General features: G+C 70.3%; 96 protein-coding genes, 2 tRNA genes and 3 pseudogenes (1 of these 101 running past the window's edge). 49 read left to right on the top strand and 52 right to left on the bottom strand.

Annotated elements, in window-relative coordinates:
• The 5 genes from ACWCV9_RS25580 to ACWCV9_RS25560 form a co-directional block, all read right to left on the bottom strand.
• A protein-coding gene (locus ACWCV9_RS25580) for an acyl-CoA dehydrogenase (protein ID WP_450789862.1) crosses the window boundary here: on the bottom strand, window positions 1-1,118 show its 5' portion. It extends 667 nt beyond the left edge of the window; only the first 1,118 of its 1,785 coding nucleotides appear in the window; its start codon is at window positions 1,116-1,118; the stop codon falls past the left edge of the window.
• Between the two features lie 10 nt (window positions 1,119-1,128).
• Window positions 1,129-2,889 (bottom strand): fatty acyl-AMP ligase, encoded by a 1,761-nt coding sequence (locus tag ACWCV9_RS25575; RefSeq protein WP_450789860.1) that lies wholly within the window; start codon window positions 2,887-2,889, stop codon window positions 1,129-1,131.
• Window positions 2,890-2,984: 95 nt separating this feature from the next.
• The gene (locus ACWCV9_RS25570) at window positions 2,985-3,242 is read right to left on the bottom strand and encodes a DUF6059 family protein (RefSeq protein ID WP_450789858.1); all 258 of its coding nucleotides are present in this window, start codon (window positions 3,240-3,242) and stop codon (window positions 2,985-2,987) included.
• 78 nt (window positions 3,243-3,320) lie between these two features.
• Complete coding sequence (locus ACWCV9_RS25565; protein ID WP_450789856.1) at window positions 3,321-3,494, bottom strand: acyl-CoA carboxylase epsilon subunit; 174 nt, start codon at window positions 3,492-3,494, stop codon at window positions 3,321-3,323.
• Window positions 3,495-3,508: 14 nt separating this feature from the next.
• Window positions 3,509-5,059: an acyl-CoA carboxylase subunit beta gene (locus tag ACWCV9_RS25560; RefSeq protein WP_385846788.1), complete on the bottom strand. Its 1,551-nt coding sequence runs from the start codon at window positions 5,057-5,059 to the stop codon at window positions 3,509-3,511.
• A gap of 239 nt (window positions 5,060-5,298) precedes the next feature.
• On the opposite strand from ACWCV9_RS25560, the gene ACWCV9_RS25555 reads away from it, so the two are divergent.
• The 4 genes from ACWCV9_RS25555 to ACWCV9_RS25540 all read left to right on the top strand — a co-directional run bounded on the left by ACWCV9_RS25555 (window position 5,299) and on the right by ACWCV9_RS25540 (window position 10,740).
• Window positions 5,299-5,589 carry a hypothetical protein gene (locus ACWCV9_RS25555; RefSeq protein WP_450789854.1) on the top strand — a complete coding sequence of 97 codons (291 nt, stop codon included), beginning with the start codon at window positions 5,299-5,301 and terminating at the stop codon, window positions 5,587-5,589.
• Entirely contained in the window at window positions 5,586-7,874 is a 2,289-nt protein-coding gene (locus ACWCV9_RS25550; RefSeq protein WP_450789852.1) for a TOMM precursor leader peptide-binding protein, read from the top strand. The genes ACWCV9_RS25555 and ACWCV9_RS25550 overlap by 4 nt, the downstream gene beginning before the upstream one ends.
• 44 nt (window positions 7,875-7,918) lie before the next feature.
• A complete protein-coding gene (locus ACWCV9_RS25545) occupies window positions 7,919-9,394 on the top strand; it encodes a SagB/ThcOx family dehydrogenase (RefSeq protein ID WP_450789850.1) in 1,476 nt (491 codons plus the stop codon).
• Window positions 9,395-9,504: 110 nt separating this feature from the next.
• On the top strand, window positions 9,505-10,740 hold the full coding sequence (locus ACWCV9_RS25540; protein ID WP_450789848.1) for a sensor histidine kinase: 1,236 nt from the start codon (window positions 9,505-9,507) through the stop codon (window positions 10,738-10,740).
• A 76-nt stretch (window positions 10,741-10,816) separates the two neighbouring features.
• On the opposite strand, the gene ACWCV9_RS25535 is transcribed toward ACWCV9_RS25540, so the two are convergent.
• The 13 genes from ACWCV9_RS25535 to bldG form a co-directional block, all read right to left on the bottom strand.
• On the bottom strand, window positions 10,817-11,425 hold the full coding sequence (locus tag ACWCV9_RS25535; RefSeq protein WP_385846797.1) for a response regulator transcription factor: 609 nt from the start codon (window positions 11,423-11,425) through the stop codon (window positions 10,817-10,819).
• A gap of 226 nt (window positions 11,426-11,651) precedes the next feature.
• Window positions 11,652-12,650, bottom strand: a complete 999-nt coding sequence (locus ACWCV9_RS25530) for a hypothetical protein (protein WP_450789846.1) — start codon at window positions 12,648-12,650, stop codon at window positions 11,652-11,654.
• Window positions 12,651-12,973: 323 nt separating this feature from the next.
• A tRNA-Thr gene (locus ACWCV9_RS25525) sits at window positions 12,974-13,050 on the bottom strand.
• A 107-nt stretch (window positions 13,051-13,157) separates the two neighbouring features.
• Complete coding sequence (locus tag ACWCV9_RS25520) at window positions 13,158-14,741, bottom strand: alpha/beta hydrolase (protein WP_450789844.1); 1,584 nt, start codon at window positions 14,739-14,741, stop codon at window positions 13,158-13,160.
• A 109-nt stretch (window positions 14,742-14,850) separates the two neighbouring features.
• Window positions 14,851-16,056 (bottom strand): DNA polymerase III subunit delta', encoded by a 1,206-nt coding sequence (locus tag ACWCV9_RS25515; protein ID WP_450789842.1) that lies wholly within the window; start codon window positions 16,054-16,056, stop codon window positions 14,851-14,853.
• 196 nt (window positions 16,057-16,252) lie between these two features.
• Window positions 16,253-19,651 carry a dTMP kinase gene (gene tmk / locus ACWCV9_RS25510; protein WP_450789840.1) on the bottom strand — a complete coding sequence of 1,133 codons (3,399 nt, stop codon included), beginning with the start codon at window positions 19,649-19,651 and terminating at the stop codon, window positions 16,253-16,255.
• A gap of 128 nt (window positions 19,652-19,779) precedes the next feature.
• A complete protein-coding gene (gene topA, locus ACWCV9_RS25505; protein WP_450789838.1) occupies window positions 19,780-22,626 on the bottom strand; it encodes a type I DNA topoisomerase in 2,847 nt (948 codons plus the stop codon).
• 269 nt (window positions 22,627-22,895) lie between these two features.
• Window positions 22,896-23,093 carry a hypothetical protein gene (locus tag ACWCV9_RS25500; protein WP_450789836.1) on the bottom strand — a complete coding sequence of 66 codons (198 nt, stop codon included), beginning with the start codon at window positions 23,091-23,093 and terminating at the stop codon, window positions 22,896-22,898.
• Between the two features lie 232 nt (window positions 23,094-23,325).
• Window positions 23,326-24,852 (bottom strand): DUF7059 domain-containing protein, encoded by a 1,527-nt coding sequence (locus ACWCV9_RS25495; protein WP_450789834.1) that lies wholly within the window; start codon window positions 24,850-24,852, stop codon window positions 23,326-23,328.
• Window positions 24,853-24,960: 108 nt separating this feature from the next.
• Window positions 24,961-25,629 carry a small secreted protein gene (locus ACWCV9_RS25490; protein WP_450789832.1) on the bottom strand — a complete coding sequence of 223 codons (669 nt, stop codon included), beginning with the start codon at window positions 25,627-25,629 and terminating at the stop codon, window positions 24,961-24,963.
• A 214-nt stretch (window positions 25,630-25,843) separates the two neighbouring features.
• Window positions 25,844-28,264, bottom strand: coding sequence for a sodium-translocating pyrophosphatase (locus ACWCV9_RS25485; RefSeq protein WP_450789830.1), 2,421 nt, complete (start codon window positions 28,262-28,264; stop codon window positions 25,844-25,846).
• A 273-nt stretch (window positions 28,265-28,537) separates the two neighbouring features.
• The gene (locus tag ACWCV9_RS25480; RefSeq protein ID WP_450789828.1) at window positions 28,538-28,969 is read right to left on the bottom strand and encodes an ATP-binding protein; all 432 of its coding nucleotides are present in this window, start codon (window positions 28,967-28,969) and stop codon (window positions 28,538-28,540) included.
• Window positions 28,970-29,125: 156 nt separating this feature from the next.
• Window positions 29,126-29,467: an anti-sigma factor antagonist BldG gene (gene bldG, locus ACWCV9_RS25475; protein ID WP_385846814.1), complete on the bottom strand. Its 342-nt coding sequence runs from the start codon at window positions 29,465-29,467 to the stop codon at window positions 29,126-29,128.
• 81 nt (window positions 29,468-29,548) lie between these two features.
• Between bldG and ACWCV9_RS25470 the strand changes: the two genes are divergently transcribed.
• On the top strand, window positions 29,549-32,098 hold the full coding sequence (locus tag ACWCV9_RS25470) for a DEAD/DEAH box helicase (protein ID WP_450789826.1): 2,550 nt from the start codon (window positions 29,549-29,551) through the stop codon (window positions 32,096-32,098).
• Window positions 32,099-32,171: 73 nt separating this feature from the next.
• Here ACWCV9_RS25470 and ACWCV9_RS25465 read toward each other — a convergent pair.
• The 7 genes and pseudogenes from ACWCV9_RS25465 to ssd all read right to left on the bottom strand — a co-directional run.
• Window positions 32,172-32,369: pseudogene (locus ACWCV9_RS25465) on the bottom strand (Rv3654c family TadE-like protein); the annotation flags it as partial.
• 104 nt (window positions 32,370-32,473) lie between these two features.
• Window positions 32,474-32,812, bottom strand: coding sequence for a TadE family type IV pilus minor pilin (locus tag ACWCV9_RS25460; protein ID WP_450789824.1), 339 nt, complete (start codon window positions 32,810-32,812; stop codon window positions 32,474-32,476).
• Window positions 32,813-32,834: 22 nt separating this feature from the next.
• Window positions 32,835-33,047 carry a DUF4244 domain-containing protein gene (locus ACWCV9_RS25455; RefSeq protein WP_450789822.1) on the bottom strand — a complete coding sequence of 71 codons (213 nt, stop codon included), beginning with the start codon at window positions 33,045-33,047 and terminating at the stop codon, window positions 32,835-32,837.
• Window positions 33,048-33,116: 69 nt separating this feature from the next.
• Entirely contained in the window at window positions 33,117-33,896 is a 780-nt protein-coding gene (locus tag ACWCV9_RS25450) for a type II secretion system F family protein (protein ID WP_450789820.1), read from the bottom strand.
• 193 nt (window positions 33,897-34,089) lie between these two features.
• Entirely contained in the window at window positions 34,090-34,962 is an 873-nt protein-coding gene (locus tag ACWCV9_RS25445; protein WP_450790024.1) for a type II secretion system F family protein, read from the bottom strand.
• A gap of 14 nt (window positions 34,963-34,976) precedes the next feature.
• The gene (locus tag ACWCV9_RS25440) at window positions 34,977-36,173 is read right to left on the bottom strand and encodes a TadA family conjugal transfer-associated ATPase (RefSeq protein ID WP_450789818.1); all 1,197 of its coding nucleotides are present in this window, start codon (window positions 36,171-36,173) and stop codon (window positions 34,977-34,979) included.
• Window positions 36,170-37,276: a septum site-determining protein Ssd gene (gene ssd / locus ACWCV9_RS25435; protein ID WP_450789816.1), complete on the bottom strand. Its 1,107-nt coding sequence runs from the start codon at window positions 37,274-37,276 to the stop codon at window positions 36,170-36,172. The genes ACWCV9_RS25440 and ssd overlap by 4 nt, the downstream gene beginning before the upstream one ends.
• Before the next feature lie 592 nt (window positions 37,277-37,868).
• On the opposite strand from ssd, the gene ACWCV9_RS25430 reads away from it, so the two are divergent.
• Window positions 37,869-38,699 carry an HAD family hydrolase gene (locus tag ACWCV9_RS25430; protein WP_450789814.1) on the top strand — a complete coding sequence of 277 codons (831 nt, stop codon included), beginning with the start codon at window positions 37,869-37,871 and terminating at the stop codon, window positions 38,697-38,699.
• Window positions 38,700-39,063: 364 nt separating this feature from the next.
• On the opposite strand, the gene ACWCV9_RS25425 is transcribed toward ACWCV9_RS25430, so the two are convergent.
• Entirely contained in the window at window positions 39,064-39,888 is an 825-nt protein-coding gene (locus ACWCV9_RS25425; protein WP_385846827.1) for a Fic family protein, read from the bottom strand.
• Between the two features lie 101 nt (window positions 39,889-39,989).
• On the opposite strand from ACWCV9_RS25425, the gene ACWCV9_RS25420 reads away from it, so the two are divergent.
• The gene (locus ACWCV9_RS25420) at window positions 39,990-41,018 is read left to right on the top strand and encodes an ATP-binding protein (RefSeq protein WP_450789812.1); all 1,029 of its coding nucleotides are present in this window, start codon (window positions 39,990-39,992) and stop codon (window positions 41,016-41,018) included.
• A 58-nt stretch (window positions 41,019-41,076) separates the two neighbouring features.
• On the opposite strand, the gene ACWCV9_RS25415 is transcribed toward ACWCV9_RS25420, so the two are convergent.
• Window positions 41,077-42,348: a hypothetical protein gene (locus tag ACWCV9_RS25415; protein WP_450789810.1), complete on the bottom strand. Its 1,272-nt coding sequence runs from the start codon at window positions 42,346-42,348 to the stop codon at window positions 41,077-41,079.
• A gap of 314 nt (window positions 42,349-42,662) precedes the next feature.
• Here ACWCV9_RS25415 and acs point away from each other — a divergent pair, with 314 nt between their 5' ends.
• The 5 genes from acs (at window position 42,663) to ACWCV9_RS25390 (ending at window position 48,167) form a co-directional block, all read left to right on the top strand.
• A complete protein-coding gene (gene acs, locus ACWCV9_RS25410; RefSeq protein WP_450789808.1) occupies window positions 42,663-44,618 on the top strand; it encodes an acetate--CoA ligase in 1,956 nt (651 codons plus the stop codon).
• A gap of 238 nt (window positions 44,619-44,856) precedes the next feature.
• The gene (gene nhaA, locus ACWCV9_RS25405) at window positions 44,857-46,299 is read left to right on the top strand and encodes a Na+/H+ antiporter NhaA (RefSeq protein ID WP_450789806.1); all 1,443 of its coding nucleotides are present in this window, start codon (window positions 44,857-44,859) and stop codon (window positions 46,297-46,299) included.
• A gap of 118 nt (window positions 46,300-46,417) precedes the next feature.
• Entirely contained in the window at window positions 46,418-46,918 is a 501-nt protein-coding gene (locus ACWCV9_RS25400) for a phage holin family protein (protein ID WP_385846833.1), read from the top strand.
• The gene (locus ACWCV9_RS25395; RefSeq protein ID WP_385846835.1) at window positions 46,915-47,835 is read left to right on the top strand and encodes an alpha/beta fold hydrolase; all 921 of its coding nucleotides are present in this window, start codon (window positions 46,915-46,917) and stop codon (window positions 47,833-47,835) included. The genes ACWCV9_RS25400 and ACWCV9_RS25395 overlap by 4 nt, the downstream gene beginning before the upstream one ends.
• Before the next feature lie 152 nt (window positions 47,836-47,987).
• On the top strand, window positions 47,988-48,167 hold the full coding sequence (locus tag ACWCV9_RS25390; protein ID WP_385846836.1) for a hypothetical protein: 180 nt from the start codon (window positions 47,988-47,990) through the stop codon (window positions 48,165-48,167).
• Window positions 48,168-48,192: 25 nt separating this feature from the next.
• Here the strand turns inward: ACWCV9_RS25390 and ACWCV9_RS25385 are convergent, their stop codons facing one another.
• From ACWCV9_RS25385 to nth, 3 genes are read right to left on the bottom strand one after another with little or no spacing between them, the layout of a single operon-like run.
• Window positions 48,193-49,392: a MarP family serine protease gene (locus tag ACWCV9_RS25385; RefSeq protein ID WP_450789803.1), complete on the bottom strand. Its 1,200-nt coding sequence runs from the start codon at window positions 49,390-49,392 to the stop codon at window positions 48,193-48,195.
• Between the two features lie 13 nt (window positions 49,393-49,405).
• Window positions 49,406-50,101, bottom strand: a complete 696-nt coding sequence (locus ACWCV9_RS25380) for an NUDIX hydrolase (RefSeq protein ID WP_450789801.1) — start codon at window positions 50,099-50,101, stop codon at window positions 49,406-49,408.
• Between the two features lie 57 nt (window positions 50,102-50,158).
• Window positions 50,159-51,313: an endonuclease III gene (gene nth, locus ACWCV9_RS25375; protein WP_450789799.1), complete on the bottom strand. Its 1,155-nt coding sequence runs from the start codon at window positions 51,311-51,313 to the stop codon at window positions 50,159-50,161.
• A gap of 275 nt (window positions 51,314-51,588) precedes the next feature.
• Here nth and ACWCV9_RS25370 point away from each other — a divergent pair, with 275 nt between their 5' ends.
• The gene (locus ACWCV9_RS25370) at window positions 51,589-52,263 is read left to right on the top strand and encodes a Crp/Fnr family transcriptional regulator (protein WP_018547939.1); all 675 of its coding nucleotides are present in this window, start codon (window positions 51,589-51,591) and stop codon (window positions 52,261-52,263) included.
• A gap of 160 nt (window positions 52,264-52,423) precedes the next feature.
• Window positions 52,424-53,248: a nucleotidyltransferase domain-containing protein gene (locus ACWCV9_RS25365; protein ID WP_450789797.1), complete on the top strand. Its 825-nt coding sequence runs from the start codon at window positions 52,424-52,426 to the stop codon at window positions 53,246-53,248.
• Window positions 53,249-53,271: 23 nt separating this feature from the next.
• Here the strand turns inward: ACWCV9_RS25365 and ACWCV9_RS25360 are convergent, their stop codons facing one another.
• The 4 genes from ACWCV9_RS25360 to ACWCV9_RS25345 form a co-directional block, all read right to left on the bottom strand.
• Window positions 53,272-54,102, bottom strand: a complete 831-nt coding sequence (locus ACWCV9_RS25360; protein ID WP_450789795.1) for an MBL fold metallo-hydrolase — start codon at window positions 54,100-54,102, stop codon at window positions 53,272-53,274.
• On the bottom strand, window positions 54,099-55,013 hold the full coding sequence (locus ACWCV9_RS25355) for an NUDIX hydrolase (protein ID WP_450789793.1): 915 nt from the start codon (window positions 55,011-55,013) through the stop codon (window positions 54,099-54,101). Before ACWCV9_RS25355 ends, ACWCV9_RS25360 begins: the two co-directional genes overlap by 4 nt.
• Before the next feature lie 765 nt (window positions 55,014-55,778).
• A complete protein-coding gene (locus tag ACWCV9_RS25350) occupies window positions 55,779-56,243 on the bottom strand; it encodes a RidA family protein (RefSeq protein WP_450789791.1) in 465 nt (154 codons plus the stop codon).
• Window positions 56,240-56,398, bottom strand: a complete 159-nt coding sequence (locus ACWCV9_RS25345; protein ID WP_071828754.1) for a DUF4177 domain-containing protein — start codon at window positions 56,396-56,398, stop codon at window positions 56,240-56,242. The genes ACWCV9_RS25350 and ACWCV9_RS25345 overlap by 4 nt, the downstream gene beginning before the upstream one ends.
• Before the next feature lie 117 nt (window positions 56,399-56,515).
• Here ACWCV9_RS25345 and ACWCV9_RS25340 point away from each other — a divergent pair, with 117 nt between their 5' ends.
• A complete protein-coding gene (locus ACWCV9_RS25340; RefSeq protein WP_450789789.1) occupies window positions 56,516-57,493 on the top strand; it encodes an ArsA family ATPase in 978 nt (325 codons plus the stop codon).
• Window positions 57,490-58,875 (top strand): ArsA family ATPase, encoded by a 1,386-nt coding sequence (locus ACWCV9_RS25335; RefSeq protein ID WP_450789787.1) that lies wholly within the window; start codon window positions 57,490-57,492, stop codon window positions 58,873-58,875. Before ACWCV9_RS25340 ends, ACWCV9_RS25335 begins: the two co-directional genes overlap by 4 nt.
• A 199-nt stretch (window positions 58,876-59,074) precedes the next feature.
• Here ACWCV9_RS25335 and wblA read toward each other — a convergent pair whose 3' ends face one another.
• Window positions 59,075-59,413: a transcriptional regulator WblA gene (wblA, locus tag ACWCV9_RS25330; RefSeq protein WP_174266212.1), complete on the bottom strand. Its 339-nt coding sequence runs from the start codon at window positions 59,411-59,413 to the stop codon at window positions 59,075-59,077.
• A gap of 507 nt (window positions 59,414-59,920) precedes the next feature.
• Between wblA and ACWCV9_RS25325 the strand changes: the two genes are divergently transcribed.
• Window positions 59,921-62,278, top strand: a complete 2,358-nt coding sequence (locus tag ACWCV9_RS25325; protein WP_450789785.1) for a transglycosylase domain-containing protein — start codon at window positions 59,921-59,923, stop codon at window positions 62,276-62,278.
• 124 nt (window positions 62,279-62,402) lie between these two features.
• Here ACWCV9_RS25325 and ACWCV9_RS25320 read toward each other — a convergent pair whose 3' ends face one another.
• The gene (locus ACWCV9_RS25320) at window positions 62,403-62,870 is read right to left on the bottom strand and encodes a GatB/YqeY domain-containing protein (RefSeq protein WP_385846853.1); all 468 of its coding nucleotides are present in this window, start codon (window positions 62,868-62,870) and stop codon (window positions 62,403-62,405) included.
• Between the two features lie 92 nt (window positions 62,871-62,962).
• Between ACWCV9_RS25320 and ACWCV9_RS25315 the strand changes: the two genes are divergently transcribed.
• The 5 genes from ACWCV9_RS25315 (at window position 62,963) to ACWCV9_RS25295 (ending at window position 69,402) form a co-directional block, all read left to right on the top strand.
• A complete protein-coding gene (locus ACWCV9_RS25315; RefSeq protein WP_450789783.1) occupies window positions 62,963-63,889 on the top strand; it encodes a metallophosphoesterase in 927 nt (308 codons plus the stop codon).
• Window positions 63,890-64,054: 165 nt separating this feature from the next.
• Window positions 64,055-64,813 carry a Pr6Pr family membrane protein gene (locus ACWCV9_RS25310; protein ID WP_450789781.1) on the top strand — a complete coding sequence of 253 codons (759 nt, stop codon included), beginning with the start codon at window positions 64,055-64,057 and terminating at the stop codon, window positions 64,811-64,813.
• Between the two features lie 67 nt (window positions 64,814-64,880).
• A tRNA-Pro gene (locus tag ACWCV9_RS25305) sits at window positions 64,881-64,954 on the top strand.
• A gap of 756 nt (window positions 64,955-65,710) precedes the next feature.
• Window positions 65,711-66,049, top strand: a complete 339-nt coding sequence (locus tag ACWCV9_RS25300; protein ID WP_358422670.1) for a hypothetical protein — start codon at window positions 65,711-65,713, stop codon at window positions 66,047-66,049.
• A 968-nt stretch (window positions 66,050-67,017) separates the two neighbouring features.
• Complete coding sequence (locus ACWCV9_RS25295) at window positions 67,018-69,402, top strand: hypothetical protein (protein ID WP_450789779.1); 2,385 nt, start codon at window positions 67,018-67,020, stop codon at window positions 69,400-69,402.
• Between the two features lie 247 nt (window positions 69,403-69,649).
• Here the strand turns inward: ACWCV9_RS25295 and ACWCV9_RS25290 are convergent, their stop codons facing one another.
• The 3 genes from ACWCV9_RS25290 to ACWCV9_RS25280 are packed head-to-tail and all read right to left on the bottom strand — an operon-like array spanning window position 69,650 to window position 71,909.
• Window positions 69,650-71,176 (bottom strand): LacI family DNA-binding transcriptional regulator, encoded by a 1,527-nt coding sequence (locus ACWCV9_RS25290; protein WP_450789777.1) that lies wholly within the window; start codon window positions 71,174-71,176, stop codon window positions 69,650-69,652.
• Between the two features lie 50 nt (window positions 71,177-71,226).
• On the bottom strand, window positions 71,227-71,604 hold the full coding sequence (locus ACWCV9_RS25285; RefSeq protein WP_450789775.1) for a helix-turn-helix domain-containing protein: 378 nt from the start codon (window positions 71,602-71,604) through the stop codon (window positions 71,227-71,229).
• A 47-nt stretch (window positions 71,605-71,651) separates the two neighbouring features.
• Complete coding sequence (locus tag ACWCV9_RS25280; RefSeq protein WP_164439764.1) at window positions 71,652-71,909, bottom strand: helix-turn-helix domain-containing protein; 258 nt, start codon at window positions 71,907-71,909, stop codon at window positions 71,652-71,654.
• Window positions 71,910-72,420: 511 nt separating this feature from the next.
• Between ACWCV9_RS25280 and ACWCV9_RS25275 the strand changes: the two genes are divergently transcribed.
• From ACWCV9_RS25275 to ACWCV9_RS25250, 6 genes are all read left to right on the top strand, one after another.
• Complete coding sequence (locus tag ACWCV9_RS25275) at window positions 72,421-73,353, top strand: hypothetical protein (protein WP_450789773.1); 933 nt, start codon at window positions 72,421-72,423, stop codon at window positions 73,351-73,353.
• A complete protein-coding gene (locus ACWCV9_RS25270) occupies window positions 73,350-74,051 on the top strand; it encodes an ATP-binding protein (RefSeq protein WP_200422453.1) in 702 nt (233 codons plus the stop codon). The genes ACWCV9_RS25275 and ACWCV9_RS25270 overlap by 4 nt, the downstream gene beginning before the upstream one ends.
• 231 nt (window positions 74,052-74,282) lie before the next feature.
• Window positions 74,283-75,569, top strand: coding sequence for a hypothetical protein (locus ACWCV9_RS25265; protein ID WP_450789771.1), 1,287 nt, complete (start codon window positions 74,283-74,285; stop codon window positions 75,567-75,569).
• Between the two features lie 357 nt (window positions 75,570-75,926).
• A complete protein-coding gene (locus tag ACWCV9_RS25260) occupies window positions 75,927-76,280 on the top strand; it encodes a plasmid mobilization protein (protein WP_234357596.1) in 354 nt (117 codons plus the stop codon).
• Window positions 76,277-78,013 (top strand): relaxase/mobilization nuclease domain-containing protein, encoded by a 1,737-nt coding sequence (locus tag ACWCV9_RS25255; protein ID WP_450789769.1) that lies wholly within the window; start codon window positions 76,277-76,279, stop codon window positions 78,011-78,013. The genes ACWCV9_RS25260 and ACWCV9_RS25255 overlap by 4 nt, the downstream gene beginning before the upstream one ends.
• A 108-nt stretch (window positions 78,014-78,121) precedes the next feature.
• Window positions 78,122-78,502 carry a hypothetical protein gene (locus ACWCV9_RS25250; protein WP_399773359.1) on the top strand — a complete coding sequence of 127 codons (381 nt, stop codon included), beginning with the start codon at window positions 78,122-78,124 and terminating at the stop codon, window positions 78,500-78,502.
• A 169-nt stretch (window positions 78,503-78,671) separates the two neighbouring features.
• Here the strand turns inward: ACWCV9_RS25250 and ACWCV9_RS25245 are convergent, their stop codons facing one another.
• Both ACWCV9_RS25245 and ACWCV9_RS25240 read right to left on the bottom strand, forming a co-directional pair.
• The gene (locus ACWCV9_RS25245) at window positions 78,672-79,493 is read right to left on the bottom strand and encodes a DUF317 domain-containing protein (RefSeq protein WP_450789766.1); all 822 of its coding nucleotides are present in this window, start codon (window positions 79,491-79,493) and stop codon (window positions 78,672-78,674) included.
• Between the two features lie 167 nt (window positions 79,494-79,660).
• Window positions 79,661-80,014, bottom strand: coding sequence for a DUF317 domain-containing protein (locus ACWCV9_RS25240; RefSeq protein WP_381078088.1), 354 nt, complete (start codon window positions 80,012-80,014; stop codon window positions 79,661-79,663).
• A gap of 192 nt (window positions 80,015-80,206) precedes the next feature.
• Here ACWCV9_RS25240 and ACWCV9_RS25235 point away from each other — a divergent pair, with 192 nt between their 5' ends.
• A complete protein-coding gene (locus ACWCV9_RS25235; protein WP_450184405.1) occupies window positions 80,207-80,911 on the top strand; it encodes a nucleotidyltransferase domain-containing protein in 705 nt (234 codons plus the stop codon).
• Window positions 80,912-80,959: 48 nt separating this feature from the next.
• Here the strand turns inward: ACWCV9_RS25235 and ACWCV9_RS25230 are convergent, their stop codons facing one another.
• On the bottom strand, window positions 80,960-81,913 hold the full coding sequence (locus ACWCV9_RS25230; RefSeq protein WP_450789764.1) for an FAD-dependent oxidoreductase: 954 nt from the start codon (window positions 81,911-81,913) through the stop codon (window positions 80,960-80,962).
• A gap of 10 nt (window positions 81,914-81,923) precedes the next feature.
• Entirely contained in the window at window positions 81,924-83,369 is a 1,446-nt protein-coding gene (locus tag ACWCV9_RS25225) for a carph-isopro domain-containing protein (RefSeq protein ID WP_450789762.1), read from the bottom strand.
• 205 nt (window positions 83,370-83,574) lie between these two features.
• Between ACWCV9_RS25225 and ACWCV9_RS25220 the strand changes: the two genes are divergently transcribed.
• Genes ACWCV9_RS25220 through ACWCV9_RS25180 form a run of 9 tightly spaced genes read left to right on the top strand, consistent with a single transcriptional unit; the run spans window position 83,575 to window position 92,828 of the window.
• The gene (locus tag ACWCV9_RS25220; protein WP_450789760.1) at window positions 83,575-84,099 is read left to right on the top strand and encodes an ATP-binding protein; all 525 of its coding nucleotides are present in this window, start codon (window positions 83,575-83,577) and stop codon (window positions 84,097-84,099) included.
• A 44-nt stretch (window positions 84,100-84,143) separates the two neighbouring features.
• Window positions 84,144-85,454, top strand: a complete 1,311-nt coding sequence (locus ACWCV9_RS25215) for a glycosyltransferase family 4 protein (RefSeq protein WP_450790022.1) — start codon at window positions 84,144-84,146, stop codon at window positions 85,452-85,454.
• The gene (locus tag ACWCV9_RS25210) at window positions 85,451-86,449 is read left to right on the top strand and encodes a D-2-hydroxyacid dehydrogenase (protein ID WP_450789758.1); all 999 of its coding nucleotides are present in this window, start codon (window positions 85,451-85,453) and stop codon (window positions 86,447-86,449) included. The genes ACWCV9_RS25215 and ACWCV9_RS25210 overlap by 4 nt, the downstream gene beginning before the upstream one ends.
• Window positions 86,450-86,452: 3 nt before the next feature.
• The gene (locus tag ACWCV9_RS25205; RefSeq protein WP_450336217.1) at window positions 86,453-87,562 is read left to right on the top strand and encodes a radical SAM protein; all 1,110 of its coding nucleotides are present in this window, start codon (window positions 86,453-86,455) and stop codon (window positions 87,560-87,562) included.
• A complete protein-coding gene (locus ACWCV9_RS25200; RefSeq protein ID WP_450789756.1) occupies window positions 87,562-88,683 on the top strand; it encodes a hypothetical protein in 1,122 nt (373 codons plus the stop codon). The genes ACWCV9_RS25205 and ACWCV9_RS25200 overlap by 1 nt, the downstream gene beginning before the upstream one ends.
• A gap of 17 nt (window positions 88,684-88,700) precedes the next feature.
• A complete protein-coding gene (locus ACWCV9_RS25195; protein WP_450789754.1) occupies window positions 88,701-89,492 on the top strand; it encodes a radical SAM protein in 792 nt (263 codons plus the stop codon).
• Between the two features lie 17 nt (window positions 89,493-89,509).
• Window positions 89,510-91,225: a carbamoyltransferase C-terminal domain-containing protein gene (locus tag ACWCV9_RS25190; protein ID WP_450789752.1), complete on the top strand. Its 1,716-nt coding sequence runs from the start codon at window positions 89,510-89,512 to the stop codon at window positions 91,223-91,225.
• 5 nt (window positions 91,226-91,230) lie between these two features.
• Window positions 91,231-91,845, top strand: coding sequence for an HD domain-containing protein (locus tag ACWCV9_RS25185; RefSeq protein WP_450789750.1), 615 nt, complete (start codon window positions 91,231-91,233; stop codon window positions 91,843-91,845).
• Window positions 91,842-92,828: a glycosyltransferase gene (locus tag ACWCV9_RS25180; RefSeq protein ID WP_450789748.1), complete on the top strand. Its 987-nt coding sequence runs from the start codon at window positions 91,842-91,844 to the stop codon at window positions 92,826-92,828. Before ACWCV9_RS25185 ends, ACWCV9_RS25180 begins: the two co-directional genes overlap by 4 nt.
• Before the next feature lie 7 nt (window positions 92,829-92,835).
• Here the strand turns inward: ACWCV9_RS25180 and gltX are convergent, their stop codons facing one another.
• Window positions 92,836-94,209, bottom strand: a complete 1,374-nt coding sequence (gene gltX, locus ACWCV9_RS25175) for a glutamate--tRNA ligase (protein WP_450790020.1) — start codon at window positions 94,207-94,209, stop codon at window positions 92,836-92,838.
• A gap of 608 nt (window positions 94,210-94,817) precedes the next feature.
• On the opposite strand from gltX, the gene aspS reads away from it, so the two are divergent.
• Window positions 94,818-96,128, top strand: coding sequence for an aspartate--tRNA(Asn) ligase (gene aspS, locus ACWCV9_RS25170; RefSeq protein ID WP_450789746.1), 1,311 nt, complete (start codon window positions 94,818-94,820; stop codon window positions 96,126-96,128).
• Window positions 96,129-96,252: 124 nt separating this feature from the next.
• On the top strand, window positions 96,253-96,801 hold the full coding sequence (locus ACWCV9_RS25165; protein ID WP_399808444.1) for a nucleotidyltransferase domain-containing protein: 549 nt from the start codon (window positions 96,253-96,255) through the stop codon (window positions 96,799-96,801).
• 95 nt (window positions 96,802-96,896) lie between these two features.
• On the opposite strand, the gene ACWCV9_RS25160 is transcribed toward ACWCV9_RS25165, so the two are convergent.
• Complete coding sequence (locus tag ACWCV9_RS25160) at window positions 96,897-98,042, bottom strand: DNA cytosine methyltransferase (RefSeq protein ID WP_450789744.1); 1,146 nt, start codon at window positions 98,040-98,042, stop codon at window positions 96,897-96,899.
• A gap of 501 nt (window positions 98,043-98,543) precedes the next feature.
• Between ACWCV9_RS25160 and ACWCV9_RS25155 the strand changes: the two genes are divergently transcribed.
• From ACWCV9_RS25155 to ACWCV9_RS25145, 3 genes are read left to right on the top strand one after another with little or no spacing between them, the layout of a single operon-like run.
• Complete coding sequence (locus tag ACWCV9_RS25155; protein ID WP_450789742.1) at window positions 98,544-100,376, top strand: hypothetical protein; 1,833 nt, start codon at window positions 98,544-98,546, stop codon at window positions 100,374-100,376.
• Window positions 100,376-101,827: a hypothetical protein gene (locus ACWCV9_RS25150; RefSeq protein ID WP_355532406.1), complete on the top strand. Its 1,452-nt coding sequence runs from the start codon at window positions 100,376-100,378 to the stop codon at window positions 101,825-101,827. The genes ACWCV9_RS25155 and ACWCV9_RS25150 overlap by 1 nt, the downstream gene beginning before the upstream one ends.
• Window positions 101,824-106,863 carry an FtsK/SpoIIIE domain-containing protein gene (locus tag ACWCV9_RS25145; protein WP_450789739.1) on the top strand — a complete coding sequence of 1,680 codons (5,040 nt, stop codon included), beginning with the start codon at window positions 101,824-101,826 and terminating at the stop codon, window positions 106,861-106,863. Before ACWCV9_RS25150 ends, ACWCV9_RS25145 begins: the two co-directional genes overlap by 4 nt.
• A 124-nt stretch (window positions 106,864-106,987) precedes the next feature.
• Here ACWCV9_RS25145 and ACWCV9_RS25140 read toward each other — a convergent pair whose 3' ends face one another.
• Window positions 106,988-107,491: a very short patch repair endonuclease gene (locus tag ACWCV9_RS25140; protein WP_450789737.1), complete on the bottom strand. Its 504-nt coding sequence runs from the start codon at window positions 107,489-107,491 to the stop codon at window positions 106,988-106,990.
• Between the two features lie 237 nt (window positions 107,492-107,728).
• Between ACWCV9_RS25140 and ACWCV9_RS25135 the strand changes: the two genes are divergently transcribed.
• On the top strand, window positions 107,729-108,598 hold the full coding sequence (locus ACWCV9_RS25135) for an IS5 family transposase (RefSeq protein ID WP_450789735.1): 870 nt from the start codon (window positions 107,729-107,731) through the stop codon (window positions 108,596-108,598).
• Window positions 108,599-108,626: 28 nt separating this feature from the next.
• A pseudogene (locus tag ACWCV9_RS25130) lies at window positions 108,627-109,000 on the top strand (hypothetical protein).
• A 30-nt stretch (window positions 109,001-109,030) separates the two neighbouring features.
• Here the strand turns inward: ACWCV9_RS25130 and ACWCV9_RS25125 are convergent.
• The 3 genes and pseudogenes from ACWCV9_RS25125 to ACWCV9_RS25115 form a co-directional block, all read right to left on the bottom strand.
• Complete coding sequence (locus tag ACWCV9_RS25125) at window positions 109,031-109,219, bottom strand: hypothetical protein (protein ID WP_125505105.1); 189 nt, start codon at window positions 109,217-109,219, stop codon at window positions 109,031-109,033.
• Between the two features lie 456 nt (window positions 109,220-109,675).
• Window positions 109,676-109,917 (bottom strand): annotated as a pseudogene (locus ACWCV9_RS25120) (LacI family transcriptional regulator); the annotation flags it as partial.
• A gap of 64 nt (window positions 109,918-109,981) precedes the next feature.
• On the bottom strand, window positions 109,982-110,482 hold the full coding sequence (locus ACWCV9_RS25115; protein WP_450789733.1) for a YfbM family protein: 501 nt from the start codon (window positions 110,480-110,482) through the stop codon (window positions 109,982-109,984).
• 471 nt (window positions 110,483-110,953) lie between these two features.
• On the opposite strand from ACWCV9_RS25115, the gene ACWCV9_RS25110 reads away from it, so the two are divergent.
• Window positions 110,954-111,244, top strand: coding sequence for a hypothetical protein (locus ACWCV9_RS25110; RefSeq protein ID WP_450789731.1), 291 nt, complete (start codon window positions 110,954-110,956; stop codon window positions 111,242-111,244).
• Window positions 111,245-111,375: 131 nt separating this feature from the next.
• On the opposite strand, the gene ACWCV9_RS25105 is transcribed toward ACWCV9_RS25110, so the two are convergent.
• A complete protein-coding gene (locus tag ACWCV9_RS25105; RefSeq protein ID WP_450789729.1) occupies window positions 111,376-112,329 on the bottom strand; it encodes a M56 family metallopeptidase in 954 nt (317 codons plus the stop codon).
• An 11-nt stretch (window positions 112,330-112,340) separates the two neighbouring features.
• Complete coding sequence (locus ACWCV9_RS25100) at window positions 112,341-112,724, bottom strand: BlaI/MecI/CopY family transcriptional regulator (RefSeq protein ID WP_385846870.1); 384 nt, start codon at window positions 112,722-112,724, stop codon at window positions 112,341-112,343.
• Between the two features lie 124 nt (window positions 112,725-112,848).
• Between ACWCV9_RS25100 and ACWCV9_RS25095 the strand changes: the two genes are divergently transcribed.
• The gene (locus ACWCV9_RS25095; RefSeq protein WP_450789727.1) at window positions 112,849-113,685 is read left to right on the top strand and encodes an undecaprenyl-diphosphate phosphatase; all 837 of its coding nucleotides are present in this window, start codon (window positions 112,849-112,851) and stop codon (window positions 113,683-113,685) included.
• Between the two features lie 20 nt (window positions 113,686-113,705).
• Here ACWCV9_RS25095 and ACWCV9_RS25090 read toward each other — a convergent pair whose 3' ends face one another.
• On the bottom strand, window positions 113,706-114,062 hold the full coding sequence (locus ACWCV9_RS25090; protein WP_450789725.1) for a darcynin family protein: 357 nt from the start codon (window positions 114,060-114,062) through the stop codon (window positions 113,706-113,708).
• A 134-nt stretch (window positions 114,063-114,196) separates the two neighbouring features.
• Between ACWCV9_RS25090 and ACWCV9_RS25085 the strand changes: the two genes are divergently transcribed.
• On the top strand, window positions 114,197-114,961 hold the full coding sequence (locus ACWCV9_RS25085; protein ID WP_450789723.1) for a TetR/AcrR family transcriptional regulator: 765 nt from the start codon (window positions 114,197-114,199) through the stop codon (window positions 114,959-114,961).
• A gap of 10 nt (window positions 114,962-114,971) precedes the next feature.
• The gene (locus ACWCV9_RS25080) at window positions 114,972-115,235 is read left to right on the top strand and encodes a hypothetical protein (protein WP_450789721.1); all 264 of its coding nucleotides are present in this window, start codon (window positions 114,972-114,974) and stop codon (window positions 115,233-115,235) included.
• Window positions 115,236-115,343: the final 108 nt, after the last annotated feature.

Genomic DNA, 115,343 nt, shown 5'->3' with positions numbered 1-115,343 from the left:
AGGTCGCGTACGTTCTTGCGGAAGGCGGCGTACGCGCCGTCCCGGGCGTGGAAGTCGGAGCCCAGCAGCGTCGACAGCTCGTAGGAGGTGTCGGTGAGCAGCTGGGGCAGCAGGTACTTGGCGGCCGCCGCGTACAACCCGGCATCCTCCGGCACCAGATGGACGGCGCGTGTCGCCACCAATGCCAGGCAGTCGCACAGCAGCAGGTCGACAAAGGCTCCGGCCAGGGTGCTCCGGGCGTGCGAGAGGCGCTGCGGGCCGGTGGCGTCGTCGGGCCCGTCGTCCACCACGCCGTGGTCCACGGCACAGGCGACCGCCGTGCGCAGAGCGGTGTCCGCGCAGCCGAGGGCCGCGGAGGCGCCGACGCTCCGCGTCACGGGGAAGATCCGCAGGGCGAGTTCCAGTCCGCGTCCCAGCTCGCCGACCAGTGCGTCGCCCGGCACCGGACAGTCGCCGAACTCGACCCCGGCCACCCGGCAGCCGCGGATGCCCCGGGTCCGGTGCCGGGGAAGCGCGGTGACGCCGCCCGCGGGCAGCGTGTCCCGTTCCACCAGGAGCGCCGAGTGGCTGAGGCGGCCGGTGCCGGTGCGGGCGAACAGGACCAGGGCGGCGGCCCTCTCGACGTTGTTGAGCGCCTCCTTGCGTCCGCTGAGCCGGAAGCCGCCCGGGCCGTCGGCGGCCGCGGTCAGCTCGTTGGACAGGAAGCTGCTGCCGGCCGCCAACTCCGGGTAGGCGGAGACCAGCCGGCCACCGGCGAGCAACAGACGGGCCACGGTCCGCCGCTGCTCGGGGCTGCCGACCGCCCACACCACCACGGCGGCGAGGAAGCTGGTGATGCCGTAGCCGAGGCCGAGGGCGGCGTCGCGCCGGAAGACCACCCGGGTCACCCGGGCGAGAGCGTCCAGCTCGGTCAGCCGGCCGCCGAGGTCACGGGGGACCAGCTCGCCGTTCAGCCCGAACCGTTCGAGCAGCCGCTCGGCCGCCGCCAGGGGCTCCTCGCGGGCGTCGGCGTCGTGGAACGCCAGGGTGCCGACCGGGTTGTCCGCGTCGGCGGGGTCCCCGAATCCGCGCTCCAGCTCGGCGATCCGCCGCCGCACCTCCCGCTCCTGCTCGCCCACGGCTGTCCTCTCACCTTCGGGTCCGGTCCGGCGGGCCGCCCGCCGGCGCACGGACGAAGTCCACGGCGTGCAGCGGCTTGATCCGGCCGCTGAGGAACAGCTGACGCATCGCGGTGCGCCGCAGCTTGCCGCTGGTGGTGCGCCGTACGGTGCCGGGCCGCACCAGCAGGACGTGCTGCACGGTGATGCCGAACTCCTCGGCCACACAGGTGCGCACGGTGTCGGCCAGCGCGGGCACGTCCTCACCCCCGCCGCGCGCGCTGGTCCGCACCTCCTGGACCACGACGACCTGGTCCTGCTCCTCCCCCACCGCGAAGGCCGCCCCCGATCCGAACAGCACGCTGAGCTTCTGCACCTGCTGCTCGATGTCCTGGGGGTAGAGGTTGCGCCCGGCGACGACCAGCACCTCCTTGAGCCGGCCCGCGACGAACAGCTCGCCGTCGTCCAGGAAGCCCATGTCGCCGGTGCGCAGATAGCCGCCCTCCTCCGGACCGGCCCCGGCCGGAACGGCCCCGAACACCTCGGCGCTCTCCAGGGGACGGTTCCAGTACCCGCCGGCCACGCTGCTCCCGCGCAGCCAGATCTCGCCGACCTCACCCGTGGGCAGGGGACACAGCGTCTCCGGGTCGACGATCAGCGCCTCCACCTCGTCGATCACCGGGCCGACGGGCACGAAGGTGCGGGACGGCCGTCCCGGCGCGGCCGGCTCGATCCGGCCCGCGCCCAGCGCGGCGGCGTCCACCGTGCGCCGGGGCGGTCGAGGGCTGGGGCCGCCGACCGCCACCAGCAGGGTGGCCTCGGCCAGGCCGTACCCGGGACGCAGCGCCTGTGGCCGCAGACCGGCCGGGGCGAACCGCGCGGCGAAGGCGTCCAGGGTGTCGGCCCGGACCGGCTCCGCGCCGGAGACGGCCACCTCCCAGCGCGACAGGTCGAGTTCGGCGGCCTGCTGCTCCGTGACCCGCTCGACGCACAGCCGGTAGGCGAAGTCGGGCGCGCCGGAGACCGTGACGCCGTACCGGTCGATCATGCGCAGCCAACGCAAGGGTCGCAGGGCGAAGGCGCGCGGCGGCATCAGCACGGTCGAGGCGCCCAGGAACAGGGGGTGCAGCAGCTGTCCGATCAGGCCCATGTCGTGGTGGAACGGCAACCAGCCGCCGAACCGGGACTCCTCGCCGGTGCCGAGGGCGCGCTGGATGGCCGCCTGGTCGGCGAGCAGCTGGGCGTGGCTGACCACCACACCCTTGGGCTGGCTGACCGAGCCGGAGGTGTACTGGAGCAACACCGGCTGGTCGGGCCGGACGGCGGGGCGTTCCCAGGCGTCGGGGTCGCCCAGGAGTGCGCGGTCGGTCGCCAGACAGGGGATGTGCGCGTGACCGGCCGCCGCGAGCAGCTGGGAGACGGCCGGCGCGTGCTGGGTGTCGGTGAGCACGAGCGCGGCGGCGGCGTCCTTGAGGATGCCGACCAGTCGCTCGGCCGACTGCCGGGTGCCACTCGGCGCGGGTGCGGGGACGGGGATCGCACCGGCGTACAGGCAGCCCAGGAAGGCGGGCAGGAAACCGCCGTTGTCGCCGTGGCAGAGCACCACCGGCCGCCCGGCCGGCCGGTGGTCCTGGAGCCGGGAGGCGATGCCCTTCGCCGTGCGGTCCAGCAGGCCGTAGGTGACCATGACGTCGTCGTCGCCGCCGTCCCCGGTGAGGCGGTACGCCTCGCGGTCCGCCAGCTCGGCGCCCCGGCGAAGCAGCAGGTCGGTGAAATCAGCAGCTCTGGCCACCACAACTCCTCCACGTCGGGTCTGCCTGCACCAGTCGAGCGTGTGTGCCCTCGCTCAAGCCCGGCTCGAAGTCCGGGGGACCGCATCCCCCCTGGTCACCAGCCCTTCAGCCAGGACAGCACGCGTACTCGGCGCAGTTGTCGCGACAGCCCCAGTTCGGCCTCGCTGAGCGGGCGGTCGTCGACGACCTTCTCGGGGTGGGCCGCCCCGGGCGGACGGCGCAGCCTCGGCCCGCTCGGCGGGCTCACCAGCTGGGCCATCACCGGGGCGGGCGGCATGAAGCCGTACATCGCCCCCAGGGTCGCGAGCTGCCGCAGCAGGCCGGCCAGGGCACGCTCGGTGGCAGGCGACATGGTTCCTCCTCCTTGTACGTGGCTGGTGGGGACCCGGTCGGGTCCGCAACAGGCTCGCACCAGGCGCTCAAGTCGTACTCAGGCCGCGCGCTGCCAGCTCAGCGGAGACCGGTACACCGCCGGGCGCGGGCTCGGCAGGCGCACGGGTTCACACGGCCGGCGGTCCGCGGCGAGACGGGCGGCCAGTACGGCGGTGAGCGCGGCGAGTTCCTCGGCGGTGGGCGTGCCGCGTTCGATGCGCAGGTCGAACATGGTCGGGACTCCCCTCACATGGGCTGGTTGCCGTGCTTGCGGCTGGGCAGTTCCGCGTGCTTGGCACGGAGCATGGCGAGTGCGGCGGCCAGTACGGCACGGGTCTCGGCGGGGTCGATGACGTCGTCGACGAGACCGCGCTCGGCCCCGTAGTACGGGTGCATCAGCTCGCTGCGGTACTCCTTGATCCGCTGTGCCCGCATCGCCTCGGGGTCCTTCGCGGCGGCGATCTCCCGCCGGAAGATCACGTTCGCGGCGCCCTCGGCTCCCATGACGGCGATCTCGTTGGTCGGCCAGGCGTACGCCAGGTCGGCGCCGATCGAGCGCGAGTCCATCACGATGTAGGCGCCGCCGTAGGCCTTGCGCAGGATCACCGAGACGCGCGGGACGGTCGCGGCGCAGTAGGCGTACAGCAGCTTGGCGCCGTGCCGGATGATGCCGCCGTGCTCCTGGTCGACGCCCGGCAGGAAGCCCGGCACGTCCAGCAGCGTCACCAGCGGGATGTTGAACGCGTCGCAGGTCTGGACGAACCGCGCCGCCTTGTCCGAGGCGTCGATGTCCAGCACGCCCGCCAGCGACTGCGGCTGGTTGGCGACCAGGCCGGTCACCTGGCCGTCGATCCGGGCGAGGGCGCAGATGACGTTGGTCGCCCAGTGCTCGCCGACCTCCAGGTACTCCCCGTCGTCGACGATCTCCTCGATCACCTGGCGCATGTCGTACGGGCGGTTGCCGTCGGCGGGCACCAGGTCCAGCAACGCGTCGTTGCGGCGCTCGACGGGGTCGCCGGACGGCAGCACCGGGGGCGCCTCCCGGTTGTTCTGCGGCAGCAGCGACAGCAGATAGCGCACCTCTTCGATGCAGGACTGCTCGGTGTCGTGGACGAAGTGGGACACTCCCGAGACCGAGGAGTGGACGTCGGCGCCGCCGAGCCCGTTGTGGGAGATCGTCTCGCCGGTCACCGCCTGGACGACGTCCGGCCCGGTGATGAACATCTGCGAGGTCTCGCGCACCATGAACACGAAGTCGGTCAGCGCCGGCGAGTACGCCGCGCCGCCCGCGCACGGGCCGAGCATCACGGAGATCTGCGGGATCACCCCGGAGGCGCGGGTGTTGCGCTGGAAGATGCCGCCGTACCCGGCGAGGGCGGTGACCCCCTCCTGGATGCGGGCGCCCGCGCCGTCGTTCAGCGAGACCAGCGGCGCACCGGCCGCGATGGCCATGTCCATGATCTTGTGGATCTTCTGCGCGTGGGCCTCACCGAGCGCGCCGCCGAAGATCCGGAAGTCGTGCGCGTACACGAACACCGTCCGCCCGTGCACCGTGCCCCAGCCGCCGATCACACCGTCGGTGTACGGCCGCTTCGCCTCCATGCCGAAGCCCTGCGCACGGTGCCGGCGCAGCGGCTCGACCTCGTGGAAGGAACCCTCGTCCAGGAGCAGCCCGATCCGCTCGCGCGCGGTCAGCTTCCCCTTGGCGTGTTGCGCCTCGGTGGCCTTGTCATCGGGGCCCCGCAGGACCCGCTCCCGGATCTCGTGCAGCTCGGCGACCCGTTCCCGTGCGGTCATGGCATCCTCCTCCGCGCGACGGCTGCGGTCACGCTGGGAGAGGCACCTCGGAACAGGCTGGAGACCGGGTCGACACGGCGGTAGTGCGGGGCTCCTGACCCCGCTGTGACTTTTTCACGGTGCGGCCGTGAGAGCGGCACTGGTCAAGGATCGCTCGGATTTCGTTTACTCCTTGCCTGAACACAGCTCCAGCGCCCATCGCTCGCGGCCGGATCCGGCCCGATCAACGGAGGAAGAGCATGTCCCTCGACAAGGACTGGCGTTTTGCAGAGCTGATCGTCCGCGCCTGGAACGACCCGGGCCTCCGCCTCCGGTACGAACAGAACCCCTACCAGGTGCTGGCCGAGGCCGGTATCCGACCGCTGCCCGGGGAGAGCGCGCCCACGCTGCCGCTGGCCGAGGAACTCGACGTGGTCGTGGACCGCTTCGAACTGCTGCCCGCCGACGCCCCGGCAGCCGCCTTCTGCCTGAGCATCTGCGACATCCAGACCGGCACCGTCCGCAGCGGCGCGGAGGCCCTGACGATATGACCGGACGCAGGGGGAACGAGCGGGCACCGTTGATCGGTTTCAAGCGCCACCTGCGGCTGGAGGTGATCTCGGGGGACGCCGTCTACCTGATGTCGGAACACGGGGTCACCGCGGTCCGCGGCCCCCACCTCGCGGCCCTCGCACCGCTGCTGGACGGCACGCGCGACCTCGCCGGCCTGCTGGAGGCCGCGGCGCCCGACGTTCCTCCTGCGCAGGTCGCGCAGATCGTGGGGCAGCTGACCCGCTGCGGTCTGCTCGGCCACCGCCCGCCCCGGGAGAGCGGCGCCGAGGACCTCGCGGCCCGCGCCTACTGGGACCTCGCCGGCACCGAGGCTCCGGACGGCACCGGGACGGTGAGCATCGTCACCGTCGGCGACCTGGACGACGCCGGGCTGGCCGTCGCGTGCCGGCGCACCGGCATCACCGTCGCCGAGCCCGGCGCTCCCGCCACCCTCGACCTGGTCGTCTGCGCCGACTACCTCGACCCGCGGCTGGCCGGCGTGGACGCGGCCCACCGCGCCGACGGCCGCCCCTGGCTGCTCGCCAAGCCGTGCGGCACCACTGTGTGGGTGGGCCCGGTGTTCCGGCCCGGCACGGAGGCCGGCGCCTGCTGGCACTGCCTGGCCCACCGGCTTCGCGCGCACCGGTGCGCCGAGGCTCCGGTCCGGGTGGCGCGCGGCGGGGCCGCGGTGGACGTACCGCACGCCGGACTTCCGGCCACCCTCGCGCTCGGCGCCCAGATCGCCGCCCTGGAGTGCGTCAAGTGGCTGGCGGGACACCGCGGCGCGGAGCACGACCGCGTGGTCACCCTCGACACGCTGACCCTGACCAGCCGGACGCACCCGCTCACCCGGCGCCCGCAGTGCCCCGAGTGCGGGGACCCCTACCTGATGGGCCGCCAGACGACCCGGCCGGTCGTCCTGACCGGCCGCCACCCCACGGTGCGCACCTTCGGCGGCCACCGCGCCCTGTCCGCGCAGGCGATGCTGGACCGGTACGGCCACCTGGTCGACCCGGTGACCGGCGTGGTGAAGGAGATCCGCCGCGACCGGCGCGGCCCCGAGCTGCTCCACGTCTACCGGGCGGGACACAACCTCGCCCTGACGCCCCGCCATATGGCGGAGCTGAACTCCTCGTTGCGTCAGGAGAGTTCGGGCAAGGGAAGAACCGCGCTGGACGCCCAGGTCAGCGCGTTGTGCGAGGCGTTGGAGCGGGTCAGCGGCCGGTGGCAGGGCGACGAGTTCGTCGTACGGGGCTCGCTCCGCACGCTCGGACCGGACGCCGTGCACCCGGGCGACTGCCAGCTCTGGCACGCGCGCCAGTTCGCCGAACGCGCCCGGTGGAACGCCGGAGGCCACCCCTTCCACCAGGTGGCCGAGGCCTTCGACCCGGACGCGGAGCTGGACTGGTCGCCGGTCTGGTCGCTCACCCGGGAACGACACGTCCTGTTCCCCGCCGCGCTGCTCTACTACGACGTCCCCGACCCGGTCGGCCGGCGGATGGTCCGCGCCGACTCCAACGGCTGCGCGGCCGGCAGCTCGCTGGAGGACGCGGCCCTGCACGGGCTGCTGGAACTCGTCGAACGCGACGCCGTCGCCCTGTGGTGGTACAACCGCACCCGCCAGCCGGGCGTCGACCTGACCGCGTTCGACGATCGCTGGACCGCCGAGGTGCTCCGGACGCACCGCGAGCTCGACCGTGACATCTGGGCGCTGGACCTCACCTCCGACCTCGGCGTGCCGGTGTTCGCCGCGCTGTCCCGGCGCACCGACCGCGCCGCCGAGGGCGGCCCCGAGGACATCGTCTTCGGCTTCGGCGCCCACCCGGACCCGGCGATCGCCCTCTCCCGGGCGGTCACCGAACTGAACCAGATGCTCCCGCCGGTCCTCGACTCCCGCCCGGACGGCACCGGGTACGCCTGTACCGACCCGGTCGCCCTGCACTGGTGGCGCACCGCCGCCCGGGACGCGATGCCCTACCTCGCGCCCGACCCCCGGCTGCCCGCTCGCACCCCGCTCGACTACGGATGGAGCGGCGTCGGAGGCGTGCTCGAGGAGTTCGGGAAACTGCGCCGAACCCTCGAAAGCAAGGGGATGGAGGTGTGCATACTGGATCAGACCCGCCCCGACCTGGGCCTGCCCGTGGTGCGGACCCTGGTCCCCGGCCTGCGGCACTTCTGGCCCCGGTTCGCCCCCGGGAGGCTCTACGACGTCCCGGTGTCCCTCGGCAGAGTCCCCGAGCCGACGCCGTACGAGGGGCTGAACCCGACACCCCTGTTTGTCTGAACCATGCCGAGCCGCGTAACGCCAAGCCCCGAGCAGGAGCGATCGTGCCACCCGTGCACCCCCCGGGCAGTTCAGCGCCCACCTCCCCGATCGAACTGTGGTCACTGCGCGAGGAGACCCTGCTGGAGGAACTCCCGCAGGGTGCCGCCCTGGTGCTGCACTCCCGGTGGGGCGACCTGCGCATCCCGCGCCCCGGAGCGGTGCTCACCGAGACGCTGCGCCGCATGCTGCTCGGCCCCGTCCAGCTCGACAACGTGCCGGGCCTCGACGAACTCGCCACCCGGCTCCGCCTGCTCAACGCGTTGCGGCAGCTGACCGGGCTCGTCGTACGCTCCGTCGGCTCGCCGGACGGCGAGCGGCCCCTGCTGTCCGTGGTGCCGACGGCCACCGGCGCCCGGCTCGAACCGGCGCCGATGCCGGCCGGGCGCATGATGCGGCTGTCGCGGTTCGCGGCTCTGCGTTCCAGCGGGCACGACATGGTGCTGGAGTCGCCGCTGTCGCAGTTCCGCGCCGTCTTCGCACGGCCCGAGGCGGGATGGCTGATCAGCTCGCTGAGCCGGCCCGTCACCCTCGAACGCGCCGCCGAACGGCTGCCGTTGCCCGTCCCGATCGTCGAGGCGGTGGTCTCCCATCTCGTCGCCACCGGCATGGTGGAGGTCGCGGAACAGCCGACGGCGCCCCACGACGCCGTCTTCCCCGAGGACCAGGACCCCGCGCTGCTCCCGTGGTCCGCCGACGACCTGCGCTTCCACTGGAGCAGCCGCCCCGGCGGCCGCGACGGCGACTTCGGCGCCACCTACCCGCTGCGGGGCCGCCAGGAGGAACCGCCCCCGCTCAAGCAGCCACCGGCCGGAACCCGGATCAAGCTGCCCGGCCCGGGCCCCGGCGTCCCCGACTGGGACACCTCCCTGACCGAGATCCTGGAGCGGCGGCGCTCGGTGCGCGACCACGGCCCCAGCGATCTCACCCTCAGCCAGCTCGGTGAGATCCTCTTCCGCTCGCTGCGCGTCCGGGAGCCCGCCGGCCCCGGCGCCCCGCACGAGCCGCCGAGCCGCCCGTACCCGAGCGGCGGCGCGGCGTACGAGCTGGAGTGCTATCTGACCGTGGGCCGGTGCGCCGGCCTGGAACCCGGCATCTACTACTACGACCCCCTCGACCACGCGCTGGTCCGACTGCCCGCCCCCGAGCATCTGGCCGGCGCACTCCTCGACGAGGCACAGGTCAGCGCGGGCATGAGTGCCCGGCCCCCCCTGCTGCTCACCCTGACGGCCAGGTTCGCCCGGGTCTCCTGGAAGTACAGCGGGCTCGCGTACGCGCTGACACTGAAGCACGTCGGCGTGGTGCAGCAGACCCTGTATCTGCTGGCCACCGGCATGGGCCTGGCACCGTGCGCGCTGGGCACCGGCACCACCCAACTGTCGGCCGAAGCGTTCGGGCTGGACTGGCGGGAGGAGTCGGCGGTCGGTGAGTTCATCCTCGGAACTCTCCCGGAGGAACGCGAAACATCCGCAAGGGAGTGACCAATAACCGTCATACCACGCATAGTTGGGTGCAACGTCAAGTACAACAGTGCCATCGGCCGTTGCCCCGATCCGGTGTGACCAGAGGGAGAGCCATGACAGACCGGTACATGGAAAGCCCAGTCAGACAGGAGCCGGGAGTCCGGGTCCTCGGCATCGAGGCTCCTGCGCCTCGGTTCGCACTGGTCGTGGTCTGGACGGTCATCACGGCGTTCCTGACGATGCAGATCGTCGACATCCTCGAGGAGGCGCTCACCGCGGTCACCATCGTGTGCAGCGTCACCGTGCTGCCCGCGATCCTCGGGCTCCAGCTGGTCCACACCCTCCCCCGGTTCCGCCGGCTGCGCGCGCGATACGGACGGTGGACGCTGCTCGCCCAGGCGCTGCTCACCGTCGTGCCCGCCCTTTTACTCGGCTGGCCGTGGGGCGGGATGGGCGGCTTCACCGGCGCGTCCCTGCTGATCCTGCTGCCCCGACGGGTGGCGGTCCCGGCGTTCGGCGCGCTGATCGTGGCCATCGGCGTGGGCACGGCGGGCACCGGCCAGGGCACGGTCGTCAGCGTGCTGTACATGATGATGTCGACGCTGGTCACCGGCATCATCGTGTACAGCCTCACCCTGCTGTCCGACCTCACGCTGGCCGTGCGCGAGGCACAGGAGGACGTCACCCGGGTCGCCGTCATCAGGGAGCGGCTGCGGTTCGCCCGGGACCTGCACGACCTGCTGGGCTTCACCCTGTCGGCGATCACCTTGAAGAGCGAGCTGGCCCACACCCTGGTCAACCGCTCGCCCGAGCGGGCCAGGGCGGAGCTGGAAAGCATCGTCGAGCTGTCACGTCAGGCCCTGCGGGACGTCCGCGAGGTGGCCCGGAGCTACCGTTCGATGTCGCTCCTGACGGAGCTGTCCTCGGCCCGCTCCGTGCTGTCGGCGGCCGGCATAGACGCCCATCTGCGGGTGGACTGCGGCCGGTTGTCGGGGAGCGCCGACACGGTGCTGGCGACGGTGCTGCGTGAGGGTGTCACCAACGTGATCCGGCACAGCAAGGCTTCCCGCTGCACCATCGAGGCGGTCGCCCAGGGAGGCCTGATCAGTCTGCACCTGGCGAACGACGGCGTACCGCCGCGGCTGCGCGAGCTCGGCCGGGGCCGCCCGGAGCTGCTCACCCGGGGCAACGGCGGCCTGTCCAACCTCGCCCTGCGGCTCTCCGAGGTCGGGGGCACCTTCTCCGCCGAGGTGCGCGAGGACGGCTGGTTCCACGTGGAGGCCTCGGCCGCGGCGGACGCCCACGAGACACCGGAGCCGGAGCCGGACGCGGATGCCTCCGGCGACGAGAGCCTGGTGGGGTGAGCACAGGGCCCCGCTCCGGGACCGTGTCCGGTCAGGGGACACGGTCCGGTCGAGCGGCCCCGGGACAAGACGCGGCCTAGAGCCAGCCCGCCTCGCGCGCGATCCGTACCGCATCCAGCCGGTTGCGGGCGTTCAGCTTGACCGAGGTCGAGGTGAGGTAGTTCCGCACGGTGCCCACCGACAGATAGAGCCGGCCCGCGATCTCCGCGACCTCGGCGCCGTCCGCCGCCAGCCGCAGCACCTCCGTCTCGCGCTCGGTCAGCGGGCTGTCCCCGCTGTCCCACGCGGCCACCATGAGATCCGGGTCCACGACCCGTTCGCCCTGGGCCACCCTGCGGATGGCCTGGGCGAGTTGACGCGGCGGCGCGTCCTTCAGGATGAACCCGCGCGCCCCCGCGGCCAGCGCCCGCCGAAACGTTCCTGGACGGCCGAGGCTGGTGAGGATCAGCGTCCGGCACTCCGGAAGCGCGTCGCGCAGCTGGGCCGCCGCGGTGAGTCCGTCCATGCCGGCCAGATCGATGTCGAGGACCGCGACGTCGGGCCGCTGCTCCAGGGCCGTGGGGACGATCTCGTCGCCGTTCGCCAGCTCGGCGATGACGTCGATGTCCTCTTCCAACTCGAGGAGCGCCACCAGGGCGCCTCGCACCATGTGCATGTCCTCGGCAAGCAACACCCTTATGACCAACGCAAGTCCCCCCAGCCACGCTCGCCCGCGAGGGCAGATGTTACTCCGGCCTAGGGGGCCGCTAGCCCCCTAGAAAAGAGTCCGCCCCCTGGGCCGCGGTTCCGGACCTCCCCTGGTCCGTCTGGCCCGGGGCCCACTCTGAACGCGTGTTGGCGTGCACCACAACACAAGAAAGCCCCAGGTCTAAGACTTGGATCGCCGGTCGCGGGATGGTGAGGGCAGAGGCTCAGCCGTCGTAGCACTCGGTGACGAGGAACCGCGTCCCCTCGAGCACCCCTCCGACAGGCACCCCGGCCCACTTCGCGAGCAGGTCCGGCTGGACTTCGATCCGCTTCAGCAGATCGGCGATCTCATCAGCGTCCGGCGCCGTGGGGAGAACACAGCGAACCACCGCACTACCTGTTGCGCTGTCGCACTCCTCGTAGTCCTCGTCGGGGTCATCGGGTACCCAGCGGCCGATCTCGACGTGCCAGGAATCGGCGCCGTCATCACCGGGCTCCGGCGCCTGGACAGACAGGTAGTACCCGTCTGAATCGTACGGCTCAGCGAAGATCGCAAGGTCGTCCTCTTCCAGCCCCCCAAGCATGTCCGGGAACCGAGAACAGGCGGTGACCAGCACCCGCAGGTTCGCGATAGCCTCCTCACGCTCCTTGGGAGTGATCCCTTCTTCGAGACGATCCAGCTGCTCACGCGCCTCACGGCTCAGCATGTCCACCCCGCCGTCATACGTCACGAACGGCCGGCCGAAGTCCCAGGAACGCCGGTGCTCCGTCTCGGACACGGAAGTTCCCTCCGAGTACTCGGCGAGCGCCTCGGACAACTGCCGTGCTTCCGTTTCCAGTTCCGCGTTGATCGCGATGCGGATGGGCTCAGGCACCTCCGTCAGCGCTTCATCCAAATCGGCGAGCGCCTGGTGGAGCTCCAGACAGGCGTACTCGTACCACAAGCTGTGCGCACCACTCAGAAGAGCAGCACGCGAAGCCCGGTCGGTCAGCGCCGCAAGGTGCTTCGTCGGATAGTGCGCCACCCCGTGGTCACGGAGATCATGAACGCTCACCGGGACGGTGGTCAGGGCGGAGATCCGATTGAGCGCTTCGACGATCGGTGCCGCAAGGGCGGATGTGGCCAGGCTCGTCACAGTCGACGACTCGACCCCGCCCGGGCCCCGGTAGGTCGCCAGGATCTGCGTCTTCCCGCGGTTCGCGTGCTGAGAATAGACGGTCATGAGAACGCCCTTTCGACCACCGAACCGAGACAGCCGGGTGGTCACGGAAGAATCGGAGAGAGGCGGTGGCGAGGGCGCGTTTCCGACGCTCCGTACCTCGAAGAGACCGGCGGTAGCCCAGGTCCTATCCCAAGCTCCTTGCCTGCGGGCACCTTAATCGCATGTGTCACCCGCCACAACCAGATTGCCCGGCTTCGCGGCCGAGCCCCCTCCGCCCACGCACCGCTCACGCAAGCCATCCCACGGCACCCCGGCTGTGTGACCCGCCACGCCCCGAGCAACACAAAACCCCAGGTCAGCGACTATCTGACCTGGGGTCTCAATGGAGCCGCTTTCGGGATTCGAACCCGAGACCTACGCATTACGAGTGCGTTGCTCTGGCCATCTGAGCTAAAGCGGCGTGCCAGCCGCACCTATGGTGCGATCAGCGACGTCGGTAAGTCTACACAGTTTCCGGGGGTGCTTCGTACCGGCCCCGGAGCCATCCGCTCCGGGGCCGGGGCGGGGTCAGGTGCAGCGCTTGCCCGCGGGCGGCGGGGTGCCGTGCAGGAGGTAGGTGTCGATCGCCCCGTCGATGCAGGTGCTGCCGCGGCCGAAGGCGGTGTGGCCGTCGCCGACGTAGGTCAGCAGGCGGCCGGAGGCGAGCTGGCCGGCCAGGGAGCGGGCCCAGCGGTAGGGGGTCGCCGGATCGCGGGTGGTGCCGACCACGACGATCGGCGCCGCGCCCTTCGCCTCGATGCGGTGCGGCTCGCCCGTGGCCGCCACCGGCCAGTACGCGCAGTTCAGCGAGGCCCAGGCCAGGCCGTCGCCGAAGACCGGGGACGCCTTCTCGAACTGCGGCAGCGCCGTGCGCACCTGCTCGGGGCCGGTGAAGGCGGGCGGCAGGTCCAGGCAGTTCACGGCCGCGTTGGCCATCATCAGGTTGCTGTAGTGGCCGCGGGCGTCCCGTTCGTAGTAGCTGTCGGAGAGGGCGAGCAGGCCCCCGCCGTCGTTGTGCCGCATCGCCGAGGTGAGCGCGTCGCGCAGCTCCTCCCAGGTCCCCTGGTCGTACATCGCCGCGATCACCCCGGTGGTGGCCAGCGCCTCGCCGAGCTTGCGGCCGTCCGCGTCGCCCGCCGGGAGGGGGTGGGCGTCGAGCCTGCGGAAGAACGCCCTGAGGTGGTCGCCGACCTGCGCGGGCGTCGTACCCCTGCCGCCGAGCGGGCAGCCGGTGTGCCGTACGCAGTCCTTCGCGAACGCCTGGAACGCCGTCTCGAAGCCCGCCGTCTGGTCCAGGTTCATCCGGCGTGCGTCGAGCGAGGGGTCCATCGCGCCGTCCAGCACCATCCGTCCGACCCGGTCCGGGAACAGACCGGCGTAGGTCGCGCCGAGGAAGGTGCCGTACGACGCCCCCACGTAGTTCAGTTTCGGATCACCCAGCACCGCCCGCAGGATGTCCATGTCCCGCGCCGCCTCGACGGTCGAGACATGCCGGAGCAGCCGCGCGGAGTGCGCCCCGCAGCTCTCCGCGAACCTCTTGTCCGCCGCGACCAGCGCGCTGCGCTCCTTCTGGTCGTCGGGGGTCAGGTCGGTCTGCGTGTACGCGTCCATCTGGCGGCCGTCGAGGCACTGGACCGGCTCGCTGCGCGCGACACCCCTCGGGTCCACCGCGACCATGTCGTAGCGGGCACGGACCGCGGCCGGGTAGCCGATGCCCGCGTACTGCTCCAGGTAGCCGACCGCCGAGCCGCCGGGGCCGCCCGGGTTGACCAGCAGCGAACCGAGCGGCCGGGCCTTGCCGGTGGCCGGCTTGCGGGCGACGGCGAGCCGGACCTCACCGGCGCCGGGCCTGGCGTAGTCCAGCGGGGCCTTCATCGTCGCGCACTGGAAACCGGGGACGCCGCAGCCGCGCCAGTGCAGCCGCTGGGTGTAGTACGGCGTGAGTCCCGACGGCGTCGCCCGCGGCAGCGCGGCCAGCGCCACCCGCGCGGTATCGCTCGCCGAGGTGACGGAGCCTCCCGAGGAGCAGGCGGAGACGAGCAGGGCGGCGGTGGCGAGCAGGGTGGCGGCGAGACGGGGAGGGGTGCGGCGGAGGGATGGCCTGGTGTGCATCGATCGAGCGTAACGCTGTGCGACCTGGCTGATGCGCTGCGTGCGGATTGTGGCTCGTACGAGGGACATGGGGGCCTCCGGAGGGAACAGGAGGTGCGGTGCGGTCCGGTCAGCCCGCACGCAGGGCCATGGTCATCGCCTCCACGGCGAGCAGGGGGGCCACATTGCGGTCCAGGGCCTCCCGGCAGGCGCCGATGGCCTCGATGCGGCGGAGCGTGGACTCCGGGGAGCTGCCCCGGGCCAGCCGGTCCAGCGCGTCCTCCGCGTCCGTGTTGGCGATCGCGACCCGCGAGCCGAGCTGGAGGGCGAGGACGTCGCGGTAGAAGGCGGTGAGGTCGCCCAGCGCGACATCGAGGCTGTCCCGCTGGGTGCGGGTTCTGCGGCGCTTCTGCATGTCCTCGAGGTCCTTCATCACGCCCGCCGTGCCGCGCGGCAGCCGGCCGCCCTGGGCCGCGCCGAGCGCCGCCTTCAGCTCCTCGGTCTCCCTGCCGTCCATCTCCTCGGCGAGCTGCTTGGCGTCCTCGGCGGCCGCGTCGACCAGCTCCTGGGCGGCTCTGAGGCAGGCGCCGACCTCGTCGAGGCGCAGCGGCAGCTTCAGCACGGCCGCGCGGCGCTCGCGGGCCGCCGGGTCGGTGGCCAGGCGCCGGGCCCGGTCCACATGCCCCTGGGTGGCTCGGGCGGCGGCCGCCGCGACCTCCGGCTCGATGCCGTCCCGGCGTACGAGCATGTCGGCGACCGCGTCGACCGACGGCGTGCGCAGGTTCAGGTGGCGGCAGCGGGACCGGATGGTCGGCAGGACGTCCTCGATCGAGGGGGCGCAGAGCAGCCAGACCGTGCGCGGGGCGGGCTCCTCGACGGCCTTCAGGACGGCGTTCGCCGACTTCTCGTTCAGCCGCTCGGCGTCCTCGACCAGGATGATCTGCCAGCGGCCGTTCGCCGGGGCGGTGAACGACTTGCGGACCGTGTCGCGCATGTCCCGCACCAGGATCTCGGCGCCGACCGCGGCGACCGTGGTGACATCCGCGTGCGTGCCGAGCAGCGCGGTGTGGCAGCCGTCGCAGAAGCCGCAGCCGGGGGTGGAGCCGAGGGCGCGGTCGGGGCTGACGCATTGCAGGGCCGCGGCGAAGGCCCGCGCCGTCTGGTTGCGGCCCGCTCCGGGCGGGCCCGTGAACAGCCAGGCGTGGGTCATCTTCGACGCCTCGGGCAGCGGCTGGTCCGCCGCGGCGGCCGTGACCAGGGCGTCGGCGTCCCGCGCGGCGGCGTCGAGCACCGCGCTCACCTTCTCCTGCCCGACGAGGTCGTCCCATACGGTCATGGGTCACGCCGCCCTTCCGTCGCACTCCGCGTCCCGCCCTCCATTGTGCGGGTGCCCACTGACAACGCCGACGCCGTCCGACGGCACCGCGGCCGCGGGACAGGACCGGGCGCCGACGCGCCGCGGCGCCCGCCGGTTTCCCGACGGGCGCCGCCCGCTTCCGTGCATCCGGCCGTGACCTGCGGTCACGGCCCGCTCAGCCGCGCCGCCCCCGGCCCCGGCCCGTGCCGCCCCGCTCGTCCCCGGGGTCGGCGTAGTCGCGATCGTCGTAGGAGCCCAGCAGTTCGTCCGCCAGGCTCGGCAGGTCGTCCAGCGGGGTCTCCTCGGCCCAGTCGGGGCGCGGCCGGCGGCGCGGGGTGCCGTCGGCGTCGAGCTGCGGCATCTCGCGCGTACGGTCCTCGGAGCCGTCCGGGTCGGCCGCGGGCCGCTCGTCCCGGAAGAAGCCGGGCGGCACCCGGTCCGCCGGGGCGTCCCGCCGTACGGGCGGCAGGACGGCGGTCTCGTCCGCCGCGCCGGAGGGGACCGGCGGCAGTACGGCGGTCTCGTCCGCCGCACCGGACGGGACCGGCGGCAGTACGGCCGTCTCGTCCGCCGCGCCCTCGGGAGCGGGCACGGGGGGCAGCACCGCCGTCTCGTCCGCCGGTCCGGAGGACACCGGCGGCTGCGGCAGCTCGGCGGTCACCTCAGGGTCGGCGTGGGAATCCTGCGCCGGCTCCGTGCGGTCCGTCTTCGGCGCCGGGCCGCCGCGCTCCTCGCGCACCGGGCGCAGCACCGTCGTCTCGTCGGCCGCCGGGCCGGACGTATCCGCCTCGCCGGACACCGCCGGTGTCGGCACGGTCTCCTCCGTGCCGCGGGGGCCCGGGGACACCACCGGCGTGGGCACGGTCACCGCGTCCGGGGCCACGCCCGGCGCGGCCGGAAGCGGCTTGCCGGGCCGGTCGGCCACCGCGTCGGCCGCCGCGGCTGCCTCGGCCGCCTGCCGGCGCGCCTCCTCGGCCCGCAGCAGCGCCTCCTCGGCCTTGCGCTGCGCCGCCAGCCGACGCGCCTCCTCCTCGGCACGCAGCCGGGCCTGCCGGGCCTCCTCCTCGGCGCGCAGCCGGGCCTCTTCCTCGGCCTGCTTGCGCAGCCGCTCCTGCTCCGCCTTGCGGCGGGCCTCCTCCTCGGCGCGGGCCTTCTCCTCGGCGAGCAGCCGCTGCCGCTCCTCCTCGGCACGGCGGGCCGCTTCCTCGGCCCGGCGCCGGGCCTCCTCGGCCTGGCGTTCGGCTTCGCGGCGCTGCGCCTCCTCCAGCTCGCGGCGCTTGCGCTCCTCCTCCTCGGCGCGCAGCCTGGCGAGCTGCTCCTGGCGCTCGCGCTCCAGACGCTCCTCCTCGGCCTTGCGGGCGGCCTCTTCCTCGGCCTTGCGGCGGGCCTCCTCCTCGGCCTTCTTCCGCGCCTCCTCCTGGGCCTTGATCTCGGCCTCGGACAGCGGCAGCACGGTGTCCAGCCGGTGCCGGATGACGGTGGTCACGGCCTCGGGTTCCTGGCCGGCGTCCACGACCAGGTAGCGGCCGGGGTCGGCGGCGGCCAGGGTGAGGAACCCGGCACGCACGCGTGCGTGGAACTCGGCGGGCTCGGACTCCAGCCGGTCCGGCGCCTCGGTGAACCGCTCCCGGGCGGTCTCCGGGGGGACGTCCAGCAGGACGGTGAGGTGCGGGACCAGCCCGTCGGTGGCCCAGCGGTTGATCCGGGCGATCTCGGTCGGGGACAGATCGCGGCCGGCGCCCTGGTAGGCGACGGAGGAGTCGATGTACCGGTCGGAGATGACCACCGCGCCGCGCTCCAGGGCGGGCCGTACGACGGTGTCGACGTGCTCCGCGCGGTCGGCCGCGTACAGCAGCGCCTCCGCGCGGTGCGACAGGCCCGCCGAGGACACGTCCAGCAGGATCGAGCGCAGCCGCTTGCCCACGGGGGTGGCCCCCGGCTCGCGGGTGAGGACGACTTCGTGGCCCTTGCCGCGGATCCACTCGGCGAGCGCCTCGGCCTGGGTGGACTTGCCGGCGCCGTCGCCGCCCTCCAGGGCGATGAAGAAGCCGGTCGGCGCCGGGACGGTGTCCGGGTCGTCACCGCCGAGCAGCGCGTCCCTGAGGTCCTGGCGCAGCGGGATGCCCGAGCGGTCGTCGACCTTGGCGAGGACCAGCACGGCCACCGGCAGCAGCAGCGCGCCGACCAGCATCAGCGTGAACGAGGCGCCGCCGTGCGCGAAGACGAACCGGCCGTTCTCCAGCCGGTGGCGGCCGATCAGGCCCGCCACGACGGGGGCGACGAGCGCGGCGAGCGCGATGAAGACGCGGACCATCGCGTGCAGGTGCTCGGTGACGCGCGGCCGACGGAAGTCCTCGGTCTCCTGGTCGAGCAGCGCGTGCCCGGTGTTGGCGGCGATACCCGCGCCCGCACCGGCCAGCGTGACGATCAGCAGCACGGTGGTGACGTCCGGAACCAGCCCGGCGCCCAGCAGCGCGACCCCGGTGAAGGCGATCGCGAGGGCGAACAGCCGGCGGCGCGAGAACGAGGGCAGCAGCCCGGGCGCCGTACGGATGCCGAGGGCGACGCCGCCGGTCAGACCGAGCACCAGCAGGCCGTAGAGGACCGGGCCGCCGCCCAGGTCGGCGGCGTGCAGCACGCACACGGCGACGGCGGCCGCGATGGCGCCGGCCACGGCGGCGCAGGCCGGGACGAGCAGCGGGATCGCGCCGGTGCGGCCCTTGTCGACGCCGGTGCCGGTGCGCGGGCGGCGCAGGCCCTCCAGCGGGGACCGCGGGCGCGGGGTGCGGGTGCCGGGCAGGTCCAGGGAGGTCAGCAGGGAGAGGGAGGCGGCGAAGAGACCCGCCGCGACATACGACCCGAGGGCCGCGTGGTGCTGGTCGAACCAGGCGACGCCGGTGCCCAGCAGGTTGTTGACGAGGGAGGCGGCGACCAGGGCGGCGGCCGCCAGCGGGATGGCCAGGAAGCCGGTGCGCAGGGAGAGCCGGCGCAGGGCGTCCAGGTGGTCCGGCAGCGGCCGTACGGTCGCGCCCTCGGGCGGCGGAGCGGGCAGCAGCGCGGGCGCCGCGCTCTCCCGGCACACCGTCCACAGCCGCTCGGCGACGCCGGTGACGAAGGCGGTGACCAGCAGGACGGCGAGGGCGTTGTCCGGGGTCCAGTCGATCCACAGGGGCGCGATGATCAGCAGGACGGCCCGCAGGCCGTCGGCGCCGACCATGGTCCAGCGGCGGTCGAGCGGGCCCTCGGGGCCGGTGAGCGTGGTCAGCGGCCCGAGCAGTACCGCGCCGAAGAGCAGCGTGGCGAGGACCCGGCCGGCGAAGACCATCGCCACTGCGAATGCCACGCCCCGGTAGCCGCCGCCGAAGGCGCCCTGGGCGATCGCCGCCTGGAGGACGAGGACGACCAGGACGAGCAGGGCGAGGGTGTCGCCGACACCGCTCACCAGCTGCGCGCTCCACAGGCGCCGCAGTTGTGGGCGGCGCAACAGGGATCGGACGGCGCGTTCGCGGGAGTCCGCGACCAGGGCGTCGTCCGGGGCGGTGGTGTGGGCCGTTGGCTGCTCGGCTCGCGTCATGCGTTCAGCCTATCCGCAGCCACCGACACCACACCGCCGCACCCTGGCATGTCCATGCCCTGATGCCCCGGTTCTCCGTCAGGTCGGCCTTCCGGGGAGGTCAGGCCGGGGAGGTCAGACCGGAGAGGTCAGCCCTCCGTGCCGGACGCCGCCGCCTTGGACGCCGTCGCCTTCGCGGCGGCCGTCTTCTTCGCGGCCGTCGTCTTCTTGGCGGCCGTCGTCGTCTTCTTCGCGGCCGTCTTCTTGGCGGCGGTCTTCTTCGCCGGAGCCGCCTTCTTGGCCGTCGCCTTGGTGGCGGCCTTCTTCGCGGTCTTCTTGGCCGGCCCCTTGGCACGCTTCTCGGCGAGCAGCTCGAAGCCGCGCTCCGGGGTGATCTCCTCGACGCTGTCACCGGAGCGCAGGGTCGCGTTGGTCTCGCCGTCGGTGACGTACGGACCGAAGCGGCCGTCCTTGACCACGACCGGCTTGCCGGAGACCGGGTCCTCGCCCAGCTCCTTCAGCGGCGGCTTGGCGGCGGCCCGGCCACGCTGCTTCGGCTGGGCGTAGATCGCCTGCGCCTCCTCCAGCGTGATCGTGAAGATCTGGTCCTCGGACTGCAACGAGCGCGAGTCCGTGCCCTTCTTCAGATACGGGCCGTAGCGGCCGTTCTGCGCGGTGATCTCCTGGCCGTCGGTGTCGGTGCCGACCGTCCGCGGCAGCGACATCAGCCGCAGCGCGTCGTCCAGGGTCACCGTGTCCAGCGCCATGGACTTGAAGAGCGAGGCCGTACGCGGCTTGACCGCGTTCTTGCCGGTCTTCGGGGTGCCCTCGGGGAGGATCTCGGTGACGTACGGGCCGTAGCGGCCGTCCTTGGCGACGATCGTGTGGCCGGTGGCCGGGTCGGTGCCCAGCTCGAAGTCGCCGCTGGGCTTGGCCAGCAGCTCCTCGGCCAGCTCGACGGTCAGCTCGTCCGGCGCCAGGTCGTCGGGGATGTCGGCGCGCTGGTGCTGCTCGGTGTCCTTCTCGCCGCGCTCGATGTACGGCCCGTAGCGGCCGACGCGGAGCACGATGTCGTTGCCCACCGGGAACGACGACACCTCGCGCGCGTCGATCGCGCCCAGGTCGGTCACCAGTTCCTTGAGGCCGCCGAGGTGGTCGCCGTCGCCGTTGCCGGCGTCGGCCGCGCCGCCCGTGGCAGTGCCCTCGCCGAAGTAGAAGCGCTTCAGCCACGGCACGGCCTGGGCCTCACCGGCCGCGATGCGGTCGAGGTCGTCCTCCATCTTCGCGGTGAAGTCGTAGTCGACCAGTCGCCCGAAGTGCTTCTCCAGCAGGTTGACGACGGCGAAGGACAGGAAGGACGGCACCAGGGCCGTGCCCTTCTTGAAGACATAGCCGCGGTCGAGGATCGTGCCGATGATCGACGCGTACGTCGACGGGCGGCCGATCTCCCGCTCTTCCAGCTCCTTGACCAGCGAGGCCTCGGTGTAGCGGGCCGGGGGCTTGGTGGCGTGGCCGTCGGCGGTGATCTCCTCGGCGGACAGCGCGTCGCCCTCGGCGACCTGCGGCAGCCGGCGCTCGCGGTCGTCCAGCTCGGCGTTCGGGTCGTCGGCACCCTCGACGTAGGCCTTCAGGAAGCCGTGGAACGTGATCGTCTTGCCGGAGGCGCTGAACTCGACGTCCCGGCCGTCGGCCGCGGTGCCGCCGATCTTCACCGTCACGCTGTTGCCGGTCGCGTCCTTCATCTGGGAGGCGACGGTCCGCTTCCAGATCAGCTCGTACAGCTTGAACTGGTCACCGGTCAGGCCGGTCTCGGCGGGAGTGCGGAAACGATCACCCGAGGGGCGGATCGCCTCGTGGGCCTCCTGCGCGTTCTTCACCTTCGCGGCGTACGTACGCGGCTGCGGCGGCAGGTAGTCGGCGCCGTAGAGCTGCGTGACCTGCGCGCGGGCCGCGGCGATCGCGGTCTCGCTCAGCGTCGTCGAGTCCGTACGCATGTACGTGATGTAGCCGTTCTCGTACAGCTTCTGGGCGACCTGCATGGTCGCCTTCGCGCCGAAGCCGAGCTTGCGGCTGGCCTCCTGCTGGAGCGTCGTCGTACGGAACGGGGCGTACGGCGAGCGGCGGTACGGCTTGGACTCCACGGACCGGACGGAGAAGCGGGTGTTCTCCAGGGCGGTGGCGAGGGCGCGGGCGGTGGCCTCGTCCAGGTGGAGGATGTTCGCGCTCTTGAGCTGTCCCACGGAGTCGAAGTCGCGGCCCTGCGCGATCCGCCTGCCGTCGACGGTCTGGAGGCGGGCGACCAGCGACGACGGGTCCGACGGATCCCCCGCGCGGCCGGTCGAGAAGGTGCCCGTCAGGTCCCAGTACTCGGCAGAACGAAACGCGATGCGCTCGCGTTCCCGCTCCACGACGAGACGGGTCGCGACGGACTGGACACGGCCGGCCGACAGGCGCGGCATGACCTTCTTCCACAGGACCGGCGAGACCTCGTAGCCGTAGAGGCGGTCGAGGATGCGGCGGGTCTCCTGGGCGTCGACCAGCTTCTGGTTGAGCTGGCGCGGGTTGGCGACGGCCTCCCGGATCGCGTCCTTGGTGATCTCGTGGAACACCATCCGCTTGACCGGGATCTTCGGCTTGAGGACCTCCTGGAGGTGCCAGGCGATCGCCTCGCCCTCCCGGTCCTCATCGGTGGCGAGGAACAGCTCGTCGGATTCCTTCAGCAGGTCCTTGAGCTTCTTGACCTGCGCCTTCTTGTCGGCGTTGACCACATAGATCGGCTGGAAGTCATGTTCGACGTCCACACCGAGGCGGCGAACCTCACCGGTGTACTTCTCCGGCACCTCCGCGGCACCGTTGGGAAGGTCGCGGATGTGCCCGACGCTCGCCTCGACGATGTAGCCGGGGCCGAGGTAGCCCTTGATCGTCTTCGCCTTGGCAGGCGACTCGACGATGACGAGTCGGCGGCCGCCCTGTGCGGTCTCGCTGGTCGGGGACAACTTCGCTCTTCTCTCCGGTCGACGCTGTGGCCTCCCCAGGCCTTCGTCCCGGGGTCGCGGCGTACTGCTGGCTCGTGTGACGCTGCGGAGTGTGACGGTACATCCCGCCCCCGTGTCAAACGGGAAAAGCCCACAACGGCCACTCGAACGGTAACCCGACTACCGCCATTCCTGCCGCCCGGAGTACCGGGTACCCCCTCGGGGCCTGTCCGGAGCGCGTCGCTCCTCTTACTTCCGCGACACCCCGGTCCCAGGCACGCCCGCCGACGTCAGAGCCGGGTCAGGCAGTACCCGCCGAGCACCAGCGCGACGGTTCCGGCGACGCTCGCGACGACCGCCGATGGGAGGTGCCTCACACCGTCCGCCACCGGCTCCCCGCGCCGCAGCCGGACCCCGGTCCAGGTCAGCAGAGCCGCGCCGAACAGGGCGAACACCGCTCCCGCGTAGATCGCCGGCCCGCTCTCCATCGCCCCGCGCCCCTTCCGTGCCGTCCGGCTCCGCCCAGCGCCGGGAGGGTGGCACGCGCGGAAGACGGGCGGACGACATCGGGGTGAACGGAGGACCGGCGCGACACCGGACGGGCACCCGAGGGCCACCCACCCGAACACCGCACCCCATGCTTTCCGGCCGTTTTCCGGAGCGTACGGCGCCGGTCCCCCGCCCTGGCCCTCGGCGCCCCCGCCCTTGTCCGCCTCGGCGCTACGCCACCGGCGCCGGCTCCAGGAAGCCCTGTTCCACCAGCAGCCGGATCTGCGCCGGGGTGCGGTCGCGGAGCAGAACCGGGTCCTCGCCGACCAGCTGGGCGATGGCGTCCAGGATGCGGCCCGCGCTCAGCGTGCCGTCGCACACGCCCGCGAAGCCCGCGCCGACCGTGTCCACCTTGGTCGCCCGGCGCATACCGCGGTTCTGGCGCAGCACCACATGCTCGGGGTCCTCGGCGCCGGGCAGCCCGACCTGCTCCTGGACCACCTCCGCAGCGAGCCTGAAGTGGCTGGCGAGCAGGGCCGCGTCGTCGTGCTCACGGAGATAGTCGAGGCGCTCGAAGTGGGCCAGGATGGCGTCCCCGAGCGGCTGTTCGACCGGGTGGGGCCACTCCTCCACGGTGACGGACGGCTCCGCGGCGCCGCTCCTGCGCAGCGTGATCCAGCCGAAGCCGACCGCCTTCACCTTGCGCGCCTCGAACTCGTCGAGCCAGGCGTCGTAGCGCGCCTGGTACTCCGCCGGGTCCCCACGGTGGTCACCGGCGTCCCTCAGCCACAGCTCGGCGTACTGCGTGATGTCCTGCACCTCGCGCTGCACGATCCAGGCGTCGCACCCGCTCGGCACCCATGACCTGAGTCTGTCCTGCCAGTCCTCCCCTGCCACGTGCTGCCAGTTGGCGAGGAACTGCGCGAACCCGCCCTCGTTCAGCCGTTCCCCCGCCTGCTGAACGAGCGAGCGGCACAGATCGTCCCCGCCCATGCCGCCGTCCCGGTAGGTCAGCCGGGCGCCGGGCGAGATCACGAACGGCGGGTTGGAGACGATGAGATCGAAGGTCTCGTCGTCCCGGACCGGTGCGAACAGCGAGCCCTCGCGCAGCTCGGCGGCGGGCGCGCCGGAGAGCGCGAGCGTGAGGGCGGTGATGTGCAGCGCACGCGGGTTGACGTCGGTCGCCGTCACGCGCGTGGCGTGCTGGGCGGCGTGCAGCGCCTGGATGCCGGAACCGGTGCCGAGGTCCAGGGCGGAGGCGACCGGGGTGCGGACGGTGATGCCGGCGAGGGTGGTGGAGGCACCGCCGACCCCGAGGACGACACCCTCGTCGCGGCGTCCGATGCCGCCCGCGCCGCCGACCGCGCAGCCGAGGTCGGAGACGATGAACCAGTCCTCGCCGTCGGGGCCGCCGTAGGGCCGTACATCCACCGTCGCGGCGACCTCGTCGCCGCCCACGCGCCTGAGCCACCCGGCTTCCAGGGCCTCCTCGACCGGCAGGATCGCCGCCACGCGCGCGTGGGGCACCGGCTGCTGGAGCAGGAAGAGTCGTACGAGCGTCTCCAGCGGCGTGTCGCCGCGGGTCGCGCGCAGGGCGGGCACGGTCTCGCTGCGGGCCAGCGCCGCGTAGGCGGGGGCGCCGAGCAGCTCGAGCAGACCGTCGGCGGTGAAGGAGGCGGCCAGCAGGGCGTCCCTTAGGCGTGCGGCGATGTCGGGCCGGTCGGCGGCGGGCAGGGGGGCGAGTCCGGTGTCAGTCACGCCCCCATTGTGTCCCGGAGGCGGCCGCGGGGCCGGTCCGCGCGCCCTCCGCACGCCCGGAGCCGGTCCGCCGAGGGCAATGACACGCCCCCTCGGCGGACCGACGTGTCAGCCCTTCTTGGAGGACGCCGACGCCGACGGGGACGACGCCGGAGACGACGGCGCCGACGACGAGGGCGCCGGCGAGGCCGTGGCCGACTCGGCGACCTTCTTGCAGCTGGCCTGCTGGGCGATCGCGTCCTGGACCTCGCCCTGCTGGAGGTTCTTCAGCGCCTCGGTGCCGCTCTGGTGCTTCTTCTCCAGGTCGGCCATCTGCACCGCGACATCGTGCAGCCCGGAGGCGAACTTCGCCTGGTCCTTGGTGTTCAACGCGTCGACCTGCTTCTTCAGGTCGGCGTAGGAGGCGGAGAGGCTGTTGAAGCTCTTCACGACGGCCTGGAGCCGCTTGACGCCGCCCTCGACCCCGGGAGGCGCGCCCGCCTTGCCGACGGCGGTGGCGATCGCCTTGTAGCCGTCGGCCATGTCCTGGAAGGCCTGCGAGTCCGTCTTCTGCAACTCCTGCGGCTTGGCGGTGTCGGCGGCCGTGGTGCTGATCGCCGCGTTGGCCGCCTTGATCTTCGCGTCCTGTGCGGGCACCGCGTCGCACACCGACTTGGCCCAGGAGACGAGCTTGGGGTCGGGGCCCTTGCTGCCACCGCTGCTGCTGCTGGTGCACCCCGTCAACGCCACCACCAGTACCGCACCGCCGGACAGTGCGGCCGTGAGCTTCTTGTTCACCGGATTGGTCCCTTCCATGGCTCTCGGCCCACGGACCCTACACGGCGGACACACACCCCCCGCAGCACGAACATCCCCTATGCGTATTTTCATGCGGGTTTGCACCGCCCGAGAGAAGGCTCACGACGTGGGCGTGCCCACAGACGCGGGCGGGCGGGCGGCGCGTCAGTACGCGCCACCCGCCCGCCCGTTGAGCAGGGCTTCCCCACGACAGCTACGAAACAACCGCCGTACCCGGCGAGTTGGCGACCCGCTCGGCACTCTCGTCGTCGTCGCCCACGGCGATCCCGCGCCGCTTCGAGACGTACACCGCACCGACGATCACCAGGAGCGCGAGCACCGCGATCCCGATCCGCACGCCGAGGCTCTTGTCGTGGCCGTAGGAGAACTTGATCACCGCGGGCGCGATGAGCAGCGAGACGAGGTTCATCACCTTCAGCAGCGGATTGATCGCGGGGCCCGCGGTGTCCTTGAAGGGGTCGCCGACCGTGTCGCCGATCACCGTGGCCGCGTGGGCCTCACTGCCCTTGCCGCCGTGGTGGCCGTCCTCCACCAGCTTCTTGGCGTTGTCCCAGGCGCCGCCGGAGTTGGCGAGGAACACCGCCATCAGCGTGCCCGCGCCGATGGCGCCGGCGAGATAGGAGCCGAGCGAGCCGACGCCGAGCGTGAACCCGACGAAGATCGGCGCCATGACGGCCAGCAGACCGGGCGTGGCCAGCTCCCGCAGGGCGTCCTTGGTACAGATGTCGACGACCTTGCCGTACTCGGGCTTCTGACTGAAGTCCATGATCCCGGGCTTCTCCCGGAACTGCCGGCGCACCTCGAACACCACCGAACCCGCCGACCGGGACACGGCGTTGATGGCCAGTCCGGAGAAGAGGAACACGACCGCGGCACCCGCGATGAGGCCGACGAGGTTGTTGGGCTGCGAGATGTCCAGGGACAGGCTCAGCGGCGCGCCCGGCCCGGTGAGCTTCTCCCCGACGTCCTGCACATTGGTGGTGATCGCGTCACGGTACGACCCGAACAGCGCCGATGCGGCGAGGACGGCCGTGGCGATCGCGATGCCCTTGGTGATGGCCTTGGTGGTGTTGCCGACGGCGTCCAGGTTGGTGAGCACCTGCGCGCCCGCGCCCTGGACGTCACCGGACATCTCGGCGATGCCCTGCGCGTTGTCGGAGACCGGACCGAAGGTGTCCATGGCGACGATCACACCGACCGTGGTGAGCAGGCCGGTGCCGGCCAGCGCCACCGCGAACAGCGCCAGCATGATCGACGTACCGCCGAGCAGGAACGCGCCGTACACGCCCAGCCCGATGAGCAGCGCGGTGTAGACGGCCGACTCCAGACCCACGGAGATACCGGAGAGGACGACGGTGGCGGGGCCGGTGAGGGAGGTCTTGCCGATGTCCCGGACCGGGCGCCGGGTGGTCTCGGTGAAGTAGCCGGTCAGCTGCTGGATGACGGCGGCGAGCAGGATGCCGATGGCGACGGCCACCAGGGCGAGGACCCGGGGGTCGCCGTCCTTGCCGCGGATCGCCGCGTCCGTGACGCCGTGCAGCCCGGAGTACGTCGAGGGCAGGTAGACGAAGACCGCGACCGCCACCAGGGCCAGCGAGATCACCGCGGAGATGAAGAAGCCGCGGTTGATCGCCGTCATACCGCTGCGGTCGGCACGGCGCGGGGCGACCGCGAAGATGCCGATCATCGCGGTGATCACTCCGATGGCGGGCACCAGCAGCGGGAAGGCGAGTCCCGAGTCGCCGAAGGCGGCCTTGCCGAGGATCAGCGCGGCCACCAGGGTGACGGCGTACGACTCGAACAGGTCGGCCGCCATGCCGGCGCAGTCGCCGACGTTGTCGCCCACGTTGTCGGCGATGGTCGCGGCATTGCGCGGATCGTCCTCCGGAATGCCCTGCTCGACCTTGCCGACCAGGTCGGCGCCGACGTCGGCGGCCTTGGTGAAGATGCCGCCGCCCACCCGCATGAACATGGCGATCAGGGCGGCGCCGAGGCCGAAGCCCTCCAGCACCTTCGGTGCGTCGGCCGCGTACACCAGCACCACACAGGAGGCGCCCAGCAGGCCGAGCCCCACCGTGAACATGCCGACGACGCCGCCCGTGCGAAATGCGATCTTCATCGCCTTGTGCGAAACGGCGGTGAGATCTTTTTCGGGTTCACCGGCCGCCGGAGTCGCTTCCCGGGCCGCCGCGGCGACCCGCACATTGCTGCGTACGGCGAGCCACATGCCGATATAGCCGGTGGCCGCCGAGAACGCCGCGCCGATCAGGAAGAACACCGAACGTCCGGCACGCTGATTCCAGTCGTCCGCCGGCAGCAGCATGAGCAGGAAGAACACGACGACGGCGAATACGCCGAGCGTGCGCAACTGCCGGGCGAGATACGCCTTGGCGCCTTCCTGCACCGCCCCGGCGATCTCTTTCATGCTGTCGGTTCCCTCGTCCGCCGCCAGCACCTGGCGCACCAGGAGCCCCGCGACCACCAGCGCGGCCAGCGCGACCACGCCGATGACGGCCACGAGGATCCGGTTGTCGTCGGTCAGGACCGCGGCCACGAGGGATGTGGAACGGCCCCACTGGGGGGTGGCCCACTCAGGGGTAGAAAGCCCCGCCATTCGTCCTCCTTGACGCTTGGGCTGAGCTCAAGATGTGGACGGATTGTAGGTACCCCCGTGTGATCTCAACAGAGCACGGTAAACGGAATTAGCCTCCACTGGCTCATCGCAAATGATCGCCCTCGCGCTACACGCCTCGAATGGCGTAATGCCTTCGAGGCATTCTCGGCCGACGGCGAATGATCGTGAATTACTTCACGAATTCCGGGCTGCGCCGGAAACGACGAAGGGCCCTGCGTGGCAGGGCCCTTCGAGACGTTCGGCGGAGGCGGTTCAGAGCAGCGCCGTGACCGGGGGCGCGGTCGGCCAGGTCATGCGGATCAGACCGCCGTCCAGCCCCGTGGTGACCTGGACGTCGTCGACGAGGCCGCTGATCACCGCGAGGCCCATCTCGTCCTCCTCGACCTCCGGCTCGCCGTCCGCTGCGCCGGGCGTGTCGCCGCCCGGCACGGCATGCGGGGCCTTGTCGCCGACCTCGATGGAGAACTGTTTCTCCTCCTCGATCAGCGCCACCTTCACCGGCGCCGTGATGCCGCTGTTCTGATGCAGTCCGACGGCACGGGAGCAGGCCTCGCCCACGGCGAGCCGGACCTCGTCCAGGACGGCCTCGTCCACTCCGGCCCTGCGCGCCACCGCGGCCGCCACCAGCCGGGCGGTCCGGACGTGCTCGGGCAGCGCGCTGAAGCGGAGTTCCACGGTGGCCATGCATCCCCCTCGCGACTACGGGCGTGCGGTCGGGGCGGGGCCGCCGAGGGCCGCACCCCCTGCTGTACTGCTGTGGCCGGGCCGCTTGCCCGGCCCGGGGACAGGACCGGCCCGCGCCGGACCGCGAGGCGGTCCGGCGCCGGCGAACGGCCCGGATCAGTCGGTGGCCTGCACCGCGTCCTCGACCGAGGTGTGGATCGGGAACACCTTGGTGAGGCCCGTGATGCGGAAGATCTTGAGAATGCGCTCCTGGTTGCAGACCAGGCGCAGCGAGCCCTCGTGGGCACGCACTCGCTTCAGGCCTCCGACCAGCACGCCGAGCCCGGTGGAGTCGAGGAAGTCCACGCCCTCCATGTCGACGACGAGGTGGAAATTCCCGTCGTTCACCAGCTCGACCAGCTGCTCGCGCAGCTTGGGCGCGGTATACACGTCGATTTCACCACCGACTCGGACGACCGTACGATCGCCGATGGTCTCGGTCGACAGGGACAGGTCCACGGATCCTCCAGCACCTTGCTATCGAGCGGTCGCCCCTCGGGTAACTCGGCATGCGGCCCCCGGGACGCATCGCCAGCCGCGATGGCATTCAATCACTTACCGGCAGGCGTGCACGACGCCTTGGCTCCATTGTCCGTCACGCCAGTGACACACTCGGTGCCGATGGCCAAGAATCACCGATCCGACAGAACCCCGCCAGAACAGGCCTGCGGGTTTTCCCCGGGCACGGTCCTGGACCGGCTCGCCTCGGGGCCGAGCCGGTCTGCGCGCATCACTCATACGGAGCACTTGCCCCCGCGCGCGGGCCGCCATGCCGTCTGGCCTCACCGGATTCGGTCCGAGGTGATCGCGGCCGTCCAGCGGTGCGGCATCGAGCATCCCTGGGCCCATCAGGCACTGGCCGCCGAGCACGCCCTGGACGGCGACTCAGTGGTCGTGGCCACCGGCACCGCCTCCGGCAAGTCCCTCGCCTACCTCGTGCCCGTCCTGTCCGCCCTGCTCGACGGAGCCGAGGCCCCGAACGGGCGGGGCGCCACCGCGCTGTACCTGGCACCCACCAAGGCGCTCGCGGCGGACCAGTGCCGGTCGGTGAAGGAACTTTCACAACCTTTGGCCAGTGCGGTTCGCCCAGCCGTGTACGACGGCGACACTCCGTTCGAGGAACGCGAGTGGATCCGCCAGTACGCCACCTACGTGCTGACCAACCCGGACATGCTGCACCGGGGCATACTCCCGGCCCACTCGCGCTGGTCCTCCTTCCTGAAGTCGCTGAAGTACGTCGTCATCGACGAGTGCCACACCTACCGCGGTGTGTTCGGCTCGCACGTCGCCCAGGTGCTGCGCCGACTGCGGCGGCTGTGCGCCCGCTACGGTGCCTCGCCCGTCTTCCTGCTGGCCTCGGCGACCGCCGCGGAACCCGCCGTGGCCGCCCGCCGGCTGACCGGGCTGCCGGTGGTCGAGGTCGCCGACGACGCCTCCCCGCGCGGGGAGCTGGTCTTCGCCCTCTGGGAGCCCCCGCTCACCGAACTGCACGGCGAGAAGGGTGCCCCCGTACGGCGTACGGCCACCGCCGAGACCGCCGATCTGCTGACCGACCTGACCGTGCAGGGCGTGCGCTCGGTGGCCTTCGTCCGCTCCCGGCGCGGCGCCGAGCTGATCTCGGTGATCGCCCAGGAGAAGCTGGCCGAGGTCGACCGCTCCCTGGTCCGGCGGGTCGCGGCCTACCGGGGTGGCTATCTCCCCGAGGAGCGCCGCGCGCTGGAACGCGCCCTGCACTCCGGCGAACTCCTCGGCCTCGCCGCCACGACCGCCCTGGAGCTGGGCGTGGACGTCTCCGGCCTGGACGCCGTGGTGATCGCCGGGTACCCGGGCACCCGCGCCTCCCTGTGGCAGCAGGCGGGCCGCGCCGGCCGCGCCGGGCAGGGCGCCCTCGCGGTCCTCGTCGCCCGGGACGACCCGCTGGACACCTTCCTCGTGCACCATCCCGAGGCGCTGTTCGACCAGCCGGTGGAATCGACCGTCCTGGACCCCGACAACCCCTACGTCCTCGCGCCGCACCTGTGTGCCGCCGCCGCCGAACTCCCGCTGACCGAGGAGGACCTGGACCTCTTCGGCCCCGCCTCTGCGGAGGTGCTGCCGCAGCTGGAGGCCGCGAAGCTGCTCCGCAGAAGGACGAAGGCCTGGCACTGGACGCGGCGCGAGCGGGCCGCCGACCTGACCGACATCCGCGGTGCGGGCGGCCGCCCGGTGCAGATCGTGGAGGCCGGTACCGGACGTCTGCTCGGCACCGTCGACGCCGGCTCCGCGCACTCCACCGTCCACGAGGGCGCGGTCCATCTGCACCAGGGCCGCACCTACCTGGTGCGCCATCTCGACCTGGAGGACTCCGTCGCCCTGGTCGAGCAGGCCGACCCGCCCTACTCCACGGTCGCCCGCGACACCACGGCGATCTCCGTCCTGGAGACGGACACCGAGATCCCCTGGGGCGCCGGCCGCCTGTGCTACGGCTCGGTCGAGGTCACCAACCAGGTGGTCTCCTACCTGCGCCGCCGTCTCATCACCGGCGAAGTGCTCGGCGAGACGAAACTCGACCTCCCTCCTCGTACGCTGCGCACCCGCGCGGTGTGGTGGACGGTCACCGAGGACCAGCTGGACGAGGCCCGGATCACCCCGGAGATCCTCGGCGGCTCGCTGCACGCCGCCGAACACGCCTCCATCGGCATGCTGCCCCTCTTCGCGACCTGCGACCGCTGGGACATCGGCGGGGTGTCCGTCCCCCTGCACCCCGACACGCTCCTGCCGACGGTCTTCGTCTACGACGGCCACCCCGGCGGCGCGGGGTTCGCCGAGCGCGCCTTCCACACCGCGCGCACCTGGCTCGCCGCGACCCGGGCGGCCATCGCCTCCTGCGAGTGCGAGGCCGGCTGCCCTTCCTGCATCCAGTCCCCCAAGTGCGGCAACGGCAACGATCCGCTGCACAAGAGGGGGGCGGTGCGCCTGCTCACGGTGCTCCTGAGGGACGCACCGGCAGAGAAGCCCGCGGAGCAGCTTGTGGAAGATCCTCCAGAGGAGCTTCCGGAGGAGCTTGCGGGGCAGCCGAAGGAGGAGCTTCCGGAGGGGCCGGAGAGCTGACCGGGGTGCCGGCCGGCCCGGCTCTCGCCCTGACCTCCGCCCGGAACGGCCCGCTGCCCGCGGCCGCCGTCACATCCGAGGTCTCGCCGACGATCGCGCACCGCACCAGCCGCACCCCCTGGTCCGCCGCCAGCCGCCCGGCCCGGGCACAGGCCGCCGTCGCCCCCTCGGCCCAGTGGTCCGCCGCCGCGAGCGCCGCCAGATCCGCACCGCCCGCGGCCCGGTGCCGGACGACCACGGCCTGCCCGAGAGCGAGCACGACGCCGAACACCGCGCACAGCACGGCGATCACTCCGAGGCTCCACACGGTGGCGGACCCACGATCGGCGCCTTCTCGGTGCCGCGCCACGCCCCGCTTCCGCACCCTGCACCGCCTCACGGCCCCTCCGTTCCCGCTCCCACCGTCTCCTCCGCCGCAGCGACGGCCTCTTCCCGCACCTCGAACGGCAGTCCGCTCAAGACCGGCGGCCGGGCCACCACCGTCACCCGCACCCGATCGCCCTCACGCCGGACCGCCACCCGCGCCCCGCGCGGCGCGGCCTCCCGGGTCACCGCCAGCACCGCGTCCGGCGGGTCCTGGCGGGCGGCGGCCCGGGCGCCGGTGCGGGCGGCGTCCACGCACTGGATCTGCGCGGCGACCACGAGCAGCCCCCACACCAGCGCCATCGTGAACACCACCAGCACACCGAGCACCACGGCCGTCTCCGCGGTCACGAACCCCCGGTCGGCCTCCCGGTCACATCCGCGCACTGAGGGCCTTCTTCACGATGTCCTGGAGTTCCGCCCTGACCTGGCCGCTGGTGACGACCTCGTAGAGCAGCAGCGCGAACCCGACGGCCGCGATGATGCCCATGGCGTACTCCGAGGTCACCATCCCGTCGTCCCGGCGACCCGCCCCGCACAGCCGCGCCGCCGCCTTCCCGGCCTTCTTCTTCATCCCTACTCGCATGACATTCCCTCCTGTTGTGTCTCTCGGCAGTTCCCGCAGGTCACCCGGTTCCGCTCGGGTCGTCCTCCCTCATCTCCCCGCCAGCACTCCGCCGGCCAGCCCGATCACCACCGGCAGCACACCGACCGCGATGAAGGCGGGCAGGAAGCACAGCCCGACCGGCGCGGAGATCAGGACGGCCGCCCGGCGGGCCCGGGCCGTCGCGGCGCGGGCCCACTCGGCACGCGCGTCCGAGGCGAGACGGGCGACCGGGGCGGCCGCGGGCACTCCGGACTCGCCGGCCCGCTCCAGCAGCCGGGCCAGCGGCCCCGCACCGGGAAGCGTCGCCAACCCGCGCCAGGCGTCCACCGGTTCACCGCCGAGCCGTACTTCCGCCGCACCCCGGGCCAGTGCCGCCCCGACCGGTCCGCCGAGGGCGTCGCCCACCGCCTGGGCGGCGATCACCGGCCCGGCCCCGGCGGCGATGCAGGCCGCCAGCAGATCGGCGGCGAGCGGCAGTTGGCGGGCGGCTTCGGCGTCGCAGGCCGGTTCCGTCCCGGCCTGTCCCGTCGGCCGACCCCGCAGGCGCCACAGCACCGCGCCCACCGCGAGTCCCAGCAGGACACCGGCGATCCCGCCGACCAGCACCCAGGTGCCGCAGGCCGCGCCGGCCGACGGCAGCCCGGCGCGCCGCACCGCCGGCACCGCGAACCGCCGTCTGCCGGGCGGGGCTTCGCGGCCCATCAGTTCCGCGATCAGGCGCCGCGCCCGGCGCCGCCGCCGAACACGGTCCAGCCACCACACCGCCCAGCCGAGCCCCGCCACCACGACCCCGGCCGTCCCCAGCCTGTGCACAACGTCCCCGCTCACCGCGCCACTCCTCCCCGCCGGCCCGAAACCACTGCGCCCACCTCGCCACTCCTCACAGCCCGCCCGGAACCACTCACCGGCCCCCTCCGGCCACCTCTCTCCCCCGCGCACCAGCCCCCCGGTGCGCACCGGTGCGCCCTCCAGGCCCCCGTCCGGCGCGTGCGCACACAACGCCCCCTGCACACGCCCGCCTTCACCCCGCTCCCGCCGCCCGCATGATCCGGACCGCCCACCACATCCCGAGCGCCTCGAACAGCGACCCGGCGGCCAGACAGCCGAACCCGGCCCCGGTGTGCAGCAGCACATGCAGCGGGTCGGCGCCCATCGCCGCACCGAGGAGGAGGCCGAGGGCGGGAAGCGCGGCGAGCAGGACCGCGGTCGCCCGTGCGCCCGCCAACTGGGCTTTCAGGTCGGCGCGCCGGTCGCGTTCCGCGCGCAGTGCGCCGTCCAGCCGGTCCAGTCCCGCGGCGAGCCCGGCGCCCTGATCGACGGCCACGCGCCAGCACGCGGCGAGCCCGAGCAGTCCCTCGGCGCCCGGTTGCCGGGCCGCCACCGCGAGGGCGCCGGGAACATCCCCGCCGAACCGCGCCGCCGCCACCACGGCCGCCTGCGCCTCGCCGAGCCCGCCGGAGTCCCGCGCGGCCCGCAACAGCGCCTCGCCGGGCTGCCGTCCCGCGCGCACCTCCCCGGCGAGCGCCCCGCACAGCCCGATCACCGCGTCGGCCTGCCGCTCCCGGGCCTGTCCGGACTGCCGGGCCCGCAGCACCCTGCGCAGCACCGGCACCCCGGCCGCCCCCGCGGCGACCGACAGCGGGGAGGCGCCCAGCAGTCCGAGCAGCGCCCCGGCGACCAGCGACCACCACTCGGGCCGCCACCGGCCGCGCAGCCGCCGCAGTCCGGCGAGGAGCCGCTCCCCGGGCGGTGGTCCGACGGCCACCGCGCCGCCGCCGGCGAGCAGCAGCCGCGCACGCCGGGCGCCGGAGTGCCCTCCGCCCAGCAGCCACACGGCCGCGCCGAGACAGAACAGCGCGGCACCCAGGGACGTCTGGGACATCTGGCCGGTCATGTCCGTGCCACCCGTCATGTCTGCGCCTCGCTTCCGAACCCGTCGGTGCCCGCGAGCAGTCCGCGCAGCCGCTGCCAGCCGCGCTCGCGCGCGAAGGACCGCTCGCCCCAGCGCAGCGCCGGCACCGTCCGCACCAGGCCCGAGGCGTCCCGCTCCAGCACATGGACCTCGGCGATCCGGCGCCGCCCGGACCGGTCCCGTACCAGGTGGAGCACCACGGAGAGGGCGGCCGCCAGCTGGCTGTGCAGGGCCGCCCGGTCCAGCCCGGCGGCCGTGGCCAGCGCCTCCAGACGGGCCGGCACATCCCCGGCCGCGTTGGCATGGACCGTGCAACAGCCGCCTTCGTGGCCGGTGTTGAGCGCCGCCAGCAGGTGCACCACCTCGGGTCCGCGCACCTCTCCGACGACCAGCCGGTCGGGCCGCATCCGCAGCGCCTGCCGGACCAGGTCCTCCAGCGTGACCAGGCCCGCGCCCTCCTGGTTGGCGGGCCGGGTCTCCAGCCGGACCACATGCGGGTGCTCCGGCCGCAGCTCGGCGGAGTCCTCGGCGAGCACGATCCGTTCGCCCTCGCCGACCAGCCCCAGCAGGGCGCTGAGCAGGGTCGTCTTGCCGCTCCCGGTGCCGCCGCTGACCAGGAAGGACAGCCGGGCCCCGACGAGGTCCGCCAGGATGCGGTCACCGCCGGGCGGCACCGTGCCGGCCGCGACGAGTTCCGCGAGGGTGAACGCCCGGGGCCGGGCCACCCGCAGGGCCAGGCAGGTGCAGCCGACGGCGACCGGGGGCAGCACCGCGTGCAGTCGGGTGCCGTCGGGCAGCCTGGCGTCCGCCCAGGGCCGGGCGTCGTCCAGCCGGCGTCCGGCCACCGCGGCCAGGCGCTGCGCGAGGCGTCGTACGGCCGCCGCGTCGGGGAAGGCCACCGGGGTCAGTTCGAGGCCGCCGCCGCGGTCCACCCATACCCGGTCCGGGGCCGACACCAGCACGTCGGTGACGTCCGGGTCGGCGAGCAGCGGCTCCAGCGGGCCGGTGCCGACCAGTTCCGACCTGAGCCGTTCGGCCGCGCCCAGCACCTCCGCGTCACCGAGCACCCGGCCCTGTTCGCGCAGGGCCTGGGCCACGCGCGCCGGGGTGGGTTCGTCACCGCTCTCGGCCAGCCGCCGTCGGACGCCGTCGAGCAGGGCGCCGTCCACCGGACCGGCTCCGGTCAGGCTCACCGGGTGCCTCCCGCCTCGACCAGCGCGCGCTCCCAGAAGTCCGTGCAGAAGCGGGCGAGCGGGCCGCGTCCGGTGGCACCGGGCGGTTTCGCCCCGGCCTGCGGGCGGGACAGCAGGGGCTCGGCCGGCACCTCGCCGGCGAGCGGCAGCCCGAGCAGCCGGGCCACCTCGTGGTCGTCCAGGCCGGGGGCGTACGGGCCGCGGACCGCGACGCGCAGATCGCGGACGACCATGCCGACGGCGGACGCCACCCGGCCGGCCGCCGCGACCGCCCGCAGCTCGGCGGGGACGACGAGCAGCACCAGGTCGAGCTGGGCGAGGGCCTCGGCGACCCCGTCGTCGAGCCGGCGGGGCAGGTCGACCACGACGGTGCCGCCGCGTCGCCGGGCGGCGGCGAGCACCGCCCGCACGGCCTGCGGCGGGATGGCGACGCAGTCGCCGCGGTCCCAGCTCAGCACGCGCAGGGAGTGCAGTTCGGGCAGCGACTCCTCCAGGGCGCCGCCGCCGACCCGGCCGCGGGAGGCGGCGAAGGCGGGCCAGCGCAGCCCCTCGGCGGTCTCCCCGCCGAGGAGGACGTCGAGTCCGCCGCCGAGCGGATCGGCGTCCACCAGCAGGGTGCGCAGCCCCTCGCGCGCGGAGGTGACGGCGAGGGCGCAGGCGAGCGTGGAGGCCCCGGCTCCGCCCCGGCCGCCCATCACCCCCACGGTGAGGGCCGGACGGCCGACGCCTTCGACGACGTCGGCGATGCGGTCGACCAGCCACTGCTCGCCGTCGGGCAGCATCAGCACATGGTCGGCGCCGATCTCGACGGCCCGTTTCCACACTCCCGGGTCGTCCTGGTCACGGCCGACCAGCACCACTCCGGGGCGGCGCGCGGCCCCCCGCATCCGGCGGGCGACGTCGTCGCCGATCAGGACGAGCGGGGCCGTCTGCCAGCCGTCGCCTGCGGCCGGCAGGGCGTGGTGGACCTCGGGGGTGGCGCCGGCGGCCGCGCACAGGCGCAGCAGGTCGTCCAGCAGCCAGGTGTCCTCGGTGACGATGAGCGGCCGTCCCGGCCGGCCGCCGGGGTCGGGCGGCGGGTCGTGGGTGACGGTTTTGGACATGTGCGTTCCCCCTTCGCTGTGTGTTCCGCGCGGCCGGTGCGGCCCCGCGATTCCCGGGCGTGCGGAGAACCGGCAAGCGGTCTCCATATGACCGGCCGACAGGAACCGGCCATACGCGCCCCGCAATCGGAATCGGCCATGAACTCGCCGCGGCCGGAGCGCGCTGGAATCACGGTGCAGCGATCCCCGAAATCGTGTGGATCTTGGTCGAAAACGGTGGACAACTTCGGGCCTGTGAATATCTCCGTCACCCATACCGGTGACCCCTGTACTGATCCCTGTACGACTTCCACAGAGCAGCGCACCGATTACCCTGAGTAACGGATCATGGGCACGGGGAAGCGGCGGCCACCAGCGGAATCACCGGGGCCGCAAAGCCCTACAAGGAGAAGAGGGGGGCAGCAAAACCCACCCGGACATGCGACGACCCCCGCCGGGGGGGAGAGCGGGGGTCGTCCCCACGGCCGACTCGGGGGGGGAGGAGTCGGGCCGGGTTAGCACGGTCGCGAACGATCCGTGACTTCCATGGTGTACCCGAGAGCCCTCTCAGGCAAACCCACGCGCCCCACCTTACGCCGAATGGTGGGCGCCTATGCTCAGGGGCGTGGAAAACCACTCCTTGCCTCGCGCAGCAGCCTTCTTTGACCTGGACAAGACGGTCATTGCGAAGTCGAGCACGCTCACCTTCAGCAAGTCCTTCTACCAAGGCGGACTGATCAACCGCAGGGCCGCCTTGCGGACCGCATACGCCCAGTTCGTCTTCCTGGCCGGCGGCCTGGACCACGACCAGATGGAGCGGATGCGCGAGTACCTCTCCGCGCTGTGCCGCGGCTGGAATGTGCAGCAGGTGCGGGAGATCGTGGCCGAGACCCTGCACGAACTGATCGACCCGATCATCTACGACGAGGCCGCCTCCCTCATCGAGGAGCACCACGCGGCCGGGCGGGACGTCGTGATCGTCTCCACCTCGGGCGCCGAGGTGGTCGAGCCGATCGGCGAGCTGCTCGGCGCGGACCGTGTGGTCGCCACCCGCATGGTCGTCGGCGAGGACGGCTGCTTCACCGGCGAGGTGGAGTACTACGCGTACGGCCCGACCAAGGCCGAGGCGATCAGGGAGCTGGCCGTGGCCGAGGGCTACGACCTCGACCGCTGCTACGCCTACAGCGACTCGGCGACCGACCTGCCGATGCTCCAGGAGGTCGGGAACCCGCACGCCGTGAACCCGGACCGGGCACTGCGGCGCGAGGCACTCGCCCGCGGCTGGCCGGTTCTGGAGTTCCGCCGCCCGGTCCCGCTCAAGAAGCGGCTGCCCACGCTGTCCGTCCCGCCCCGCCCGGCGCTGGTCGCGGCGGCGGCCATAGGTGCGGCGGCCGCGACGGCGGGCCTGGTCTGGTACGCCAACCGGCGGCGCGGCACCGCCTGAGCCGCACCCGTAGTCACGCCCGTTTCACCCGGTTTGATCGCGCAAGTAAATAAGTGCCACGAAGGGTTCCGGTTACCGGCGGTACGGGGTAGAAAGAAGTCAGGCCCGCGAGACCAAGGACATCCGAGAGGATCCCCTGTCACTACGCACTGGCCCCACGGACCTCGCATGAACACCGGGCACCCACGCGACGTCGACCCGTCGATTACGGGCCAGCCGCACCAGGTGACGGGCAAAGACCCCGACCTGATGGGCACATATCGAGGACGCTTGGTAACCCGGTGAGCATGCCAGCGGCGGTACGAGTTTCTCGTACCGCCGCAACCCTTCCCGGGCCCTGCCGTGACCCTTCTCGGCCCTTACGTCAGGCGGCGCCGCGCTGGAGCGCCTCGCACACCGCGGTCGACTCGCGCATCCCCAGCTCCACGGCCTTGCCGCAGTGCGCGATCCAGGCCGCCATGCCCTCGGGCGTACCGGAGACGTATCCGTCCAGGGCCCCCAGATAGGCCGCGCGGCCCAGCTCGGCATGGCCGACCTCGGCCGGGCAGATCGCCTTGGGGTCCAGGCCGCTGCCGATCAGCACGATCCGCTCGGCCGCGCGCGCGACCAAGCCGTTGTGGGACGTGAAGGGACGCAGCGCGAGCAGCTCACCGTGCACCACGGCGGCCGTCACCAGCGCGGGCGCGGAGGTCCCCGCGACGATCAGCTCGGCCAGTCCCTCCAGCCGGCCGGCGACCTCGTCGGCGTCCGGCAGCGGCAGCTCGACCAGCGGCTCGTCCACCGCCTCGCCGGCCTGCCGCGGCCTGCCGACCCGCTCGTCCTGCTCCGCAGCGGCCACCAGATGCAGCCGCGCCAGCACCCGCAGCGGCGACTGCCGCCAGATGGACAGCAGCTGCCCGGCCTCGGCCGACAGCCGCAGGGCCGCGCCCACGGTGCGCGCCTCGGCGTCGGCGCTGAAGTCGGTGCGCCGCCGGACCTCCTCCAGGGCCCAGTCCGCGCCGGACAGCGCTGCCGAGCCGCGGGCCGCGCGCAGCGCCGCCTCGGACGTGACCGCGGTACTGCGCCGACGCATGATCCGGTGCCCGTAGACCCGGTCCACGGCCTTGCGTACGGACTCCACGGAGTCGGCCACACCGGGCAGCGCGCCCAGGGCCGCGAGGGGGTCGGCGTTCGCGCCTGTCGTACTCATGAGTACGACCCTACGCACCTGACCCGCCCGCCCCACGAAGGAGTGGTCTTCTTCACTTCCGCCTGACACGCACAGCTATCACCCGACTACCTTTGGTGAACATGAAAATTGCTTTCGTCGGGAAGGGCGGCAGCGGCAAGACCACGCTCTCCTCCCTCTTCATCCGCCATCTCGCGGCCGCCGGTGCACCGGTGGTCGCCATCGACGCGGACATCAACCAGCACCTCGGCCCCGCGCTCGGCCTCGAGGAGGAAGAGGCGGCCGCACTGCCCGCCATGGGCAGCCGGCTCACCCTGATCAAGGACTACCTGCGCGGCACCAACCCGCGCATCGCCTCCGCCGCGACGATGATCAAGACCACGCCGCCCGGCGAGGGCTCCCGGCTGGTCCGGGTGCGGGAGCCCAACCCGGTCTACGACGCCTGTGCCCGCCCGGTGGAACTCGACGGCGGCGCCGTCCGTTTGATGGTCACGGGCCCCTTCACGGACGCCGACCTGGGGGTCGCCTGCTACCACTCCAAGACGGGAGCGGTGGAGCTGTTCCTGAACCACCTCGTCGACGGCCCCGACGAATATGTCGTGGTCGACATGACGGCGGGCTCCGACTCCTTCGCCTCCGGCATGTTCACCCGCTTCGACATGACGTTCCTCGTCGCCGAGCCGACCCGGAAGGGGGTCTCCGTCTACCGCCAGTACAAGGAGTACGCCCGCGACTTCGGGGTGGCCCTGAAGGTCGTCGGCAACAAGATCCAGGAACAGGACGACATCGACTTCCTGCGCGCGGAGGTCGGGGACGACCTGCTCGTGACGGTCGGGCGCTCGGACTGGGTGCGCGCCATGGAGAAGGGCCGCCCGCCCCGGTTCGACCTCCTGGAGGAGGCCAACGCCCGTGCGCTGCACACCCTGAAGGCCGCGGCGGACGCCCGGTACGAGCTGCGCGACTGGGAGCACTACACCCGTCAGATGGTGCACTTCCACCTGAAGAACGCCGAGTCGTGGGGCAACGAGCGCACCGGGGCCGACCTGGCGGCGCAGGTCGACCCCTCCTTCGTGCTCGGCGAGCACCTCGGCGCGGGCGAGCACATCGGCGCGTGCGACCGCATCGGCGCGGGCGCGGCGGCACCCGCCTGAGCCGGCCGCCGCACCCGCCGTCCGCATCCGCATCCGCATCCGCGTCCGCGGCTGACGCCTACCCCTTGTCCGCCGGCGCCCCCGGCACCCCCCTGGGCGCCGGAGCCGGACGGCCGGACAGGAAGGACGCCCAGCCCTGCCTGGGAGCCTCGCCCACCTTCAGGGTGCGCAGCTTCTCCAGGGTCTTCGGGTCCTGGGCGTCCAGCCAGTCGGCCAGCTGATGGAAGGAGACACAGCGCACGTCGGGCTTGTTGCAGACCTCCTTCACCGTGTCCTCGACGGCACGCATATAGGTGCCGCCGTTCCAGGACTCGAAGTGGTTTCCGATGATCAGGGGCGCGCGGTTGCCGTCGTAGGCGCGGTAGAAGCCCTTGATCAGGCCGTCGCGCATCTGGTCGCCCCAGTAGTCGAACTTGTCGGGGTCACCCTGGGTCTCGGTGCCGGACTGGTTGACCATGAAGTTGTAGTCCATGGTCAGCTGTTCGTAGGTGTGCCCGGGGAAGGGCACCAGCTGCATCGACAGGTCCCAGAGACCTTCCTTCCGCTTCGGCCACACCTGGTCGTTGACCCCGCTGGAGTCATAGCGGAAGCCCATCTGGCGGGCGGCCTTCATGAAGTTCTTCTGCCCTTCCAGGCAGGGGGTGCGGGCGCCGATCAGCTCCTTGTCGTAGTCGAAGGGCAGCGGGGCGGACCGCTTCATGCCCGCGTTGGTCTTCCAGCTCTTCACGAACTGCTTGGCCTGGTTGATCTCGCTCTTCCACTCGTCCACCGACCAGGTGCCAACGCCGCCGTCGGGGCCGCAGAAGTGGCCGTTGAAGTGGGTGCCGATCTCGTTGCCCTCCAGCCAGGCCAGCCGTACCTGCCTGGCGGTGTCGGCGATCCCCTGGGCGTCGTTGAAGCCGATGTCGGAGCGGCCCGGGGCGTGCTGCGGCGGCTTGTACAGGTCGCGCTTCTCCTCGGGCAGCATGTACACGCCGCTGAGGAAGTACGTCATGGTCGCGTGGTTCTCCTGGGAGACCTTGCGGAAGTGCGAGAACAGCTTCTGACTGTCCTCGCCCGCGCCGTCCCAGGAGAAGACGACGAACTGCGGGGGCTTCTGACCGGGCTTCAGCCGCTCCGGCCGGGGCAGATGCGGCTGGGCACCGGTGTACGCGGTGGATCCGTCGCCGATCAGCCGGAGCACACTCCCCGGTGCGGGGGCAGGCGCCTGCTTCAGCGGGCCGGACGCCCCTTGCTTCGTACTGCTGGAGTCGCTCGAGCATCCGGCGAGCGACGCGGCGCAGGCCGCGGCGACCATGGCACCGACGGCGATCCTCTGGGTGGCGGCCATGTTCCGCCCACCTTCTTCCTTCTCTCGGGCACACGCTGCCGGCTGGGCTGTTTCTGGTGATGTGCCGGGCTTGTACCGACAGCGCCGTCAAGGTCGCACGAGGCTTGGAAGGAATTAGTACGACAAGCCGATGAAATGCTCGCTTCACGCCCACGGGTGAACGGAAGGGCCACGCGAGAGGCCATTTCGGCCAGGGCGGAAGAGGCCGCCCGACAGGTCTAAACCAATTTTTCCGTCGGCTCTTGTCATCGGCCCCCCGCGTCTGATGAGCTGTGGCCTGGGACACAACGGACACCCTTCGAGAGGGAGATGTCGTGAGCAACGAGAGCCTGGCCAACCTGCTCAAGGAAGAGCGCAGGTTCGCACCCCCCGCCGACCTGGCCGCACACGCCAACGTCACGGGGGAGGCGTATGAACAGGCCAAGGCTGACAGGCTCGGCTTCTGGGCCGAGCAGGCCCGGCGGCTGACCTGGGCCGTGGAGCCGACGGAGACGCTGGACTGGTCGAACCCGCCGTTCGCGAAGTGGTTCAAGGACGGCGAGCTGAACGTCGCCTACAACTGTGTGGACCGCCATGTGGAGGCCGGACACGGGGACCGGGTCGCGATCCACTTCGAGGGTGAGCCCGGCGACAGCCGCTCGATCACCTACGCCGAGCTGAAGGACGAGGTCTCCAAGGCGGCGAACGCGCTGCTGGAACTGGGTGTCCGCAAGGGCGACCGGGTCGCCGTCTACATGCCGATGATCCCCGAGACCGCGATCGCCATGCTGGCCACGGCCCGCATCGGCGCCACCCACTCGGTGGTGTTCGGCGGCTTCTCGGCGGACGCACTCGCGACCCGCATCCAGGACGCCGACGCGCGGGTCGTCATCACCTCCGACGGCGGCTACCGGCGCGGCAAGGCGTCCGCGCTCAAGCCCGCCGTGGACGAGGCGATCGCCAAGGTCGACAGCGTCGAGCACGTGCTCGTGGTGCGTCGTACCGGGCAGGAGGTCGCCTGGAACGAGGAGCGGGACCACTGGTGGCACGACCTGGTCGACCGCCAGCCGGCCGAGCACACCCCGGAGGCGTTCGAGGCGGAGCACCCGCTGTTCATCCTCTACACCTCCGGCACCACCGGGAAGCCGAAGGGCATCCTGCACACCTCCGGCGGCTATCTGACCCAGACCGCGTACACCCACTGGGCGGTGTTCGACCTCAAGCCGGAGACCGACGTGTACTGGTGCACGGCCGACGTCGGCTGGGTCACCGGACACTCCTACATCGTCTACGGCCCGCTGGCCAACGGCGCCACCCAGGTCATGTACGAGGGCACCCCGGACACCCCGCACCAGGGCCGGTTCTGGGAGATCGTGCAGAAGTACAAGGTCTCGATCCTCTACACCGCGCCGACGGCGATCCGCACGTTCATGAAGTGGGGCGACGACGTCCCCGCCAAGTTCGACCTGTCCAGCCTGCGCGTGCTCGGCTCGGTGGGCGAGCCGATCAACCCCGAGGCCTGGATCTGGTACCGCAAGCACATCGGTGCCGACCGGACACCGGTCGTGGACACCTGGTGGCAGACCGAGACCGGCGCGATGATGATCTCGCCGCTGCCCGGCGTCACCGAGGCCAAGCCCGGCTCCGCGCAGCGCCCGCTGCCCGGCATCAGCGCGACCGTCGTCGACGACGAGGGCCACGAGGTGCCGAACGGCGGCGGTGGCTACCTGGTGCTGACCGAGCCGTGGCCGTCGATGCTGCGCACCATCTGGGGCGACGACCAGCGGTTCCTCGACACCTACTGGTCCCGCTTCGAGGGCCGGTACTTCGCCGGGGACGGCGCCAAGAAGGACGACGACGGGGACATCTGGCTGCTGGGCCGGGTGGACGACGTGATGCTGGTGTCCGGGCACAACATCTCCACCACCGAGGTGGAGTCGGCGCTCGTCTCGCACCCCTCGGTCGCCGAGGCGGCCGTCGTCGGCGCCGCCGACGAGACCACCGGGCAGGCCATCGTCGCCTTCGTGATCCTGCGCGGTACGGCCGCCGAGACCGACACGCTCGTGGGCGAGCTGCGCGACCACGTGGGCGCCACGCTCGGGCCGATCGCCAAGCCCAAGCGGATCCTGCCGGTGGCCGAGCTGCCCAAGACCCGCTCCGGCAAGATCATGCGCCGGCTGCTGCGCGACGTGGCCGAGAACCGCCAGCTCGGTGACGTCACCACACTGACGGACTCCACGGTCATGGACCTCATCCAGGCCAAGCTCCCGGCCGCCCCCAGCGAGGACTGAGCCACACCCGGCCGGCACTGATCCACCCGGAAGGGGCACCCGGCGCACAGCGCGCCGGGTGCCCCTTCTGCGTCTACCGTGAGGCTCACCGGTCCCGGTCGCCCACGGTCCGGGAAAAGAGCTTGGACAGACGCAAGATCTTAGGTAAGCTAAGTAAAGCGTCAAGGACGCGTCATGGGTGCGCCGGGAAGTCTGGTCGGCAAGTGAGCCGATCCTGCCCACCCACCGGAGGTCTCCCGTGACCGCGCTCCGCACCCCGGCCGCCCCGCGCAAGCTCCTGGGCCGGCTGTCCCTGCCGGAGCGCACCTTCGTCGCGGAGGCGCTGCGCACCGAGACCGTCGGCGGCATCCTGCTCCTGCTCGCCGCCGTGGCCGCGCTGATCTGGGCGAACATCCCGGCGCTCCACCACGGCTACGAGACCGTCAGCCACTTCCACTTCGGCCCCGCCGCGCTCGGCCTGCACCTGTCCGTCGCCCACTGGGCGGCCGACGGCCTGCTCGCGGTGTTCTTCTTCGTCGCCGGCATCGAGCTGAAGCGCGAGCTGGTCGCCGGGGACCTGCGCGACCCCAAGGCGGCCGCGCTGCCCGTGGCGGCCGCGCTGTGCGGCATGGCCGTACCCGCCCTCGTGTACACCGTCACCAACCTCACCTCGGGCGGCTCCACCCAGGGCTGGGCGGTGCCCACCGCCACCGACATCGCCTTCGCGCTCGCCGTCCTCGCGGTCATCGGCACCTCGCTGCCCAGCGCCCTGCGCGCCTTCCTGCTCACCCTCGCGGTCGTCGACGACCTGTTCGCGATCCTGATCATCGCGGTCTTCTTCACCGACCGGCTGAACTTCGCCGCGCTCGGCGGAGCGGCCGCCGCCCTGGCCGTCTTCTGGCTGCTGCTACGCAAGGGCGTCCGCGGCTGGTACGTGTACGTCCCCCTCGCCGTCGTGATCTGGGCGCTGATGTACAACAGCGGGGTGCACGCCACCATCGCCGGCGTGGCCATGGGCCTGATGCTGCGCTGCACGGCCCGGGAGGGGGAGGAGCGCTCGCCCGGCGAACACGTCGAGCACCTGGTGCGTCCGCTGTCGGCCGGGCTCGCCGTGCCCCTGTTCGCGCTGTTCAGCGCGGGGGTGTCGATCTCGGGCGGGGCGCTGCGGGACGTCTTCACCAGGCCGGAGACGCTCGGGGTGGTGGTCGGGCTGGTCGTCGGCAAGACGCTCGGCATCTTCGGCGGCACCTGGCTGACCGCCCGCTTCACCCGCGCCTCGCTCAGCGAGGACCTCGCCTGGGCCGACGTCTTCGCGGTGGCCTCGCTCTCCGGCATCGGCTTCACCGTCTCGCTGCTCATCGGCGAACTCGCCTTCGCCGGCGACAGCGCCCTCACCAACGAGGTCAAGGCGGCCGTGCTCACCGGCTCGCTGCTCGCCGCCGTGTGCGCCACGGTGCTGCTGAAGATACGCAACGCCAAGTACCGCAGGCTGTGCGCGGAGGAGGAGCGCGACGAGGACCTCGACGGCATCCCGGACATCTACGAACAGGACAACCCGGAGTACCACCTGCGGCTGGCCGCGATCTACGAGCGCAAGGCCGCCGAACACCGGCGGATCGCCGCCGAGCGGGCGGCCGCGGCGCGCCACGGGCTTTCGGAAGTGGCGGGCGGGGCAGGCGAGGAGGGCGATCGTCCGGCATGATCTGACGAGACGGTACAAAACAAGACGGCCGTACGACGCACGGAACGGCCGCCCAGGACGGCACCTGAGCGGCCCGCGTACGGCGGTACGGCACATCAGACCTCTGAGGGAGAACGCGATGAGCGCACCCGACGGCAGCCCGGTCGGCGCCGAACGCAGCATCGGCCAGCTGTTCGCCTCGGCGACGACCGAATTGTCGGCGCTGGTGCACGACGAGATCGCGCTGGCCAAGGCCCAGCTGAAGCAGGACGTCAAGCGCGGCGCGGTGAGCGGCGGCGCCTTCTCGCTGGCCGGCGCGGTGCTGGTGTTCTCCCTGCCGATGCTCAACTTCGCCCTGGCCTACGGCATCCGCACCTGGAGCCACTGGAACCTGGCGGTCTGCTTCCTGCTGTCCTTCGCGGCGAACGTGCTCGTCGCCGGTGTCCTCGCCCTGGTCGGCGTGGCGATGGCGAAGAAGGCCAAGAAGGGGCAGGGTCCGCAGAAGGTGGCCGCGTCGGTGAAGGAGACGGCGGGCGTCCTCCAGAACGCCAAGCCGCACCCGCGACCGGAACTGCGACCGGAACTGCCGGGGGACAAAGCACCCGCGGCCATCGAGGCTGTGGCACGCTCGTCGTCATGACGGACCCCGCACCCTCGGCCGTACGCATGGACGGCCCCTGGAGCCATCGGGACGTCGCCGCGAACGGCGCCCGCTTCCACATCGCCGAACTCGGCGACGGCCCCCTGGTGCTGCTGCTGCACGGCTTCCCGCAGTTCTGGTGGACCTGGCGGCACCAGCTGGTGGCGCTCGCGGACGCCGGCTACCGGGCGGTGGCCATGGACCTGCGGGGCGTCGGCGGCAGCGACCGCACCCCCCGCGGGTACGACCCGGCCAACCTCGCCCTCGACGTCACCGGGGTGATCCGCTCGCTCGGCGAGCCGGACGCCGCGCTGGTCGGCCATGACCTGGGCGGCTATCTGGCGTGGACGGCGGCCGCGATGCGGCCCAAGCTCGTCCGGCGCCTCGCCGTGGTGTCGATGCCGCACCCGCGGCGCTGGCGCGCGGCGATGCTCCGGGACGCCCGGCAGTCGGCCGCCAACTCCTGTGTCTGGGGCTTCCAGCGGCCGTGGCTGCCGGAGCGTCAACTCACCGCCGACGACGGGGCGCTGGTGGGCCGGCTGCTCCGGGACTGGTCCGGGCCGCGGCTGCCGGAGGACGAGACCGTCGAGACCTACCAGCGGGCCATGTGCATCCCGTCCACCGCGCACTGCTCCATCGAGCCGTACCGCTGGCTGGTGCGCTCGCTGGCCCGCCCGGACGGCATCCAGTTCTACCGCCGGATGAAACGGCCGGTGCGGGTGCCCACGCTGCATCTGCACGGCTCCCTGGACCCCGTCATGCGCACGCGCAGCGCGGCCGGTTCGGGCGAGTACGTCGAAGCGCCGTACCGCTGGCGGCTGTTCGACGGGCTCGGCCACTTCCCGCACGAGGAGGACCCGGTCGCGTTCTCCACCGAACTGGTCAACTGGCTGAAGGACCCCGAGCCGGACCGGTGAGGTACGCGGCGACCCGTTCGGTGACGGATTCGGTGCGTGGAGTATCCGTTTGGTGAACAGATGTCCCCCGAACGGCCACATGCCTGCCGCATAGGCCAATTGGGGGCCACGGAGGCGGTTATCGACCTTCGGGCAGGGGCACACGTCGGGGTATGGGCTGGACGCACGACTACAGTGACGCACCCCGCAACCGCCGCTCGGCCACGGGCCTGAGCACGCCTCAGCGCGGTACCCCGCAGGACGGGGAGGGGGACCTGAGGGTGGGGATCCCGCGTATCCTGCGCCGCCGGGCGCGCTGGGTCTCGGTACGGCTGCGTCACCCGCGCGGCTGAACCCCCGCCCCCGTGAGGACCGGGTTCACAGCGCGCAGCTGTCGGTGTCCACCTGTTCGTTCGCCGTACGTCCCCGGGCGATGTCGGGCCTGATCTCGTCCGCCGTGAGGGCGTATCCGGTCTCGGCGTCGTCCAGCGACTTGGCGAAGACCACGCCGTACACCCGGCCGTCGGGCGTGAGCAGCGGACCGCCGGAGTTGCCCTGGCGGACGGTCGCGTACAGCGAGTAGACATCGCGGCGGACCGTGCCCCGGTGGTAGATGTCCGGGCCGTTGGCCGTGATGCGCCCGCGCACGCGCGCGGCGCGCACGTCGTACGAGCCGTTCTCCGGGAAGCCCGCGACGATCGCGCCGTCACCGCCGGCCGCGTCCCGCGCGGAGAACGTCAGGGACTTCGCCCTCAGGTCCGGTACGTCGAGGACGGCGATGTCGCGCTTCCAGTCGTACAGGACGACCTTCGCGTCGTACCGGCGGCCCACACCGCCTATCTGGACGGTCGGCGCGTCGACCCCGCCGACCACGTGCGCGTTGGTCATGACCCGGCGGTCGGCGAAGACGAAGCCGCTGCCCTCCAGGACCTTGCCGCAGCTCTGCGCGGTGCCGGTGATCTTGACGATGGAGCGCTGGGCCCTGGCGGCCACCGGGCTGCCGGCGAGGGCCGGGTCGGGCGGCTCGACGTCCTTGATCGGCTCGTTGGCGAAGGGGCTGAAGACCTGCGGGAAGCCGTTCTGCGCGAGGACGGAGGAGAAGTCCGCGAACCAGGTGTCGGCCTGTGCCGGCAGCGCCCGGGAGACCCCGAGCAGCACCTTGGAGCCGCGCACCTCCTTGCCCAGGGTCGGCAGGGAGGTGCCGGCCAGGGCGGAGCCGATCAGCCAGGCGACCAGCAGCATCGCGACCACGTTGACCAGCGCGCCGCCGGTGGCGTCCAGGGCGCGGGCCGGGGACCAGGTGATGTACCGGCGCAGCTTGTTGCCCAGGTGGGTGGTGAGCGCCTGGCCGATGGAGGCGCAGACGATGACGACGACCACGGCGACCACGGCGGCCGTGGTGCTGACGTCCGCGTTGTCGGTCGCGGCGTCCCAGATGACGGGCAGCGTGTACACGGCGACGAGACCGCCGCCCAGGAACCCGATCACCGACAGGATGCCGACGACGAATCCCTGGCGGTAGCCCACCACCGCGAACCACACGGCCGCGACCAGCAACAGGATGTCCAGCACGTTCACAGACGACACCCTGTCATGAGCGCCAGTCGAGCGGGACGTGCTTGTCTCTGTCCCAGGGCCGCTCCCAGCCCGCGAAGTGCAGCAGCCGGTCGATCACCCCGGCGGTGAAGCCCCAGACCAGGGTCGATTCGACCAGGAATGCCGGGCCCCGGTGACCGCTGGGGTGGATGGCGGTGGCGCGGTTCGCGGGGTCCGTGAGATCCGCCACGGGGACCGTGAAGACCCGCGCGGTCTCGTTCGGGTCGACGACGCCGACCGGGCTGGGCTCGCGCCACCAGCCCAGCACCGGGGTGACGACAAAGCCGCTGACCGGGATGTAGAGCGCGGGCAGCAGCCCGAAGAGCTGCACGCCGGCAGGGTCGAGCCCGGTCTCCTCCTCGGCCTCGCGCAGCGCCGCCCGCAGCGGCCCCTCACCGCGCGGATCGCCGTCCTCCGGGTCGAGCGCGCCGCCCGGGAAGGACGGCTGCCCGGCGTGCGAGCGCAGCGAGCCGGAGCGCTCCATGAGCAGCAGCTCGGGGCCCTGCTCGCCCTCGCCGAACAGGATGAGCACCGCGGACTGCCGGCCCGCGCCGTCCTCGGGCGGCAGGAAGCGGCTGAGCTGGCGCGGCTGGACCGTCTCGGCGGCCCGGACGACCGGGTCGAGCCAGTCCGGCAGCCCCTCCGTGCTGAGCGCCACCGCACCGCCCCGCGTCTCACTGGCCCTCGTCATCGCCACCCCCGTCGCCGCTCTGCCTGTCCAACGCCCGAAGCCCCCGGGATCGTTCCGTCACGCGGCCCCCAGTGGCGGCGCCGGCCTGCCGCCCGCGTCCAGGTAGGCCTGCGGGGGGCTGAGCCGCTGGCCGGGGAGGCCGCCCTTCTCGTACTTCAGCAGCTTCTTCGCCTTCTCCGGGTCGGTCTCGCCCTCGCCGTAGGCCGGGCAGAGCGGCGCGATCGGGCAGGCGCCGCAGGCGGGCTTGCGCGCGTGGCAGATCCGCCTGCCGTGCCAGATGACGTGGTGCGACAGATCGGTCCAGTCGCTCTTCGGGAAGAGCGCGCCGACGGCGGCCTCGATCTTGTCGGGGTCGGTCTCGTCGGTCCACTTCCAGCGCCGCACCAGACGCTGGAAGTGCGTGTCCACGGTGATCCCGGGCCGGCCGAAGGCGTTGCCGAGCACCACGAAGGCGGTCTTGCGGCCGACGCCGGGCAGCTTGACGAGGTCCTCCAGCCTGCCGGGCACCTCGCCGCCGAAGTCGGCCACGAGGGCCTGGGAGAGCCCTATGACCGACTTCGTCTTCATACGGAAGAACCCGCACGGGCGCAGGATCTCCTCGACCACCTCCGGGTCGGCCGCGGCGAGGTCCTCGGGGGTGGGGTAGCGGGCGAAGAGCGCGGGGGTCGTCTGGTTGACGCGCAGGTCGGTGGTCTGGGCCGACAGGACGGTGGCGACCAGCAGCTGGAAGGGGTTGGCGAAGTCCAGCTCGGGGTGGGCGTACGGATACACCTCGGCCAGCTCGCGGTTGATCCGGCGGGCCCGGCGGACCAGTGCGGTCCGGGACTCGCCCGCCGGGGTCCGCACGGCCACGGTCCGCACGGGCGCGGCCTTCCCGGCGGTCACCGTCTCCCCGACGGCCAGGACCTCGGCGGCAGCCGCCGCCCTCTTCACCGGCGTGGCCTTCCTGGCGGCGCTCTTCTTCACTGCGGGGCCCTTCGCGGCCTTCTTGACGGCCGCCGCCTTCTTGGCCGGGGCGGCCTTCTTCGCTGCCGCCGTCTTCTTGGCCGGGGCGCTCTTCTTGGCCGAGGCAGCCTTTTCAGCCGGTACGGCCTTTTTGCCGGATGCAGCCTTCTTAGCCGGTGCGGCCCTCTTCGCGCCCTTCTCGGCCTCTACTGACTTTTCAACCGATTTGCCGGTTTTCCTACCACCGCCAGGGTCCTGTTCGCCCACAGCGGAATCGCGACGTACAACCACCCGCCCAGCCCCCTTGGCCTGTGCTCTCACCGGCGATTTGGACACCCGGCCAGCCTAGAGCCCGGCACCGACATCCGCCCCGGACCCGGAAGATCAGCCCCCGATTGGACCCCTGACGCTTACCCCGGGACACCTGTGCGGCATCCTTGTGACAGATCACACTGTTTGGACCGTCCGGCAAAATGGGGAACACGGTCCCCTGGCACACGGGGGAGCAAGATCCCCTGAGCAGGTCGACAAGGAGAGAACTCGTGGACGACGTTCTGCGGCGCAACCCGCTCTTCGCGGCTCTGGACGACGAGCAGTCCGCGGAGCTTCGCGCCTCCATGAGTGAGGTGACCCTCGCGCGTGGCGACTCCCTGTTCCACGAGGGCGACCCGGGCGACCGGCTCTACGTCGTCACCGAGGGCAAGGTCAAGCTGCACCGCACCTCCCCCGACGGCCGCGAGAACATGCTCGCCGTCGTCGGCCCCGGCGAGCTGATCGGCGAGCTGTCCCTCTTCGACCCGGGCCCGCGCACGGCGACCGCCACCGCGCTGACCGAGGTCAAGCTGCTCGGCCTCGGCCACGGCGACCTCCAGCCCTGGCTGAACGCCCGCCCCGAGGTGGCCACCGCCCTGCTGCGCGCGGTCGCCCGCCGACTGCGCAAGACCAACGACGCCATGTCCGACCTGGTCTTCTCCGACGTCCCCGGCCGTGTGGCGCGCGCCCTGCTGGACCTGTCCCGCCGCTTCGGCGTGCAGTCCGAGGAGGGCATCCACGTCGTCCACGACCTCACCCAGGAGGAGCTGGCCCAGCTGGTCGGCGCCTCGCGCGAGACCGTGAACAAGGCCCTGGCGGACTTCGCCCAGCGCGGCTGGCTCCGCCTGGAGGCGCGGGCGGTCATCCTGCTGGACGTGGAGCGGCTCGCCAAGCGCTCCCGCTGACACCGGCCTCGGCCGTACGACCCCACCGGGTCCCGCCGTTCGACGGGGGCCCGGTGGCAGGCATCGTGAGCGCCCCTTCTCCCCGACCTCCCCGACCGCCGGGACCTCCGACGCTCGAAAAACAGCTGCTCAGGAGCGGCGGAGACGGCACAGTTGCGGCATGTCCGCACCGCATCGCCGTCCCGGCCTCGACGCCCATGGCCACATCGCCCGCGAAGGCTCCCTCGCGCGCGTGCCCGACGCCTTCCGCGCGGTGGTGGACGCGGCCCGCGACCGGTTGCCGGCGGCCTTCGGCGCGAGGCTGCACAGCGCATACCTCTACGGCTCGATTCCGCGCGGTACCGCGCGCGTGGGGCGCAGCGACCTGGACCTGTTCGTCGTGCTCCAGGAGGAACCCGGGGACGGCGACCGGCAGGCCGTACGGGCGCTGGGAGAGGCGCTCGACCGGGAGTTCCCGCAGATCGACGGCGTCGGCACGCTGCTGTACGGCCGGGACCGGCTGCTGAGCGAGCTGGAGCGGTACGACCTCGCCTGGTTCGTCGCCTGCCTGTGCACCCCGCTGCTCGGTGAGGACCTGGCCGAGCGGCTGCCCCGGTACCGCCCGGACTCCCTGCTCGCCCGCGAGACCAACGGCGACCTCGCGCTGTGGCTGCCCCGCTGGCGGGAGCGCATCGCGGGCGCGGAGGACACCGAGGCGGCGCGGCGGCCGCTGGTGCGGTTCATGTCCCGGCATCTGGTCCGCACCGCCTTCACGCTCGTCATGCCCCGCTGGAACGGCTGGACGAGCGACCTGGGCGAGATGGCCGAGGCGTTCGCCGCGTACTACCCGGAGCGTGCCGCCCAGGTGCGTACGGCGGCGCGGTACGGCCATGAGCCCGTCGGCGTGCCGGAGTTGCTGCGGTCGTACGTGGACGACCTCGGCCCCTGGCTCGCCGACGAGTACGCGCGCGTGCACGGCGTGAAGGCCCCGCGGCCGGAGAACTAGCCACGGCGCGGGATACGGCCCGGCTAGATCAGCCCGTGCTCGCTGAGATAGTCCAGCTGGGCCCGTACCGACAGCTCCGCCGCCGGCCACAGCGAACGGTCCACGTCGGCGTACACATGGGCGACGACCTCGGCCGCGGTGCGACGACCGTCCTCGACCGCGGTCTCCACCTGGGCGAGCCGGTGGGCGCGGTGGGCCAGATAGAACTCGACGGCGCCCTGCGCGTCCTCCAGGACCGGCCCATGGCCCGGCAGCACGGTGTGCACGCCGTCGTCCACCGTCAGGGACCGCAGCCGGCGCAGGGAGTCCAGATAGTCGCCGAGACGGCCGTCCGGATGGGCCACCATCGTCGTACCGCGCCCCAGGATGGTGTCACCGGTCAGCACCGCCTGGTCGGCCGGCAGATGGAAGCACAGCGAGTCCGAGGTGTGCCCCGGGGTGGGCACGACCCTCAGCTCCAGGCCGCCCACGGTGATCACATCCCCCGCGGCCAGGCCCTCGTCCCCCAGCCGGAGCGCCGGATCGAGCGCACGCACGCGCGTACCGGTCAGCTCGGCGAAGCGGGCGGCGCCCTCGGCGTGGTCGGCATGGCCGTGGGTGAGCAGGGTCAGGGCTATGCGCCGGCCGGCCCTCTCGGCCGTGTCCACGACCGCGCGCAGATGGCCGTCGTCCAGCGGTCCCGGGTCGATCACCACGGCCAGGTCGGAGTCCGGTTCGGCGACGATCCAGGTGTTGGTGCCGTCCAGGGTCATCGCGGAGGCGTTGGGCGCGAGGACGTTCACCGCCCGTGCCGTGGCGGGGCCCGAGACCACCGCGCCCCGGGGCTGTCCCGGCAGAGCTGCTGCGTCGGTCATGCGGAGCCTCCACCGGTCGTTCCGGCCTGCGTGACGGTCGTCGGGGCGGTTGCCGGGGCGGTCGGGATGTGCTTGGTGAACTCGTCGTGCCCCGGCCAGGACAGCACGATCTCGCCGTCCACGAGACGGGCCCGGGCCAGCACCGGTGTCAGATCGCGCGCGGGGGCCGCCGCGAGCGTCTCCGCGGCGGTGGCGTACGGCAGCAGCCGGCGCAGGGTGGCGATGGTGGGCGGCATCATCAGCAGCTCGCCCTTGTCGTAGCCGGCGGCGGCATCGGCGGGGCGGATCCACACCGTGCGGTCGGCCTCCGTGGACGCGTTGCGCGTGCGCTGGCCTTGCGGGAGGACGGCCACGAAGAACCAGGTGTCGTAGCGGCGGGCCTCGAACTCCGGGGTGATCCAACGGGCCCAGGCGCCCAGCAGGTCCGCGCGCAGCACCAGGCCGCGCCGGTCCAGGAACTCGGCGAAGGACAGCTCGCGGGCCACCAGGGCGGCCCGGTCGGCCTCCCAGTCCTCGCCCGTGGTGTCACCGACGACCGAGTCCGCGTCCGGCCCGGCGAGCAGGACGCCCGCCTCCTCGTACGTCTCCCGTACGGCCGCGCAGACGATCGCCTGAGCGCTGTTCTCGTCGACGCCGAGCCGCTGTGCCCACCACGCGCGCGTGGGGCCCGCCCAGCCGATCTGGCGGTCGTCGTCGCGCGGGTCGACACCGCCCCCGGGATAGGCGTACGCGCCTCCGGCGAAGGCCATCGAGGCGCGTCTGCGCAGCATGTGGACGGCCGGACCGCTCTCGGTGTCCTTCAGGAGCAGCACCGTGGCCGCCCGCCTGGGGGACACCGGGGTGAGGGTGCCGGCCGCGAGCGCACGTATGCGGTCCGGCCACTCCGGTGGGTACCACTGACCGTTCGCCATGGCCGGAGGCTATCCCGTATAGGGCGAATGTTCGAGAGGTGCCCGGGGGAGGCGGGGCGGGGGTGAGGGGTGGGGCTGCGGGGGGCGGCCGGTGGGTGCGGGGGCCGGGGTGCTGCTGACTCCCGGGTTCGGTTGGGGGCCGAGTGCCGACGGCCGACTATCGGGGGGCGGGACGCGGCGGAGTGCGGAGTGCCGGGGCGGCCGGGGGCCACTGCCGGTTGCCGTGGGCCGAGATCCGGCGGACTGCTGACTGCCCGCGCCAGCCGGCTGCGGACTATCCGGTGGGCGGGACGCCGCGGACTGCTGATGACTACCGGGTCCGGCCGACTAGCGGGGCTGGGGACAGAGGGCGGGCTCCGGCGGACTACCGACTGCCATGTCCGGCCAGCTGCCGACTACCCGGGAGGCGTGGGCCGAGATCCGGCGGCCTACCGACTGCGCGCTCCCGCCGGCTGCCGATTACCGGGGGCGGAATCCGGCGGACTGCCAGCTGCCGAGGGCCAGGACCCCGCGGACTGCCGACTGCCGGGCCCGGCCGGCTACGGCTGACGGGAGCCGGGGGCTGGGGGCCCGGCGTGCCGGCTGCCAGGGGCGCGGGACTACCGACCGCCGAGGGCCGGCGGCTCCCGGACCCCGGCGCCGACGGGCCCCGGCAACGAAGCCCGCGCGTCGACCGCCCCCGGCACGGACGGACCCGGGCGCCGACGGACCCCAGCACGAACGAACCCCGCGTCCACGGACCCCGCCCCGACCAGCCCCCGTGGGCTACTGAGCCAGCTCGACCTGGATCTCGATCTCGACCGGTGCGTCCAGCGGGAGCACCGCGACGCCCACCGCGCTGCGTGCGTGCACGCCCTTGTCGCCGAGTACCTCGCCGAGCAGTTCGCTGGCGCCGTTGACGACACCGGGCTGGCCGGTGAAGTCGGACGCGGAGGCGACGAAGCCGACGACCTTCACCACGCGCGCGATGCGGTCCAGGTCACCGGTGACGGACTTCACGGCGGCCAGCGCGTTCAGCGCGCAGACGCGGGCCAGGTCCTTGGCCTCCTCCGGCGTGACCTCGGCGCCCACCTTGCCGGTGACCGGCAGCTTGCCCTGCACCATGGGCAGCTGGCCGGCGGTGTACACGTACACACCGGACTGCACGGCCGGCTGGTAGGCGGCCAGCGGCGGTACGACCTCCGGCAGCGTCAGGCCCAGTTCGGCCAGCTTCTCCTCGACCGCGCTCACGCCTGCTTCTCCCGCTTCAGGTAGGCCACGAGCTGCTCGGCGTTGGGCCCGGGCACGACCTGGACGAGCTCCCAGCCGTCCTCGCCCCAGGTGTCCAGAATCTGCTTCGTGGCATGGACGAGCAGCGGCACGGTTGCGTATTCCCACTTGGTCATGGGCCGACTGTAGCCGCTGTGACCGGGGGGACCGTGACCTGAGGCCGGGAGGGCGGTGACGTGCGTTATCCACAGCCTCCCGCGTGAGTGTCGGCCGGAATGGTTAGGCTCGAAGACGTGAGCAGGCTCCAGGTCGTCAGCGGCAAGGGCGGGACCGGAAAGACGACGGTCGCCGCCGCCCTCGCGCTGGCCCTCGCGACCGAGGGGAAGCGGACGCTTCTCGTGGAGGTCGAGGGCCGGCAGGGCATCGCACAGCTCTTCGAAACGGAGGCGCTGCCCTATGAGGAAAGGAAGATCGCGGTCGCACCGGGCGGCGGCGAGGTGTACGCCCTCGCCATCGATCCCGAACTGGCCCTTCTGGACTACCTCCAGATGTTCTACAAACTCGGCGGCGCCGGCCGCGCCCTGAAGAAGCTCGGGGCCATCGACTTCGCCACCACCATCGCCCCCGGCCTGCGCGACGTCCTGCTCACCGGCAAGGCGTGCGAGGCGGTGCGCCGCAAGGACAAGCGCGGGCGGTTCGCCTACGACTACGTCGTGATGGACGCCCCGCCGACCGGCCGCGTCACCCGCTTCCTGAACGTGAACGACGAGGTGGCGGGCCTGGCGAAGATCGGCCCGATACACAATCAGGCCCAGGCCGTCATGCGTGTGCTGAAGTCGCCGGAGACGGCGGTGCACCTGGTGACGCTGCTGGAGGAGATGCCGGTCCAGGAGACCGCCGACGGCATCGCGGAACTCCGCGCGGCGCGGCTGCCGGTGGGCCGGGTCATCGTGAACATGGTCCGGCCGCAGGTGTTGGACGGGGCCGATCTGGAACTCGTCCGGAGCGTGGAGCGTTCCTCTGTTGCGCAGGCGTTGTCGGCGGCCGGGCTGGGCGGGGCCCGGCGCGGTGGCAACGCCGCGAAGCTGGTGGACCCGCTGCTGGACCAGGCCGCGGAGTACGCCGAGCGGTACGCACTGGAGCAGGACCAGCGTGCGGTCCTCACCGAGCTGGGCCTGCCGCTGCACGAACTGCCGCTGCTCGCCGAGGGCATGGACCTGGCGGGCCTGTACGAACTCGCCACCGAGCTGCGGAAGCAGGGGTTGTCATGAGTCCGGACCCGGCCGAGGCATCCGAAGCACCCGAGACCCCCGGCGCGGCCGAAGTCGAGGAGCCGGCCGACGGCTGGGAGAAGGCCCGCTCCCTCTCCCCCGCGCGCGTGCTGGACATCGACCCGCTGCTGGACGACCCCGGCACCCGGATCGTGGTGTGCTGCGGCTCGGGCGGGGTCGGCAAGACGACGACCGCCGCGGCGCTCGGTCTGCGGGCGGCCGAGCGGGGCCGCAAGGTGGTCGTGCTCACCATCGACCCGGCCAAGCGGCTGGCCCAGTCGATGGGCATCGACTCGCTCGACAATGTCCCGCGCCGGGTCAAGGGCACCGAGGGCGACGGCGAACTGCACGCCATGATGCTCGACATGAAGCGCACCTTCGACGAGGTCGTGGAGGCGCACGCCGACTCGGAGCGGGCGGCCGCGATCCTGGCGAACCCCTTCTACCAGTCGCTTTCGGCGGGCTTCGCGGGCACGCAGGAGTACATGGCGATGGAGAAGCTGGGCCAGCTGCGCGCCAAGGACGAGTGGGACCTGATCATCGTGGACACACCGCCGTCCCGCTCGGCGCTCGACTTCCTGGACGCGCCGAAGCGGCTCGGCTCCTTCCTGGACGGCCGCCTGATCCGCCTGCTCACCGCGCCGGCGAAGCTGGGCGGCCGCGCGGGCCTGGCCTTCCTCAACGTCGGCATGTCGATGATGACCGGCACCCTGGGCAAGCTACTGGGCGGCCAGCTGCTGAAGGACGTGCAGACGTTCGTCGCCGCCATGGACACCACCTTCGGCGGGTTCCGCACGCGCGCGGACGCCACGTACAAACTGCTCCAGGCGCCCGGTACGGCGTTTCTGGTGGTCGCCGCCCCGGAGCGGGACGCGCTGCGCGAGGCGGCGTACTTCGTGGAGCGGCTGGCCGCGGAGGACATGCCGCTGGTGGGGCTGGTGCTCAACCGGGTGCACGGCAGCGGCGCCGTCCGGCTGTCGGCCGAGCGGGCGCTCGCCGCCGCGGAAAATCTTGAGGAGTCCCGCATTGTGGATCAGGGGGGCGGGAAAGCTGGTCTTCGTAACTCTCCTGACACGTACGGCAGTTCAACATCTCCCGCATCCGAGCCCGGGACCGGCACCCCTGCTTCCGAGGAAGGCTCCCCCGCCGACGCGGAACGCCCCGTCGACCGGCTCACCGCGGGACTGCTGAGACTGCACGCCGACCGTATGCATCTCCTCGCACGCGAGCAGCGCACGCGTGACCGCTTCACCGCCCGCCATCCCGAGGTGGCGGTGGTGGAGGTCGCCGCGCTGCCCGGTGACGTCCACGACCTCGCGGGCCTGCGCGACATCGGCGCCCGGCTCGCCGCCGGGGCGACAGGGCGCACGGAGCCGCCGTAGCGAACCGTCACGAGCGGCGGGCGCGGCGCGAGAGATACGAGGGACCAGACCCTGCCGGCCTCGGCGTGTGCGGCCTTGGCCCGTCCGGCCTCGGCACGTCCAGCACCTGCCCGTCATGCCTGTCATGCCCGTCGGGCCACGCACGGGCGCCGCGGGAATGCGAGGCAGGCGAGGGATATGAGGGGCGCGAGAGATCCCCTCAGCTCACCGCCGCGTAGTTCTCGTACACCTCGTCGCTGTCGAGCGACACGATGCCCGCGCCCCGCTCGTACTCCGAGCGGGCGGTCTCCAGCAGCCTGCGCCAGGAGGTCACGGTGGGCCGCCGGCGCAGCAGTGCGCGGCGCTCCCGCTCCGTCATGCCTCCCCACACGCCGAATTCGACGCGGTTGTCCAGCGCATCGGCCAGGCATTCCGTGCGTACCGGACATCCGGTGCACACCGCCTTGGCCCTGTTCTGCGCTGCTCCTTGAACGAACAGTTCATCCGGATCAGTAGTGCGGCAGGCAGCCTGCGCACTCCAGTCGGTTACCCAGCCCATACCGGCGCCGTCCTCTCCCGAATCGAGGCTCCCCCACGGCGGCAGCGGCATATTCACCGCCGCCAGTTGAGGACGTTACGGAAGGCGGGGACAGCGCAACACCCCCTTCGGGCCCAATCTTGAATGGCCCGAACGGACTATGGGTAAGCGGCAGATCACCCGCGGGAGTGAGCTGGCGACATGCGTGACGATTCCGGCAAACCGGGACAGCTGTGATGCACCACACCGGACGCCGGATGACACACAAGGCGGATTCGGACACGCCCCCACCAAGAAGCCGGGGTACTTCCGGAACGATTCGGGGCTGCCGGACGTATTGATACGTGACCGCACTGCTGTGACAGTTGAGAGCAGCTTAGGCCAAGGCCTGCGCGCGTGTCCGGAAAATGGAAACGTAGGCAGGTCAGGGTGGGGCCAGGTTGCGCTGCCGTCACGATCCCGCATGCGAAACATCCCGGGGGGAGCCGCTCCCTCGGAACGCTCATGACTACGGATTAGGCTGCCCCCATGCCAAAGAAGCGCTCGGGCGGTGGTCTGTCGCCGATGCAACAGGCCGCCAAGTTCCTCGGTGTCAGTGTGCTCGCCGGAGCCGTGATGGCGGGCATCGCACTGCCCGCGGCCGGCGCGCTCGGCCTCGCGGCCAAGGGGTCGGTCCAGAGCTTCGACGAGATCCCGGACAACCTGAAGAGCCCCCAGCTGAGTCAGCGCACCACCATCCTGGACAACCAGGGCGGCCAGATCGCGACCGTCTACTCCCGCGACCGCACAGTGGTCGACCTCAAGGACATGTCGCCGTACATGCAGAAGGCGATCGTCGCGATCGAGGACTCGCGCTTCTACAAGCACGGCGCGATCGACCTCAAGGGCGTGCTGCGCGCCCTGAACAAGAACGCGCAGAGCGGCGGGGTCGCCCAGGGCGCCTCCACGCTCACCCAGCAGCTGGTGAAGAACTACTTCATCGAGGAGGCCGGCGACGACCCGACGAAGGTCGCCGAGGCCACCCAGCAGACCCTCGGCCGGAAGATCCGCGAACTGAAGTACGCGATCCAGATCGAGGAGAAGCTCGGCAAGAAGAAGATCCTCGAGAACTACCTGAACATCACCTTCTTCGGTGAGCAGGCCTACGGCGTCGAGGCCGCCTCCCAGCGCTACTTCTCCAAACACGCCAAGGACCTGAACCTCCAGGAAGCGGCGCTGCTGGCCGGCATCGTGCAGTCCCCGAGCCGCTACGACCCGGTGAACGACGAGGCGGAGGCCACCAAGCGCCGCAACACCGTGCTCCAGCGGATGGCGGAGGTCGGCGACATCTCCCAGCAGGAGGCCGACCAGGCCAAGGAGAAGCCGCTCGGCCTGAACCCCAGCCGCCCCAAGAACGGCTGCATCACCGCGGTCAAGGGCGCCGGCTTCTTCTGTGACTACGTCCGCGACATCGTGCTGACCGACCCCTCCTTCGGCAAGACCAAGGAGGCGCGGGCCCAGCTGTGGAACCGCGGCGGCCTGACGATCCGCACCACCCTGGACCCGCAGTCCCAGCAGTCCCTCCAGGCGTCCGTCAAGCAGCACGTCTACAAGAGCGACTCCGTGGCGACGGCCGCGACCATCGTGCAGCCCGGCACCGGCAAGATCCTCGCGATGGGCCAGTCCCGGCCGTACGGCTTCGGCAAGAACGAGACGCAGATCAACCTCTCGGTGAACTCGGACATGGGCGGCGGCGCCGGCTACCAGCCCGGTTCGACGTTCAAGCCGATCGTCGCGGCGGCCGCGATCGAGGGCGGGAAGCCGCCGACGCAGCAGTACTCGTCGCCGTACGAGATGCCGTACCCGAGCCCCGTACAGGCCTGTGACGGGAAGGTCTGGCGGAACGACCCGAACAACCCCGCCAAGCTGACCAACGAGAGCACGTCGGAGCACGGGCCGTACGGCATGAAGGAGGCGACCGCCAAGTCGGTCAACACCTACTACGTGCAGCTGATCAGCGACATCGGTATCTGCCCGGTCATCGACATGGCCAAGAAGATGGGTGTGGCGCGGGCGGACGGCCGGCCCATCGACCAGGCGCCGTCGATCGCGCTCGGCAGCCAGGAGATGTCCCCGCTGACGATGGCGAACGCGTACGCCACCTTCGCCGCGCGCGGGACGTACTGCACCCCGGTCGCGATCGAGTCGATCACCCAGAAGGTCGGCAGCATGCAGAAGTCGCTGCCGGTGCCGAAGTCGACGTGCTCGCGCGCGATGTCGCAGAAGACCGCCGACAGCATCAGCACGATCCTCAAGGGCGTGGTCGAGGACGGCACGGGTGAGGAGGCCGGTCTCGGCAGCCGCCCGAGCGCGGGCAAGACCGGTACGACGGACGAGCGCTTCGCGGCCTGGTTCGTCGGCTACACCCCGAACATGGCGGGCGCGGTCTGGGTCGGCGACCCGGCCCACAAGCGCCACATGATCAACATCACCATCGGCGGCATCCCGTACGACAAGGTCTACGGCGGCAAGGTCCCGGGCCCGATCTGGCGCGACATGATGACCGGCGCGCTGGACGGCAAGCCCGTGGAGGACTTCCACCTGGTCGACATCCCCGACGACACCGGCAAGGGCACCGGTGGTCCGGGAAAAGGCACAGGGGGGACGGACGGGGGGAAGAACGGGGACACCACCGGTCAGGTGATCGGCGGACTCATCGGTGACCTGACGGACGGCGGCACGTCGGCCGGCGGGACCACGGGTGACACCACCACCGGCACGGCCGGCGGCGCTCTTCCCACCCCGACGTTCTCCCTGCCCGGCAACTTCATCCAGGGCCAGACGAACGGCGGCTCCAACGGCAACGGGAACGGCAACGGCAACGGAATCGGCGGCAACCGAGGCTGATGCCGTACGACGACGGGGCCGGCCCTTGCGGAAAGGGCCGGCCCCGTTTTGTCTGTGCCTGTACGGCGATTCAGCACTGCGCCTGTGCGGCGATTCAGTCCTGTGCCTGTGCCTGTGCGGGGATTCAGCCCTGAAGGTGCTTCTTCACCACGGCGGCGACGCGGCCGCCCTCGGCCAGGCCGGCCACCTTCGGGTTCACGATCTTCATGACGGCACCCATGGCCCGCGGCCCCTCGGCACCGGCCTCCCGGGCCTCCGCCACGGCCTGGGTGACGATCGCGTCCAGCTCCTCGTCGGACAGCTGCTTGGGCAGGTACTCGGCGAGCACCTCGCCCTCCGCCTTCTCCCGCTCGGCCGACTCGGCGCGGCCACCCTGCGCGAAGGCCTCGGCCGCCTCGCGGCGCTTCTTCGCCTCCCGGGTGATCACCTTGAGGATCTCGTCGTCGGACAGCTCGCGCTTCTCCTTGCCGGCGACCTCCTCCTTGGTGATCGCGGTGAGGGTCAGCCGGAGCGTCGAGGAGCGCAGCTCATCGCGCTCCTTGATCGCAGCGTTGAGGTCGTCCTGGAGCTTCGACTTGAGCGTGGTGGTCATGGCTCGATTGTCGCAGGTATGGGCCGCCGGACGCCCGCGGATTTGCGGCCGCCCGGTCTTCCCCGCGCTCCGGGGTCTGACACGATGGGCGCATGCGCGCGCGATACGGAATTCCCATGGGAATCATGGCGGCAGGCGCCGCCGGGCTGGTGTACGCCGCGGGCTTCGAGGCCCGCTCCTTCCGCCTCCGCCGGGTGACGGTCCCGGTGCTCCCGCCGGGCATGCGCCCGCTGCGCGTGCTTCAGGTGTCCGACATCCACATGGTGAGCGGCCAGCGGAAGAAGCAGCGCTGGCTCCAGTCGCTGGCGGGGCTGCGCCCGGACTTCGTGATCAACACCGGTGACAACCTCTCGGACCCCGAGGGTGTGCCGGAGACCCTGGACGCGCTCGGCCCCCTGATGGAGTTCCCCGGCGCGTACGTCTTCGGCTCCAACGACTACTACGGCCCCAAACTCCGCAACCCCGCCCGCTATCTGCTGGAGAAGGCGAGCGGCCGGCACGGCCTGAACGGCAACCCGCCGGCGGTCGGTGCGATCCACAACCCGTGGGAGGAGCTGCGGGACGGCTTCGACGCGGCGGGCTGGCTGAACCTGACGAACACCCGGGGCGTGCTGAAGGTCGACGACGTGTCGATCGAGCTGACCGGCCTGGACGACCCGCACATCAAGCGCGACCGGTACGCCCGGGTGGCGGGCGGCCCCTCGGCGGCGTACGACTTCTCCGTCGGCGTGGTCCACGCGCCCTACCTGCGCGTCCTGGACTCCTTCACGGCCGACGACTATCCGCTGATCCTGGCCGGCCACACCCACGGCGGACAGCTGTGCATCCCCTTCTACGGCGCCCTGGTCACCAACTGCGACCTGGACACGGACCGGGTGAAGGGCCTCTCCACGCACACCGCCGAGGGCCGCACCTCCTACCTCCACGTCTCGGCGGGCTGCGGCACCAACCGCTACACCCCGCTCCGCTTCGCCTGCCCGCCGGAGGCGACGCTGCTGACGCTGGTGGAGCGGCAGTAGGGGGCCGGCGGACTCCGGCCGGCCGCTCAAGGGAGAGGTCGAGGGCGAGGGAAAGGTCGGCAAGAACGCCAACCCACCCCCACCCCGGAACGCGATACCACCCCACTGGGCGCACGAGGAGCATCCCAAATAGCCCCTTTTGTCCCGCGCCCCTAGCGTGAGGGCATGACCGCCCCCATACCCAGGGAGATCCCGGACCTGCCCGCGGTCCCGGGCCCGCCCCTGCTCCTGCCCTCCCCGGTCCCGGCCACGGCGGTGGTGGGCCCGATCCGCCGCCCCGCGGCCGCGGTGTTCCGGCTGCTGACCGCCCTGGTGGCCGCCGCGGGCGTCGCCCTCCAGCTCCTGCTGGGCACCCCGGCCCGGACGCTGAGCTACTTCGGCGTCCAGGCGGCCGTACTGCTGGCCGTGACGATGCTGCTCTCGGCATCGCGGGCCTGGCGCGCCCGCCGCCCCCTCCCCTCCGCCGTGACCGGCGCAGCACTGCTGTACGTCGTGATCTCGGCGCTCGTCTACCACCTGCTGCTGGCCCACACGACGCCCCCGTTCTCCATGACCGGCGCGACCACGGCCCCGGAGCGCTGGCACGCCCAGTGGGCGGCCCTCCAGCTGCTGCACACGGTGACCCCGGCGGCGGCCCTGCTGGACTGGCTCTGCCTCACCCCCGCGGCCCGCCTGCACCTGCGCCAGGCCGCGAGCTGGCTCCTGTACCCCCTGGCCTACCTGGCCTTCACCTTCGCCCGGGCGACCGTGATCCCGCCGACCCGCCCGTCCCGCTACCTCTACCCCTTCCTGAACGTCACCGCCCACGGCTACCGCAGCACCCTGGCCAACGCCCTCCTCATCGGCCTCGCGATCTACGCCGTCGCAGTCCTCCTGGTCGCCCTGGACCACGCCCGCCCGACCCCGCTCCGCCGCCCCCTCTGAATCGGATTTCGTCTCTGGGCCACCAGTGGGCTAAAGTAAACGACGTCGCCGCGGGAAGCAGCGACACCGGGGTGTAGCGCAGCTTGGCAGCGCGCTTCGTTCGGGACGAAGAGGTCGTGGGTTCAAATCCCGCCACCCCGACGCCGTAATACCAGGTCAGGGGCCTGATCCGCTTCGCGGGTCGGGCCCCTGAGTGGTTTCTGGGGTGCTCTTGGGAGCCGCCTGGGAGCCATGTACGGAAGTCGACCCCCAAGCGGCTCCCAGATCCGCAGGCCCACGACAGGGAGCGTGGCGGGCGGATGCAGGGTCGGTGGCCGATGGCGCGCACTCGTGCCGGCGCCAAGCTGATAGGTGATCCGTACCGTGTAGCGCCTGCTGGCGGGGGGAGGGGCGCCGTGCACACGAGCCCGCCACCGCGCACGGCCCCTGCGCCTCAGGAAGAACAACCTTGATCAAGGGGAGCTATCGATCAAGGCGAATCGCACAGCATAGAAGCTGTCCATAGGAGGTGCGCTTCGGCTTACGGGGCCGCTCGCGGTTGAGGAGAGCAGCCCCGTAGCGCCTATCCGGCTGTCGGCGCCTCCACGCATGCGGGCGGCATAGCGTTCGCAGGAGCGGCGGACCAGGTCGGGGTCGAAGCCCTTGGCTGCCATGTCGGCGAGTAGTTCAGAAACGATCGGTGTCTGGCCGAGCTCCTCGTGGTGTCCCCGCGCCCCACCACCGGCTGTGGATGAACAGCATGGCGCTGATGGCGATGGTCGCCGCCCCGGCGTGGCAGGAGGTCGCTGTTCCAGCCCCTACGCTGGCGCGTTGCCGCCAGCCACGCGCCATCGACCGGGACATGGGTAGCTCCAACCCCTTCCCAACTCCCTTATTAATTCAGTAAGCTACTGAGTTATGGACTTCACAATTATCAAGCACGCAGTCGAGGTCGACCACGGCATCAAGCGCTTGTCCATGCACTTCATCAAGAAGCACGCAGCGCCGGAACGAGCCCGGCTCAGTTCGGAGTTGTGCGCACAGATCAGCGAAGAGTTTGAACGGATCGGACTCACCACCCTGCCACGCACGTTGCCGACATCCGAGAACGAGTTCGTTTGGGTCATCCAACGCAACAGCGTCCTGGGTGAAGTGGTAGCCGTCGCCGCCGCCCTGGCACACCTGGACAAGCTAGGGATGAGTCCCCTCCCCCAGGTGTTCGACAACCATCCGCAGGCTAAGGGCAACTTGCGCTGAAGTGACGTAGAAGCGGTACGTCTGGCTTCCGCATGCCGCGTACATCAGCAGGCGTATCTCCTCGCCAGGACAGCGCAAGTGCTAAAAACTGGCTGCGTGAGCCTCAGCTCGCTCGTACGGTGGTACCAACAGGCGCTCGCCAGCTCACTGGTGATGCACCGTCACCTCTGCCTCTCCGGCAACGGCATCGTCAGGAGTTAGGGATGAGCAACGCTGAAGGGATACCCATCCCATGCGAGGAACCCGTCTTCATCATCGGCACCTCCGGGCGACTGCCACTTCGGACCATATGTGTTCTCGAACTGACAGGCGGAGAGATCTCAAAATATTGGCATAGGTGGAACGCCCTTCTCAATGACCGCCTACGCATCCCCACGTCAGGGCCATTACCACATCCAAGCAGGCTCGTCAAGGGGGAATACGACACCCGCTTGCAGACCCTCAGCCCCAAGGCTGCGCGGGCGCAGGGTCATCAATACGCCAGACAATTCACTGAGGCACTAGCCGAGTTCCCCAAACTGCTCATCACCCACATGCCCAAGCTGCACTCCCGGCAGGCAGGGCAGAAGGTGCTCGACTGGTTGTGCACTCAGCTCGCAGGACGGCCGTCGGGCCTCGCCCTCACCCATACCAGCTGCGGAAACACCTGGTACCACCTCACGGCGGACGGTCCGGATCCCGAACCTCTACCCCCGGAATCACCCGCTTTGAAGGCTCTTCCCTGCCGTGCAGCCGAGATCGAGCTGTTCCTGACGCCCGCAAAGCTCGGGGCTTACGCCGCTTATCAGCACCGGTGTTACCCGGACATGCGCCGCAGGCCGACATGGCTCCCGTCAGAGTTGCCTTGGGCAAATAAGGAAATCTCCGGAGACAACGTGTCATAACGAAACGGGCGGCGAGTTCTAGACTCGCCGCCCTTCGTGACGACCACCGCAGACCGCTTCGAACCACATTGGAGATCTGTCCCCATGACCACCAGCAAACCTGCCCCCATTTCAATCGACGTCTCCTGGGGAACAGACACGATCCGGGTAACCAACATCTCGCCCCACCTCCCTGCCGACTCGACGGACAGCCACGTCGCGGCGGTGACCGCGGCGGGCCAGGCAAATCCGAGCACCTGGCTACCGGACGCCTCGTGGGGAGCCATAGCGCGTGCAACAACTCGGCCCGATGCGCTGACGGCACAGCTTCGTCCGACGCCAGATGAGCCCTCTGGCCTCCTGATGGTCGAAAACGTTGAGGGGGCAACGCTGTGGTCGGTCGTTACCCGTGTCCTGCTGAGCGAGCTGTTCCCAGGGCCCCAACCTCGTACCGGCATGGAAGTTTCGGAGGTACCCGACCCACAGGTGCACGGAATCACCCACGAAGGCCGGCCTAGTGCGATCGTGCAGTACCGCTACGAGAGCCTCGTCCACCTGCGGAACCACGTGTGGCAGACCATCCACGCGACGCTGTCGCTCAACAGCTACGCGACCTCCATCCTCACGCGCTCCGTCACCCGCAATCTGATCACCCACCCTGTCGAGATCGCCTTCGAGGACGGTACGGAGCCGATCCACGTTCTCGTCGTCCGTGACGGGATCACCCGGCTCGCCAGCGCCTGGGCGGTACTGGCCGGGCACGGCGCCGATCCCGCCGAGGTGGCTACCTTGGCCACTGACGCACTGCTCGGCAACGCTTCCGCGGCAGGGGCGGCCGCAGGACCCGGTCTCGGGCAGCGGCTGGCCGCCAGCCGGGCGCAGTGGCGCCAGGCACGGCGACAGGAGTTCGACGGCGAGATGAATGGAACGACGCCCGGGGTCCGAGCCGCTCAGATCGCCCAGTCCTACGTCGTTCCAGCACAGATCGCTGTCGGCATCGAGGGTCACGACGGCCGGGTGCTGTCACCCGAGGACATCTTCGACGACGCCATCCGCTCTGTACTGGCCTCGGTGCACGTCGAGTTCAAGCAGTGGGACGCGGCGGCCCAGAACGTCGAGGTCATCACCCGGGCCCTGAAGCGGATCATCCAGCAGGGAGACCCGCGCTGGAATACAGCCGACCTCCAGGCGGTGTACGGCCTTGCCGTCGGCCGCATCCCCGTGACCGAACTTCCGCAGGTCTTCGGAGGCGAACCGGCCCCTCCCGGGACCGCCCTATGGCGCGCCGTCTACCTGGTCAGCGCCCTGACCCAGCCGGACCTCCTCGAACTACTCAAAGACCAGGCCAAGGCCATCAAGGGTGGCCAGCGCATGAGCATGAAGGGGTTCGGCGAGCTGCTCGGACCAATCATCGACCTGCCCTGGCGCGCTAAGAAGAAGCTGGTCACCAAGCAGGCACGCAACGCGTGGAACAACGGCGGTGTGCTGTCGGCCGACGTCACCCAGGGCTGGACTCCAATCCCTACCGAGGACTTCACCACACTGATCGAACCGTCGATGAACGGCGACGACGACGCTCGCCGCACCCTGGCGGTGGCCGGCGGCGTCGCTCTGATCGCCGACAAGCTCCTGACCAGGAACGTCGGATCATCGCTGGGGGCCAGGAAGGAGAAGGGCGGAGTCCCCTTCCGTTCGGACGTGAACAAGGTCATCGAGGGGCTCTCCAAGCCGACAAACGAACTCGGCCTGTGGACCCTCGCGCTGGCCGCCAACACCTTCCGCAGCAACGACCTACCGCAGAACTCCGTGCCCAAGCAAAGTCTCACGGGCAAGGAGTCGGCCGAATCCGACGAGCCGCCGTACATCTACTTCAAAGTCGACCTCGACGCGGAAGACCATATCGCCGTTGACGCCGACGGTGTGCCAGTGCCGCTGTACGAGTGGGACGTAGTCGCCGCCTCGGACCCAGACCGTATGGCGAAGCTTGCACCGCCAACGATCCTCATCCAGCCCCCGGCTCCGCCCGCGCCTAACGAGGGGACTACGTCGACCGATGAGTCGCAGTCGGCGCAGAACGGATCTCCTGACGACGAATTCGGCGAGACTTCCGACGTGGAGGGCCCCGGCACGCCGCTATTCCAGTACGGGACCGTCGACGCAGGAGTCGGGACCGTGGTCGGAACCTTGATGCCCGGACCCCGTGACGAGGACACGCCAGTTCCGCCCAGCCAACTCGCCGCTGCACACCGAAAGGCCCTACACCTCGGAGTACAGGGTGCCCGAGACGCCCTCGACCATCTGCACGCGCTTGAGCCGGAAGTCGGGGACCACACTCCGATCGTTCCGGTGGATCAACTCGACGATCTGCACAAGCTGCTGGTCGGCATCCTGACCGACGTGGAGAACCTGCGGCGCAGGACCGTAGAGAACCATGCGCCAGAGGAGGGCAACCCGGAATCCGAAGAGTCCGCTGATACGCCTCTTGACTGAACCGTAAGAGGGTTGACGGCTCAAGCTCCGACGCCCCAACAGTGAAGCACCAGTCAGGGCCAGTGCTAAAGAATTCAGCACTGGCCCTGACAAGCTGTAGGCCCCGGTTTGAGTGCCACGAGTAGCCATCTGTCAGCGCTCCACCGGACATAGGACACGACCGGCACCTCCGCCGCGAAAGCAAGCCACAGCCGCACCGTGTCGAGGCCCGTGTCACAACTGGTCGGAAGGCACAGCACTCTGCTTGCTACGACTTGACGGGCACTGACAGCTCGCGTGCCCGCAGGAGATCACTCAATACGCGCACCGGCGACGTGGCACTCATGGCCAAACGTGCGTCGAGTGCTGCCACCCACTGCTCGGTCAGCCCCAGCATGAGGCGCTTGCGCATGCCTGGGGTGACGTGGGCGTAGCGCGCCGAGACCGAGCCGTCGATGTGGCCCATGCGTTCGTCCATGAGCACCTTCTCGGTTCCCAGGTCCTCCATCATCGTCCGGTGAGTGTGGCGAAGGCCGTGGGGCGTGAGCCCCTTGGCTATCGGGAGCCAGCAGGCGTCAGCCCGATCGCTGGCACCCCGTCCCCGGGCCGGGACGCCGGGCCACGGTTCGCCGAGCAAGGGCACCGGTCGTGGCTTCTGCGGTGCCTTCTTCGGGTACCAGCCGGAGACCGCCGGCGTGAACAGCCAGGTCGCGAAACCGTTCCTGCGCCAGTGGGCGGCATGTTCCGGTACGACGCCGCCCCGGACGAACCGGAGGTCTGTGATGGCCTGCTCGACCTTCTCTCGCGTGGCCTCGGTGACGCGTTCGGGGTGGTTGAGGACGTTGGACACCGTGCCGGTCGAAACGCCGGCACGACGGGCGACGTCGACGAGCTTCGCGCCCTGGTGGCCCCCGGTACGGGCCGCGCCCTGTCCTCGGAAGACGTAGGTCTTGCCGTGGCAGGGGCACGGCTTGGGCTTCGTGCGGGCGATGTGGTTGGCGACCAGCGCGGACAGCCAGTCCATCGAGTCGATGGTGCGGTAGCTGTCGTCCTTCGGCGGGCAGCGCACCAGCTCGCCCGTGTCGAGCTCGTACAGCTGCCACTCGACGCGGACGGCTCCAGGGCGGACGAATGCGGTCTCCAGGCCGACGATCTCGCCCCAGCGCATGCCGGTGTACCCCTTGAGGACCACTGCGACGAACTCGTCGTCGCGGCCGGAGAGCAGGGCGGCGCGCTCGGCGGTCAGCAGGATGCCGAGCGCGTCGGTGACCACCTTCTCCGGACCACGGTCTCGGGAGCGGCCGGCGCGTTTCCCCCGTCCGCGCCGCCGGGCAGCCGGGTTGGACGTGATCAGGCCCTCGTCGATCGCGTCCTCGAAGATCAGGTGGAGCGTCGAGCGCCAGGTCTTGACGCTGGAGGCGGCGTAGAGGGCCTTCTCCTTCTTCTCCCACAGGTCGACGTCCGTGCGCAGGATGCCGGCGAGCGCCTTGTCCTCGAACTCAGGGAGAAGGTGCTCCTCGATGTGGCGCTTGTAGTTCTGCATGGTGGAGGCGGCCAGGTCCTGGACCTCGTACCAGCGGTTCGCGTACTCGCCGAAGGTCTCCTGGCCGAGAGCCGGGTCACGCCAGTCGCCGCGACGGTACTTGTTCTCGGCCTCGGCCGCTGCCCGTTGGGCCTCGCCCTTGGTGGCGAATCGGATCGCCTTGCCGTTCTCGTCGACGACCGTGTTGTGCTTGCCGGGCGCGACCTTGTACCGGCCACGCCAATAGTTCCCGCGCTTCTCCGCGAAACCCAAGTTCCGCTGCCCCCCTCTTCCTTTCTTCGGCTACGGCAGATTCGATCGGGTCACGCGACAGCGCCGTACTGCTGCTGTCGACGCGGCGGGCGGGCCCGCAGGCGGGTCGCCGACGCAACGACAGGGCGGCGAGGTTGCGCGGCGACGGTCTGCGTACCGGGCTCTGAGAGCGACTCGGTCGCCCGTGCGGCTGCCGGCGCGGGCTGGGCCGGCCGCTGCTCGTAGAGGCGGATGATCTCGGCGAGATGCTCGGCGGTGAAGCGGTAGGCACGGCCGACCCGGGTGTGCGGTATCAGGCGCCGTCGCGCTCGGTCCTTGACCCACCAGGCCGAGCATCCGAGGGTGTCGGCGATCTCCTCGGGGCGGTAGAGGGGCGGAGGGGCGTCGGACGGCCCGTGGGGGAGGAGCGCGGGCGTGGATCGGTGCAAGGGGGGCGGCTCCTGGTCGGGAAGTCGGGGAGGGCTGCGTGGGCGGCTCAGGCGGCGCCCGGCCCATGGAGGAGGGCGGCGGGTGACACCTGCAGGGCTGCGGCGATGGCGACGAGGTCGTCGATATCGCATCGCCGCTTGGCGAGTTCGATGCGGGACAGCATCGTGTTGGACATAGGGCGGCCCAAAGCGGTACAGCGCGCTGCGAGTTGGCGCTGCCCAAGGCCGCGTTCGATGCGGAGGTTTTCGATGGTGCGGGCCACCGTCAATCCTGCGGGTCCTATTTCCAGAGATCGTGCTGCCATAGCTCCAGTTGTAGCGTGCATTCGGCGGTTTGGATAACCGCCGATCGTCGGCTATGTTGCGCCGCGCTCAATCGGTGAGCGAGGCGGTCGGGGTGCTGCGCAAGGCCGGACCCCCGAACGGGACCCGACACCAGAGACCTGCTCTGACGTGGGGTGTTGTGTTGTAGCTTCGTCACTCGCAGGACGTCAACGGCTTCCCGATGTGATCCTTCTGGCTCGGGATGCGGCGCAACTATTTGGTCAACCGCCGATCGTGCCCTACCGTTTTCGCACCGCCCTCGCCGACTCGATTTCCAGCGGCATTTCTGCCGTGAGAGATTGCGCCGGATAGGGCTGGACTTGCGCGACCTGGGTGTGGCTATGTTGACGACACCCCGGAAAGCGCGATCGGCCATCAACGCTCCCGCGTCAACGGCCAGACATTCCACGCGCCTTCACACCCGACCCGCCCCCGACCGACGGTGAACCGTGGGCACCCAACCCACCGGCCACCGAGTGAGGACCGCCCCTCTTGGCACGAATCCGCACCATCAAGCCGGAAGCCTTCGTCTCCGAGTCCCTGGCCGCCGTCTCCCTGACCGCCGAGCGCACCTTCTTCGGTCTGCTCACCCAGGCTGACGACCAGGGCCGGCACCGCGACCACGCCGCGATCATCGCCGGGCAGCTGTGGGTACTGCGCCCGGAACACACGCCTGGCGCTGTCGAGCAGGACCTCGCCCAGCTCGCCGACGCCGGGCTGATATGCCGCTACAAGGGCCCGGGCGACAAGCGCTACCTGCACATCGTCACCTGGCGGCAGCATCAGAAGATCAATCGCCCCAGCGCGAGCCGCCTTCCCGCCTGCCCGCACCACGACACGCAGGCTCGCACCGAGCCCGGCGTCGATGCGCCGACTGCCGGAGTCGGCAACACGGAGCCCGCACCGCAGCCTCACGGAACCCTCCGTGAGGGCTCCGGGCGAATACGCGAGCCTGCGGTGAATCCGGTCACCGATGATGAAATAGCAGGTCAGGGCGATTTCAGTGAGCCCTCCGTGAGACAGCGGGGAGAGCTCAGTGAGGGAGCGGTGACGCCTCAGCGTCCGGATCTAGGACCTAGGATCATGGATCTAGGAAATACCCCTTCGGGGGGCGCGAGCGCCCCCGCACCCCACACTGTCTCGGCCAGCGAGCTCATCGCCGAGTACGCCGCCGCTTGCACACACCGTCCGCCCAAGGACGTCCTGGGCCATCTCGCTCGCGAGGTGCGCAAGCTGCTCGGCGAGGGCATCGCCCCCGCCCACATCCGGGCCGGCCTGGAACGGCACCGCGCCAAGGGCCTGCATCCCAGCACTCTGCCGAGCCTCGTGCACGAGGCCATGAACGCGGCCCCCGCCGCGCCGGTTGTCCACAGGGCGTGGACAAACCCCGCCGATGTCGAAGCCGCCTACGGAGGTGACCTCTGACCGCCACCCTCACCCGCGAGCCTCACCGGGTCGGCCCGCTTGCCGACCGGCTCAACGGCATCCTTGCCAGTCGCGGCATCGACCTCGCCACCGCCGCCGTCGAGGAAGGGCACGTCGAGCCCGTCACCGCGCTGGAACTCGCCGACGCCAGGATCCCCGCCCGCTACCGCCGAGCCCTGGCCGACCACCCGAAGGTCACCGCCTGGGCCGACGAGATCGCCCGCGCCGGACGCCCCGGCCCGGGCGGGCCGGGCATCGCCGAAGGCCCGTCGCTGCTGATCGCCGGCCCCACGGGCACGGGCAAGACGTACCAGGCGTACGGCGCCATCCGCACCCTGCTCGCCCGAGGGGTCCGTCTGCGCTGGGAAGCGACCACCACCGCCGACTTCCACGCGCGCCTGCGCCCCCGCGCCGGCCACGACGCCGAACGGGAGCTGCAGACCCTGGCGCGCTGCCCGCTGCTGTTCCTGGACGACCTCGGCGCGGCCAAGACCAGCGAATGGACCGAGGAGCTGACCTACCGGCTCATCAATCACCGGTACGAGCACATGCTCCCGACACTCATCACCACCAACCTTCCGATGGAGCAGCTGCGCGTCACCCTCGGTGACCGCGTCGCCTCCCGCCTCGCCGAGATGACGGAGCGCGTCATCCTCGACGGCCCCGACCGACGGCGCCGCACAGCGCCCGCCGCCTGACTGGCCGCCTCAGCGCCCTCTCCTAGCCGGGCCCGCCGCATCACCGCGCTCACACCAGCCCTGCCCGCGCCAGCCACTCGCGTAGGCGGTTGCTCAGCGCTCCGTCGATTCGCCCTTCGCCCTCAATCCTCGACGCCTTGGAGCCCCCTCCTGCCTCCTCTCAGCCCCGTCCCCCTCGCCATACGGATCAGCGGCACGCCGCTCCTCCCTGACTGGGCCACCTCCCCGGTGATGACCGTGGCGCTCCTCATCCCTCCCGTGCTGCTCGGCCTGCTTGCCGGGTGGCTGATCCGCCAGCACCGCCGCCGGCGGCATCACACCAACCGCTGGCGTGGGACCGCCGCGGTGCCGGTCGCGGCCGTGGCCGCGCTCGCCTGTACCGCCTACAGCGCGGACACCAGCTGGCGGTTCGCCGCCGACTACCTCGACATGGGCGGCACCGCCGAGCGCGTCGCGATGTTCGCCGCCGCCGAGCTGGCCCTGTTCGCCACCGCACTGATGGCCCGGCAGAACCTCAACGGCCCGAAGCAGGCCCCCGGCCTGCCCGGCACCCTCACCTGGGTCATCACCACCGTCCAGGTTCTGCCCGCCTACGCCGAGTCCGGGCCGGTCGGCGGCACCGTGCGGGCCTTCGTCGGCCCAGTCATGGCCGCGATGCTCTGGCACCTAGCCATGGGCATCGAGCTACGCCATCGCGCCCCCGACGCCGCCTCACGCGGCCTGGCCGCCGTCCTCGTCCGCCAGGCACGCGAACGCCTCCTGGCTCGCCTCGACATCGCCGACCAGGACGCCGATGCCGCCCGCCTCATCCGCGACCGCGCACTGAGCGAAGCCGTCGCCCTCATCCTGCGCGCCGAGTCGATGACCGACCAGCAGCGCGGCAAGCGGCGGCAACGACGCCTGGCAGAACGCCTGCACGAAGCCCTCGAACGGGCCGGCGTCGACGGCGACCCGCTCCAGGACGAACTGCTCCTGCGCAAGCTCGCCACCCGCCAGCAGGCCCTCAGCCTCGCCTCCATAACGCTGCCACCGCGCTGGGAGGTCCCGGCCTCCAACCCCGCCCGGGAATCCGGGCACAGCCGCCCACGCTCCAGCCGCCCGACACAACTGCCACGGGCAGAGGAAACTGCCCGCCCGCACCCGTCAGATCCGGGGGACGACGAGGTCCCTCCGGCTGCCCGCCCGCAGCCTGCCCGCCCGGCGCGCGGGCTGCCCGCACGGGCAGAAACTGAAGACAGCCGGGCGCTCACGGGCAACAACTCGGGCAGCCCTTCGGGCAGGCACGAACGGAAACCGGCTGCCCGGAAGAAGCGCGATGCCGGCAAAGCCCGTGCCTCCGACGAGGTCATCCTCAAGCACGCTCGCCGCATCAACGAGGAGACCGGCAGCGTCGGACGCGACCGGGTCGAGGACGCCCTGCGCGCCGCCGGCTACACCGTCTCCAGCGACGGCGTCGGACGAGTCGTCCGCGAGTTCAAGGCCCAGCTCAAAGCTGCCGCCAGCGATCCACCCCGCTGATCCCCGCAGCACCAACACTCCCAACCACACCCCGACCAGAAAGGCCCCATGCACACCCCGCATCACCACGAGCCCAGTACCTGCGAGGAATCCCTGCCGATCACCTCTGCCCCATCGGCAGCAAGTTGGTGCAGGAGCATTGCTCCTGTCGGGAGCAATGCTCCTGCCTCTCCCGCGTCGGCAGCGGCGGGAGCGGATCAGCACCGGGAGGCGCCGATCCGTCAGGATGCGACCGAGGGCGGATCGCATCCTGAGAGGGAAGAACCGCGTCCCTGCCACAGCACCGACTGCGCTCACGCTGCCCCGTCGACGCCCCGTGTGCAGCAACGTGAACGTCTGCGTGATGAGAAGAAGCGTGTGCACCAGCCCAGCTGCCGCATGAACGACGACGAGTACCAACTCCTCCTCCGGGCAGCCGCCGTGTGCCACATGAGCGTGGCCGGGTTCCTTGCCCGCTCGGCTCTCAACGCTGCCCGCGACCTCGACCGCACCGCCGCGGACATCGCGGGCGAGAAAGAGATGCTGCAGGAGCTGTTCGCGCTGCGGCGGCACCTCGGGCAGATCGGCAACAACCTCAACCAGGTTGCCAAAGCGCTGAACTCCGGAGCCGACGCCCCGCAGGCCGAGGCGGTCCTCGCCGCCGTCCAGCGCGCCGCCAAGCGGGTCGACGCCTTCACCCAGCAGCACCTGGACAACAGGACGGCTGCGTGATCCCGCGTGTCCACGCCAGGGGCGCACGCACCATCGGCCTGCTCCACTACCTGTACGGGCCCGGCACGCATGAGGAGCACGTCGACCCGCACCTGGTGGCCGCCTGGGACGGTCTTGCCCCCGATCCCGGCCGAGACCCCGGCGCCACGTACGGCGATCTCCAGCGGCTGCTCGACCAACCGGTTATGGCCCTGCCCGAGAGCCGACGGCCCGCCGAGCACGTGTGGCACCTGTCGGTACGCGCCGCCCCCGAAGACCCGATCCTGTCGGACGAGCAGTGGGGCGAGATAGCCCGCAGGATGGTCGCCGCAACCGGTATCGCCCCCGACGGCGACGACGCCGCCTGCCGCTGGGCGGCCGTCCGGCACGCCGACGACCACATCCACATCATCGCCACCATCGTCCGCGAGGACGGCCGCCAGGCCCGCCTCCGCCAGGACGGCAAACGCTCCCAAGCAGAAGCCCGCAAGATCGAGATCGACTACGGGCTGCGCCGCCTCCACGTCGGCGACGGCACCGCCGCCCAGCGGCCTACCAGCGCCGAACGCCACAAGGCAGAGCGGGAAGGCCGGGAGCGTACCGCGCGGGAGGAGCTGCGGGAGACCGTGCGCCGCGCCGTTGCTGGCACGGCTTCCACGGAGGAGTTCTTCGACCGCCTGGCCGCCGCCGGCCTGCTCATCCGCAAACGCGTCGCGCCCTCCGGTGATCTGCTCGGCTACAAGGTCGCGCTGCCCGACGACCGCAACAAGGACGGGGATCCGGTCTTCTACTCCGGCTCGAAACTTGCACCCGACCTGTCCCTGCCCCGCATCCGCGAACGCTGGACGCTTCCCGCAGAGCCCGCTTCGGCAGACGGCTCCGAGCCGGAGCAGCCCGCCCTGCCGGACGTGACCGGCCCCGCGTTCGCGCGGCGCCGGGCCACCTCCGCTACCTGGCAGGCCCTGCTGATCATCGACCACGGCGACGACGGCACGGCAGCGGCCCAGATCGCCGCAGCGGGGGAAATCCTCGACGCACTCGCCAAGACATCCGCCGCCCAAACCCGCGCTGAGCTGCGCGAGGCGGCGTTCGTGTTCGAGCGGGCGAGCCGCTCCCACGTGAAGGCTGTACGTGGACACGACCGCGTCCTGCGCCAGGCCGCTCGCGACCTCGTCCGCAGCGGGCCCGCCCTGGGCCGAGGGGAAGACGGCGCCACCACCGCCATGCTCATCGACATGGCCTTCTTCCTCGCCATCGCCGCGGCGAACTGGCATGCAAAGAGGGAGCACGCGCAGCAGGCCGCCGCAGCCCAGCAGGCAGCCGAACACCTTCGGGCAGCTTACGAAACCGCCGCAGCCCAGCCCATGGCCACCCTCCGACAGCGAGGCCAGCGCCTGACTCCCCGTGTTCGGCAGCGGCAAGCCGAGCTTCTCCAGCAAGTCCTGCCGGATCTGGCCGAACGCATCCGTGCCGAGGCCGGCTGGGCCGCCTTGGCCGCCACCCTCGACGACGTCCGGAAGGCCGGCCATGACCCGGCGGTTTTGCTGAGCGACGCCGCCCGACGACGCGAACTCGATACCGCCGACTCCATCAGCGACGTCCTCGTATGGCGCCTACGCCGCAGCGCCCACCTGCTGGCCCTACCCGCAAGGCCCGACGGAACGGCCGCCCCAGGCACTCGGCGCACTGCACCCCCGGCGCCCGCCACGCGACCGGCCAACAGCGCCGTAACCGACCCCAGCCGTCGGCGCTGACCAGCGGAAAACGGGCGGAGCGTAGCCGACGATCGGCGGTTGGGCAAACCGCCGATTCTCCGGATCATTGATGCCCCCACCCACCCCACTCCTGTGAGGAGCACCCGTATGCCCACAAGCCAAGCCCGACCCGAGATCGTCGTCCTGCTCTGCGACGCGGACATCAAGCGCAAGCGTGAAACCAACACGTGGAACCACCTCGACGGGCGCCCGTTCAGCAAGGAGGAACGGGCCCTCGTCCTCAGTGCCACCCGCGTCGAGTTCGAAGAGATACAGGAGCAGTTCAAGCGATACCGGGAGTACCGGCGCACGATGGACGAAGCTCCGGATGCTCTGGAGCGCTTCCTGGCCCCGTTCATGGAGCGGCTCGCCGAGAAGAAGCTTGGCAACGCCGTCGAGCTCATGAACGAGGAGGAGCGAGCCGAACTCGATCACCTCCTCGGGCTCATCGTCGAACCAGTCCGTCCCTTCGCCCCGTACGCCTTCTGAGCCTGGGCCCCCGCGCCGGCGCTTACCCAACGCGCTGGTGAGTGGCTCCCGCGACCGAGCCGGCATCTGGCACAGAGGCGTGTGCGTTCCAGGCGATAACCGGTAGCAAGCAGCACGAAGCCGGGCTTCTCCCCGAGGGGAGGCCCGGCTTCCATGCGTTGGATGGCCCTCAGCTGGCTGGAGCGCGCAGGAGCCGGTCGCGTGTGCTCTCCGGCAGCACCCGGCGCAGGACCGGCGCGCTGGAGCTGAGGGAGTCAGCGAAGGCGGCGACGAGGTCGTGCGGCACGCTGCTGCTGAACGACGCGGCCCACAGGTAGCCGCCGCCGAGCACCGGCTCGGCCCACGCCTGCCACCCGGCCAGAGCCGCCTCATCCGCCTCAGCCACGAGCGCGAGCGGGTCGCCATCCTGGATGAGGGGCGGCACCTCACCGAGGCGGATGTGGGAGGCGAACGTCGGATCCAGCGCGCCCAACCCGGGCTGGTCGACGTCGCGCAGCCACCCGCGCGCCGTTACCGCGTCGAGGACCAGCTCGGGGCCACCGCACGGCAGGGCGGGCTGATCTCGGGCGTCGAGCGCGGCAAGGAAGCCGGCGAGGATCTCCCCCGGGACATCGGGGGTGAAGTAGGCCGACCAGTGGGCGAGCGGACTGCTCGGGTCCGTACGAGCGGACACTTGCCAGGCGATCGGCAGGTTCCCCAGGTGGAACGGCTCGTCCGGCAGGACCCACTGCGCCCACCGCAGGGAGTCGGGGCCGATGTGCAGGACGGTGCTGCGCAGGACCTGCCGGTCCTCCGGCGCCTCGTCAGGCTCCTGGCGCCCGCGGACGAGCGTCAAGCTAGTCCAACCCAGGTTGGCGAGCGTGTCGGCGACTGCGTCGTAGAGGCGTCCGTCGTCACCGGCCAGGTGCCGGGGACCGACCCAGTACGCGGACGGGGCGCAGGCCGGAGCGGGTGGATCGATCGGGAAATCGGGATGCAGGTGCGCCTCCAAGGGGCTGGGGGGCTGGGGCTTGATGCCGCCAGCGGTGCGTGCAACTGGATGGACGTGCCGGACTGGCCTTCCGGCGACCTCGGGTGGCAGATGCGGGGCTACCCCGTCTCGCCCTCACCAGGCAGACGACAGGTTCCCCCAGGGCCGCCGACTCGAGCCTCTGGCTGTCACACCCGCTGGGAGGTCTCCAGCACGCACGCGACTGCCGCAGCGACGACGTCCGCTGGCGTCTCGGTGTCGAAGGACATCTGGTAGCCGCGCACCTTGGCCGTACCGGTGACGGCGATCTTCCACCCCTCGCCGTCGGTACCAGGGCGGCCGGACGGAAACCATCCGAGATAGAAGGATCCATCCTTCGAGTTGACGTGTACGTCCGCGCGGTCGTCGACGACCAGGTGGAAGTCGTCGGCGGAGAACTGATCCATCACGAGCGTGGCCTGGCCCGGTCCGAGCAGCCACTCACGCAGCCGCAGGGCCTCGACGCTGGTGGAGAATCCGGGGCCCTGGGGTGCCGCAGTCACGGGCAATCACCTCTTTGACCTGGTGTTTTTGCGAGAAGGTCGTCCAGGTTCACATGCCCTTGCGGCGCTGACCAGTCATTCGTGGATCTTTGTTGTCTGCCCCCGGCGAACTGAGACGCAGAGCGCGAGACCTCGCTGTCCAGCCGCGGAAAACGGCGTGCGCCCGGTGGGGGCAGTGCTGATAGTTGCCGCATGGATGCGATCGAGGCCGCACGCGCCGTCGTAGATGAACAGCACCCCGAAGCGCGCGCCGCGTTCCTGGGCGGCAGCGTCGTGACAGGTGGCCGCACGGCCACGTCGGACCTCGACGTCGTGGTCCTGCTCCACGGAGCCCCAGCCCCCTACCGGGCGAGCCTCCAGTACGCCGGCTGGCCGGTGGAGATGTTCGTTCACACCGAGACGACGTGGCACGCCTACGTCGAACGGGAGCTGCGCAAGCGCCGGTCACCGCTGCTGTGGATGTGTGCCGACGGACTGCTGCTCTTCGACACCGATGGACTCGGAGCCCACCTCGCCGCACAGGCCCGGAAGCTGACCACCGCCGGACCGCCCCCGGTGTCGACGGAAGAGATCGAGGACCGCCGCTACGCGATCACCGACCTCCTCGACGACCTCGCGGGAAGCAACGACCAGAGCGAGCGTCTCTTCATCGCGACCGAACTGGTCCGACGCACCGGTGAGCTGGCACTGGCCGTTGCCGGTTCGTGGGGTGGCGGGGGGAAGTGGCTGGCACGCCGCCTTGAGACAACCGCGCCAGGGCTCAGCACACGCCTCCACCACGGCCTACAGGAGGCACTGGGCGGGCGAGTCGAGACCCTCGTGGCCGTCGTGGACGAGGTGCTCGGACAGACCGGTGGCCGGTTGTGGGTCGGCTACAAGCGTGTCGGGGCGCCCTGAGCGATCCCGCGCTGCGGACGTCGCAACGTCTGTTCTTCCACGTGCAGATCACTTGACGGAGAGCAACGCCCGAGCCTCATCGGCGCACCCCCACGACAGCGTGACGCCAGCACCTCCGTGGCCGTAGTTGTGCACGACCACGGTGCCGTCCTCCCCCACCTCTTCCTCCACACGGACCGTGACGCGGGTCGGTCGAGCGCCGACCCGGTGCTCCAGGACACGGGCCTCGGCGAGGCGGGGCTCAACCTCGGCGCAGCGGGCGAGGATGCCGGCCGCAGCCTTGTCGTCGGGGGCCAGATCGCCTTCGCCGTCGATCGCTGTGCCGCCCAGGACCACGGTGTCGCCGTGGGGGTAGAAGCACAGGAGGTCCGGGGAGAGGCCGGTGTCCTCGGAGAAGAACTCGGTCAGCCCGGGGTTGGTGACGACGACGTGCTGACCGCGGATGGGCCGGAGGTCGGGGTCCGGAACCAGGTCGCGCGACCCGAGGCCCGCGCAGTTGACCATCGCCGAAGCCGGACCGGCGTCCGAGAGCGAGGTCAGCCGTCGCTGCTCGACCACACCGCCGGCATCGCGGAGCCGGCGCAGGAGGTAGTCGAGGTAGGTGGGCATGTCGATCAGTGGCACGGTGAACCGGTAGCCCGCCGTGAACCCGGCCGGGAGTTCGGCCCGCTCGCACGGTCGGAAACCAGGCAAAGTGGTGGCCCAGTCTGGCGCGGCTTCGGCCGTGCGGGATGCTTCGATGCCACTGGTGAGCCGGACGCCCGTCGCCGGGTCCTGGGCCAGCTCCCGGAAGATCTCCAGGGACCGTTGTCCCCACTGGTCGACCTTGTCCTTCGGTTCGACCAGGTAAGGCCCCCACATCGCCCCGGCCGCCAGCGATGTGACCCCCGGCACCTGCTCGGCGATCACGTGCACCGAAGCCCCGGCCTCGGCGAGAACGACGGCCGTGGTGAGTCCAGCCACCCCAGCCCCGACAACGACAACGCGCTCCCCTGCGGTCATGAACCTGACCCTAACGGCCGGGTTGCGTCGATGGGGCGTGTTGGGCGAGGGCGTCCTCCAGAGCTGGCAGGAAGCCACGCACGTGAGGGTTGCGCTGTCGGCGACGGAGGTCGGCGGCAAGCTGGTGGAGCAGCGCCGCGCTGCGAGGCGAGCGGACGACATCGAGGCGGTCGGCGGCGATCTGGCCGATCTCGCAGGCTGCCTCCAGGTCTCCATGCGCGCTGTGTCCCAGGGCCAGCCAGGCTCCCTCGAACATAGCTCGGCGCTGGCTTGGGTCGCCGCGCGGGACGTCGTACGCCCCGGATCTGAGCATCTCGGTCCCTTGGGCGAGGAAGCGGCGGCTCTTCTTTCCGCTCTCCGCCTTCTGCTGTGCACGACCCATCTGGATGAGGCCGTAACCGGCCTGGCAGTCCAGGTGGTTGTCGGTGAGGAAGTACATCCAGCGGGGCTCTTCTTGGCGGCCGTCCCGGCTTGCGATCAGTTCGCGGGCAGTGCCACGAGTGTGGGCGAAGTCGTTGTCACGGCCGGCGGCGGCGTACGCGTAGGCGAGCCGGGACAGGACGGACGCCCGGACGGCCAGCGGGGCGGCGTCACTCGCACGGCGGGCGGCCTCTCCGAGGGCGATGGCGTCCGCGGGGTGTCCTCGATTCGCCGCCTGGAAGGACAGGTCGCCCAGGATGTGGGCGCACAGGGGAAGATCATTGACCTGATGGGCGGCCCGGAGCGCCGTGACGAAGTAGCGCTGCGCCAGTCCGTGGTCGGCCGCGTCGAAGGCCATCCAGCCGGCCAGCTGACCGATCTCTGCGAGCGCGCGGATCAGACGGCTCGCGACAGCCGGAGGGTGGCCGCCTTCGCGAATCAGCAGCCCGACAGCCCGGAACTGGGCTCCAACGTAGGGCAGATGACGTGCCCCTCCGTGCTCGTCATCGAGCAACTGGAGCATTGGAAGGTGCTGCTCGACTTGGTCCACGAGCGGATCGGTGCCGAGCGACGACGTCATTCGAGGCGTGTACTGGCCGCGTCCCGCGGTGCCGTCAAGGTACTGGGCGACGATCGCGAGGAGTCCCGCGCCCGAGATCGCGAGGAACCGGCGACGGTCGACGAGCCCTCCCATCACCCAGTCCTCCACGATCGCCTCCATGCCCTGCGCGGTCCAAGGCCGCGCGAGATCCGTGTCCGCAGGGACCAGCGCTGACGAGTCGCCCACACGGCCCTGCCACAGTTCGGCCACCGAGACATTCCTACCCAGCTCCTGGGAGAGCACGTAGGCGGCCATCATCGGCAATGGCGAACGCGGCAGGGAGCCGGCGTCCCGCCAGTGGTACGGCGCCGACTCGGCCACCGTCCCCGCGCCGAAGACCCGGTTGAGCTTGCGAGCGAGCGCCTTCGGGCTCCACCCGAGTTCGTCGAGGCACCCCGCCAGTACGACGTTGGGCTCGCCTGTCTGCGGCGCCACGTGCGACCACCCTTCGCTCCAGTGGTTCGTCCCATCACTTCGCGAGCCCCCATGGTGATGCCCCTGGACGGACGATTCACCACCGCCGCATGGAAGTTGACCGAGTTGACCCACTGATCGGGTCCTGCCTGACCGTCCCCCTCCTGTGTTCTTGGATCCCGGCGGAGGCGCCCGTCTTCCGAGCCGACGGAGAAAGAGGTGGGCCTTGAGGCAGCACACAAGCATCTCCCCAGGCCGACCGGGCGATGTGCTGGACGGTGACGCCGGACGACCAACCTCCGCCCCCGGAAGCGGGCTCGTCGCTGGCGACGGCACGACCACCCTGATCACGGATCTGCCGTACGGACCGGAAGCGGCCGAGGTCGCCCGGGGCGCCGTGACGCTGGCGCTGCGTGGCACTGAGACGGACGTACTTGCTGACGCCCGCCTGATCGGGTCGGAGCTCGCGACGAACGCCTTCGTCTCGGGCAGTCCTCCGTTGGTTCTGTGCGTCGACCGCAGGAGTCTGGCCGGCGGCGGCCTGGAGGTCGAGATCACCGTCACCGACGGCGGCTGTTCCCGCCCGGCACCCGCTTCTCCTACCGCTCCCGACGAGCAGGCCGAATCAGGACGGGGACTGGTCATCGTCGATGCCTTGGCCGATGCCTGGTCGCTGACGACTGGCACCAGCGGCTCTCGTGCCTGGTGCCGACTCGCCCACAGGCCGTGCTCCTCGTCCGCCGGCGCCTGATGTCCACGCCTGCCCAAACCCGTCCTCCAAGGAGGCACCACACAGTGCGCATCGACCATGCGTCTTCCCCACCCTCACTCACGGCTGTGCCGGAGGCCGCTCGTCAGCCCAGGGTCGTCGTCGCTCTCCACGAGGGCTTCTACGGCGCGGAGTCGGGCACCGGCTTCAGCAACCGCGCCTTCCTCACGGCACTGGCCCGGCTCCTGCCGACAGGCCGCCTCTCAGTGATCACCCCGCACGTGCCCGAGACCGCGGGGGCGCACAATCAGCGGTGGGCCCGCGAGGTGCGGCAGATGCTGCGGCAGGCCGCGGCCGAGGTCATCACAATCCCGAAGGTCAACGCGCCGCCGGACTCGGTCCGCGGCTCGATTCAGCTGTGCGACCTGGCGGGCGAGGCGGCCATACGCATCGCCGCGCGAGCGAGCCGGTGCCTCCTCGTCGGCCTCGACATCCCGTTCCTCGGGCTCGCGCCCTACACGTCGCCGACCACGGACCTGCTGCTCGTGCCCCGCTCCACGACCGCGCTGACGCGGCCCAAGGATGTCTCCCGCGTCCGCTGGGAGCGGGACGCCCTGCGAGCGGCGACGCTCCGAGGTGCGCGCGTCGGGGCTATCTCCTCCCACATGCGAGGCCACCTCGTCGTCAACTACGCCGTCCCTCGGTCGAGCATCGTGAGCATCCCGAACGGGCTGATCCGTGAGGAGATGGTCAGGTCGGCCACGGCTCTGCCGCTGCCTTTCAAGGCCCGCGCCGGATTCCTTCTCGCCATGGGCCGCGCAGTCCCGACGAAAGGTTTCGAAGACCTCCTGGAGGCGTTGCGCCTGCTGAAGGAACGCGGTGTCCCCGTTCCTCACCTGCTGCTGGCTGCCGTGACCTCGGAGGAACCCAAGCACCTCTCCTCGTACCAGCAGGACCTGGCGGCAGACATCCGCGCGCACGATCTGGACGCGACTCTGATCACTCGCTTCACCCCCGCGATCCGTGCCTGGCTGCACAGCCCGGCCCTGCGCGCGGTCATCGTTCCCTCTCGCGAGGAGCCCTTTGGCCGGATACCTCTGGAGGCGTTCGCAGCCGGTGCGGGCCCGGTGGTCGCGACCACGGCCGGCGGCCTGGCTCAGACCGTCATCGAGGGCGAGACCGGCTTCACGGCCGCACCGCAGGACCCCAGGTCCCTGGCATCCGCCCTGCACCGGGCCCGGAACGTCCTGCCTCGAGAACGCGATCGGCTCCGGAGCGCCGGGGCGGCCCTGGTGCGCTCCCGCCATGACTACGAGGCCAGCGTCGGTTCCGTCATGGACCGCATCGCCCCTTGGGCGCTGACGCGGTCAGCCACCGCAGAGGGCCGCGCGCGATGAACCAGCCGGTGGTGCTGATCAGCCTGGAGTCCCCGCACTCCTTCTGGCGACTGTCCTCCGAGCACGAGCGTGCGCTGTCCGCCTCCTTCCCCGGCATCGAGTTCCGCAGGGCGACCGAGGAGGCCGTGCCGCACCAGCTGGCCGACGCACACGTCTACTTCGGGTGGCGATTCGCGCCCTCGTGGCTGTTCGCCGCGCCACATCTGAAGTGGATCGCTTCCCCGGCCGCCGGCACGGACCATCTGCCCGTCGCCGAGGCGCACTCCGTCGGGGTAGCGCTGACCCGCTCGTACGGCTTCCACGGCAGCCCCATGGCCGAGCACGCCATGGGCCTGATCCTGGGCTTCTCCCGCGGGCTGTTCATCAGCCAGCGAGTCCAGCGGAACCGCGCCTGGTGGAAGGACGACCTGGCCGAGGAATTCTTCGACCTGGCGGGGGCGACGATGACCATCGTCGGCTGCGGCAGCGTCGGACGCCACCTCGCCCAGGCCGCCCGGGCCTTCGGCATGAACGTCATCGGAGTGCGCCGGACACCACCTGCGGCTTCCGAGGGCGGGATCACGTGGGTGCACACGACGGCGGTGCACCAGGCGGTGTCCGTCGCCGACGTCGTGGTCAATCTGCTGCCCGCGACCCCTGGCACGCACCGCTACTTCGACCACGACCTCTTCTCAGCGTGCAAGCCCCGCTCTCTCTTCCTCAACCTCGGCCGCGCGGCAACCGTCGACCAGCCGGCTCTCCTGGCCTCCCTCGACACCGGCCACCTGCGTGGCGCGGCCCTGGACGTGTTCGACCCGAAACCGCTGCCTGCACGCCATCCGCTTCGGCTCCACCCCCGGGTCGTACTCACCCCGAAAAGCTCGGTGTTCTGCCGCGCGTACATGGACGAGGCGGTGGCGTTCTTCGCCGACAACCTGCACCGCTACCTCTCGGGCCAGCCCCTCAACGGCCTGGCCGAGGCGCCCGCCACCCGCTCTCCGCTCGTAGGAGGCTGACCAATGCCCACCGCAGACCACGACGACCTGGCCGCCGCCTTCGCCGCAGCAGGCCGCAACCACCCCTACCTGGCCTTCACCCTGAACTCGCTGTGCAACCTGGACTGCGTGTTCTGCAAGCCCCGGTGCATGCCGGACTACGGGCACAAGGACCGGCCCCTGACCGCCTCCGACTACGCGGCCATCGCTACCGAGGCCGGGGCTTGGAAGATCAGGAAGGCACACTGCTCCGGCGGTGAACCGACCCTCCGAGCCGACATCCTCGACGTCATCGCGGGCCTCGCCGACGGCCTCGGGCCCGATGCCGCGATCGGCATGACCAGCCACGGCAACCTGCGCCGTGGGCTGAGCGTCGAACAGCTCCACCACGCCGGCCTGACCTACCTCAACCTCAGCCTCCACAGCCTCGACCCGGCGCGGTCCGCCGCGATCATGGGCGGCGGCGACCCGCGCACCACCCGGAGCACCCTCGACGCCGCCCTCTCCCTCGGCCTGCGAGTGAAGATCAACTGCGTTCTTCAGCGCACCTACCTGGACGACGCCTTCGCCGTGGCCGAACTCGCCCGCGACCTGCCCGTCGCCGTCCGCCTGATCGAACTCCAGAACATCGGTCCCGCCCAGGCGCTGTTCGACACCGAGTTCATCACCGAGGCAGAGGTCCGCGACCGCCTCCACGAGTGGTTCGCCAACGCTGGCGAAGTCCCCCGGGACCAGTTGGGCGTCCGCAGCCCCGGGCAGTACCTCCGTCCCGACGGCTGGGCAGGGTCGATCGGCTTCATCTCCAACTCCAGCTGCGCAACCTGCTCCGACGCCAACCGAATCAAGATCACGCCCACCGGAGTGGCGCGACCCTGCATCCTGCACAACCGCGACATCCCCCTGAAGCCCCACCTCGTCGACGGCACACTCGGCAACGCCTTCGCCCACCTCTTCCAGGCCATGCTCGACCGCAACACCAACGACGCCTGGCAGGGCTTCCACTACGTCGACTACGACCTGCGCTGGGACCGGATGGAGCGCCCCGAAGGCACTCCGGTCCTGCCCCTGCTCCCCGTCCTTCCCACGGGAGCGGCTGGCCCCGCCTGCTCCCGCGCCTCCACCGGGGAGCGGTGATGGTTGTGGTCGACGCGCCGCCGCCTCTCTACCAGGAACTCGGCGCTCTGTACGAACGCGAGCTGGACGCCCACGGCGTCGGGGCCGTGATGCTCACCCACAAGTGGCAGCCGGCCGACCTGCTGGCACCGCACTCCGACATCGACGTACGCGTCCTCCTTCCCCAGGCCCCCGCCGACTGGGAAGAGTGGAACCACCGCCTGGCCGCCGCACACGCCGCCGCGGTCGGCCGGGAGGTATCCCATCGACGTCTTCTGGAGCACCCGCCCGGCTTCGCGTTCACCGTGACCGAGACGGACGAGCGGCTCGTCTCCGCGCCCGAACTCGCGACCTGGTCACTGATCAGCGGCAGCGTGAGGGACTTCCAGCGGTGGAAGTCCCGGGCCCAGATGGCGCCCTGGTGCGCGGTGGACGAGCGGTTCTACCGGGGGATCCTCCAGGCCCGGATGGGCGGCCGATACCAGCTGGCTGCGGACAGCACGGACAACGTGGCCAAGGACGTCGCCGCTTACCGGCGCCACTGCGTGGCGTGGCACTACCTCGCTCCGTGCTGGTTCGCCGCCGCGGCACTGGCGACCCGGACCCGCTGCCCCGGAAAGACGGCGGCCCTCACCCAGTGGCGGCCGGAGGGACTGGACGGATACGCCGAGCTGTTCCTCCGGCAGTCGGAGCACCATGCCGTTGCCCGCCCGCGGAGTCCGCGCCACCTGCTCCGCGCGGCCCATGTCGCCCTGGAGGCGGCCATGCGCCGCGTTCCTGGCAGGGACCGCCCCGACGGCCAGGGGCATGAGCACGCTCGTACTGACTGGGTGATGACGGCCGGCATGCTCCGTGTACGTGTCGCCCGCTGGCTGTACTACCTCGATCCGCCGCCCGGCGTGGCGACCGAGTACCTGATCCGGCGGGAGGCGAAGGAACTTCGCTCCGCCACGCAAACGCTGACCGCGCTCGCGGCAGACGAGGCGACTGCGGCCCAGCAGCTGGCCGCCCGGATGGCGGCGCTGATCCCCACTGGACCGACCACCGCCGACACCCTGCGCGCGGCCCTCGCGCGCTGGCACCAGCAGAACACCACCGTCCAGGACTTCCTCAGCTTCACCCCCGACGACGTCCACCTCTGACCCAAGGAGTCTCGCCAATGACCCCGCGTGCGCCGGTGCCCCGCACCCTCAAAACGGCCAAGGTCAAGATCACCACGAAGTGCAACCGGCACTGCGACTTCTGCATCTTCGCCGACGGCGCCCAGGGCGAGAACATGCCCCTGGACCTGTTCTCCACCATTCTGACCCGGCTGGAGACCATCCCCTTCCAACAGCTGCACATCAACGGCGGCGAACCCACCGTGCACCGGGACTTCCCGGCGCTCAGCGACGCCGCCCGCACGCGGCTGCCGGACAAAGTCATGGTCCTGGGCACGAACGCCATCACCCTGGCCCGCAACCAGCCGATCATGGACGCGACCCTCCGCTCCTACGACCAGATACTCATCGGCTGCGACGACGAACACGGGAACTACGACGAGGTGCACGCCGTCGTCCCCCGCCTCCGCGAAGCCGGCAAGACCGTGGTCGTCAACAGCGTCCTGGAAGGCATCAGTTCCACCCGGCTCACGCAGCTCGGGACGCTCTGCGAGAAGTACGGCGCCATCCACGTCACCAACCACGTGCACCACGTCGACGTCGGCCAGCCCGCGAACGAGCTGCGCGGCCTCTGCGACCGCTACCTCGACCAGCACCTGATGATCGAGATGGACGGGTCCTGCTACCGCTGCTTCAACGCCATGGCGAAGGACGACAGCGAGTTCAGCATCTGGGACGAGGACTTCGCGGCCAAGGTGTTCGCGCCGCGCGCGCACCACTTCCGGTTCTGCCTGCGCTGCCACGAGTACACCGACTCCGGCGCCGCACTCGTCCCCGCCCTCACCCTCTGATCGGGAGGTACACCACCATGCCCGCAGTCCTCGGACTGAACTTCCACCACGACACGGCCGCCGCGTTAGTCGTCGACGGCCGCCTCTACGCGGCCGAAGAGGAGCGCTGGAGCGGCGTCAAGCACAACCACCCCACCCGCAAGGGCACGCTCACCGCCCCGACCCGCGCGCTCCAGTGGTGCCTGGAGGCCGCCGGCATCGAACCGAAGGACGTGGACGCCGTCTGGGCCGCCTCCATGCGCCCCAACCCCGCGGCCGGCTGGTGGCTGGCTGAGGAACGGGAGGAACTCGCCGCCCTCCTGCCCGCCCCGCTCGGCGAACACCTCCGTCTCCTGTCCCACCACACGGCCCACGTGCTCTCCGGCTACCTGCTCTCCGGGCACGAGCACGCCGCGGGCCTCGTCATCGACGCCGGCGGCTCCTCACTGGGCTCCGACTTCGGCCCTGGCCGAGAGCGCATCACGGGGTATGACCTGTGGCCTGATCGCATCGATCGCCTCCACCAGGGCATGCCAGCCGTCGTGCCGGGCCCGGTCGGGCCTCGGCGCGTCCACTCCTCCCTCGGGCACTTCTACAGGAACCTCGCCCGGAGGGTGATCCCACCCGGCGACGAGCCCGAGGGCAGCATGATGGCGCTCGCCGCTTTCGGCGATCCCCAGCGCTACGGCGCACACGTCCGCGAACTGGTCCGGCTCGGAGACGAGGGCGAGGTCCGCATCGATCATCCGTGGGGTTCGGCGGACAGCAGCACACCGCTGCTGCTCGATGGCCGGGCCTGGACCGCCGACAACGTCGCGGAACAGCCGGAACACAAGCGTGCCGACCTGGCCGCTGCCGTCCAGGAGATCTTCGCCGAATCGGTCGTCCACGTCGCCCGCCACCTGCAACGACTCACTCGGGCCTCAACGTTGGTGTTCTCCGGCGGATGCGCCCTAAACTCCCACCTCAACGGCCAGCTGGCCGCCAACAGCGGCTTCGACACCCTCTTCGTCGCACCGGCCCCGCACGACGCCGGCACAGCCGTGGGCGCCGCGCTCTACGGCTGGCACTACCAGCTCGGGCAGGAGCGCCTGCCGGTGCCGACCGACGCGGCCTGGGGCCCGAACCCGGGCGCGCTGCCAACGACAACGGCGCCGCCCGGCTACCACGCCTTGCCCCACCTCGGGCTCGGGCTGGCGCCCGCAGTGGCGGCACTGCTCGCCGAGCACCGCATCGTCGGCTGGGTGCAGGGGCAGCTCGAATTCGGGCCGCGTGCCCTCGGCCATCGCTCGATCCTCGCCCACCCCGGTCACGCCACCACGCGGGACCGACTCAACGCGATCAAGAAGCGAGCCGCGTACCGCCCGTTCGCGCCGGCCGTCCTCACCGAGCACGCCACGGAATGGTTCATGTCTGCGGGCGACCCCTTCATGAACCGTGTCGCCACCGTCCGACGGTGCCGAGCCGACCGAGTCGCGGCGGTCACCCACCACGACGGCACCGCCCGCGTCCAGTCCGTCGCCGCCGACCACCAGGGCCTGCGCGATCTCCTTGAGCAGTTCCGCGACCTCACCGGACTGCCGCTGCTGCTGAACACATCCTTCAACCGCAAAGGCACCCCGATCCTACGGACCGCTGAGCAAGCCGTGGCAGCGGCGGTGGACCTACGCCTCGATGCCCTCGCCGTCGGAGACACCCTGCTCCTCGCCGACCACGTCCCCGACCCCCGTGCCACGGCCCTCCGTACGAGGTGAGGCGGATGGACCCCATCGATCTCGACCACGTCCTGACCGTGCTCGGTGCCGCCGCGTGGACCTCGGACGAGCAGTCCCGCGCCCGCGTGGCCGCCGGCCTCACTCTCACGGTCTACGACGGCCACACCCGCGACCAGGGCACCCCATACCTGGAACACCCGCTGGCCGTCGTCAGGCTCTTGCGAACGGAGATCGGCGTCCGGCGCCCTGAGACCCTCCTCCTCGCCCTCCTCCATGACGCCTTGGAGGTGGCCCCTGAGTCGGAAGCACTGCTCGTCCACCACCTCGGCGGCCCGTTCACCGCCCGCCTGCGTGCCATGACGGCCGACCACCGTCTCGAACAGCGCCCCAAGTCCGACGGCGACGAGACCCGCTGGCGCGCCAAGCAAGCCGCGCTCCCGCCCGAGGACCTCCTCGTCCGGCTCGCCGACCGACTGCACAACCTGCGCGACCTCGCCGTGTCCCCGAACCTCGACCGGCGCCGACGGTTCCTCCAGACCCTGGGCGATTTCCACCTCCCCCTCGCCGACGCCGCCCGCGACCTCGGCCCCCATCTGGAGACCATGCACGCGCGCCTGCACGCCGAGTACGTCCACCACATACAGGAGGTACGTCCGTGAAACGGGTCGTCTACTCGATGGAGCCGGTCGGCCGGACCGGCGGCCGGGTCTACCTACGGATGCTCCACGAGGTGACGGCCGACGACGTGGAATGGCACACGGTCCCGGACCACAAGCGGACCTACCGGGTCCGCCGCTGGCGCAAGCTCCGCCACCTCGCCCGCCTGGCACCTTCCATACGGGCGCTGCACGGCACCACCGGCACCTTCGTGTGGGACGACCTCAGCCTGCTGCTGTTCACGCCCGAGATGCGCGCCCGCACGGTGTTCCTCCTGCACCACTACGAGCCGCTCCAACATGACTCCGCCCCCATCGAGGCCATGCTCTGGGAGCGGCTGTTCCGCGTTCTGCCGCAGTGCGCCGCCGTCGTGTGCGTCGCCCCGTACTGGGCCGACCAGCTCCGCGCCCGAGGCGTCCGCAACGTACGGGTGATCTACAACGCCTTCGACATGGCCGAAGTAGAGCAGGCACGCGGTTACGACCGGGCCGAGTGCCGCGCCGAGTTCGGCCTACAACCCGACGTGATCGGCGTCTACGCGGGCAAGGCCGTGCACTGGAAGGGCACCGAGGAGGTCTCCGCAGCACTGGCCGGCGTTCCCGGACTGCGGGTGATCACCAGCGGCAGCAACACCATCGGCCTCGACAGCGCGCACTACGACGTCGAACGCGAGCGGTACCTGCGTCTGCTGCGCGCCTGTGACGTCGGTGTCTTCCTCCCACGGATGCGGGAGGGCTGGAGCCGTTGCGCCGCCGAGGCTTTACTCCTCGGCCTGCCCTGCCTCATCCGCCCGGTGGCCGGCCTGGGCGACCTCGCCGCACTGGCTGGCCAGCCAGCCCCGGACCTCCGCCGCCTCCCGGCACAGGTCCGGCAGCGTGCGGCGACACGGCACACCGAGGCCAAGGCGGGGTACGAGGCCCTGGCCCGGTTCGACCTGACCTACTTCGGCGACGCCTGGGGCAACCTCCTGGCGCAGGTCGCCTGAGCAGCGGCTAAGCCTGCGCGGCCAGCTTCTTGCTGGCGGCGTCCAGACGGGCCAGCACGCGGTCCCGGCCGAGCAGCTCCATGGACTCGAACAGCGGGAGTCCGATCGTCCGGCCGGTGACCGCGACCCGGATGGGCGCCTGGGCCTTGCCCAGCTTCAGCCCGTGCTTCTCGCCGACGGCGAGCAGGACGGCCTTCAGGTCGTCCGCCTTCCACTCCGCGACGCCGGCCAGCTCGGCGCGGGCGTCCGACAGGATGTCGCCAGCGCCTGCCTTCATCGCCTTGTTCCACGACGCCTCGTCCTCGACCGGCTCGTCGAGGAAGAGAAAGTCCACATAGCTGGTGATCTCGGAAAGCAACGCCAGCCGGGTCTGGGCCAGGGAAGCCGCCGCCTCGAAGACGTCCTTGTCGAACGCCTCCGGCCGCCACGGCGCGTACGGGGCAACGAGCCACGGCGCGCAAGCGGCGGCGAACTGCTCCGGCGACAGGGCGCGGATGTACTCGCCGTTGAACGCCGTCAGCTTCTTCACGTCGAAGAAGGCCGGCGCGGTGTTGACGTCCTCGATCCGGAAGAGCTGCTCCAGCTCCTCATACGGCCTGATCTCCCGGTCGTCACCCGGGCCCCAGCCGAGCAACATGAGGTAGTTCACCATCGCCTCGGGCAGGAACCCCTCGGCGAGGTAGTCCTCCAGCGCCACCTTGTCCCGGCGCTTTGACAGCTTCTGCCGCTTCTCGTTCACGATCACCGGCAGGTGCGCCCACACAGGCGGCTTGGCACCGAGCGCCTCCCACAGCAGCTGCTGCTTCGGCGTGTTCGACAGGTGCTCCTCGCCTCGGATGACCTGCGTGATTCCCTCGTCCAGGTCGTCCACGACGTTGGCGATCAGAAAGACCGGGGACCCGTCGCCACGGGCGATCACGAAGTCCTCGATCGCGCTGTTCGGGAACGCCGGCTCCCCGCGGACCAGGTCGACCACGACGGTCTCCCCCTCGTCCGGCGTCCGGAACCGCAGCGCCCGCCCCTCCTCGAAGGCCAGCCCCCGGTCCCGGCAGAACCCGTCGTACCCGAGGTGCTCCGACCCCGTGCGCTCCTTCAGCTGCTCCCGCGTGCAGTCGCAGTAGTACGCCCGGCCGGCCGCGAAGAGCTGCTGAGCCGCTTCCCGGTGCCGGTCGGCGTTGTGCGACTGGAAGTACGGCCCCTCGAAGGCCGGGTCCTCACCATGGATGCCGATCGCCGCGAGCGCGCTGATGATGCCCTCGGTCCACTCCGGCTTGTTCCGGGCTGCGTCGGTGTCCTCGATCCGCAGCACGAACCTGCCGCCGGACTGTCGTGCCACCGCCCAGTTGTAGAGAGCGGACCGTGCACCACCGACATGGAACATGCCGGTCGGGGACGGGGCGAAACGAACGCGAACCGGGGCAGTAGACATGCGCTCCAGGGTACCGACGCGGGACCTACACCCCGGACCACTCGCCCTACCTCCGCACCGACGTTTTTCGGCCGACCCCGTACTCCTCTCGCCCGTCCTCTCCCACTGCAGGTGCGTATCCGTACCTCGGCTGACCGCTCGCCAAGGCTCCAGCCGACCTCGACCGCAGCCACCCGGACACGCTCCACGCCCGCATGCATGTGCGACGCCGCGCCGGATACAAAGCCCCGCGACGCTGCCCTCGCATTCTCGATTGCGGACGCGATCGTGGCGTTCGTATTCTTCCGGGCAACGCGTTGACGGAGACGAGTAGCCAGGGACCACGCGAGCAGAGAGAGCCGCCGGCAGCTGGGAAGGCGGTCTCGCGCCCCGAGGCGAAGACCCTCCCGAGCGCGGGGAGGAACGGCCCCTCTTATGGCCCAATGCCCCGCCGGCCGGCCCCCGTCACCGGACCAGAACGAGGCCGCCACCTGGTGGCGGTGAAAGTGCGGTGGTACCGCGAGTTGCCCTTCTCGCCCGCACTCCCAAGGGATCATGACGATGTCCTTCGGAGGACCGCAATGATCCAAAGCCGCGTACACGTCTCCGACCTGCGAGAACACGTCGGCCGTACCGTCACCGTCTTCGGCTGGGTGAACACCCGGCGCCTGCAGAGCAAGATGCAATTCGTCGTCGTACGCGACGGAACCGGCATGGTGCAGGTGACCCACAAGCGTGACAACGGGCCGCTGGAGGCCCGGCTCCAAGCCCTCACTCCCGAATCCGCCGTCAAGATCACCGGACGGGTCACGGACGCCGCCCAGGTCAAGCTAGGCGGCCTGGAGATCGTTCCAGAGGCCGTCGAGGTCCTGAACCCGGCCGCCACCCCGCTGCCGATCGACGAGCAGACGGGCATCGAGCACCGGCTGGACTGGCGCTTCCTGGACGTGCGCCGCCGTCCCGCCGCCCAGCTGATGTTCGCCGTGCAGACCACCCTGGAACAGGGGCTGCGCGAGTACGCCTACGCGCAGGGCGCCACGGAGATGCACACCCCCAAGCTCATGGGCACCGCCTCGGAATCCGGAGCGGAGGTCTTCGAGCTCGGCTACTTCGGCCGCAGCGCCTACCTGGCCCAGTCGCCGCAGTTCTACAAGCAGATGGCGATCTCGGCCGGCATCGAGAAGGTCTTCGAGATCGGCCCCGTCTTTCGTGCCGAGCCGTCGTTCACCTCCCGGCACGCCACCGAGTTCACCGGCGTCGACGTCGAGCTCGCCTGGATCGACGGCGTCGATGACGTCATGGCTTTCGAGGAGCGGATGCTCACCCACGCCATCGCCAAAGTCGCCGACGCCCACGGTGAGGCCGTCCGCGAGCGGTTCTGTGTGGAGATCACGGTCCCCACGACGCCCTTCCCCCGCATCACCATGGCCGAGGCGCACGAGATCCTGCGCAAGGGCGGCTGGACCCCGGAGGGGATCAAGGAGGACCTAGACCCGGAGGGCGAGCGACGCATCAGCGCCCATATCCAGCAGGCCACCGGCCACGAGTTCGTGTTCATCACCCACTATCCCGTGAGCAGCCGACCCTTCTACCACATGCGGCCGGCCGAGGACCCGAGCGTGACCCTGAGCTTCGACCTGCTCTGGAAGGGCCTGGAGATCACCACCGGCGCCCAGCGCGAGCACCGCTACGACGTGTTGCTGAAGCAGGCCGCCGAGATGCGCATGAGCCCGGAGCCGATGCAGGACTACCTGAACGCGTTCCGGTACGGGTGCCCGCCACACGGCGGGCTGGGCATGGGCCTCGGACGCGTACTGATGGTGATGCTCGGCCTGGAGTCGATCCGCGAGGCCACCTTCCTCTTCCGCGGACCAAACCGGCTCACCCCATAGCCGACAGCTGCATTCTGACCACCTGCGATGTTCCGCCCAGTGCCTCGTCTGCTGAAAGCATGGACGGGTGAGTGTTCATGAACTGGGGCGCTGGGTGCCGGCGCGCCCGGAGGACCTGGCCGCGATGTTCGCCGAAGCCGACTTCCCGTGGTGGATCGCCGGCGGGTACGCGATCGAACTCGCCGTCGGTCGCGAGCTACGCCCGCACGGCGATCTCGACGTCCTGGTCCTCCGCCGCGACCAGGCGCTCGCGCGGGAGATGCTGAGCGACTGGGACATGCACGTTGCGGACCCGCCTGGCGCGGGGCACCTGCGTCCCTGGCGTCCGGGAGAGACGCTTGAGGTGCCCCTCCACGACATCTGGTGCAGACGCACACCCGAGGCGCCCTGGTCGGTGCAACTCATGCTGGACGAGGCCGAGGGCGCCCAGTGGGTTTCGCGGCGCAACCCAGGGGTCCGACTTCCGCTCGCGCGATTGGGGCGGAGGAGTCCGACCGGAATCCCTTACCTTGCGCCCGAGGTGCAGCTCTTCTACAAGACGAAGGCCACACGGGACAAGGACGAGACTGACTTCGAAGCGGTATTGCCGCTACTGGACGAGTCACAACGCGTCTGGCTAGCGGATTCGATCGCGATGACCGTCCCAGCCCATCCCTGGAGGAAACGTCTCTAGTCCGCAGACCGAAACCGAGAGGCCAGCCGTACTGCGCCGATGCCCCGACTACCTGAGCCGGGCTCGGCCTCGGAGGGAATCAGCCCATTGCAGGCTCAGCAGGCGAGGTCTACAGCAGGGGCAGCGAAGTCGTCCTCAAACTGCTGGGAAGCGTCGTCCTTCAGCTGCAGAACGTCGGCGTCGAAGAGCCTGGAGGTCAGCGCCTCGGTCAGGGGTGGGGGTACGGCGTTGCCGATGATGATCTGAACCTCGGTGTGGGTCAGCTCGTAGCGCGGCTTGACCCTCTCGTCGACGAACTTGAAATAGTCCGGGAAGCCCTGGATACGCGCGGCCTCGTGGGCGGTCAGACATCGGGGAACACCAGGGTGGACAAAACGCCCGCGTCCCATCGTCGCGAAGCCACTGGTAATGGTCTGAGACGGGCGGTCCCACCACAAACGGCCATACATTGCGGTGTAGTTGTGTTTGCCCTGGTGACACTTGGGGCGCTCTTCGTTCGGCAGATTGTGCACGTCATTCTCGAAGAGATACTTCATACGCCGCTGGTTGTCCGCGTTGGGTACGGCAGCTTCATCGAAGAATGACTTAGGTCGAATGTCGAGCAGGTCGCCGATCGCCCAACGCAGGTCATGGGGTGTGGCATTTTGGTCTTCGACCTTTAGCAGGTCAGCAGCAGAAAAGCCAAAAGGCAGCGCATCTTCGCGGACGGCCAGCAGTATGTGGCGCTTGCGTGTCTGAGCGACCCCGAGCTTGAGTAGGTCGATGCGACTGGTGGCGACATCGTAGCCAAGCTTCTTGAGGTGAACGATGGCGCGGGAGACGACCTGCTGCTTGTCATTGACAACGGCCAGCACGTTCTCGATGACGACTACACTGGGGCGCAGAACCTCTGCGGCACGAGCCATGCGCAGGTACAGCCGGTTCTTGGGATCATCGCGGCGGGTGTGGTTGTTGAGGTTACTGTGCCCCTGACACGGCGGCCCACCGATCAGGAGCTCCACCTCACCCACCATTGAGAGAGTTTCGGTCTCCTGAGCGGTCAACGGTGCGCCAAGGTCACCGTCGAAGTAGGATTCGACGGCTCCCTGTCGGACGTTGGCCTTGGGGAAGTTTGCTTTGAATACCTTCGTTGGAGCTGCCTCAAAGTCAACCGCGAGACGAACATCGAGCGAGACGTCGTGCTTGCGGGCTGCCTGAGCTATACCGAGGGTGAGGCCACCGCAGCCAGCGAAGAGGTCCACGACTCGCAGGGAGCCAACACCCTGCTCAAACTTCGGCCGCCGCTTGGCCCGCAAGGGGTGCCGCTCACCCACGTGTGACCCCCTCTGCACTTGCTTGTAGAACCGGCGGAACGAGCGGTCATCGTACTCGATCAAGGGTGAGCCCGCGTGGTAGACCGCCACCTAAGTGCCGCCTGAAGTGCCGATCGCGACGGTTCCACACCTGACCTTCCTGCATCACTGGGCACGTAAGCCAGCTCATCAACCGCCATCAGCTACGGCGCTGCTGCCACCACGGAGTCGACAAGGCCGACGCCCCGCGCTCCCTCAACGCGATCGCAGCCAACATCAAGCACCACAGCACCAAGCACGGGCATCACGGACCCCGAGGTCCGCGACACAGTCACGCTCTGACGCGCCAGACGTATCTAGGCGCCGAGACAGTCCATTTGATCTACCGTCAGAAGCGCTAGCGGATAAAATCTTGCAGCGCTCCCGGCCCGGTCGATGAAGGACAGCAGCATGCCGCTAGAGGTCAACAAACACGTCCAACGGATACGTCGTTACCAGCCGTTCGACGCCGACACCTCTGAGATGATCTACGAGCTGCAGGCAGACTGGACGCAGTCGCTGTTCCCCGTTGTGACGTTGGACTACTTGCTGGACGCCATCGAGCGACCGACCACGAAGACCATCGTGCTCACCGGGGACGCCGGGCATGGCAAGACGAGCCTGTGCGCCAGCCTTCTGGCCGAGCTGCGGGCCGGTGACGAGACGATCACAGCAGATGTCCGGAAGGCAGTTTTCCTCGAGCTGTCCGGGGCCGGAGACGCCCGCCGCCCTGTCGGCCGGACCCGTAGCGGACGCCCGCTGTACATCCTCAGCGATCTCAGCGAGCTCAGCCCGCAGGCGGGCGCTCGCAAACTCGTGGAGCTTCTTGACCCTCCGGACGAGGGCATCGCGATCATCTGCGCAAACGAGGGCCAACTACGCAAGTGCGTCGCTGAAGATGACAACCTGGGCAAAGGCGGCACCGGGCGCGCCAAGATTCTGGTGAAGACCCTCACGGAAGGCATAGTCCGGGGGCAGGTCACCGACCCCGATGGCACAGTCACTGTTATCAACCTCAACTACCAGTCCGTAGCGGCTGACAGTGACAACGGCGGACTCATCCCTTGGGTCCTGAAGCAGTGGACGACGAACCAATGGTCGCGGTGGAAGCCCTGCGAGACCTGTGATGCACGGAACGTCTGCCCGATCCTGGCCAACCGCAACGAACTAAACGATCTTACCCGCGGGCCTCAGCGTCGGGCCGCGATCCGGGACGTGTTCGCCGCGGCCGAACGCACCGGGGCCGTAATCACGACACGCCAGGCGCTGTCGGTGACCAGCTACATGCTCACCGGCGGCCTGTCCTGCGAGAACGTCCATGCCAAGTACCAGCGGTCGCACTCGAATAGGTTGTGGCAGGCTCCCCACTTGTACCACCAGGCCATCTTCGGCGACCGGCTGACCCAGCAACAACGTCATCTGGTTCCTGCCTTCTTCGCGCTACGAAAGCTGGACCCGGGCAAGGTCTCTCGTCGCCAGGTCGACGACCGGCTGGACCCGGACACGGCTGGCGACTTCCCTCCCGCGGACGCCAACAGCTATCTGCAGAAGGTCCGTACGAATCGGGACGTCCAGAAGCAGGCCGAGCAGTTGCGGGGCTTGTACACGTTCCTGCGACGAGCTGACTTCTTCAACAGTGACGACGACACGGACCGGTTCGCCCGCATGAGCCTGCAGGCCGGCGACGACTTCGTCCGTGTCCAGGACAAGAACCGGGACCCGGCAGACACCAGGGTGCGAGACCGCTTCCTCAAGGGCCTGGAGGCCGTCCAGGGCATCCACCGGGCGGGGAGCAACCCTGACTTCTTCATACTTGACCCCGCCTTCTTCACCCACCGTGCCCGCGCCGCCGTAATCTCCCGGCGAGTACCCAGCAAGGGCGTTGAGGTCGTCGACCAGGTCGCCCAGTGGCAAAGGGAAGCCGGCACGGGCGCAACCCCCGAGATGCAGAAAGCCGTCGAGTGGCTCAACCGAGCCATCTACATTCGTATCCCGGCCGTCGCACCTGACCAGGACGCAGTCTCGGTGGAGGCGGACCTTCTGCGCTTCGAGTTGCTGACGCGGTGGGCCGCGGGCCTGCGTAGCGAGGTCCAGCACGAGGCAGAGATCCGCGGTCTGAGTGGATCCCTGGCAGAGCTGGCTGACTCGTCGAACAAGGAGGACGAGATCCAGGTGCTGGTGGGCAACATCATGAGGAAGCTCATGATCGACGTCGGCGACAAGATCAGGTCGGTGCGTGCGTGATGGCTGATCGTTCCAAGGCCGAGGTCGTCCTTCGCCTCTTCGGGGTGAATCTCGAAGGGCAGGGCCGCGGTTTCTATGTCCCGCTTGAGATGCTCGCGATCGCCCGCGGCGTCTACCTGGCGCATCAGGAAGACCCGGAGAGGTTCCCAGGGCTCCTGGACAACGGAGCCGCCACGGCTTACAAGAGGACCTCGCACGACCTGGCCCGGCGGATCGCAACCAAGGCCCGCATCGTCGAGGGCGACGAGGAACTCAGCAAGGCCGTCGAGCTGGACTCTCCCGAGACGATGGAAACGCTCCACGCCCTGTTCTCGTCCCTGTTGGTTGAGATCCCTGGACGTCGTAGCCAGCCAAGTTGGTTCGGCGCACACATCTATCCGTTCGTCGGTGAGCTCATCCACTACGACGCAGTCGAACGACGAATCAAGCAAATCGACGCCTCCCCCAAGAAGAGCGCCAAGAAGCGCAAGCAGGCCAGCAAGGTCGCTGCTGGCATCAACGCTCCGAGTATCGAGCGCTACCTCTTCCGCGATGGTGGGAGCTGGGCATACAAAGTCCTGCGCACCGACCCTGATCCTGACCGTAAGGAAGCGACCCGACAGGGCCTGCACGACCTCGTGCAGGACAGCGGCACCCCGCTGGGCAACCTTGCCAAGGCCCTCAGCGCGCACGACTTCGACTACGACGAAGCGCCCGTGGAGGGCTCAGACGCAGAAGTCAAGCTGTACGAGGATCTAAGCCCGTGGCCTGATCTGCTGAGGGAAGGGACCCGCAACATCGTCACTCGGATCGCGACGGTCCCCAGGGCCAAGCGCACCGAGAGCCTCATGCACTGGGTCCCCTACTGCTTGGCACGCCACCAGCTGCACCTCGCACGCACGAAGCTCGGTGCTACCAATCGCGAGTCGATCCTGTTGGACTTCGGCAACGAGGCAACCCCGCTGCGCAGGGAATCGCAGAAGAACCTCACCGGCTTCCGCAATGACATCGTCAACGCGATCAACGTCCAGGCTCGGGAAATGATCGACGAACTCGAAGCCGAAGGCGACGAGGTCAGAAAGCGCCGCTACGAAAGATTCACCAAGGAGGCCGGCAACGCGGTCGGCTCGCCTCGAGCATTCTTCAGCGAGACCCTCGCTGCTGTGGGAGCCCTGAACGCGACGGTTGGGCGCCGGCACTTCACCATGAAGCCGCCGATGCTTGAGGGCTTGGTATCTGCCACTGTCCCGCAGGGAACGGAGATGGAGTTCGACCAGTTCTGCGCGCTGCTGTACGAGAAGTACGGGCTCGTGGTGGAGAACAAGGTCGCGGCTGCGAGCCCGTTGGCCTACGAGGTCGACCCATCGGTCCTTGACCACAACGGCAAGGCGTTCCGGGAGAAGCTGGCCGCTATCGGTCTGCTCACTCAATATTCAGATGCAACCAGCATGGTTCGAGGGGAGCCCCGGTGACCGACAGCAGCATCCGAGCGCTCGGTCGGTTCGTCGCCGACGAAGCACTCCGCAAGGTCACTGAGATCAGCGGAGCCCGTGCCGTCCTGCGAGTCAGCGGGTTCGACCGGCCGACCGTGGCCGAGGCTCTCCGTCGAACGGCCCAGAGGTTGTTGGAGTCGCCGGATCGTCAGGTTGTCGTCAAGGTCGGCACCTCAGAGCCAATCGAAGGCGTACCTGTTGATTACCTCCTGGATCCGCAGGACCAGCTGACCAAGTGGCGAAATTCGGGACAGGGTAAGGCGGTGTTGCTCTTCGAGTGGGGGCAGTCTCCGGACGCACAGGGGCTGGCGGCCATGAATGCCCTGGACGATGCCACGGTCCTGGGCGACTACCACGACGCCTCTGGCGAGCGCGGGTTCGACAGGTTCATGGCAGAAGCCTGGCGGGAGGCGGGTGGCAGCGGCACCGTTCCGGCCCTGATGGTCGACTTTCTGCCGCAGATCTGGCGTGCCGTCACCGATGAGGAGCCCCGGTCCTTGCACCGCTGGGCGGCCTTCCTGGTCGAGACCGCGCAGAAGGTCGCAGCAACTCGGGTCCACACCCCTGACGTGGTCTACCCCGAGATCTCTGCAGCCTTGCCCGCTCTTGACCTCTTCCCGGACCGAGGACTCTTCATCAAGCCCGCCGCGCTGCCGGCCCGAATCAAGAAGAACGTCTCGGTCAGTGCCTTCAAGCAGCCCACCGGCAAGGAGATCACCGAGGACGACCTGATAGACCGCATCACCGCGACCGAGTTCAGCGACGAGTCCCTGGACCACATCGGTACGGACTCCGAGACTGCCAAGACGCGTATGCGCAGCCTCGTACTAAACCTCAATCGCAGTGGCTCTACCCCGCAGGATTCTCGTCAGCTGCGCCGCGAGCAGGATCTGACCCTCTGGCTCGAAGTCTTCGAGCAGAAGTCCAAGAAGATCGGTCTAGGCCAGCAGGTCCGGCAGGAGATCGAGAGGGCCGACGCAGATCGGGTCGACGAGTTCGACGCCATGATGATCGAAGATGCGCTTGATCGCGGAGACCAGGAAGCCGCACAGCGATTCCTTGACGAGGCTCCCGTTGGTGGGGCCGAGCCGTTGGCCGACCTGCTGTCCAAGCGGTCGCGCCGCAAAGTCGAGAAGCTTGCCTTCCCGGACTCTCAGTTCGTCCAGGATCCACTGCGTGCCCTGCTGCGCGAGCTGACCTACTTCTCTGACGAAGAGGAAGGCTCCGTCGTCGTCGGGCTTGAAGGCAACCAGGAAGCAGGGCAGTGGAGCCGCTGGCTGTTCGCCTTCCTGTACGCACGCACCCTGCGTGATATCCAGGACTCCACCGGCCTTCGCCTGACTTTGGAGGTCAAGGACTGCCTGCTGGACCTGACCAAGCCGCCCCTGCCGGAGGAGGACGAGCCGTTTGACCCGAACACCGAGTGGGCCCCGCTGCGCATCCTGGTCGAGATGGACGGCGCCGCCCAGCGACGCTTTCGCTGGGACCCCCTGGGCATCCCGGGGCAGATCGCACTGGCGGGCCTGATCCACGGCTGGCGAAACCCCCCTGGCCATGCCAGCAATCTGACCTTCGACACCTTCCTCGAGAAGTTCAATGACCCCCGGCAGTGGCAGGTCGACGAGCCTGTGCCTGTCCCTGCATCACATTTCGCGGGTCAGCTCGAGCGCCTCAAGCTGGAGCACTTCGAGCGGTTCTCCGACGGGCTTGACGCCGGGAAGATCAACGATTACGTACGCGAGTGGGAAGGCATACTCCGCGAAGCTCGCACCACTCTGGTTCCCGACAACGCTCCGAACCCAGACCTTGAGGCCGTCGTCCTGACCGATGTCGTCGGTCTGGCCGATCACCGCATGATGATGCTGGCCACCCACCCGCTGAAGCTGCGCTGGCTGGCAAAGAACTACGCGGAGGCAGCCAGCAGCATCGAGACCGCCCTGAACAGGGAGGGAGGTCTGAGTCTCAACCAAGAGAACGAGGATCTCTTCTTCGACGCCATCGACCGTATCTCCCCACATGGGACACCGGCGGTCCTCGTCGGGCCCGGCGGCACGATCGCCATCCCGATGCGCGAATCAGCCGGGCACGAGGAGTACGCCCCGGTCCGCCTCAGCGGCAACGAGTCCAAGGAATGGCTCTCCAGCGTCGACGAGACGGCGATCGACGAGATGGTCCGCGTCATCACCGACTACCTGACGACCTACCCCCACAAGCTTGACGGCCTACGCGTGCTGCTCCTGGACCGCAACGGCGACCCTGTCCTGCCGATGCGCGTGGCCAAGCAGATGCGGGCCAAGAACCCTCGTCTGAAAGTTGATCTGGTTGTGCTGGCTCCCCAGGCCACCCATCACGAGATCATCCAGGGTTTCGACCTGCACTTCTCCGGTGCGGAGATGTCCGAGGACAGCTTCCTGCCCGACGTCCAACTCATCCTGCAGGCGTGGGAGCCCGACCAGGAAGCAGACCTGTCAGGGCTAGAAGACTCCATCGACCTCGCCCTGGCTCCGGCACTGTTCGGTACCCAGACCAGCATCAAGGAGAGCACCAAGAAGGAGTCCTTGTCGGGCTCCTTCAACCCCTGGAAGCACCCAGCTTCACACAACCTGGCTCAGACCAGCGAGAACGTCGTGAGAGCGCTGTTGCCCGAGACCGCCGACGAGACTCTTGAGTCCTGGTCGACCTTGTGCGTGCGCTACGACCGCCGTTCCCCGGTCTCCCGGGAGAGTGTCGACGGCATCGACTACTTCGAGATGCAGGTGCAGTTTGACCAGCACCAAAACTTGTTCGCCACTTTGCATCGCGTGGCCCATTGGGTCGTCACCCTCGACAGCTTCATAGGCCGTGAGCAGATCGATGCCCTGCGTAACCGCCCTGACGTCATCCTCGTCAAGCCCAGTGTCGGCAAGAACGAGTCCTACACTCTCATCGTCAGCTCGCAGACCGGTCGGCAGTTCGTCGTCCAGCGACTGCGGCGCCGCCTGGAGCAGATCGGCGTCGTCACCCCGCAGGACTCCGAAGGCACCGCTAAGCGAATCTACGAGGTCGGCCGCAACGTGGCCCCTGGCGCCGTGCTGCGCTCCCTCGGCATCGGCACCACGGTCAACGAAGTCGTGGGCCTGGTCGCGACGCGATTTGTCATCGATCAGCAGTTTCCCGTCTCTCGACAGGGTACGAGCCTGGTCACCTGGATCAGCTTCGACGAGCACCACCGCTGGTTCGGTCGCGGACAGAAAACCCGTGCCGATCTGGGCAGGTTCGTGCTGGCCATCCAGGACGACGGCACGGTTCGCCTGGATGTCCTGGTCGCTGAGTCCAAGTTTCGCCAGACCTTCGACGTCGGTTCGGCTGAGGAACAACTCAACCGCACCACCGACCTGTGTGAGGATGCCTTCCGTTCGGACGGCGAGGCTCGCCACGACCGCCCCTTCTGGCTCGACGAGCTTGCCGCCGCAATCGCCCAGACCAGTGGAAACGCCCTGCAGGCCGCAGACCTTCCAGCTCGCACCTTGATCGGTAATGACGACCACCGTCAGGTCGAGGCGAAGGTCCTTGACGCCCTACGCTCCGAGGATGTCCAGCTCGGTCAAGTTACCGGCGTTGCCGTGGCCATCTCAGCCGAGGACGACCAGCCGGCACCCGCGGTCGGAAGCCTCGGCAAGCACACCCTGGTGAGGCTGAACAAGCAGGAATTGCTGAACCTCATCGGCGCTCTGCGCGCCAATCAGGACCCCACCAATGCCGACCGCCTTGTTGTCTCTGGGCACCTCAGTGGGGCGGTTCAGGTCCCCGACGATGTCGTCAAGACCTCCTCAATGGGTATTCCCGTCGAACTGCCTATCCCGGAAGAACCGACGGCACCTGTTGAGGGTGTCCTGGTGGCCGCGCCAACCTCTCTGGCGGGATCGGTAGTTGCGCGTCGTCCTGCCGCAGAGGTAGGTCCTGTCCCTCTGAAGACTGACCGCGGTGGGCTCTCCGAGGAGGAGCTGAGGCATCGATACAACAAGGTGGTTGACGTCTTCGCCCGCCACAAGGTCGCGGTCACCGCCCCGGAAGTCGGTAAGTGGCAGGAAGGACCCGGCTTCTACATCTTCCGGTTCATCCCCAGTCCTGGCGTCACCGTGGATAAGCTGACCAACCGACGCGACGAGATTTTCCTGGCCCTGGCATTGCCCTCCGGGTTCAGCATTCGCACGCGTAGCGACCGCGGCTCCGTGCTCTTCGAGATCCCCAAGATCGACGACGAGAAGTACGGGGTCGACGCCAAGGCGCTGTGGCAGCGGTGCCCGGCCGATCCTGAGAGCCTTATCGCCCCGCTGGGCACCGACATCGAAGGCAACCCCGTCACCATTGACCTGTCCTCCGCGGACTCCCCGCACTTGCTGGTGGCCGGCACTACTGGATCAGGAAAGTCCGTCGCCCTGGACACGATCCTCAAGGGCCTGGTCCGGTACGACAAGAGCACCCTGCGACTCCGCCTCGTCGATCCCAAGGGCACCGAGCTGGTCGACTTCGAGGACGACCCTCACCTTGACGGCATGATCGGTATGGACGCCGCCGACGCCATCGAGATCCTTGAGGAAACCGTCGACGAGATGGCCGTGCGCTACAAGGACATGAAGGCGATCCGCACACGCAAGCTCGTCGAGTACAACGCCAAGGTCGACAAAGCAGACCGAAAGCCCTGGATCGTCATCGTCCTGGACGAGTACGCCGACCTCACCAGCGATCCCGAAGAGAAGAAGCAAATCGAAGCGTTGCTCAAGCGCCTGACGCAGAAGGCCCGCGCTGCGGGCATCCACGTCATCGCAGCAACGCAGCGACCGAGTGCGGACGTTATCTCGACGACTATCCGCTCAAACTTCCCTGCCCAACTCGCCCTGCGGGTCAAGACGGCGACCGACAGCCGCATCATTCTGGACGAGACTGGAGCCGAAGCTCTGGCCGGACAGGGCGACGCCTTTCTGCACACGGCGAAGGGCACCATACGACTGCAGGTGGCCTATGACGGGAGCTGACCAGACCCCGCCACGTATGATCAACTCAATCTCGCAGAGGGGCCAAGAAGGCCACCAACGGCACGAGCTCTTCTCGCTGAACCCGGCGAAGATCAGATGACCGCTGCCGCCAGCGACGCGACGGTCAGGAGGTATTCCTCGGATGCTTTGAGGCTTGGACCTCCTGCCGCCGGGCGGCCACTGCCTCGATGACAGTCGCGGCACACGCCTCTGGTTCGAGGTGTTCCCAGAAGCGGAGCACCAGCCAGCCTGCCTCCGCGAGGCGGTTGTCCGTGTCCCGGTCGCGCTGGATGTTCCGGCCGATCTTTTCTTCCCAGTACGGCCGGTTCGTCTTGGGCATCACGAAGTGCTCCGGGCAGCCGTGCCAGAAGCAGCCGTCGATGAAGACTGCGACTTTCACAGGGCGGAAGATCATGTCGGCTGTGCGGCGCATCTTCGGGAGCGGCTTTGCAGCCACCCGGTAGCGCAGTCCAGCGGCGTGGACAAGGGAGCGGAGTAGCAGCTCGGGCGCAGTATCGCGGCTCCGGTTGCCAAGCATGCTCCGCCGGCTCGCGGCCGACGACGCCCACGACCCCTCCGGCGGTGTCCACTGCTCGGCCGACGCTTCTGGTAGTCCTTGCTCGCTCATATCTCCAGCAGCTTAGGGACAGCTTCCTCCGGGTCGTCCCGCTTGGCGAGGACCCATTCCTATCCGTCCAGCTCCATTCTCGGCGCTTCCCCGTGGTGGGGGCGGGCAGCCACAAGCCTCGCATTCACCGACGCCACCCGGTCACGCCGGCGATCCCCGATCGCTGCGACGGGAGTGGCCTAGCGCGTGTTTTGAAAGTCGGCTCCGTTCCTCGTCCCGTGCCGTGATGATCTCGATGTGGGGCGAGGGGATCTTTCTGATGAACAGTGGGCGGTGCTGGAGCCGTTGCTGCCGGTCGCGGTGTTGGGTCGGCCGTCGCTGGGGCGGCGGAAGCTGATAGACGGGATCCGGTGGAGGGTACGAACTGGTGCTCCGTGGCGGGATCTGCCGTCGGAGTACGGGCCGTGGCAGACGGTCTACGGACTCTTCCGCCGCTGGCAACGTGACGGCACCTGGCCTGTGCTGCTGACCGGGCTGCAGGCTCGGGCGGATGCGGCAGGGTTGATCACGTGGGAGGTCAACGTCGACTCCACGATCTGCCGGGCCCATCAGCATGCCGCAGGCGCCCGCCGCGACGGGCAGGCCCAGAAAGAACCGCCGGGCGGCACCCGCACGGAGCCCGACGACCACGGTCTGGGCCGTTCCCGAGGAGGTTTCACCACCAAGATCCATCTGGCCTGCGAACAAGGCCAACGGCCGCTGTCTTTGCTGGTCACCGCAGGTCAGCGTGGTGATAGTCCTCAGTTCGCCGCCATCCTGGAAGGCATCCGAGTTCCCCGCACCGGACCCGGCCGTCCCCGTGTCCGCCCACTGCGAGTGCGAGGCGACAAGGCGTACTCCTCCCGCGCCAACCGGGCCTACCTGCGCAAGCGGAGAATCCGCTGCACGATCCCAGAGCCCGCCGACCAGGCCGCCAACCGCAAACGGCGCGGGAAGGCCGGCGGGCGGCCTCCGGCGTTCGACCGCGAGGACTACAAGGCCCGGCACGCGGTCGAATGCGGGATCAACCGGCTCAAGCGCAACCGGGCGGTCGCCACCCGGTTCGACAAACTTGCCGTCCGCTTCGAAGCCACCGTTCTGATCGCCGCGATCGGCGAATGGTTATGACCGGCTTGAGCTGTCGGTTCGACGTGCCATGCTGACCGCGACCAGGGTGAACCGGGCGAGGGAGAGGCAACGATGGGGGCTCAGTACTACGGTGCCGACAGCGAGAACGGCGACCGCATCGACGACCCCTCTGAGGACGCGCTGTTCATGATGATCAGCAACCTCAACGACTCCGACAACACCTTCGTGGTCGTCCAGCCCGACGAGGACGATCCAGTGTGGTTCGCCTCAGTGGCCGTCCTGGACGAAGGCGGCTACGAGATCGTCCGCCGCGACGCCTCCCGCCACGAGCACGAGGTCACCACGGCGACGAGCATCAACGACATCGCCCGCGACCTCACCATCTGGATGGCCGCCCGCCACTTCCCCGGACGGCCAACCAGACAGGTCACCGACTTCTAAAACACGACCTAGCGGCGGCGGGACCTCCACTCACAGAGTCCCGTCCTGCAGCAGTGCCTTGAAGGCGTCTGCCTCTCGCTGCAGCACAATGCGCCCGTCGCCGTCGCTGAACGCCAGGATCCGGCCGCCTGCATCCAGGCCCGCCTCCGCTAGGAGCCCCAGCGGCAGGGACACACGGCCGTCGTCATCGATCTGCAGTTCTGCTGGTTCGCGTATCACAATCGCAGTCTGCCAGTCTCCAGGTAGGACTGGGCTGCCCTGACCGGTCCGGCGAACAGCCGCCCAGGATCATCACCCTCTGTGACACGTAGATCCGTAAGCCTGCTCGCCTCGTCGGCCTCCGCGGACACGGCGCGAAACGCGGACTCAGCGGCCGTTGGCTGAGGTCCCGCTGGGAGCCATCTGGGAGCCAACCCGCTCCCCAAGCCCCTTCAAGACCACCCGAGACCACCGCACCCCAACGCCCTGACCAGGCAAAACAGCAAACAAGCCGGTGTCGATCACGCCCGACCCTCATTCGGGACGAAGAGGTCGTGGGTTCAAATCCCGCCACCCCGACAGCCGCAACACCAGGTCAGGGCCGGTTCTCCTTCACGGAGAACCGGCCCTGACTCGTTCCGCAGGGCGTCTGGGGAGTGAACGGGGAGTGGATCAAGGAAATCGACTCCCCGGACGTCACCGTTGACGCGCTCTCAACAGTGCATCGAGCGCGCGCACCGGTGACCGCGGGTGCATGGCAGAACGCGCCACCAACGCCTCTTCCCACTGCTCGGTCAGGTCGTCCATGAGCCGGTCCCGCATCCGCGCCGTGATGTGCGAGTAGCGGGCTTGTGCACCGAGCCATCCTCGTGCCCCATCCGTTCATCCATGAGCTTGGGTGGGGTCCCGAGTTCCTCCAGGACCGTCTTGTGAGAGTGCACCCGCAGCTACCCCGAATGCCCTCAGCTTCCCAAGCTGGGGTCTCACCGCTGTGACTGCCTATCAGTCCAACCAGACGAGCACCGCGTCATCCGCTCCGGCAGCAACCTCCAAGAACTGAGTGAGGCCGTGGTACCAGTGACGACCCCATTCCAGTGCACCAGGCTCGCTCCATCCGAGGGGGTACACCTCGGCGCTGGTGAGTTCGGCAGGATCCACACCGCTGACGAGCTGGTCATAGCTGATAGCCCGCAGAGCTTCCACCGCGAGCGCGACCCGCTCGGGCCGCAGGTACCTCGGAGGCCCGTAGCCCCAGTCCTCATCCTCGGCGAACGGCTCCTCACCGTGGATCACGTTCACGGGGAACTCTGCGCGCGCCAGCAGGAAGCGGAGCACGTCCCAGGCCTTGTCCGTACTGAAGTGGCGCGCCTCGGCCGGCGCAGGTCTCGTCTCCTCCTCCGCATCCTGGACCTCTTCGGCGAAGTCCAGAGCCCAGCCGGGATCTTGGATCGCTCGATCAAGCTCGGCAGCCGTGACACGCAGATACTGGCCGATCATGCTCATGAACGGAGACTAGACGTGTCCGCTGACAACGACCGCCGGACGGGCCGTCTCAGTTTCCGTCGCACAGCTCCCCACCAACTCAGCTGGAGGGCGTGCACATCAAGGAGATGCGCTGGGTGTACTGACCGCGTGCGCCTGGGACCCAGGTGTCCCCAGCCATGAGCCCTCCCCTGCGTCTGCGCAAAGCCGAGCTGAAGAAGAGGGCGGGGCGTGCAAGCGCCGCAAGAGGTGAGCCGCAGCCGCGGCGGTGGACGTCGACCTGCGTGACAACGCCGACGCTCAGCGGCGGATGAAGGCGGAGGTCTGCGGACCCTCAGAGCAGCCGAAGGCAGGACCACCCGAGGCAGAAACCCCGCCCCAGTTACTTCGAAAACGAACAGGTCCAAGGGCCAGCCGTCAGGCAGGATGGGGTGCTTCTTTCTGTCGGCGGTGGCAGCGCCGGCTGCCTGGCGCGTCCTGGGGGGGACTTTCGTGGTCATTGGCTTTTCGGGTCCGTACGACCCGGCCTACCAGCTCCAGACGAGCGCGCTCGCGCTGGTCTTCGGCATAGCGTTCATCAGCGTCGGACGGATGCTGCGGCGGACCGGACAGCTGCCTGCGTATCTCGACTTCAGGCAGAGGGCGTCGGGCTCGCTGGTACCGCAGGAGAGCAGGAGCCCGGGCGTCGTAAGGCTCGGTGCGGCCGTGATCGCCGTGGGCGGGTTCTTCCTCTTCGGGACCGTCTGCCTCGTCCTCGGCGCGCTGGGCGTGCTCGGCCCCTGAGGTGCACGGCCACGTGCGGGCTGGCCTGGTCGCCTCGGATGTTCGGTGGTCTCCCGGCGTGCCGATCCCTACCGTGGGCCCATGACCGACTGGCGTGCAGGCGGTAGCTCCGGGCGCGTCGGGGCCGGTCGTCAGTTTTGCAGTGCCCGCAGCTGTTCCAGCAGGCGGTGCAGGTCGTGGGCGGCTTCCGCGACGGAGCAGGTGGCCGCGGTCAGGACGAGGGCCGTGGCCAGGGCCGGCAGCAGGCGGTGGGTCACGGGTGGGGCGAGGAGGGCGGCCACCCGGCGCGGGACCGGGCCCGCGCCGCGGAGCGGGTTCCGCCGCCGGCGTCCCAGCAGGCCGAGGGCGGCGGGCGGGAGGCCGCCGCGGGCCTGGGAGTGCCGGGTGGCCAGGGCCGCCCGGCCCACGGCGCGGGCGACGCGGCTCCGGTCGCCGGTGGCCGTGGCCGCGTGCTCGTCGGCCCAGCGTTCGAGGGTGTAGGTGACGGCGTGGGCCAGGGGGCGCAGCAACGGGTTCGCGGCGGCGCCGAGTTGGGCGAGGGCGACGAACAGGTAGTGGTGGCCGGTGAGATGGGCGCGTTCGTGGGCCAGCAGGATCTCGTGTTCGGCGCGGTCCAGGGTGCGGAGCATGCCGGTGGAGACGACGATACGGCCGGGCAGTCCGGGCAGGGCGAACGCGTCGGGTGCCGGGTCGTCGACGATCACCGTCCCGTCCCGTGTGGGCATGCAGGCCGCGTCCAGGGTGGCGGCGGCCAGCGCGCGCACGCGTCGTACGAGCAGCCGCAGCACACCGACCGCCGCGACGGCGAGCAGTGCCGCGGCGGCGACGGCCACCGGCGGCCGGGCGGGGAGGTCCTGCCCGGCCGGCCCGAGCGGCCGGTGTCCGAGGAACGCCGGCAGTGGGCTGCGGACCAGCCAGGTGGAGGCGAGCAGGGCGAGCGAGAGGGTGCTCGCGGCGCCCAGGACGAGGGCGGAACCGGCCGACAGCCAGCTGGCCAGCCGGGGTTCGCAGTGCTCGGTCAGCATCCGCGCGCCCGGGAACGCGAGCAGGGGAAGCAGCAGGGGGAGATAGACGGCCAGGTGCATGGGGGCCGGGCCTACCGTCCGGGTCCCTGGTCGAGCAGCTGGCGCAGCAGTTCCTCGTCCGAGCTGGACAGGCCGTCCACGAACCGGGACAGCACCGCCTCCCGGTCGCGGCCGCGCTCGTCCAGGACGCCCTGCATACGGCGGGCGGCGAGACCGGCCTCGTCGGCGACGGGGGCGTAGACATAGGCGCGGCCGTGGCGGGTGCGGCTGAGGACCTGCTTGTCGTACAGCCGGTTCAGTACGGTGATCACGGTGCTGTACGTCAGGTCGTCGTCCAGCCGGTCCATGACCTGTCCGGCGCTCAGCGCGCTCCCGGACCGCTGGAGCACAGTGAGGATCTCCGCCTCCAGCTGCCCGTTGGGGCGACGGCCGGCCGACCGGTCATCGATGGCCATGGGTTTGCGTTCGCCTCCCTCCGCCTTTTACAGTCGCGTAAAAGTTTTACAGTCGCGTAAAAGCTGCTGTTCCGAGTGTGCCATGCGAGGCCGGGCACCGGCCCTCTCTCCCGAAGTGGATCCCATGAGCGCGATCAGTGTGAGTCAGGCCGTCGTCCTCGGCGTCGTCGAGGGGGTGACCGAGTTCCTCCCCGTGTCCTCCACCGGCCATCTCAAGATCGCCGAGGGGCTCATGGACATCCCGGTGGACGACAAGTCCGTCGTCGGGTTCTCCGCCGTCATCCAGGTCGGCGCCATCGCCGCCGTACTGCTGTACTTCTTCAAGGACATCAGGCGGATCGTCACCGCCTGGTTCCGCGGGCTGACCAACAAGGACGAGCGCTACCACCACGACTACAAGTTCGCCTGGTGGGTCATCGCCGCCACCATCCCGATCGTGGTCGTGGGCCTGGCCGCGAAGCCGCTGATCGACGGCCCGCTCGCCTCGCTGTGGGTGGTCGCCGGTTCGCTGATCGCCGGGTCGGTGGTGATGTGGTGCGCGGACCAGATGGGCCGGCACAAGCGCGGTGAGGACGACACGTCCTTCAAGGACGCGATGTGGGTCGGCTGCTCGCAGATCCTCGCGCTGCTCTTCCCCGGCTTCTCCCGCTCCGGCGCCACCATGTCCACCGCGCTCATCCTGGACCTGGACCGGGTCGCCGCCACCCGGCTGTCCTTCTTCCTCGGCATCCCGGCCCTGACCGGCGCCGGCATCTACGAGCTGAAGGACGCCCTCGGCGCGGGGGTGGGCGCCGTCCCGCTGGCCGTCGGCACCGTGGTGTCCTTCGTCGTCGCCTACGCCTCCATCGCCTGGCTGCTGAAGTTCGTCGCCAAGCACTCCTTCAACGCCTTCGTGATCTACCGGATCGTCATCGGCGCCGTCCTGCTCGGCCTGCTGGCCACCGGCACGCTCAGCGCCTGACAACCACACGGGAGGGCCGGTCAGGCGTGGGCCGTCGCCCCCGCGACGAGGCCGGCCTGCTCCTCGTACGACCGGAAGCCGTCCTCCACGCCCATGAAGACGTCGTTCATGACCAGGTAGCCCTGCGCGATCAGCGGGGAGTCGCGCAGCTCCTCGATCAGGAAGTAGTACGCCCGCAGGTCCTCCGTCTCCAGCAGTGCGAAGTCGGAGAAGGCCGCGGTGAAGGCCTCCGCGTCGAAGAAGCGGGCCGAGACGCGGTCGGCGTACCGGGCGAAGAGCGGCTGGACATGGGCGGCCGTCAGCGCGTTCCGCTCCTCGCGGGACAGGGCCAGCCAGGCCGGTGTGACGGTGTAGGTCAGAACGATCGTGGTCCGCATGACAGCGACTCCCCCTGTGTGGACGCCGTTCAGTAAACGGCGTTAGCTAACGCTGTTTACTAGAGCTGATCGGCGTTAACGTTGTCAAGGGCGGGCCGGTCGGCGGAGCCGCAGAGGAACCAGGAGACGCAGCCGTGAGCAGCGAGATCGCCTCGGCGACCACCCGCAGGGCCCGGCAGCGGGAGGAGGCCCGGGAGCGGCAGCGCGCCGAGACGAAGGCCGAGATCCTGGGCCATGCGCGCCGGCTGCTGGTGGCCGAGGGACCGGCCGCGGTCTCGCTGCGCGCCATCGCGCGCGAGATGGGCATGACCGCTCCGGGCCTGTACCGCTATTACGCCGACCACCGCGAACTGGTCCAGGCCCTCACCGCCGCGGTCTACGACGAACTCGCCGCCACCCTGGAACACGCCCGCGACCAGGCCCCCGACCAGTCCCTCCAGGGCCGCTTCAGTGCCACGGCGCGGGCGCTGCGGTCCTGGGCGCTGGATCACAGGGCGGAGTTCGCCCTCGTGTTCAGCAAGCCGCTGCCCGACTCCGGCAACGGGCCCGAGGACCCCAGTCATGCCGCCGCCTGGCGCTTCGGCGGGGTCTTCCTGGAGCTGATGCTGGACTTCTGGCGGGCGGGCACGCTGCCGCTGCCCGAGCCCGGCACCCTGGATGCACAGTGGCTGCGCCAGCTGGCGGAGGTGCGGGAGCACATCGACTCCGAACAGCCGCCCCTGGAGGCGCTGTACATCGTCGTGCTCTCCTGGTCGCGCCTGTACGGCATGGTGTCCATCGAGGTGTTCGGGCACCTGGACTTCGCGCTGACGGACTCGGAGCCGGTGTTCGAGCACACCCTCCGGGACGTGCTGCGGCTGCTCGGCGGAGACCCGGCCGACGACTTGCGCAACACCTAAACTGTCCGGTGTGGAGACCACCGACGTGACCACCGACCGCGCCGCCGAGGGCGCCTGGGAGACCGCCGTGCTCGCCGGCGGGCCGGCCGACGGCATGCGGATGAAGGTGTCCCATCGGCCGCGGGTGATCCAGGTGACGTATCCGTGCCCCGCCGAGGCCGCACCGCCGGGCGCACCGCCGGGGGTGCGCGCGGAGAGCGTGTACGTCTACCGCCTGGACTACGGCGTCACCGAGGAACCCCTCCGGTACGGCTTCGACGTCGCCAGCCCCTGAGCAGGGGCTCTGCTCAGGAGTCGGAGTCGGGGATCTTGGTCGCGGCCGCGTAGGCCTGGGCCGGGGTCATCGGCACCCCGTTCAGCTCCACGGTCCGGTACGGGCTGA

This window comes from Streptomyces sp. NPDC001606 (assembly GCF_053596835.1).
This window is presented reverse-complemented; position numbering and strand designations above follow the sequence as displayed.

Coding starts and splice junctions, on each gene's coding strand:
- ACWCV9_RS25200 (WP_450789756.1), top strand. CDS start 87,562: ATGGTTGTGGTCGACGCGCCGCCGCCTCTCTACCAGGAACTCGGCGCT.
- ACWCV9_RS25355 (WP_450789793.1), bottom strand. CDS start 55,013: ATGGCGAACGGTCAGTGGTACCCACCGGAGTGGCCGGACCGCATACGT.
- ACWCV9_RS25455 (WP_450789822.1), bottom strand. CDS start 33,047: ATGCGAGTAGGGATGAAGAAGAAGGCCGGGAAGGCGGCGGCGCGGCTG.
- ACWCV9_RS25325 (WP_450789785.1), top strand. CDS start 59,921: ATGCCAAAGAAGCGCTCGGGCGGTGGTCTGTCGCCGATGCAACAGGCC.
- ACWCV9_RS25265 (WP_450789771.1), top strand. CDS start 74,283: ATGACCGTGGCGCTCCTCATCCCTCCCGTGCTGCTCGGCCTGCTTGCC.
- ACWCV9_RS25515 (WP_450789842.1), bottom strand. CDS start 16,056: ATGACCGTATGGGACGACCTCGTCGGGCAGGAGAAGGTGAGCGCGGTG.
- ACWCV9_RS25300 (WP_358422670.1), top strand. CDS start 65,711: ATGGACTTCACAATTATCAAGCACGCAGTCGAGGTCGACCACGGCATC.
- ACWCV9_RS25480 (WP_450789828.1), bottom strand. CDS start 28,969: ATGGCCACCGTGGAACTCCGCTTCAGCGCGCTGCCCGAGCACGTCCGG.
- ACWCV9_RS25115 (WP_450789733.1), bottom strand. CDS start 110,482: ATGAGCATGATCGGCCAGTATCTGCGTGTCACGGCTGCCGAGCTTGAT.
- ACWCV9_RS25185 (WP_450789750.1), top strand. CDS start 91,231: ATGGACCCCATCGATCTCGACCACGTCCTGACCGTGCTCGGTGCCGCC.
- ACWCV9_RS25380 (WP_450789801.1), bottom strand. CDS start 50,101: ATGACGAGGGCCAGTGAGACGCGGGGCGGTGCGGTGGCGCTCAGCACG.
- ACWCV9_RS25335 (WP_450789787.1), top strand. CDS start 57,490: ATGAGTCCGGACCCGGCCGAGGCATCCGAAGCACCCGAGACCCCCGGC.
- ACWCV9_RS25400 (WP_385846833.1), top strand. CDS start 46,418: ATGAGCGCACCCGACGGCAGCCCGGTCGGCGCCGAACGCAGCATCGGC.
- tmk (WP_450789840.1), bottom strand. CDS start 19,651: ATGACGCGAGCCGAGCAGCCAACGGCCCACACCACCGCCCCGGACGAC.
- ACWCV9_RS25430 (WP_450789814.1), top strand. CDS start 37,869: ATGCTCAGGGGCGTGGAAAACCACTCCTTGCCTCGCGCAGCAGCCTTC.
- ACWCV9_RS25540 (WP_450789848.1), top strand. CDS start 9,505: ATGGAAAGCCCAGTCAGACAGGAGCCGGGAGTCCGGGTCCTCGGCATC.
- ACWCV9_RS25345 (WP_071828754.1), bottom strand. CDS start 56,398: ATGACCAAGTGGGAATACGCAACCGTGCCGCTGCTCGTCCATGCCACG.
- ACWCV9_RS25210 (WP_450789758.1), top strand. CDS start 85,451: ATGAACCAGCCGGTGGTGCTGATCAGCCTGGAGTCCCCGCACTCCTTC.
- ACWCV9_RS25320 (WP_385846853.1), bottom strand. CDS start 62,870: ATGACCACCACGCTCAAGTCGAAGCTCCAGGACGACCTCAACGCTGCG.
- ACWCV9_RS25280 (WP_164439764.1), bottom strand. CDS start 71,909: ATGGCAGCACGATCTCTGGAAATAGGACCCGCAGGATTGACGGTGGCC.
- ACWCV9_RS25500 (WP_450789836.1), bottom strand. CDS start 23,093: ATGGAGAGCGGGCCGGCGATCTACGCGGGAGCGGTGTTCGCCCTGTTC.
- ACWCV9_RS25425 (WP_385846827.1), bottom strand. CDS start 39,888: ATGAGTACGACAGGCGCGAACGCCGACCCCCTCGCGGCCCTGGGCGCG.
- ACWCV9_RS25095 (WP_450789727.1), top strand. CDS start 112,849: ATGAGCGCGATCAGTGTGAGTCAGGCCGTCGTCCTCGGCGTCGTCGAG.
- ACWCV9_RS25090 (WP_450789725.1), bottom strand. CDS start 114,062: ATGCGGACCACGATCGTTCTGACCTACACCGTCACACCGGCCTGGCTG.
- ACWCV9_RS25550 (WP_450789852.1), top strand. CDS start 5,586: ATGACCGGACGCAGGGGGAACGAGCGGGCACCGTTGATCGGTTTCAAG.
- ACWCV9_RS25190 (WP_450789752.1), top strand. CDS start 89,510: ATGCCCGCAGTCCTCGGACTGAACTTCCACCACGACACGGCCGCCGCG.
- ACWCV9_RS25555 (WP_450789854.1), top strand. CDS start 5,299: ATGTCCCTCGACAAGGACTGGCGTTTTGCAGAGCTGATCGTCCGCGCC.
- ACWCV9_RS25365 (WP_450789797.1), top strand. CDS start 52,424: ATGTCCGCACCGCATCGCCGTCCCGGCCTCGACGCCCATGGCCACATC.
- ACWCV9_RS25395 (WP_385846835.1), top strand. CDS start 46,915: ATGACGGACCCCGCACCCTCGGCCGTACGCATGGACGGCCCCTGGAGC.
- ACWCV9_RS25150 (WP_355532406.1), top strand. CDS start 100,376: ATGGCTGATCGTTCCAAGGCCGAGGTCGTCCTTCGCCTCTTCGGGGTG.
- ACWCV9_RS25485 (WP_450789830.1), bottom strand. CDS start 28,264: ATGGCGGGGCTTTCTACCCCTGAGTGGGCCACCCCCCAGTGGGGCCGT.
- ACWCV9_RS25360 (WP_450789795.1), bottom strand. CDS start 54,102: ATGACCGACGCAGCAGCTCTGCCGGGACAGCCCCGGGGCGCGGTGGTC.
- ACWCV9_RS25230 (WP_450789764.1), bottom strand. CDS start 81,913: ATGACCGCAGGGGAGCGCGTTGTCGTTGTCGGGGCTGGGGTGGCTGGA.
- ACWCV9_RS25205 (WP_450336217.1), top strand. CDS start 86,453: ATGCCCACCGCAGACCACGACGACCTGGCCGCCGCCTTCGCCGCAGCA.
- ACWCV9_RS25235 (WP_450184405.1), top strand. CDS start 80,207: ATGGATGCGATCGAGGCCGCACGCGCCGTCGTAGATGAACAGCACCCC.
- ACWCV9_RS25100 (WP_385846870.1), bottom strand. CDS start 112,724: ATGGCCATCGATGACCGGTCGGCCGGCCGTCGCCCCAACGGGCAGCTG.
- ACWCV9_RS25295 (WP_450789779.1), top strand. CDS start 67,018: ATGACCACCAGCAAACCTGCCCCCATTTCAATCGACGTCTCCTGGGGA.
- ACWCV9_RS25560 (WP_385846788.1), bottom strand. CDS start 5,059: ATGACCGCACGGGAACGGGTCGCCGAGCTGCACGAGATCCGGGAGCGG.
- ACWCV9_RS25195 (WP_450789754.1), top strand. CDS start 88,701: ATGACCCCGCGTGCGCCGGTGCCCCGCACCCTCAAAACGGCCAAGGTC.
- ACWCV9_RS25390 (WP_385846836.1), top strand. CDS start 47,988: ATGGGCTGGACGCACGACTACAGTGACGCACCCCGCAACCGCCGCTCG.
- wblA (WP_174266212.1), bottom strand. CDS start 59,413: ATGGGCTGGGTAACCGACTGGAGTGCGCAGGCTGCCTGCCGCACTACT.
- aspS (WP_450789746.1), top strand. CDS start 94,818: ATGATCCAAAGCCGCGTACACGTCTCCGACCTGCGAGAACACGTCGGC.
- ACWCV9_RS25155 (WP_450789742.1), top strand. CDS start 98,544: ATGCCGCTAGAGGTCAACAAACACGTCCAACGGATACGTCGTTACCAG.
- ACWCV9_RS25250 (WP_399773359.1), top strand. CDS start 78,122: ATGCCCACAAGCCAAGCCCGACCCGAGATCGTCGTCCTGCTCTGCGAC.
- ACWCV9_RS25530 (WP_450789846.1), bottom strand. CDS start 12,650: ATGACCGTCTATTCTCAGCACGCGAACCGCGGGAAGACGCAGATCCTG.
- ACWCV9_RS25570 (WP_450789858.1), bottom strand. CDS start 3,242: ATGTCGCCTGCCACCGAGCGTGCCCTGGCCGGCCTGCTGCGGCAGCTC.
- ACWCV9_RS25310 (WP_450789781.1), top strand. CDS start 64,055: ATGACCGCCCCCATACCCAGGGAGATCCCGGACCTGCCCGCGGTCCCG.
- ACWCV9_RS25140 (WP_450789737.1), bottom strand. CDS start 107,491: ATGAGCGAGCAAGGACTACCAGAAGCGTCGGCCGAGCAGTGGACACCG.
- gltX (WP_450790020.1), bottom strand. CDS start 94,209: ATGTTCCATGTCGGTGGTGCACGGTCCGCTCTCTACAACTGGGCGGTG.
- ACWCV9_RS25445 (WP_450790024.1), bottom strand. CDS start 34,962: ATGACCGGCCAGATGTCCCAGACGTCCCTGGGTGCCGCGCTGTTCTGT.
- ACWCV9_RS25165 (WP_399808444.1), top strand. CDS start 96,253: ATGTTCGCCGAAGCCGACTTCCCGTGGTGGATCGCCGGCGGGTACGCG.
- ACWCV9_RS25565 (WP_450789856.1), bottom strand. CDS start 3,494: ATGTTCGACCTGCGCATCGAACGCGGCACGCCCACCGCCGAGGAACTC.
- ACWCV9_RS25315 (WP_450789783.1), top strand. CDS start 62,963: ATGCGCGCGCGATACGGAATTCCCATGGGAATCATGGCGGCAGGCGCC.
- ACWCV9_RS25105 (WP_450789729.1), bottom strand. CDS start 112,329: ATGCACCTGGCCGTCTATCTCCCCCTGCTGCTTCCCCTGCTCGCGTTC.
- ACWCV9_RS25415 (WP_450789810.1), bottom strand. CDS start 42,348: ATGGCCGCCACCCAGAGGATCGCCGTCGGTGCCATGGTCGCCGCGGCC.
- ACWCV9_RS25520 (WP_450789844.1), bottom strand. CDS start 14,741: ATGCACACCAGGCCATCCCTCCGCCGCACCCCTCCCCGTCTCGCCGCC.
- ssd (WP_450789816.1), bottom strand. CDS start 37,276: ATGTCCAAAACCGTCACCCACGACCCGCCGCCCGACCCCGGCGGCCGG.
- ACWCV9_RS25470 (WP_450789826.1), top strand. CDS start 29,549: ATGGCATTCAATCACTTACCGGCAGGCGTGCACGACGCCTTGGCTCCA.
- ACWCV9_RS25420 (WP_450789812.1), top strand. CDS start 39,990: ATGAAAATTGCTTTCGTCGGGAAGGGCGGCAGCGGCAAGACCACGCTC.